The 100,112-nt window shown below is 63.1% G+C and carries 79 protein-coding genes, 1 tRNA gene and 3 pseudogenes; 33 read left to right on the forward strand and 50 right to left on the reverse strand.

The window, feature by feature from the left end; all coding sequences use genetic code 11:
- The first annotated feature begins 236 nt into the window (after positions 1-236).
- Complete coding sequence (locus Q4G32_RS01905) at positions 237-1,982, forward strand: pyruvate dehydrogenase (RefSeq protein ID WP_303348817.1); 1,746 nt, start codon at positions 237-239, stop codon at positions 1,980-1,982.
- 161 nt (positions 1,983-2,143) lie between these two features.
- On the opposite strand, the gene rraA is transcribed toward Q4G32_RS01905, so the two are convergent.
- The 3 genes and pseudogenes from rraA to Q4G32_RS01920 all read right to left on the reverse strand — a co-directional run bounded on the left by rraA (position 2,144) and on the right by Q4G32_RS01920 (position 3,887).
- Positions 2,144-2,710, reverse strand: coding sequence for a ribonuclease E activity regulator RraA (rraA, locus tag Q4G32_RS01910; RefSeq protein ID WP_441327446.1), 567 nt, complete (start codon positions 2,708-2,710; stop codon positions 2,144-2,146).
- Between the two features lie 111 nt (positions 2,711-2,821).
- Positions 2,822-3,199, reverse strand: a pseudogene (locus Q4G32_RS01915) (NUDIX hydrolase); the annotation flags it as partial.
- Positions 3,200-3,371: 172 nt separating this feature from the next.
- Entirely contained in the window at positions 3,372-3,887 is a 516-nt protein-coding gene (locus tag Q4G32_RS01920; protein ID WP_303348818.1) for an A24 family peptidase, read from the reverse strand.
- Between the two features lie 114 nt (positions 3,888-4,001).
- On the opposite strand from Q4G32_RS01920, the gene Q4G32_RS01925 reads away from it, so the two are divergent.
- Together Q4G32_RS01925 and Q4G32_RS01930 are read left to right on the forward strand one after the other, a co-directional pair.
- Positions 4,002-4,841 (forward strand): hypothetical protein, encoded by an 840-nt coding sequence (locus tag Q4G32_RS01925; protein WP_303348819.1) that lies wholly within the window; start codon positions 4,002-4,004, stop codon positions 4,839-4,841.
- Positions 4,842-4,877: 36 nt separating this feature from the next.
- Positions 4,878-6,251, forward strand: coding sequence for a glycosyltransferase 87 family protein (locus Q4G32_RS01930; RefSeq protein ID WP_303348820.1), 1,374 nt, complete (start codon positions 4,878-4,880; stop codon positions 6,249-6,251).
- Positions 6,252-6,348: 97 nt separating this feature from the next.
- On the opposite strand, the gene Q4G32_RS01935 is transcribed toward Q4G32_RS01930, so the two are convergent.
- The gene (locus tag Q4G32_RS01935; protein WP_303348821.1) at positions 6,349-7,713 is read right to left on the reverse strand and encodes a PhoH family protein; all 1,365 of its coding nucleotides are present in this window, start codon (positions 7,711-7,713) and stop codon (positions 6,349-6,351) included.
- A gap of 156 nt (positions 7,714-7,869) precedes the next feature.
- Positions 7,870-8,631 (reverse strand): isoprenyl transferase, encoded by a 762-nt coding sequence (locus Q4G32_RS01940; RefSeq protein ID WP_303348822.1) that lies wholly within the window; start codon positions 8,629-8,631, stop codon positions 7,870-7,872.
- Between the two features lie 164 nt (positions 8,632-8,795).
- Here Q4G32_RS01940 and trhA point away from each other — a divergent pair, with 164 nt between their 5' ends.
- The 3 genes from trhA (at position 8,796) to Q4G32_RS01955 (ending at position 11,642) form a co-directional block, all read left to right on the forward strand.
- Positions 8,796-9,560 carry a PAQR family membrane homeostasis protein TrhA gene (gene trhA, locus Q4G32_RS01945; RefSeq protein WP_303348824.1) on the forward strand — a complete coding sequence of 255 codons (765 nt, stop codon included), beginning with the start codon at positions 8,796-8,798 and terminating at the stop codon, positions 9,558-9,560.
- 178 nt (positions 9,561-9,738) lie between these two features.
- Positions 9,739-10,791 carry a Dyp-type peroxidase gene (locus tag Q4G32_RS01950; protein WP_303348825.1) on the forward strand — a complete coding sequence of 351 codons (1,053 nt, stop codon included), beginning with the start codon at positions 9,739-9,741 and terminating at the stop codon, positions 10,789-10,791.
- 47 nt (positions 10,792-10,838) lie between these two features.
- The gene (locus tag Q4G32_RS01955) at positions 10,839-11,642 is read left to right on the forward strand and encodes a family 1 encapsulin nanocompartment shell protein (RefSeq protein ID WP_303348827.1); all 804 of its coding nucleotides are present in this window, start codon (positions 10,839-10,841) and stop codon (positions 11,640-11,642) included.
- A 183-nt stretch (positions 11,643-11,825) separates the two neighbouring features.
- Here the strand turns inward: Q4G32_RS01955 and Q4G32_RS01960 are convergent, their stop codons facing one another.
- Complete coding sequence (locus Q4G32_RS01960; protein WP_303348828.1) at positions 11,826-12,164, reverse strand: hypothetical protein; 339 nt, start codon at positions 12,162-12,164, stop codon at positions 11,826-11,828.
- A gap of 70 nt (positions 12,165-12,234) precedes the next feature.
- Positions 12,235-13,182: a mycothiol conjugate amidase Mca gene (gene mca, locus Q4G32_RS01965; protein WP_303348829.1), complete on the reverse strand. Its 948-nt coding sequence runs from the start codon at positions 13,180-13,182 to the stop codon at positions 12,235-12,237.
- A 138-nt stretch (positions 13,183-13,320) separates the two neighbouring features.
- Here mca and Q4G32_RS01970 point away from each other — a divergent pair, with 138 nt between their 5' ends.
- Positions 13,321-13,764 carry a DUF4307 domain-containing protein gene (locus Q4G32_RS01970; RefSeq protein ID WP_303348830.1) on the forward strand — a complete coding sequence of 148 codons (444 nt, stop codon included), beginning with the start codon at positions 13,321-13,323 and terminating at the stop codon, positions 13,762-13,764.
- A gap of 215 nt (positions 13,765-13,979) precedes the next feature.
- The gene (gene greA / locus Q4G32_RS01975; RefSeq protein WP_303348831.1) at positions 13,980-14,486 is read left to right on the forward strand and encodes a transcription elongation factor GreA; all 507 of its coding nucleotides are present in this window, start codon (positions 13,980-13,982) and stop codon (positions 14,484-14,486) included.
- 84 nt (positions 14,487-14,570) lie between these two features.
- Here the strand turns inward: greA and ilvA are convergent, their stop codons facing one another.
- Together ilvA and Q4G32_RS01985 are read right to left on the reverse strand one after the other, a co-directional pair.
- Positions 14,571-15,821 carry a threonine ammonia-lyase gene (gene ilvA, locus Q4G32_RS01980; protein WP_303349005.1) on the reverse strand — a complete coding sequence of 417 codons (1,251 nt, stop codon included), beginning with the start codon at positions 15,819-15,821 and terminating at the stop codon, positions 14,571-14,573.
- Between the two features lie 50 nt (positions 15,822-15,871).
- Complete coding sequence (locus Q4G32_RS01985; RefSeq protein WP_303348833.1) at positions 15,872-17,527, reverse strand: AI-2E family transporter; 1,656 nt, start codon at positions 17,525-17,527, stop codon at positions 15,872-15,874.
- 83 nt (positions 17,528-17,610) lie between these two features.
- Here Q4G32_RS01985 and Q4G32_RS01990 point away from each other — a divergent pair, with 83 nt between their 5' ends.
- Complete coding sequence (locus Q4G32_RS01990; RefSeq protein WP_303348835.1) at positions 17,611-18,210, forward strand: hypothetical protein; 600 nt, start codon at positions 17,611-17,613, stop codon at positions 18,208-18,210.
- 147 nt (positions 18,211-18,357) lie between these two features.
- Here the strand turns inward: Q4G32_RS01990 and Q4G32_RS01995 are convergent, their stop codons facing one another.
- Positions 18,358-19,233 carry a Bax inhibitor-1/YccA family protein gene (locus tag Q4G32_RS01995; RefSeq protein WP_303348836.1) on the reverse strand — a complete coding sequence of 292 codons (876 nt, stop codon included), beginning with the start codon at positions 19,231-19,233 and terminating at the stop codon, positions 18,358-18,360.
- Between the two features lie 246 nt (positions 19,234-19,479).
- Here Q4G32_RS01995 and Q4G32_RS02000 point away from each other — a divergent pair, with 246 nt between their 5' ends.
- From Q4G32_RS02000 to Q4G32_RS02010, 3 genes and pseudogenes are all read left to right on the forward strand, one after another.
- Positions 19,480-21,888 carry a heavy metal translocating P-type ATPase gene (locus Q4G32_RS02000; RefSeq protein ID WP_303348837.1) on the forward strand — a complete coding sequence of 803 codons (2,409 nt, stop codon included), beginning with the start codon at positions 19,480-19,482 and terminating at the stop codon, positions 21,886-21,888.
- Complete coding sequence (locus Q4G32_RS02005; protein WP_303348838.1) at positions 21,885-22,223, forward strand: metal-sensitive transcriptional regulator; 339 nt, start codon at positions 21,885-21,887, stop codon at positions 22,221-22,223. The genes Q4G32_RS02000 and Q4G32_RS02005 overlap by 4 nt, the downstream gene beginning before the upstream one ends.
- Before the next feature lie 149 nt (positions 22,224-22,372).
- Positions 22,373-23,170, forward strand: a pseudogene (locus Q4G32_RS02010) (SDR family oxidoreductase).
- Between the two features lie 20 nt (positions 23,171-23,190).
- On the opposite strand, the gene Q4G32_RS02015 reads toward Q4G32_RS02010, so the two are convergent.
- Positions 23,191-25,575, reverse strand: coding sequence for an AAA family ATPase (locus Q4G32_RS02015; RefSeq protein ID WP_303348839.1), 2,385 nt, complete (start codon positions 25,573-25,575; stop codon positions 23,191-23,193).
- Between the two features lie 150 nt (positions 25,576-25,725).
- On the opposite strand from Q4G32_RS02015, the gene Q4G32_RS13905 reads away from it, so the two are divergent.
- On the forward strand, positions 25,726-26,487 hold the full coding sequence (locus Q4G32_RS13905; protein ID WP_368660351.1) for an AraC family transcriptional regulator: 762 nt from the start codon (positions 25,726-25,728) through the stop codon (positions 26,485-26,487).
- A gap of 76 nt (positions 26,488-26,563) precedes the next feature.
- Positions 26,564-27,181 carry a LysE family translocator gene (locus Q4G32_RS02020; protein ID WP_303348841.1) on the forward strand — a complete coding sequence of 206 codons (618 nt, stop codon included), beginning with the start codon at positions 26,564-26,566 and terminating at the stop codon, positions 27,179-27,181.
- 55 nt (positions 27,182-27,236) lie between these two features.
- Here the strand turns inward: Q4G32_RS02020 and Q4G32_RS02025 are convergent, their stop codons facing one another.
- From Q4G32_RS02025 to Q4G32_RS02125, 21 genes are all read right to left on the reverse strand, one after another.
- The gene (locus Q4G32_RS02025; protein WP_303348842.1) at positions 27,237-27,887 is read right to left on the reverse strand and encodes an HAD-IA family hydrolase; all 651 of its coding nucleotides are present in this window, start codon (positions 27,885-27,887) and stop codon (positions 27,237-27,239) included.
- A gap of 131 nt (positions 27,888-28,018) precedes the next feature.
- Positions 28,019-28,624 (reverse strand): NAD(P)H oxidoreductase, encoded by a 606-nt coding sequence (locus Q4G32_RS02030; protein ID WP_303348844.1) that lies wholly within the window; start codon positions 28,622-28,624, stop codon positions 28,019-28,021.
- Between the two features lie 108 nt (positions 28,625-28,732).
- Positions 28,733-28,806 (reverse strand) — tRNA-Leu (locus Q4G32_RS02035).
- 103 nt (positions 28,807-28,909) lie between these two features.
- Entirely contained in the window at positions 28,910-30,295 is a 1,386-nt protein-coding gene (locus Q4G32_RS02040) for an NAD(P)/FAD-dependent oxidoreductase (protein ID WP_303348845.1), read from the reverse strand.
- Between the two features lie 184 nt (positions 30,296-30,479).
- Positions 30,480-31,919: a S8 family peptidase gene (locus tag Q4G32_RS02045; RefSeq protein WP_368660347.1), complete on the reverse strand. Its 1,440-nt coding sequence runs from the start codon at positions 31,917-31,919 to the stop codon at positions 30,480-30,482.
- An 84-nt stretch (positions 31,920-32,003) separates the two neighbouring features.
- Positions 32,004-32,969, reverse strand: coding sequence for a Ppx/GppA phosphatase family protein (locus Q4G32_RS02050; RefSeq protein WP_303348846.1), 966 nt, complete (start codon positions 32,967-32,969; stop codon positions 32,004-32,006).
- 62 nt (positions 32,970-33,031) lie between these two features.
- The gene (locus Q4G32_RS02055) at positions 33,032-33,700 is read right to left on the reverse strand and encodes a DUF501 domain-containing protein (protein ID WP_303348848.1); all 669 of its coding nucleotides are present in this window, start codon (positions 33,698-33,700) and stop codon (positions 33,032-33,034) included.
- A gap of 66 nt (positions 33,701-33,766) precedes the next feature.
- On the reverse strand, positions 33,767-34,345 hold the full coding sequence (locus Q4G32_RS02060) for an FtsB family cell division protein (protein WP_303348850.1): 579 nt from the start codon (positions 34,343-34,345) through the stop codon (positions 33,767-33,769).
- Positions 34,346-34,579: 234 nt separating this feature from the next.
- Positions 34,580-35,860, reverse strand: a complete 1,281-nt coding sequence (eno, locus tag Q4G32_RS02065) for a phosphopyruvate hydratase (RefSeq protein ID WP_303348852.1) — start codon at positions 35,858-35,860, stop codon at positions 34,580-34,582.
- A 236-nt stretch (positions 35,861-36,096) separates the two neighbouring features.
- Positions 36,097-36,855 (reverse strand): MazG family protein, encoded by a 759-nt coding sequence (locus Q4G32_RS02070; protein WP_303348854.1) that lies wholly within the window; start codon positions 36,853-36,855, stop codon positions 36,097-36,099.
- The gene (locus Q4G32_RS02075) at positions 36,849-38,096 is read right to left on the reverse strand and encodes an adenosine deaminase (protein ID WP_303348856.1); all 1,248 of its coding nucleotides are present in this window, start codon (positions 38,094-38,096) and stop codon (positions 36,849-36,851) included. Before Q4G32_RS02075 ends, Q4G32_RS02070 begins: the two co-directional genes overlap by 7 nt.
- Before the next feature lie 118 nt (positions 38,097-38,214).
- Positions 38,215-39,768, reverse strand: coding sequence for a hypothetical protein (locus Q4G32_RS02080; RefSeq protein WP_303348858.1), 1,554 nt, complete (start codon positions 39,766-39,768; stop codon positions 38,215-38,217).
- 65 nt (positions 39,769-39,833) lie between these two features.
- Positions 39,834-41,171 (reverse strand): thymidine phosphorylase, encoded by a 1,338-nt coding sequence (locus Q4G32_RS02085; protein ID WP_303348860.1) that lies wholly within the window; start codon positions 41,169-41,171, stop codon positions 39,834-39,836.
- A 134-nt stretch (positions 41,172-41,305) separates the two neighbouring features.
- Positions 41,306-41,794 carry a cytidine deaminase gene (locus Q4G32_RS02090; RefSeq protein ID WP_303348862.1) on the reverse strand — a complete coding sequence of 163 codons (489 nt, stop codon included), beginning with the start codon at positions 41,792-41,794 and terminating at the stop codon, positions 41,306-41,308.
- A gap of 33 nt (positions 41,795-41,827) precedes the next feature.
- Positions 41,828-43,144 carry an ABC transporter permease gene (locus Q4G32_RS02095; protein WP_303348864.1) on the reverse strand — a complete coding sequence of 439 codons (1,317 nt, stop codon included), beginning with the start codon at positions 43,142-43,144 and terminating at the stop codon, positions 41,828-41,830.
- Complete coding sequence (locus Q4G32_RS02100; protein WP_303348866.1) at positions 43,141-44,382, reverse strand: ABC transporter permease; 1,242 nt, start codon at positions 44,380-44,382, stop codon at positions 43,141-43,143. The genes Q4G32_RS02095 and Q4G32_RS02100 overlap by 4 nt, the downstream gene beginning before the upstream one ends.
- A complete protein-coding gene (locus Q4G32_RS02105) occupies positions 44,379-46,001 on the reverse strand; it encodes an ABC transporter ATP-binding protein (protein WP_303348868.1) in 1,623 nt (540 codons plus the stop codon). The genes Q4G32_RS02100 and Q4G32_RS02105 overlap by 4 nt, the downstream gene beginning before the upstream one ends.
- A 221-nt stretch (positions 46,002-46,222) precedes the next feature.
- Positions 46,223-47,314, reverse strand: a complete 1,092-nt coding sequence (locus Q4G32_RS02110; protein ID WP_303348872.1) for a BMP family lipoprotein — start codon at positions 47,312-47,314, stop codon at positions 46,223-46,225.
- A 179-nt stretch (positions 47,315-47,493) separates the two neighbouring features.
- Positions 47,494-48,177, reverse strand: coding sequence for a YczE/YyaS/YitT family protein (locus Q4G32_RS02115; protein WP_303348875.1), 684 nt, complete (start codon positions 48,175-48,177; stop codon positions 47,494-47,496).
- A gap of 62 nt (positions 48,178-48,239) precedes the next feature.
- Positions 48,240-49,502 carry an amidohydrolase gene (locus Q4G32_RS02120; protein WP_303348877.1) on the reverse strand — a complete coding sequence of 421 codons (1,263 nt, stop codon included), beginning with the start codon at positions 49,500-49,502 and terminating at the stop codon, positions 48,240-48,242.
- 69 nt (positions 49,503-49,571) lie between these two features.
- Positions 49,572-50,681 carry a mannose-1-phosphate guanylyltransferase gene (locus Q4G32_RS02125; RefSeq protein WP_303348879.1) on the reverse strand — a complete coding sequence of 370 codons (1,110 nt, stop codon included), beginning with the start codon at positions 50,679-50,681 and terminating at the stop codon, positions 49,572-49,574.
- A gap of 289 nt (positions 50,682-50,970) precedes the next feature.
- Here Q4G32_RS02125 and sdhC point away from each other — a divergent pair, with 289 nt between their 5' ends.
- From sdhC to Q4G32_RS02145, 4 genes are all read left to right on the forward strand, one after another.
- Positions 50,971-51,372 carry a succinate dehydrogenase, cytochrome b556 subunit gene (gene sdhC, locus Q4G32_RS02130; RefSeq protein WP_303348882.1) on the forward strand — a complete coding sequence of 134 codons (402 nt, stop codon included), beginning with the start codon at positions 50,971-50,973 and terminating at the stop codon, positions 51,370-51,372.
- Between the two features lie 19 nt (positions 51,373-51,391).
- On the forward strand, positions 51,392-51,880 hold the full coding sequence (locus Q4G32_RS02135; protein WP_303348884.1) for a succinate dehydrogenase hydrophobic membrane anchor subunit: 489 nt from the start codon (positions 51,392-51,394) through the stop codon (positions 51,878-51,880).
- A gap of 103 nt (positions 51,881-51,983) precedes the next feature.
- The gene (gene sdhA / locus Q4G32_RS02140; protein ID WP_303348885.1) at positions 51,984-53,735 is read left to right on the forward strand and encodes a succinate dehydrogenase flavoprotein subunit; all 1,752 of its coding nucleotides are present in this window, start codon (positions 51,984-51,986) and stop codon (positions 53,733-53,735) included.
- Entirely contained in the window at positions 53,735-54,499 is a 765-nt protein-coding gene (locus Q4G32_RS02145) for a succinate dehydrogenase iron-sulfur subunit (RefSeq protein WP_303348886.1), read from the forward strand. Before sdhA ends, Q4G32_RS02145 begins: the two co-directional genes overlap by 1 nt.
- 155 nt (positions 54,500-54,654) lie before the next feature.
- Here Q4G32_RS02145 and Q4G32_RS02150 read toward each other — a convergent pair.
- Positions 54,655-54,834, reverse strand: a pseudogene (locus tag Q4G32_RS02150) (IS256 family transposase); the annotation flags it as partial.
- Positions 54,835-55,542: 708 nt separating this feature from the next.
- Between Q4G32_RS02150 and Q4G32_RS02155 the strand changes: the two are divergent.
- Entirely contained in the window at positions 55,543-55,797 is a 255-nt protein-coding gene (locus Q4G32_RS02155) for a hypothetical protein (protein ID WP_303348888.1), read from the forward strand.
- Positions 55,798-55,907: 110 nt separating this feature from the next.
- Here Q4G32_RS02155 and Q4G32_RS02160 read toward each other — a convergent pair whose 3' ends face one another.
- The 10 genes from Q4G32_RS02160 to Q4G32_RS02205 form a co-directional block, all read right to left on the reverse strand.
- Positions 55,908-57,020, reverse strand: a complete 1,113-nt coding sequence (locus tag Q4G32_RS02160; RefSeq protein WP_303348889.1) for a YhjD/YihY/BrkB family envelope integrity protein — start codon at positions 57,018-57,020, stop codon at positions 55,908-55,910.
- A complete protein-coding gene (gene trpS, locus Q4G32_RS02165) occupies positions 57,013-58,056 on the reverse strand; it encodes a tryptophan--tRNA ligase (RefSeq protein WP_303348890.1) in 1,044 nt (347 codons plus the stop codon). Before trpS ends, Q4G32_RS02160 begins: the two co-directional genes overlap by 8 nt.
- Before the next feature lie 45 nt (positions 58,057-58,101).
- Positions 58,102-58,953, reverse strand: coding sequence for an exodeoxyribonuclease III (locus Q4G32_RS02170; protein ID WP_303348892.1), 852 nt, complete (start codon positions 58,951-58,953; stop codon positions 58,102-58,104).
- Between the two features lie 50 nt (positions 58,954-59,003).
- Positions 59,004-59,555, reverse strand: coding sequence for a hypothetical protein (locus Q4G32_RS02175; RefSeq protein ID WP_303348895.1), 552 nt, complete (start codon positions 59,553-59,555; stop codon positions 59,004-59,006).
- A gap of 132 nt (positions 59,556-59,687) precedes the next feature.
- On the reverse strand, positions 59,688-60,584 hold the full coding sequence (locus Q4G32_RS02180) for a bifunctional methylenetetrahydrofolate dehydrogenase/methenyltetrahydrofolate cyclohydrolase (RefSeq protein ID WP_303348897.1): 897 nt from the start codon (positions 60,582-60,584) through the stop codon (positions 59,688-59,690).
- The gene (gene glyA / locus Q4G32_RS02185) at positions 60,584-61,870 is read right to left on the reverse strand and encodes a serine hydroxymethyltransferase (RefSeq protein WP_303348899.1); all 1,287 of its coding nucleotides are present in this window, start codon (positions 61,868-61,870) and stop codon (positions 60,584-60,586) included. The genes Q4G32_RS02180 and glyA overlap by 1 nt, the downstream gene beginning before the upstream one ends.
- A 141-nt stretch (positions 61,871-62,011) precedes the next feature.
- The gene (locus Q4G32_RS02190) at positions 62,012-63,748 is read right to left on the reverse strand and encodes an acetyl/propionyl/methylcrotonyl-CoA carboxylase subunit alpha (RefSeq protein ID WP_303348900.1); all 1,737 of its coding nucleotides are present in this window, start codon (positions 63,746-63,748) and stop codon (positions 62,012-62,014) included.
- On the reverse strand, positions 63,745-65,403 hold the full coding sequence (locus tag Q4G32_RS02195) for an urea amidolyase family protein (RefSeq protein ID WP_303348901.1): 1,659 nt from the start codon (positions 65,401-65,403) through the stop codon (positions 63,745-63,747). Before Q4G32_RS02195 ends, Q4G32_RS02190 begins: the two co-directional genes overlap by 4 nt.
- On the reverse strand, positions 65,403-66,167 hold the full coding sequence (locus tag Q4G32_RS02200) for a LamB/YcsF family protein (protein WP_303348902.1): 765 nt from the start codon (positions 66,165-66,167) through the stop codon (positions 65,403-65,405). The genes Q4G32_RS02195 and Q4G32_RS02200 overlap by 1 nt, the downstream gene beginning before the upstream one ends.
- A gap of 102 nt (positions 66,168-66,269) precedes the next feature.
- Entirely contained in the window at positions 66,270-67,442 is a 1,173-nt protein-coding gene (locus Q4G32_RS02205; RefSeq protein WP_303349007.1) for an NRAMP family divalent metal transporter, read from the reverse strand.
- A gap of 279 nt (positions 67,443-67,721) precedes the next feature.
- On the opposite strand from Q4G32_RS02205, the gene Q4G32_RS02210 reads away from it, so the two are divergent.
- Positions 67,722-68,360 carry a GntR family transcriptional regulator gene (locus tag Q4G32_RS02210; RefSeq protein WP_303348905.1) on the forward strand — a complete coding sequence of 213 codons (639 nt, stop codon included), beginning with the start codon at positions 67,722-67,724 and terminating at the stop codon, positions 68,358-68,360.
- A gap of 271 nt (positions 68,361-68,631) precedes the next feature.
- The gene (locus tag Q4G32_RS02215; protein WP_303348907.1) at positions 68,632-71,910 is read left to right on the forward strand and encodes a beta-phosphoglucomutase family hydrolase; all 3,279 of its coding nucleotides are present in this window, start codon (positions 68,632-68,634) and stop codon (positions 71,908-71,910) included.
- A gap of 92 nt (positions 71,911-72,002) precedes the next feature.
- Here Q4G32_RS02215 and Q4G32_RS02220 read toward each other — a convergent pair whose 3' ends face one another.
- Positions 72,003-72,524, reverse strand: coding sequence for a gamma carbonic anhydrase family protein (locus Q4G32_RS02220; protein ID WP_303348908.1), 522 nt, complete (start codon positions 72,522-72,524; stop codon positions 72,003-72,005).
- Positions 72,525-72,543: 19 nt separating this feature from the next.
- Positions 72,544-73,137, reverse strand: coding sequence for a TetR/AcrR family transcriptional regulator (locus Q4G32_RS02225; protein ID WP_303348910.1), 594 nt, complete (start codon positions 73,135-73,137; stop codon positions 72,544-72,546).
- A gap of 56 nt (positions 73,138-73,193) precedes the next feature.
- Here Q4G32_RS02225 and Q4G32_RS02230 point away from each other — a divergent pair, with 56 nt between their 5' ends.
- Positions 73,194-74,348 carry a Gfo/Idh/MocA family protein gene (locus Q4G32_RS02230; protein WP_303348912.1) on the forward strand — a complete coding sequence of 385 codons (1,155 nt, stop codon included), beginning with the start codon at positions 73,194-73,196 and terminating at the stop codon, positions 74,346-74,348.
- 52 nt (positions 74,349-74,400) lie between these two features.
- On the opposite strand, the gene Q4G32_RS02235 is transcribed toward Q4G32_RS02230, so the two are convergent.
- Positions 74,401-75,402: a LacI family DNA-binding transcriptional regulator gene (locus tag Q4G32_RS02235; RefSeq protein WP_303349009.1), complete on the reverse strand. Its 1,002-nt coding sequence runs from the start codon at positions 75,400-75,402 to the stop codon at positions 74,401-74,403.
- A 473-nt stretch (positions 75,403-75,875) separates the two neighbouring features.
- On the opposite strand from Q4G32_RS02235, the gene Q4G32_RS02240 reads away from it, so the two are divergent.
- A complete protein-coding gene (locus Q4G32_RS02240) occupies positions 75,876-77,555 on the forward strand; it encodes a substrate-binding domain-containing protein (RefSeq protein WP_303348914.1) in 1,680 nt (559 codons plus the stop codon).
- Positions 77,556-77,665: 110 nt separating this feature from the next.
- Here Q4G32_RS02240 and purH read toward each other — a convergent pair whose 3' ends face one another.
- Entirely contained in the window at positions 77,666-79,264 is a 1,599-nt protein-coding gene (gene purH, locus Q4G32_RS02245) for a bifunctional phosphoribosylaminoimidazolecarboxamide formyltransferase/IMP cyclohydrolase (protein ID WP_303349011.1), read from the reverse strand.
- 126 nt (positions 79,265-79,390) lie between these two features.
- A complete protein-coding gene (purN, locus tag Q4G32_RS02250) occupies positions 79,391-79,957 on the reverse strand; it encodes a phosphoribosylglycinamide formyltransferase (RefSeq protein ID WP_303348916.1) in 567 nt (188 codons plus the stop codon).
- A gap of 106 nt (positions 79,958-80,063) precedes the next feature.
- Here purN and Q4G32_RS02255 point away from each other — a divergent pair, with 106 nt between their 5' ends.
- Entirely contained in the window at positions 80,064-80,561 is a 498-nt protein-coding gene (locus tag Q4G32_RS02255; RefSeq protein WP_303348917.1) for a hypothetical protein, read from the forward strand.
- A 163-nt stretch (positions 80,562-80,724) separates the two neighbouring features.
- Here the strand turns inward: Q4G32_RS02255 and Q4G32_RS02260 are convergent, their stop codons facing one another.
- A complete protein-coding gene (locus tag Q4G32_RS02260; protein ID WP_303348918.1) occupies positions 80,725-82,779 on the reverse strand; it encodes a cell division protein PerM in 2,055 nt (684 codons plus the stop codon).
- A gap of 276 nt (positions 82,780-83,055) precedes the next feature.
- Here Q4G32_RS02260 and Q4G32_RS02265 point away from each other — a divergent pair, with 276 nt between their 5' ends.
- From Q4G32_RS02265 to Q4G32_RS02290, 6 genes are all read left to right on the forward strand, one after another.
- Positions 83,056-84,243: a glycosyltransferase family 4 protein gene (locus Q4G32_RS02265; protein WP_303348919.1), complete on the forward strand. Its 1,188-nt coding sequence runs from the start codon at positions 83,056-83,058 to the stop codon at positions 84,241-84,243.
- Positions 84,244-84,453: 210 nt separating this feature from the next.
- Positions 84,454-86,742, forward strand: a complete 2,289-nt coding sequence (gene betT, locus Q4G32_RS02270) for a choline BCCT transporter BetT (RefSeq protein ID WP_441327442.1) — start codon at positions 84,454-84,456, stop codon at positions 86,740-86,742.
- Complete coding sequence (locus tag Q4G32_RS02275; RefSeq protein ID WP_303348920.1) at positions 86,739-88,238, forward strand: aldehyde dehydrogenase family protein; 1,500 nt, start codon at positions 86,739-86,741, stop codon at positions 88,236-88,238. The genes betT and Q4G32_RS02275 overlap by 4 nt, the downstream gene beginning before the upstream one ends.
- An 80-nt stretch (positions 88,239-88,318) precedes the next feature.
- The gene (locus Q4G32_RS02280) at positions 88,319-88,597 is read left to right on the forward strand and encodes a DivIVA domain-containing protein (protein WP_303348921.1); all 279 of its coding nucleotides are present in this window, start codon (positions 88,319-88,321) and stop codon (positions 88,595-88,597) included.
- A 70-nt stretch (positions 88,598-88,667) separates the two neighbouring features.
- A complete protein-coding gene (locus Q4G32_RS02285) occupies positions 88,668-90,254 on the forward strand; it encodes a GMC family oxidoreductase (protein ID WP_303348922.1) in 1,587 nt (528 codons plus the stop codon).
- Between the two features lie 111 nt (positions 90,255-90,365).
- On the forward strand, positions 90,366-90,527 hold the full coding sequence (locus Q4G32_RS02290; protein WP_303348923.1) for a hypothetical protein: 162 nt from the start codon (positions 90,366-90,368) through the stop codon (positions 90,525-90,527).
- Between the two features lie 5 nt (positions 90,528-90,532).
- On the opposite strand, the gene Q4G32_RS02295 is transcribed toward Q4G32_RS02290, so the two are convergent.
- Positions 90,533-93,670 (reverse strand): hypothetical protein, encoded by a 3,138-nt coding sequence (locus Q4G32_RS02295; protein WP_303348924.1) that lies wholly within the window; start codon positions 93,668-93,670, stop codon positions 90,533-90,535.
- 193 nt (positions 93,671-93,863) lie between these two features.
- Here Q4G32_RS02295 and Q4G32_RS02300 point away from each other — a divergent pair, with 193 nt between their 5' ends.
- From Q4G32_RS02300 to Q4G32_RS02310, 3 genes are all read left to right on the forward strand, one after another.
- Positions 93,864-96,986, forward strand: coding sequence for a DEAD/DEAH box helicase (locus tag Q4G32_RS02300; RefSeq protein ID WP_303348925.1), 3,123 nt, complete (start codon positions 93,864-93,866; stop codon positions 96,984-96,986).
- Between the two features lie 145 nt (positions 96,987-97,131).
- Positions 97,132-98,280: a hypothetical protein gene (locus Q4G32_RS02305; RefSeq protein ID WP_303348926.1), complete on the forward strand. Its 1,149-nt coding sequence runs from the start codon at positions 97,132-97,134 to the stop codon at positions 98,278-98,280.
- Between the two features lie 262 nt (positions 98,281-98,542).
- Positions 98,543-99,700 carry a VIT1/CCC1 transporter family protein gene (locus Q4G32_RS02310; protein WP_303348927.1) on the forward strand — a complete coding sequence of 386 codons (1,158 nt, stop codon included), beginning with the start codon at positions 98,543-98,545 and terminating at the stop codon, positions 99,698-99,700.
- Positions 99,701-100,112: the final 412 nt, after the last annotated feature.

The following is a 100,112-nucleotide window of genomic DNA, read 5'->3' on the forward strand; positions in this document are numbered from 1 at the left end:
CTGAGGCCCCTCCGCTTAAACGCGGCCGCCCCCGCGGGTGAGGCGGGGGGGGTGGGGTTTGGGCGCCCACCCGCTGTGGGGCGAAAAAACCCAACCCCCAGGCGCATCATCCGACCCCTTTGTGCGGGGGTGTGTGACACCCGGCTCACTGACATGCTCCGTTAGAAGTGCCTAACATGTTTGGGTGTGTTGATCAGGCCCGGTTCCCCCGGGTCGGCACCAGCCGAGGAGGCATTGTGAAGCTCGCCGAACAGATTGTTGCCCAGCTCCAGCAAGCAGGTGTCAAGCGTATTTACGGCATTGTGGGAGACAGCCTCAACCCCGTGGTGGATGCAGTCCGGCAGACCGGCGGCAGTGCCAAGGGCGGAATTGACTGGGTCCACGTCCGGCATGAAGAGGCGGCGGCTTTCGCAGCGGCCGCCGAGGCCCAGCTCACGGGTGAGCTGGCCGTCTGCGCGGGGTCCTGCGGTCCGGGCAACCTGCACTTGATCAATGGCCTCTACGATGCCCAGCGTTCCGGTGCGCCGGTCCTGGCCATTGCCTCCCACATTCCCTCCGCGCAGATCGGCCAGTCGTTCTTCCAGGAGACACACCCGGACCGGTTGTTCAATGAATGCTCTGTCTACAGCGAGCAGATTTCCACCACGCAGCAAGCGCCCCGAGTGGTGCGCTCTGCAATTCAGCACGCCACCGCGCTCAACGGCGTCTCCGTGATCACTCTGCCCGGAGACGTGGCCGATATGGACGCCACCGCAGACACCCCCCAATGGACGCCGGTCATGGCAGCCTCCACCGTGCCGAATCCGGAGTGCATCCAGGAGATCGCTCAGGTGCTCAACGATGCCAAGAAGGTGGCCATTTTTGCCGGTCACGGCGTCCGCGGCGCACACGCTGAAGTCATCAAGCTGGCAGAGATTCTGGCCGCACCCATCGGGCACTCCCTGCGCGGCAAGGATGCCATTCAGTTCGACAACCCCTACGACGTCGGTATGACCGGCTTGCTGGGCTACGGTGCGGCTGCCGAGGGTCTTCAGGACGCCGATGTGATGATCATGCTGGGCACGGACTTCCCCTACGACCAGTTCCTCCCGGACACGACCACCATTCAGGTGGACCGCAATCCCGCGGTTCTGGGACGGCGCACGGATGTTCAGTACCCGCTCCAGGGAGATGTGTTGCCCACGCTGCAGGCGCTGCTGCCTCTGCTGAGCGCCAAGAAGGACCAGAGCTTCCTGAAGAAGACGCTCAAGCGCCACGACAAGCTCATGAACCACGCGGTGGGGGCCTACACCCGCAATGTGAAGCGGCTGCAGCCGATCCACCCTGAATACGTGGCAGATGTACTGGACCAGGTGGCAGCCAAGGATGCGATCTTCACGGCGGACACCGGCATGTGCAATGTCTGGTCAGCCCGTTACATCCAACCTTTGGGCACGCGGCGCCTCATTGGCTCTTTCTTGCACGGCTCCATGGCCAATGCCCTGCCGCACGCCCTCGGTGCCCAGGTGGCGTTCCCGGACCGTCAGGTGATTTCCATGTCCGGAGACGGTGGGCTGTCCATGTTGATGGGCGAACTGGTCACCGCCGCCATGTACCAGTTGCCCCTGAACGTGGTGGTGTTCAACAACTCCACCTTGGGCATGGTCAAACTGGAAATGCTTGTGGATGGCTTGCCCGATTTCGGTGTTGACGTGCCGGATGCCAACTACGCCAAGGTGGCCGAGGGACTGGGCTTCCATGCTCAGCGTGTGGTCAAGGCCAAGGACGTGGAGGGCGCACTGCAAGCAGCGCTGGCCCACAACGGTCCCTCCCTGGTGGAGGTCATCACCGACCCCAACGCACTGTCCATGCCGCCCAAGATCACGGGTGATCAGGTCTTTGGTTTTGCCACCGCCATGAGCAAGATCGTACTCAACCGCGGTGCCGGAGAGGCCGTGTCCATGGCGCGGTCCAATCTGCGCAACGCCAATGCGCTGCGCTGATCGGTGACTTCCGCGGGCCTGCCCGCTGAGAGCTGAGATGGCCCGCCCACCACCGCTGGTGGGCGGGCCAACGTGATTCTGGACGGGCCCGTTTTCAGACCATGGCCCGTTGTATTGCAACCCGTGATGCGTAACCGGCGGGTTGGTGTGGGCTCAGGTGGTCACCTCTCCACCAAGATGCCGTCATCGTCGCAATACACCATGGCACCGGGGCGGAACGTGGCTCCCCCAAAACTGAGCTCCACGTCCACCTCCCCTGCCCCGTCCTTCCGGCTCTTGCGCGGATTGCTCCCCAGCGCCTTGACCCCCAGATCAAGCGCACCGATTTCCGCGCGGTCACGCACGGCGCCATTGATGATCACCCCGGCCCAGCCGTTCCTCACCGCCGCCTGAGCGATGTTGCCACCCATCATGGCGCTCTCCAGCGAGCCCTGGGCATCGACAACCAGCACGGCACCATCACCCTGAGTGGCTGTCAAAGACTTCACCAGGCCGTTGTCCCCGCTGCAGCGGATGCTTCGGATGGGCCCGTGGAAATGCTCTCGCCCTCCCACGGTCTGAAATTGCAGGGACACCGATTGCAACTCGTCACCGCGCTCGTCGTAAAGATCGGCCGTGGCAATGCGGTCGCTTTTGCCGTCTCGGTGGCCGTTGGCAGAGTCGTGGCCAAGGGTGCTGGCCGAAACGCTGGTCTCGGCGGCGGCTTGATGGTTGACGTTCTGGCTCATGGGTGCCCTTTCCGATCCGGCCTGCGTGACGAACTTGGTCTGCCCGTTGAACTCCACGGCCATGGTGATGCGCAGCAGGAAATCCTCCCGGATGGACGGCAAGTCGTTGAGGGGGAACCATGCCACGGCGGTGGATTCGTCGTCGTTGACCACGGGCTCCCCACTGACCCAGGTACAGCGGAAGGTGTGGTCAAGGAAAGTGCAGCGGTCACCATTGGGAAAGGTGATCTCAGAACCCGCTTTGACCCAAGCCAACCCTTCTACAGCGCACTCGACGCCCGTCTCCTCTTGGCACTCCCGCACGGCTGTCACGGCCGGGTCCTCACCGGGATCCACAATGCCGGTGAGGGGAGTCCACTGTCCGTTGTCGGCACGACGGCACAGCAGCACGTGGTCGTCCTTGAGCACCACGGCGGTGGCCCCCGTGAGCCACAGCGGTGCATGGCCGATCTTGGCGCGCAATTCCAAGATGAAATCTGGTGTGGGCATTACGTTCCTGCCTGCCGTTGGGGTGACTCGCCACGATTGTGGTCTGCCGCCGCGATTGTGGTCGGCCACTGCAGCTGTGGTGACTCGCTGCAATCGGGGTGAGCTGCTTCCCTCGATGGTGTCATACGGGCCGTGCTGCACCGGCAGCCCGGCACCGAGAGCAACGCGGGCGTCATACCAGAACTAGGGCCAGTGCCGCCCCCACCAGCATGGACGGCCCGAAAGGCACGCGGTCGGTGGCCCGGGCACGGCGACTGAGCAGCAGGACCACAGCCACCAGTCCACCCACCACGAACCCCAGAATGACACCCCACAGCACAGCCCACCCGGAGACAAAACCCAGTACGGTCCCCAGCAGACCGGCAAGGCGTACGTCCCCGAGCCCCAGCGCACCACCGGAAATACGACGCAGTAAGTAGTACAGCAGCCACATGCCCAGAGCACCCAGAACCATTCCAAGGACTCTGCCGGGCTCGCCGGAGAGCAGTGCAGCCACCGTCAACAGCACACCGGAACCTATCCAGGCCGGGCGTACCACCACACCGGGAAGTTTGTGGTCCCGTAGGTCCACGTAAATCAACCATGCCGCTATCAAGGCCATGGCGGTCAGGGTGAGCAGCACGCAGAACGTGGCGGCCAGGCTGCCAAAGTTCCCGGCAGATGCATGCAGCATCAGATATTCACCCATGCACACCAACGTAGTCACGCAGACCCGTTGCGCCCACTGAATGCGGTGCTCCTGGGCAAAGGTCACCGAAGTGTTATCGCCAGCGGCACCTGTGGAGGTCTCTAGACTGGTGGCATGACCCCACGACCGTACGGCAGGCCAACAGCCTCCCCCAGCACGGACCCGGAAGAGTTCGCGGCACTGTGCCGATCTTCACCGTGGCGTTGGGACACCGTCCGGTTCACGTTGGAGTGGTTGCTGCCGGTCTCCCGTACCGATGGCGCCGGGCAGCCGGTCCGGGACGCCTCCATGGGGGCTCAGACGGACCGTAATCCTTTTCCCGTCCGGGCGTGGATTCGCCGGCCTCATGACGTGCGGGTGGAAACCCTGGACGGTCACCCGCTCTACACAGCCACCGACTTGGGAGCATCCCGCCAAGATTTCTACGTGGCCTCCCGGCCTGATTCTTGGCTGCTGCCCCCACCGCTGGTGGCTCCGGTGTACCGGCGTTCCGGTCTGGTGGAACGCCGCCCGGAGGCAGCCTACGGTGACCCCGTGTTCGGCGGCGGACGTTGGCAGGCTGTCCTGGACCCGGTGGAACTGGTGGGCTCTGCACCCGCGCCGGCCTATCTCACTGCGCAATCACCGGCTGCGATCACACATGTTCGGGTGGAAACTGACGACGCCGGACGCACCATCCGCCGCGCCACCGTGACACCGCGGATCGCCTACACCCCCAGGGAACCGGGCCACCCCTTGGTGCCGGCACCAACAGACGTTGCAATAGATCAGGAGACGGGCATCTGCGTGGCCACCACCGTGCTGGATGGCCCACTGCGCGGTGCCGGCCACCGCCTGCAGTTGGAAGCAGTGGATGATTACCTGCTGGATGATTTGTTCACCCCCGTGTCCTTTGACCTGACCGATGTCTCCCGGCATGTCCCGTGGGTAGTCGGCCACGGGCCGGCCACCTGACAACGACTCCACCGCTCACACCGTACAAAGGTCCTGATGACTACTCGCCGCACGTTGTCCCTGCGCTCACTCCCCTTCCGGCGCGCACACGCAGCGCCCGGAGGGGACGGTCACCATGCCGCTGCCAGGCTTTCCCGCAGTACCGTGACCATGCTGCTGATCACCTATGCCGTGGTCACGGTACTGGGCTCGTTGTATCTTCTGACGGTCCGGGACCGGCCGGGGCTGGACATGGAAGTGTATTGGCGCGCCGCTCAGGTGCTGCACGGGGTCAATCCGAACACCCAGGATCTCTACGCGCCCAGTCTGGTCACAGCTGGAGACTTGGAGCTTCCCTTCACCTACCCGCCGTTGTCGGCGTTGATTTTTTATCCCCTGGGTGGACTCACGCTGGAACAGGCCTGGACCGTCATGGCCATCACGGGCGTTGCTCTCACCGGGCTCTACGTGTTGGTGATCCTGCGCTTGGCGCCCTTTTCCCGGCCGTGGTTCGGTGCCAACCCGGTGGTCAGTGTTTTGGCGTTCCTGGGTTTGTTCGGAGTGATCTGGAACCTCTACCCGGTGTATTTCACACTGGTTTTTGGTCAGGTCAACATCTTGTTGGTCCTTCTCATTCTCTGGGATCTGGCCAGACCACAGTCCAAAGTGTGGGGGCGCGGTGTGCTCACCGGGTTCACCGCAGGTTTCAAGGTGACCCCGGCCGCCATGGGTTTGGTTCCGCTGGCCCAGGGCCGGTGGCGCACCATTGTGGGCATGGCAGCGGGCTTGGCCACCACCGTGGTGCTTTCTGCGCTCTTCCTACCCCGTGAAGTGTGGGATTACTTCACCTCCCAGTTGTGGCAGACCAGCCGTGTTGGGGAAGATGCCCGTATTTCCAATCTGTCCCTCAACGGCTCTCTTCAAATGCTCAATCTGCCGGATGGCTGGGCTGACCCGTTGCGAATCATTTTGGTTCTGGCCGTGATTGTGGGCGGTGCTCTTGGTATCCGCCGGGTTTCGCGCGCCGGGGATGTTTTCTCCGCCACCATGATTGGCGCCCTGGTGATGCTGCTGATTTCCCCGATTTCCTGGGAGCACCACTGGGTGTGGGTGGGGCCGCTGATGGTGGCCTTGATTCCCACCAACCCGCGCACGGCCTCGGCCTGGCAGTGGGGTGTGGCGGTGATTGTGGTGGGGCTGCTGCTGTGGACTTTCACCTCCGCGCCCTCGGTCTTTGCCGCTGAGCTGTTGGGGCCCGATTTCCCCAACAGGGTGGTGCTCACCGGACCGCCCGTCCTGGAGCGTGTGGCAACGCTGCCCGTGTGGGCGGGGCTTGCGGCCGGCATCTGGTTGGCTGTGCGCCCATACCCGTCCTCGCCCGCTCCAGTACCAGTCCCCACCAACGACGACGCCGCCCAGCTCGCCCGGTGAAGCCACCCACCGGGTGAGTTCTCCCCGAGCACGGGAGGAACCCTGCACTGAATGAAATCTCGCCCGGCCGCAGATGATCTTGCACCCGGGTACCAGCTCAGATTTCCGCCCGCTCCAGGACTTCCGTGACCAGTGCGGCAATCGGCGAGCGCTCCGAGCGGGTCAACGTGATGTGCCCGAACAAGGAATGACCTTTGAGGGCTTCCACCACGGCTGTGATGCCGTCATGGCGCCCAACGCGCAGGTTGTCCCGCTGGGCAACATCGTGAGTCAGCACCACTTTGGAGTTTTGACCGATCCGGGAGAGCACCGTGAGCAACACGTTCTTCTCCAAGGATTGGGCTTCATCCACAATCACCCAGGCATCGTGGAGGGATCGCCCGCGAATGTGTGTCAGGGGCAAGACTTCGATCAGGCCTTGGGAGGTCACTTCCGTCATGACGTTCTCGGAAACCACAGATCCCAGGGTGTCGTACACGGCCTGCCCCCAGGGATTCATCTTTTCGTCCTCCGTGCCGGGCAGGTAACCAAGTTCCTGTCCACCGACTGCATAGAGTGGGCGAAACACAATGATCTTGCGGTGTTCCTGGCGTTCCAGGACAGCTTCCAACCCGGCACACAACGCCAGGGCCGACTTTCCCGTTCCAGCACGCCCGCCCAGGGACGCAATGCCAACTTCCGGGTCGAGCAGCAGATCAATGGCCAAGCGCTGCTCAGCTGATCGTCCGGTCAGACCAAAGACTTCCCGGTCGCCGCGAACCACTCTGGCGGTGCCATCCGCTCGGACCCGCGCCAGGGCATTGCCACGCAGCGAATGCAGCACAAGTCCGCAGTTGGTCGGTGCCGTCTCCGCGCCCACCATGGCCACAGGTTGGTCAGCGTACAGGCGAGCAACGGCGTCGTCGTCAACGTCCAGTTCTTGGATGCCGGTGTAATCCGCGTCTGAACCGGTGACCCATTCGGCGCGGTATTCGTCCGCGTCAAGGCCCAGTGCGGAGGCCTTGACGCGCATGGGGAGGTCTTTGGAAACCACGCACACGTCATGGCCTTCATCGGCAAGGTTTTTGGCCACGGCAAGGATGCGGGAATCGTTGTCCTTGAGGCGGAAACTCAGCGGCAAAACCGTCTCCGCTATGTGATTGAGCTCCACGATCAAACGCCCGCCCTCATCCCCCAGCGGAAGGGGACGGTTCAAGTTGCCGTGATCCACCCGGAACTGATCCAACAACCGCAAGGCCTTGCGGGCAAAGTAGCCCAGCTCCGCATCGTGGCGCTTGGCTTCCAGCTCGGTGATGACCACCACGGGCAGGACCACATCATGCTCGGCAAAACGCAGGATCGCCCGGGGGTCCGAGAGCAATACAGAGGTGTCCACCACGTAGGACTTGACTCCCGCTCGGGGTGCCACCGTTGCTGTTGTCACGGCGGATTCGAGCTTCTGATCTACGTGCGTGCTGGTCATCACGGCGTCCTTTGCAGTCGGGACAACCGGCGTCGGTCACCGGCCGCCTGAGACCACGGTGGCACGCACCGGAGCGCAACATGGGGGCAGACACGTGAACTCGGCGTGAATTACACGGATGTGACTTGGCGCACCCCTGGCGGTGCAGGAGGCAGTTCAGCCTCCAAAGCGGCGCTTGCGGGAGGCGTAATCACGTAGCGCCCGCAGGAAGTCCACGTAGCGGAAGTCCGGCCAGAGGGCTTCGCAGAAGTAGTACTCGGAGTAGGCGGACTGCCACATCAGGAAGCCGGAGAGCCGCTGTTCCCCGGAGGTGCGAATCAGCAGGTCAGGGTCCGGTTGGCCCCTGGTGTAAAGGTGTTCGGAGATGTGCTCGGCGGAGAGTTCGGTGAGCAGGTCACGCATGTCCTCCCCGCGATCCATGGCCTCCGTGAAGATCTCCTTGACGGCATCCACGATCTCCTGCCGCCCTCCATAACCCACGGCAATGTTGAGATGCGGACCTTCATTGCTTGCCGTCACCGAACGCAGAGTTTCCAAGCGATCGCGCAGGGCCTCCGGCAGCAGCTCCAGCGCACCCACGGGCTGCGCCCGGCAGATCCCTTCTTCCTGTAACCGCTGGGTGAGTCCCGTGATGATTTCCAGGAGCGGACCGAGCTCCGCCGCCGGACGCTTCAGGTTCTCCGTGGAGAGCACGTACAACGTGACCACGGGAATTTTCAGGTCCCGGCACCAGCCCAAGAACTCAATGATCTTCTCCGCTCCGGCGCGGTGCCCGTCCTCCGTGGACCCACCGGACTGCTTGGCCCACCGGCGATTGCCGTCCACCAGCACACCCACATGGTGCGGCAGGCGCTCCTGATCCAGGTCAGCGGCCAGCCGCTGCTCATAGAGCCGGTAAATCGGTCTGGCTTTGGCCACGCCACCCTCCTCGTCATGCTGGTGCTGCTTGTGCCCATGGCAACTACAAATCTAGCGCCTGAGTGACTGTCTACAGGTTCACAGTCCCAGCCATCACCCAAGTTGGGGACTTAGAATTCTTCACGGTCCCTGCGGTATCACTTACTTTCACCAAGGAGGTTCCCGTGACCGAACACCCGCCGGTGACGCAGCAGTTACCCAAACAACAACGACGTCGTATACCCCCCGTGATCCCCGACGTCATGGAAACCGTGGCTCGCTCCCCGTTCTTGCACAAGCTCGGTTCCACATTGGCCCATCCGCCTGTCCCCCGCAAACCCAGCTGGCGCGGCTGGATTCACGCCGGATTCACACCGGTTGCTTTTGTGATGGTGCTGGTGGCCATGGTCCTGGCGCCCACCGTGGAACTGCGCGTGGCTTGTGCCGTCTTTGGCGTGACCGGCTTGCTGCTTTTCGGAGTGTCCGGGATCTATCACCGCAGTTACTGGTCACCACGCGTCACCGCCGTCCTGCGCAGACTGGACCACACCAACATTGCCCTGCTGATCGCAGGCACCTACACCCCGGCTGCCATTGCCCTGATGCCTGATGCCACCGTGCTGCTCTCCATCATTTGGGGATCGGCCCTTGGACTGGTGATCTTCCGCTTGGTGTGGATGAATGCGCCACGCTGGCTCTACACACCTCTCTACGTGGTGATGGGCTGCATTGCCGTGGCCTACCTTCCGCAATTCTGGCCCGTTCAGCCGGTGGCCACCATCATGCTGGCGGTGGGTGGCTTGGCATACATAGCCGGAGCGGTGACCTACGCCTTGAAGTGGCCCATCCTGGCACCGCGCACCTTTGGTTTCCATGAGGTGTTTCATGCCTGGACGGTGGTGGGATTCATCTGCCATTACATTGCGATCATGTTTGCCATGTTCGGCTGAGCCACTGCACCCTAGTGCTAACCGCCACCGCAGGCTCCAACCAAACACTGTGGACGCGCCCGCAACTTGGAACGCGGTAAATGCGCTCAGCGGTACCCAGAAACGCATTTGCCGCGTTCAAAGTTTAGGATGCAAGTGTGGTGGTCACCGGCCCATCCCCCGTCGAATGGAGAAGCACGTGGTAACTCAACAAGTGGTCGCAGCTCCGTCCCAGGCCTCCATGTTCCTGGTTCTCACGGTGCATGAGGGCTCGGAAGACGCCATCCGCGATTTTCTTCCGGGGCTCTCCGATCTGGTGAAATCGGTTTCCTTCCGCACACCCCAGGATGAACTCATGTGCGTTGCCGGAATCGGCGCTTCCCTGTGGAGCCGCTTGTTCGCGGTACCGCCGCCCACACATCTGACGGAACTTGCACCCATTGTGGGTGACCGCCATACGGCAGTCTCCACCCCCGGGGACCTGCTGTTTCACCTTCGGGCCGGGAACTTGGGCATGTGCTTTGAACTGTCCAAACTGGTGATGCAGCGCTTGGCGGATCACGTCACGGTGGAGGATGAAGTCCACGGCTTCAAGTTCTTTGACGAACGTGACCTCCTGGGCTTTGTGGATGGCACCGCCAACCCGGAGGGCCAAGCGGCGCAAGACGCCGTCGTCGTGGGCGCTGAAGACCCCGACTACGCGGGAGGCAGCTACGTGATTGTGCAGAAGTATCTACATGACATGGGCGCATGGGATCGGCTCAGCGTGGAGGAGCAGGAGCGCGTGATCGGGCGCTCCAAGCTGGAAGACGTTGAAATGCCCGATGACGTCAAACCCACCAACTCGCACGTCGCCTTGAACACCGTGACGGATGAAAACGGAGAAGAGCAAGAAATCTTCCGCCTGAACATGCCCTTTGGTGAAGTTGGCGCCCAGGAATTCGGCACCTACTTCATCGGCTACGCCGCTGATCCCGGTATCACGGAGGAAATGCTGCGTCGGATGTTCATAGGAAACCCGGCCGGAAATCATGACCGCATTCTGGACTTTTCCACGGCCGTGACGGGCAGTAAATACTTTGTCCCATCGGTGGACCTGTTGGATGACATTGACTCCCTGGCCGCAGCAGATGCCGGGGCGCCAGCGGTCTCCCAACAGCAGGTGGTGGAAGACAATTCCGTGACAACCGCAGACCAGCCTTCGCCCATCAGTGACAGCTCCGGCAGTTTGGGTATTGGCAGCCTGCGCTGAGTACCCACCACAAGATTCCGAACAACTATCCAGAACAGGTGATAGCAATGACCGCAAATAATCTGCACCGTGGACTAGCGCCCATCTCTGAGGCAGCCTGGCAGGAAATTGAGGAGGAAGCCCGGCGGACCTTCAAAGCAAACATTGCCGGACGCCGTGTTGTTGACATGCCGGAACCGGCCGGCACCGAGTTCTCGGCCCTGACCACGGGGCACGTGGAGGGCGCCACCAGCGGTGTTGATGGCGTGCGCGCTCAGCGCCGCAGCTCTCTGCCCGTGATTGAACTGCGAACTCCCTTCACCGTGAATCGGCAGGACGTGGACAATGTGCTGCGTGGAGCCACGGATTCCGACTGGCAACCGGTCAAAGACGCTGCGGCTCTCATTGCCCAGGCTGAAGACCGTGCCATCTTCCACGGGGTGGACTCCGTGGGCATCCAGGGCATTGCTCCGGCCAGTTCCAACAGCCCCATTGCGCTACCTGAGAGCGTCAGCGACTACCCCGCCGCAGTGGCCAAAGCCGTTTCCGAACTGCGGCTTGCAGGCGTTGCCGGACCCTATTCGCTGCTGCTCTCCGCCGAGCTCTACACCGCGGTGGCCGAAACCACCGACCACGGCTATCCCATCTACGATCACGTGGAACGCGTGCTGAAGGATGGTCACATCCTGTGGGCCCCCGCGTTGGAAGGCGCTGTTCTGATCTCTGAACGCGGCGGCGACTACGAACTGCACTTGGGGCAGGACCTCTCCATCGGCTACCTCTCCCACACGGCGGACACCGTGGAGCTGTACCTGCAGGAGTCCCTGACCTTCCGGGTGAACACGGCAGAGGCCAGCGTCGTCATCAGCTGACGGTGCCACAGCCCGCACAGAAACAACTGCGTATCCCGCAGCACACCTACTGTGCTGCGGGATGCGCAGTTTTGAGGATCGTTTGTTCCGAGAATGTTGCTCCGGGGACGCTGCGGCGCAGGCGCGGTTGGGCGGTCCTGCCGCATCGTGGAGAGTCAGGCACACCCCACCGCTGATGAACGGCTACCGATCCGCAGGCTCGGCCGCGTTCTCCCCACCGGTGCCCTGGCTGCCGGGACGCTGCTCGGAGAGGCCAGCGGCTTCGGCGTCGTTGGTTGACGAATCCGCCCCATCCTGGGACTCCCCTTGCGCCTGTGCCTCCTGCGCTTCCCGTTCCGCCGCGTAAGCCATCCGGTAGCGCAACCGGCGCTGACGGCGCATGAAGTCCAGGATCAGAGCAGCCAACGCCACCACCACAAAAAACGTGGCAAAAAATCCGATGACTCCCGGGCTGACCTGCTCGGGTTCCAGCCCCGGCATGAGCTGATTGGGGTCGGCGGGAGCTGTGGTCTCCAAGAACACGGTCAACATGGTGGGGTCACTCGGCTTTCACAAGAAGTCATACGGGATGCGGGCCGCGGGCAATCCAGGCTCAAATCTGCCAGTCCGGCTGCGGTGCATAGTCCGGAACGGGATTGACCTGATCCACAATGCCTTCAAACAGGCAGGTTTCTGGTGCAACAGCATCCACCCTGGAATCCGCCAAGACGTAGTCCTCCCACGGCCACGCGGCTGCCTGGAACTCGGGAGAGACCGCAAAGAACATGGAGTCAGGGGCCACTTGGGTTTCATGGCACCGCAAAGCGTCATCCCGGACTGTGAAGGATTCCGGGCAGAACACCTTGGTGGTGGTCGGATGCTTACCCAGTGCGGCGGTGTTGCCTTCAGCGTCCTGAGCCTCCAACATGCGGGCAATCCGCTCCGCAAACGGCGATTCCAGGCCACGTTCCAGCATGGCATCGTGCAAAGCCACAAAGCGCTCCGGGTTGAAGGCTTTGTCGTAGTAGATCTTCAATGGCTCCCAAGGCTCACCAAGGTCCGGGTACGCCTGCGGGTCCCCCGCGGTTTTCCAGGCGTGCATGGCCACGTTGTGGGTTTGAATGTGGTCCGGGTGAGGGTAACCACCGTTTTCGTCGTACGTCAGGATCACGTGCGGTTTGAACTCGCGCACCAGCTTGACCAGCGGCGCTGCGGCAATCTCAACCGGCTGCAGTGCAAAACATCCCCAGGGAAGCGGTGGGAGAGGATCGCCTTCCGGCAACCCGGAATCTGTGAACCCCATCCACCGGTGCTCAATGTCCAGCACCTGGGCGGCCCTGCTCATCTCCGAGCGCCGATAACCCGCCAGATCACGTTCGGCCTGCGGTACACCCTCCATTGCCGGGTTCAAGATGTCCCCACGTTCACCACCGGTGTTGGTGGCCACCATGACCTCCACACCCAGGTGCCGGTAGTGCGCCATGGTGCCCGCACCCTTGGAGGACTCATCATCCGGATGGGCATGGACTGCCAACAAGCGCAGGTCAGCGTAGGACGGCACGAACAGGCTCCTTCAAAAATCCGTGAGTGAACACGGTGGTCAACTCGTCAGCCCCGGCTGCGTTCACGGGCTCCGGGCACTGCGGACCAGTCTACGCCGCCGTGCATGAGCCCCTGAGCGGCCCCTACACTGGAAGACATGTCCACCTCCCAACCCCCGCCCGGGGACGACGACGCCGTCGTTCGCCTTCAGCAGCGCTATGCCCGGCGTGGTTCGCGCACGGTGTCCCGGCGGTCACTGATCTGGACCCTGGCCGTTGCAACCGTGGTGGCCGGTGCATTCGTGGTGTGGATTGTGGTGGCAGGAGCTCACCGACCCGCCACCAAAGACGTTGGCTTTGAGCTCATTTCCTCCGCCCGGATCACCGCTGATTTTGAGGTCAGCAAGGACCCGGAGGACGTTGTGCGGTGTGGAGTTGAAGCCCTCAATTCCAACTACGCCGTGGTGGGCTACACGGAGACCACCATTGGAGAGGTGGACCCGGATCTGGTGGTGGGCCGAACCAGTGCTCACCGCGTGGAAATCCGGACCACCAACCAGGCGAACTCGGCTCAGGTCACCGAATGCTGGATTGTGAACTGACTCCCTGAACCTGGTAGTCAGACCGGTGGCAACTAACGGCTTGAGGTCAACAGAGTGCTGGTGATCACGCCCTATCCGTTAGACTCTTGTGTCTGACCACACGGCCGTAGGTCCGGTGTTCGACTCCGCGGGGGCTGTTGCGTTCCCGGAATCGGCCCGCTGCGGCCGTGACTGATGACCATTGGAAACACCTGAAGACCAGAGAGAAGGCAATTGTGCCTGAGACCCCCGAAAACCAGGGCGCGTGGCTGACCCAGGAGGCCTACGACCGCCTGAAGAAGGAATTGGACTACATTTCCGGGCCGTACCGCCAGGAGATCGTGGACCGGATTGAGGCTGCCCGCGAAGAAGGCGACCTCAAGGAAAACGGCGGCTATCACGCGGCTCGGGAAGAGCAGGGCAAGAACGAAGGCCGGATTGCACAGCTCAGCGCTCTGCTGGACACCGCCGTGGTGGGCGAAAAGGCCAGCGACGACGGCGTGGCAGAGTCCGGCATGGTGGTGACCGCCAAGGTGGCTGGTCAGGAAATGACCTTCCTGTTGGGCTCGCGGGAGGTGGCCGAAGACCTGGTGGGAGACTCCGACATGGAGGTCTTCTCCGATCACTCCCCCATCGGTGCGGCCATCAAGGGCCACAAGGCCGGAGAGACCGTGAGCTACCAGGCACCCAACGGCAAGGAGATCTCCGTGGAGATCCTGGAGGCCAAGCCTTTCGAGGGCTGACCCCCTCCACAACTCCGCCGAAAACATGGTTTGACCCAAAAAATCGCTCGGATTTTGGGTCAAACCATGTTTTCGGCGGAGTTTTTAGTGGACGACGACCGGGCGGTAGCCTTCCGCCTCCAACGCACTGAGCACCTGGCGGGAGTGCTCATGGCCCTTGGTCTCCATGTCAATGGTGATGGAGACATCCCCCATGGCAAGTGATCCGCCGATCCTGGTGTGATCCACACCGGTCACGTTGGCGTCCTGGCGGGAGATGATCCCGGAGATCCGGGTCAGCTCACCTGGACGATCCACCAGCATCATCTTGATCGTCATGTACCGCCCGGCAGCAGCCAACCCGCGCTGAATCACTTTGAGCATCAGCATGGGGTCAATGTTGCCGCCGGAGAGCACCACCACCGTGGTCCCCAGATCCCCGTAGAGCTCCTGCAGTTTGCCGTCCAGCAGGGCGGCAACACCCACCACGCCGGCGGGTTCCACCACCAACTTGTTACGTTCCAGCATGAAGATCAGAGATTCGGCCAGGCGATCTTCGGAGACGGTCACCACGTCGTCGGCCAGTTCCTTGATGATCTGGAACGGCAGGTGCCCCGGCTGCCCCACGGCGATCCCGTCAGCAATGGTGGACACCTTTTCCAGGGACACCAGCGCATCCCCGGCCAACGACGGCGGATAGGCCGCTGCGTTTTCTGCCTGCACTCCGATCACGCGAACCGGACGGCCGCCCTGTGCCTCACGGGCTTTCAGCGCCACGGCCAACCCGGCCAACAAGCCGCCACCGCCCACACCGGTCAGGATGGTGTCCACGTTGGGAACCTGGTCCAGTACCTCCAGACCTAGGGTTCCCTGTCCGGCAATGATGTCCGGGTGATCGAATGGGTGGACAAAAACCTTGCCAGTTTCCTCCGCCACCCGCCGCGCCTCCGCGAGCGCCTGGTCCACGTTGGCCCCGTACAGCACCACTTCTGCGCCGTGGTCCTGGGTGGCTGCCACCTTGGGCAACGCGGCGCCCAACGGCATGTAGATGGTGGCCTTGATCCCCAACCGCCGTGCGGCCAAGGCCACACCCTGAGCATGGTTGCCCGCTGATGCTGCCACCACACCGCGGGCTTTCTCTTCCTCGCCGAGCTGAGCCATACGGTTGTATGCACCGCGCACCTTGAAGGAGCCACTGCGCTGCAGATTCTCAGCCTTGACCCACACCTCCGAGCCGATCATCCGCGACAACGCACGGGAGTGTGCCACCGGGGTGCGTTCGGTGACGCCTTGCAGCAGCTGGGCGGCGTGTTCGACGTCGTCCAGCTGCACCGGCAGAGCTGCCAGGGTCTCCACCAGATCGCGGGCTGCTGTGGGCTCCTGGGTGAGGAGGTTGGGGTCAGTCATCAGGCACGTCCGGGGTCGTTCGGAGTATCGGAATCTTCAATGTCAGCTTCGCGGCGGGCACCCGGGTGAGCACCGGGGTCTTGATCCATCCCCTTGTTCTGCGGGAACTCAGAACCATCGTGGTCGGGGCTGCCCACAATACGTTCCGGGCTGGGACGCCCGACGTCGCGGCCCAAACCGTGCGGCATCCGCGCGGCTTCGGAGGTTTCGGCCGCGGTGGCCGATTGAGTTTCCACGGCCGTGGTGGAGTCCTCGGAGTCTGCCATCTCCGCGGTGGCTGAGCGGGCATCCCGGCGCTTCTCCGCAGCCTGAACCTTCTCCGCTGCCGCCACCGCCAGTGCCTTTTCCCGTTCGGCAGTGGCCTTCTCCACTTCCTTGTTCTGCGCACCCGCTTCCTGGTTGCGCTTGGAGCGGGCAAAGCGGCGGAATTGTTGGAGCACCTGCTCCCGGGACAGCTCTTCCTTCTTGGCCAGCTTGCGGATCTCCCACGGGAAGTAATTGGGTTGCCAGGCAATCTCGGGATCATTGCGCCAACCCTGTGCTGCCAGGTAGCGCACCACCGAGTTGACCACAGCCAGCAGCGGCACGGAGAACAGAGCACCCAGAATGCCGGCGGTGACGGAACCGGTGGCCACGGCCAGGAACACGGCCAGCGGGTGCAGGGAGACTGCCTTGCCCATGATCAGGGGTTGCAGCACATTGGATTCGACCTGCTGCACCAGCAGCACCACGCCCAGCATGGCCAGCGCAATCCAGGGACCGTTGGCCACCAACGCCACCAGCACGGCAATGGCACCGGTCACAATGGCACCCACCAGCGGGATGAAGGAACCCAGGAACACCAAGATACCGATGGGCACTGCCAGGGGAACCCCCAGCAGGAAGGCGCCCAAACCAATGCCCACGGCATCAATGAAGGCCACAAAACCCTGAATACGTACGTACTGGACCAGGGACAACCAGCCGCGGCGTCCTGCACCATTGACCGCCGGACGGGCCGGACGCGGGAACAGTTTGACCAGGAACAACCAGATCTTCTCCCCGTCTGCCAGGAAGAACAGCAGTGTGAACAGCATGATCAGAGTGCCCGTCACAATGGTGCCCGCCGTGGAACCAAAGGAAATCGCGCCGGAAACAATCGCGGAGGAGTTCTCCTGGATGGCGGAGACTCCCTGATCCAGCCATTGGTTCAAGGTCTCCGTGGAGATGTCAAAGGGAAGATCCTCGATCATGCCCAAGAGGGTGTTGATACCGCGCATGGCGGAGTCGCTGAGCTGGCTGAAGCCCAACACGATCTGCTGCCCTGCCAGGGCCAACAGGCCTAGAACGCCAACAATCAGCCCCAGTTCGACCAACGCTGCGGCAGCGAACGACGGGAAGTGTTTGCTGCGCAGCCATGTGACAGCCGGCGACACCAAACCTGCCAGGAAGGCCGCCAGCAGAACCGGAATCCACACGGTGGTGAAGTAGGTCATGAGCCAACCGACCACCACCACAGCCGCCAGAATCAGAATCAGACGCCAGGACCAGGCGGCTGCAACACGTACGGACACGGACACACCGGAGGAATCCGATTCGGAACCCACGGGAAGTTCTGGCTCTGCAATGCGCGCGAGCTTCTGACCGGATTCAGTCTTGGAGCTGGTTGAGGACATGGGGTCCATATTCGCATTGATTTATTCAGTTGGTGGACATCGTGAAGACCGTCACTCACAAACTGAGATGCGATGATGGAATCATGTCCACCCAGTTCCTGAGAATCCTTGCCCAACGCCGTCAAGCCAGCGTACTGAGCGCGGAGGCACCCGCCCGGGTGGAGTTGGAGGACATCATTGCCGCGGCAGTGGGGCACGTTGGCCCGGAGTCACCTCTCACCTGGCGTTTGGTGGGCACCACACGCGCCCAGGCCCCCGATCTTGCGGCCGCTCTGTCCGGATTGAAGAACATTCCAGATTTCACGGAGAACACCGCCCGCCTCAAGGGCAAAAACATGCGGCGGTTGGCGGCTTTCCGTGGTTCCCTGGCTTTTGCCTCCAACGGAGGCTTGGCGCTGGCCTTGGTCTTCCAACCGCAGCAGGACTCCGAACTACCCAAACGCATTCAACGCGGCGAGGCCCTGGGCGCCCGGCATCTGCTGGAGGCCGCCTTCTACGCCACCGGATGGGCCACACAGTGGTCACCGCGGCAAAGCCCTGACCCGGAGTTCCTCGGTGAATTTTACGGCCTTGCGCCCCGCGAGGAGGTTTTGGGTTGGCTCTTTGTGGGACGCCCCGAACGCTCCCAGTCACAGACCACCGCCACGCTGCCCGGAGGCCCCCTCCCCCTGACCTTCCGGTGATCTGCCGTGATCTTCCGGTGAGCCGCGGCGGCGGCTCGGTTCTGGCCGTGGAAACCACGCAGTACAACGACGGCGGTGCTGGTCTCCCACAGGGGAGGCCAGCACCGCCGTCGTTGTGATTCTCAGACCGTCACGGTCTACAGGTCATCAGTCCTGCTGCAGCAAAGCGAGCACGCGCAGGATCTCCACGTAGAGCCAGATCAGGGTCACCGTCAGGCCAAAGGCTGCGGACCAGGCGTACTTGCGGGCCACGCGGCCAATGCCGTTCTCGATGTTCTCGAAGTCCATGACCAGGGAGTAGGCGGCCAACAGGATGGCGATACCACCGATGAACACACCCAGCGGGATGCCGAAGATCTCAATGTCTGACCGAACGTTGAATCCGGCAAACATGGACAGACCCAGGTTGGCCAGGGCAAAGACCAGGTAACCGATCATGGCAACCACCACGATCTTGGTCAGGCGCGGGCTGGTGCGCAGAATACGCAGGCGGTAGAGCACCAGAACGGCCACGAACACACCGATGGTGCCGATCACGGCCTGGAGCACAATGCCCGGGTACAGGGACTGGAAGATCCCGGAAATGCCGCCCACGAACAAACCTTGGGCTGCTGCGTACAGCATGATCAGAACCGGTGAAGGTTCACGCTTGAAAGCATTGACCAGGCCGAGCACCAGACCCACCAGCATGGCGGGGAAGGCCAGCATGGGAACCATCCAGCCGACGATGCCCAGAACGATCACGGTGCCCAGCGTGAGACTGGTGCGCATGATCACGTCATCCAGGGTCATCCGGCCGGTCTGTTCGGCGGAGGCTGTGGGGCCGTTGTACCAGCCCTGCATCTGCTCGGCCGACGGCGCCTGGCCGTACTGCTGACCACTCTGCATGGTCTGGCCGTACTGAGCCGGCTGCCCGTACTGGGGAGCTTGGCCGTACTGCGCTGACTGGCCGTACTGGGCCTGCGCAGCGGCTGAACGGTCGTTGTGCTTGGAATTGAAGTCGCGGAGCAAGGGATTGCCCATTAGGAAGTCGTCCTTTCGTGCTGCCTTCCCGGGTTGGGCCGTGGGTCACGGTGGATCGCCGGAAAGCAGGGCGGTGGGCGTACAGGAATTCCGGAACTACGGTACCAGCTGCCCGCGAGCCCGCAGTCCCGCTCCCCTGCGGGCGAACGGGGGTTATGGCATCGTGACCCACATCGTTGCGCACATATACCCCACGGGGGTATATGTAGGGATGTACCAACCGAACCATCACCTCAAGAGAGCGTCATGGCCACCTCAACGGCTTCCCAACAACCAACCACCCCACCCAACCTGGTCCACCTTGAATTTCCAGTGGGCGGCATGACCTGCGCATCATGCGCGGCTCGCGTGGAACGCAAGCTCAACAAGTTGGACGGTGTGGCCGCCAGCGTCAACTACGCCACGGAAAAAGCCACGGTCCAGGCTCCCGCATCGCTTGATCCCTCCGTTCTGGTGGCGGAGGTGGAAAAGGCCGGTTACACCGCAACACTTCCGCCAGCCTCCACTCCTGGACCAGCAGCACCCCACAAGAACGACGACGACGGCCCCGTGTCCGCCGCTGCTGGCGGCCATCCGGAAGCCATGCTGACCCGTTCTGCGAGCGCCAGCCCCACCGGCGACACCGGCATGGTCTCTGAACGTGATGCGGAACTGGACTCCCTGCGTCAACGCTTGATCGGGGCGGTCATCCTCTCCGTCCCGGTGATCGCCATGGCCATGATCCCCGCGTTGCAGTTTGACTATTGGGGATTCGCGTCCTTGGTCCTGGCTGCCCCCGTGGTGGTGTGGGCCGGTTGGCCCTTCCACCGAGCCACCCTGAAAAATCTGCGCCACGGGGCAGCAACCATGGACACGCTGATCACGGTGGGCACCACAGCCGCTCTGCTGTGGTCCGTGATCGCCTTGTTCTTTGGTCACGCCGGGCATCCGGGCATGACCCACACCTTTGAGCTCACTCTGTCCCGCACCGACGGGCTGGGCGCCATCTACCTTGAAGTCGCCGCCGGAGTGATCACGTTTGTGCTGGCCGGACGCTACTTTGAAAAGAAGTCCAAGCGCCAGGCAGGTGCCGCACTGCGGGCACTCATGGAGATGGGAGCCAAGGAGGTCTCCGTCCTACGTGACGGTGTCGAGCACAGGGTTGCCGTGGAGTCCCTTTCCGTGGGGGATGAATTCGTGGTGCGGCCGGGGGAAAAGGTGGCCACGGACGGCGTCGTGGTGAAGGGCCGCAGCGCCATTGATGCCTCCATGCTGACCGGTGAATCGGTGCCCGTGGAGGTTGCCTCCGGGGATGCGGTGACTGGAGCCACCGTCAACAAGGGTGGTCAGGTGGTGGTGCGGGCCACGCGAGTGGGTGGGGACACGCAACTGGCGCAGATGGCGCGCATGGTGGAGGAAGCTCAGTCCGGCAAGGCCAGGGTCCAGCGGTTGGCCGATCGGATTTCCGGGGTTTTTGTTCCAGCGGTGCTGATCATCGCTGTGGGCACGGTGGTCGGCTGGTTGCTGGCCGGACAGCCCGTGAGCACGGCATTCACGGCCGCGGTGGCCGTGCTGATCATCGCGTGCCCGTGCGCCCTGGGACTTGCCACACCCACCGCGCTACTGGTGGGCACGGGACGCGGTGCGCAGTTGGGCATTCTGATCAAGGGGCCGGAGGTGCTGGAATCCACCCGGCGGACAAACACTGTGGTCCTGGACAAGACGGGAACCGTCACGGCGGGGAACATGGCCTTGACCGGTGTGATTCCCGCACAGGGGGTGGATCAGAACCAGGTGCTGAGGCTGGCCGGTGCGGCGGAGAACGCTTCCGAGCACCCCATAGCTCAGGCCATCGCGCATGCCGCCGCGCAGCAGCTGGGGCACCTACCCGAGCCCGAGTCCTTCCAGAACATTGAAGGGCTGGGCGTCCAGGCGGTGGTTGACGGACACACGGTGGTGGTGGGCCGTGAACGCTTGATCGCGGATCAGTCCATGACCGTGCCCGACGCCTTACGAACCACCATGGAAGAGGCTCAGACACGCGGCGGAACGGCGGTGATGGTGGCCTGGGACGCTCAGGTACGCGGCGTCCTGGTAGTGGCCGATCAGATCAAGCCGACCAGCGCGCAGGCTGTGGCCCAGCTGAAAGAACTCGGGCTCCAACCGGTGTTGTTGACCGGTGACAACCACGCCGTGGCCCATCAGGTGGCTCAAGCCGTGGGTATTGAGGAGGTCATGGCGGAGGTTCTTCCCGAGCAGAAGGTTGCCGCGGTGCGCTCGCTGCAAGAATCCGGCAAGGTGGTGGCCATGGTGGGAGACGGCGTCAACGATGCCCCCGCCTTGGCACAAGCTGATCTTGGCCTGGCCATGGGAACCGGGACGGATGCTGCCATTCAGGCGGCAGACATCACGCTGGTGCGCGGCGATCTTCAGGCCGCAGCGGATGCCATTCGATTGTCCCGGCGGACGTTACGCACCATCAAAGGCAACCTCTTCTGGGCCTTTGCTTACAACACCGCCATGATTCCGCTGGCGGCGCTGGGACTGCTCAACCCCATGCTGGCCGGTGCCGCCATGGCGTTCTCCAGCGTTTTTGTGGTCTCCAACAGCCTACGATTGCGGTCTTTCGCCTCGGCAGCCACCCCGGCGCCGGACACAGCAGGAGTTTCCCGATGACTGAACCCACCGACGTCGTACATCCAGCAGGCCACGCTGACAGTGAGCCCCCGCACCACGGCTACATGAGTGAAAAGGCCAGGTACCTGGCTCGGCTCAAGCGGATTGAGGGGCAGGCGCGCGGAATCCACAGGATGGTGGACCAGGACACCTACTGCATTGAGATCCTGACCCAGATCTCCGCGATGACCAGTGCCCTGGAGAACGTGGCCTTGGCCCTGCTGGATGACCACCTCAAACACTGTGTGCTGGAGGCAGCGCAGAAAGGCGGGCCGGAGGCGGAGGCCAAGATTGCGGAGGCTTCCGCTGCCATCGCACGGTTGGTCAAATCCTGAAATGCCGAACCCTCACGTGACTGCCCCATCAGCTGCTGATGGGGCAGTCACGTGAGGGTTCGCCTGCCCCAGACAGACATAGCGTTGTGCCCCGCCCTGGGTGTGTTGGGCGTCATCGAGTGCTGCGGGCCATCGGGCACACTTGCCCCATGGAACTATCACCCCTGAGCCGCGATCCACTTCCACTGCGGGGACGCTCTGTACTGATCACGGGCGTGAGTCGACGGGCTGGGATTGGGTATGCCACGGCGTGCAGGGCTGCCGCGTTGGGCGCCAACGTGTTCTGCCACCACTACTCCCCGCATGACGCCCGTCAGCCGTGGGGAGACGATGACATCAATGCCGTACTGAGCGGCGTCAGCGAACACGCGGTGGATGGCGCACGTGTGGCTGACATGCACGGGGATCTGGCCGACGCCACCGTGCCGGCCAAAGTCGTGGAGGCCGCCATACAGGAGTTCGGTCAGGTGGAGGCGCTGGTGTGCAATCAGGCAGCCAGCGGGTCCGATGCTCCCCTGCGCTCCATCTCTGCGACGGATCTGGACCACCACTGGGCCGTCAATGCCCGGGCATCACTACTTCTCACCCAGGCTTTTGCCACACAAGGTGTTGCCGGATCGGTGGTTCTTTTGACCTCCGGACAGGGCCAGGGCCCCATGCCGGATGAAGTTGCCTACGCCACCTCCAAGGCGGCACTGGCTGGAATCACAGGCACGCTCGCACACGAACTCGCACCGGCCGGAATCCGGCTCAACACCGTCAACCCAGGCCCCGTGGACACTGGGTACCTGGAACCGTCCGCCTGAGAGCAGGTACGCAGCATGTTCCCGTTCGGACGCTTTGGCCAACCAGACGATCCTGCCCGCCTGATCACCTGGCTGCTCACGGATGAGGCCACGTGGATCACCGGGCAGGTCATCAATTCGGAAGGTAGATTCACCCGCTGAGACTGATTTTCACCGCGACCTCACGGCTGCGGCAACAGAGGTTCGACGACGACCGTTGGTGCCTCGTCCGTCGTCGTCGAACCTTGTGAAACCTCTCCGTTGGCCCAGGCCAGGAACTCAACTGCGGCGAACACCGGTTTGCCGAATTTGGCGGCGTTCTGCGCCTTGCGGGACTGGGAACCCGACTCAGCGGAGATCAGGACGTCGCAGCGGGTTTTGGTCACATTCGCCACCGGTGTCAGCCCGTGGGAGGCCGCCAGAGTCTCCATGCGGTACCGGTCCACCAAGCGCCCCGCTGCGTCCTGCACCTCGCCGGTGAAACACACCCGAATGCCAGGCTGAAGGACGGAATCAATGGTGTGCTGCGGGGCGTCGTCGTAGGTGGAATCCAGGACGGCCGTGCCCGTCTCTGATTCGACAGCCCTCACCACAGCCTGCGTGGCGTGATCCAGCCGCGAGCGCTGAGCAGCCCCGGCGAGCATGGCAGCCAGGGCCGTCTCCACGGAGTTCTTCCGGTCCCCCGGGGCCACCAGAAATCGCACCGTGCCCGGGGCCGGTGCGGGACTGCGCGGCATGAGGTACCCGGGTCGGCCCGCCGGGGCGGTGAAGGTCTCCGCGCTGTGCTGCGAAAGTTCAGCGCTGCGAGCCATGTCCCGGACCGCGCGGGCACGTTCCAGAGCAGTCGGGGCGTAGAGGTGTTGGCGCTGGTCAAAGTCTGCCCCGCTCAGGGGCAGATCCACTCCCAGCGGCATGGTGACCACGTACCCCATGCGTTTGAGTTCGTAGTCCAGCCAGCCCAAGTCACGGTCAATGTTGGGACCCACCGGAATCCGCCCGGCCAGGTACGGCTCAAGTGCCGCCCAGGCTTCCGTGAGCAGCGGCGCCAGCTGGACGTCCCCGGCCGTGATCCCGTAGTCGCTGCGCGCCTGACCCATGTCCCGGGTGGGGTTGACCAGGGTGGTGAGCTCAACGCCGTCGTCAGTGACCAGGGCAATCTCTACGGGGCGGGGGCGCCAACGCTGGCCCACGTCCCCCACCGTGCACATGCCGATGTAGACCTTGCCCTGACTGTGGCCGCCGTGCGCACGTTCGGCGGTCAGGAAACGGCGCACCCGTTGGTCCACCTTGAGGTCCTTGGCCAGCACATCCCGGCGCAAGACCAGCCCCTCCATGGAGGTACACCGGCTCAACGCCACGTACAGCTGACCATCGGCAAAGGTGCCACCCGTCAGGTCCACCACCACCCGCTCCAGCGTCTGGCCCTGGCTCTTGTGGATGGTGACCGCCCACGCCAGACGAAAAGGAAGCTGCGTGTAGGTGCCGATCAGATCGTGATTCAGAACCCCGTTGTGGACCGTGGGACGGGTGACTTCCCACGTGTAGGGGTGGATTTCCACGTGGGTCCGGTCCGGCAGTTCAACCACCGCCACCTGCTCCCCCGCCTGCCGGTACTGGTCCACAATCTTGGCAATCGTCCCGTTGACCCACCGGTCCCACGGGTCATTGGTGAGCAGCATGACCTGGGCGCCCACCTTAAAGGTCAGGGCGTCATCCGTGGGCTTCTCAAAACCATCCAGATCACCCGTGGACTGGGCAAAATGCGTGACAGCGGGTTCAGCGATCTGTTCCAGCATGGCCCGGTTTCGGGAGGTGGCCATCCTGTTTGTGGTGGTCAACGTGAGCCAGAACTCGTGCAGCGGCGGCACAAAATCCTTGTCCGTGCGCGTATTCAGCTCCTGGCGGGCTTCTTGCAGCAAAGTGCCCTGACGCACCGCATTCAGGATCTCCACCAGCCGGGTGTCTCCCACCTGGCGAAATACCCGAGTCAGCTCAACCGTGGGGAATTGTTCACGGTTGTATTTCTGCGCGGCAAAGAAATACGGCGAACTGTAGGTGGTCTCAAAATAAGCCCGCTCGCCCTCCGCCACCACCGGCGGCAACTGGTACAGATCACCCACCAAGACCAGCTGCACACCACCGAACGGCTCCCCCGGCTTGGGACCGAACCGCTCCAGCGCGATTGCCAGGCAGTCGAACAAATCAGCCCGGACCATGGACGCTTCATCAATGATCAGCGTCTGCAACTCCCGCAGAGTCCCCGCAAAACGGCCCGGGTAGTACCCATTCCCGCGCACCACCTCCGGGCTGAGCGACGGCGGAAAGCTGAACAGCCGGTGGATCGTGTAACCGCCAACATTGAGTGCCGCAATGCCAGTGGGTGCCACCACCACGACGTTGCGCCCCGTCCCAGCCAAGAACCTCCTGATCAACGTGGATTTACCCGTTCCGGCCTTACCGGTCAGAAACAAGTTTTCGCCGTTGTTCAGCCGAACCAGTGCGTCCTCGAACTCGCCGGTGAGGACAATGGGGTCACGGGTGGACTGCGATGCCTCATACTGCGTCAAGGCATCGCCAAAGCTCGGTTATTCGCATCTCCCATGGAACCAAACTAGGGGCTTGAGAGGACAAACGATAAACCGGCCAGAGTCTGCAAAGTTGTTCAAGACGCATTGATGTTCCATGATGATCCCGTGTCCGAGTTCACACGCAGCACAATGCTTCCTCATCTGGAAGCCCGGCAGTCGGTTCAGAGCTTGCGGTGCTACCGCCCCCATACACATGACGCCTTCTCCATTGGGATCATTGATCACGGGCGCACACAATTCAGGGATTCAGATGGCCGGACCTTGAACCTCAGCGCAGGCGATTGCGTTGCAATCCCCTCCCACACCGTCCATTCGTGCAATCCCCATGCAGGGCGTTGGGAATACCGAATGGTTCATGCGGACCAGGCATGGGTTGCCGCCCAGCTACCCGCACAAGCAGCAACGAGTCTCATGAGGGGCGTAACTGTGACCCACGAGGCCGCTGTATACAGCCAACTTTCGGGTTTTGCACAAGCAGTTCTTGACGATGCGCCAGTCACCGACTTGGAACGACAGCTTCGGAGCGCACTCCAAACACTTCATCTGACGTCTTCTCCGCTTGCCATACGTCCGCGAACGTCGGACACCGAGGACTGGCTTCAGCCTGTGATGGACAGGCTGAGCGCCCCCGGCCCTACCCCACCTCTTAACGAGCTTGCCCAGTTGGTTGAGATGAGCAGTTTCCAGTTGATCCGCGCTTTCAAATCAGCCACAGGCCTCACCCCAGTGGCCTGGCATCACAACGCACAGATTCTCAAGGCCAGAGACCTTTTGCGTCAGGGAAAGTCCTTGGCCGAGACAGCACAAATGCTCGGTTTCGCTGATCAAAGCCACTTCCACCGCATCTTTCGATCCCACGTGGCAGCAACGCCCGGCGGCTTCCGAGCCTGAGCAATATCGTTCAAGACTCACATATGCCCGACCGTGGAGCATGCAAGGACACCCTCTCCTGTCCTTGTGAGGCCCCATGGATCAATTCGTCACAGTCGCCTTCGCCCATTTCTTGGCCCTGCTGGTCCCCGGTGTTGATTTTTTCCTCATACTCAGGACTGCGCTGCTCCAAGGATGGCGGTCGGCCAGCGGTGTCTGTTTGGGAGTTGCGTGCGCGAACGCTCTGTTCATCGCCGCCGCCTTTGCCGGCTTGCACCTCTTGGCAGGCGCCACTGTTTTTATGCTGATGCGCGGACTCGGCGGAGCTTTTTTGGTCTATGTAGGGTTGGTTTTCCTCCGCGCCAAGACACCGCCTGAGATTGAGCCAGTCGCCGCAGCAGGTGGTCCGTCCTGGAGGACAAACTGGTTACTGGGTTTCGCTTCAGGGGTGTCGAATCCCAAGAATGTGCTCTTCTATGTGAGCTTGGCAGTCGCCCTGGGTCCTATTCGACCCGCAACCATGGTGGGCTACGGCCTGTGGATGTTCAGTGTTGTTCTCGGGTGGGACTTAGCTCTTGCGGCTCTCATCAGCAGGTACCGAAACCTCCGCGTGATTACCCGCTGGATACCGTGGATCACCAAAATCGCAGGAGTCTTCCTCACCATTTTTGGAGCTTCCTTGATCATAGAGTTATTCACGGAACTCGTATCCTGAATTGGATCAGCCGAGCAGGCTCCATGCCACACCAACAGCCTGGTTAGCTCAGGTGCTAACGAGTCACCAGTACCAGGCTCCCGTCCGGGGCGATCTCCAGAGTGCAGGCGGACAGATTCTCAGCAACGGCGTGCGCGTGAGGTGCAACATCCACAGGGTCGTGGGAGGTGGCCACTGCCAAGACTTGGGAACCTGCCGCCAGACCGGCTTTGAGTCCGGCTGGAGCATCTTCCACCACCAGGCACCGCTTGGCATCAAAGCCGAGCAATTCGGCGGCCAAAAGATAACCCTGGGGGTCTGGCTTGCCCACGACAACATCTTCAGCGGTCACCATGGTTGTTGGAACGGGAACCCCCGCTGCAGCAAGTCGCGCGGTCATCAGTTCACGGTCCCCTGAAGTCACAGCGGCAAACCGGTCCTGTGGCAGTTCTCCCAGAAGTGCTGCCGCCCCGGGCAGTGGAATCACCGAATCCAGGTCTTCCATCTCCAGGCCATGCAGTTCAGCCTCCGCATCTGCCACTTGGTCAGCTGGAACAAAATCAGCCAGGGTGTCTGCGGCTCGGCGGCCGTGGCAGACCGCGAGAATCGCGGCGGCGTCGTACGCGTGCCGTTCAGCCCAGGTGGTCCAGGACCGGTTCACGGCAGAGGTGGAATCCACCAGGGTTCCGTCGATGTCGAACAGGATCGCATCCACTTCAAAGCGCATGCTCCCACCGTACGCGGTCGGCTCCCGGCGGTCGGCTCCCGCAGGCACCTCCGGGGAACTTGAACGCGGCAAATGCGCGGGAGCAGCCGCAAAAACGCATTTGCCGTGCGCAAAGTTTCAGCAACAGGAACTCAGACAGCTCCAACCAGCTCGCGTGCCACCCTACGGGCTGCGTCCTTCAGCTCCTGTGCGTGCTGGTCCATGTCTGCCACATTTGTACCCGCTGTGTTGTAGAGCAAGAGAAGTTGGCTGTCAGAAACACCGCAATAGCCCGCGATCCCGGTGTTGAGGTGGTGATCCATCAAAGAGTCATAATGGCGCTTGCGATACTTCTCCTCGGTGTCACCTGCCAATGCAATCCACCGAACAGCGGGGATCCCCAGCCTTCGGCCACCGCCGTAGAAGGTTCCGTAATTCCACACTCGGTCGATGAACCCTTTCATGCGCGCAGGCAACGAGTACCACCAGACCGGAAAAATGAAAATTACCGCTGAGGCCTCACGTGTCCGTTGTGTGAAGGCCATGACCTCGTCGCTGTAGACATTGTCCAGGGTGGAGAAGTCCGGTTCGTCCGGGGGATAGAGCACCGGGTCAAAATCCTGCCGGTAGAGATCAATCTCATCCACCCGGACCCCGGCAGAGGTAAGTTCCGAGATCACATCGGCCACCACTGAAGCTGTAAGGGAATCAGCACGCGGATGTGCCCACACCACCTGTACCACTCTCTGGTTTACCACTGTTTACCTCCTGGAGTTGCAAGATTCACAACTTGAACGTGGCAAATGCGCTGCAGCGCCCGCCAAAACGCATTTTACGTGGCGAAAGTTTGTGGAGAAGGCCAAAAGTGCCCCCAGTGGGACTCGAACCCACACTGGGCGGATTTTAAGTCCGCTGCCTCTGCCAATTGGGCTATGGGGGCATGGAGCGGCCCCCTGCACACCCGCTGGATTGCACTGCTGTCACAACGACGACGCAGCGGTCACCTCCGCGGGCAGCACCAGGGGCCGGCCCTCATTCCAAGATCACAACTTGATCTTGGTGCGCACCACTTCCTGGCCGGTGGCCGACTGGAAGTTCAAGCGCGGGTCACGCACGTGACGGATGGGTGCGGTGTTGCGCCCGAAGATCATGTTCAGACCCCATTCGGTGAACACACGCGCCTTGTGCTCCAGGGTGGGAATGGCTGCACCATGGTACAGACGGTGCATGGCCCAGGCCGGGAAACCCTGGAACTCCACGCCCTTGATGTTGGCCACACCCTTGTTCAGGCCAAAGCCGGCCACGGCACCGATGTTCTCGTGGTAGTAATCCTGCAGCTCACGGCCTTCACGAGCAGCCAAGATGTTCTTGGCCAACACATGAGCCTGACGCACGGCGTGCTGCGCGTTGGGCACGCAGAAACCGCCCACGCCACCGCCGGAGAGATCCGGCACGGCTGCGGTGTCCCCGGCGGCCCATGCCTTCTCCAAGGGACCGTCATCCCCGGTGATACGCAGATCCGCACCGGCACGCACTCGGCCGCGCTCGTCCAACGGGAAGTCCGAGCTCTTGGACAACGGGTTGGCCGCTACGCCGGCGGTCCAGATCAGGGTGTCCACGTCGATTTCACCAGCCGGGGACTTGTCCTTCATGTTGATCAGCTTCAAGTGGTTGTCCACCGCAGAGGCCAGGGAGGTGTTCAGCAGCACCTCAATGCCCCGCGAGCGCAGGTGCGCCACAACCTTCTCGGCACGCTCCTTGGACACCTCCGGCATGATCCGGTCCATGGCTTCGATCATCACAAAACGCAGATCCGAAACCTTCAGGCGGGGATCGCGCTCCACGGCGGTACGTGCCATGTCTTCCAGCTCAGCAATGGTCTCTACACCGGCAAACCCACCGCCCACAACGGCAAAGGTCAGCGCACGACGGCGGACGTCGTCGTCGGTGGTCTGGGAGGCGATCCCAATGCGCTCCAGAACCCAGTTACGGACGGCAACGGCCTCTTCAATGGACTTCATGCCGATGGCGGATTCGCCCAAGCCCTCAATGGGGAAGGCGCGGGTCACGGAACCACCGGCCACCACGATTTCATCGTAGGGAATTTCCAGGACGGGGCCATCGGCGATGGTCTGTACGGTGGCCACACGATTGGCGTGATCAATTGCGGTCACACGCCCGGAGACCAGCTCGGAGTCGCTGAGGTACTGCTGGTGGGAAACCACCGCGGAGCGAGCTTCAATGCTGCCCGCGGCCACCTCCGGAAGGAACGGCAGGTACATCATGTACGGGTTGGGGTCCACCACTGTGACCACGCCACCCGAAGCCTTGATGCGCTTCTGAAGTTGCTGGGCGACGGTGAAGCCAACGTAGCCACCGCCGACGATAAGGATCCGGTTACGGTCCTTTGCCAAGAAATTGTCAACCATGCCCACGAGTCTAAACGCAGACAGCTGTGCACCGTGCGCCAGATACCCCTAGATCACGGCTTGTTTCAGCTCACACCGTAATGGTGCGAGCGGGAGAAGTCATACGGTGCAACACAGAAACCTGATGGGGGCGCACCGCATCGAGCCACCGGCTGGAATACGCGCAGCCAGGCGCACCGCGGTGTCAAGACTTGGAACCGCGTCCGCCCTTGAGCAGCCAGCGAATATGCCAGGCCGCAGCCCCCGTGAGCGCCGCAATCAGCACGCCGAAGCCCACCAAGATCACAATGGGCAGCGCACCGGTTGAGTTCAAGGGCACAACGGGGTCAGGTGCTTGTGCTTCTGCCGTGACCTCCTGGGTCAGCGGCATGGCTGAAGCCTGGGCGGTGGAGGTTGCAGTGGCATCATGGCGGCGGTGAATCTGCACCCACTCGGCCATGGAGCCCAGCGGACCATCACCTTCCATGGGGGCAACGTCTGAGGTCACGGCCGCCTTCACGTCCAGGATGCCGTATCCGTAGAGCGGGTCCCGCCCTTCCGCCCCGGCATCCTTGGCTGATGCCGTGATGCGGTGCGCAACACCTTGGGCACTGAGATTCGGATACTTCTCCATGATCAACGCCGCCGTCCCGGCCACGATCGGTGCTGCGGCGGAGGTTCCAGTCCATTCGCTGTATCCATCCCCGGGCACAGCCCCCACCAGATCCTCGGAGGGGGCTGCCACCGCAATGGAGATGCCCTGGGAGGAGGACTCCTGGCCCGCCTGCCCGTTGCGGTCCACACCGCCAACGGTCAGCACGCTGGGGATGGTGGCCGGAGCTCCCACCTGGGTGATGCCGTTTCCGCGATTGCCGGCGGCGGCAATGATCAGAACGCCTTTTTCCTCCGCGTATTCAAAGGCAGAATCCCAGGACTCGGGCCAGGTCTGCTGCGGTGAGCCCACGGACATGTTGATGATGTCTGCACCGTTGTCCACGGCCCAGCGCACGGCATCGGGGATCTGCTCATCGGTGGAACGCACATCGTCCCGTTCAGTGCCCAAATAGGTGGAAACGGGCAGGATTTCAGCCCCGGGAGCCACCCCGATCACCCCGGTGCTGCCACCCGGTTCGCCGTCGCTGGCGGCACCGTGACCACGGCCCGCGGCAACGGAGGCCACCATGGTCCCGTGGGGCGGTTCCGCCCCCAGACCCTTCTGACCGTTGGACGCGCCGACGCCGGACACATCCGTACCCTTGCCCACCGCCCCCTTCAGGTCGGGGTGGCTACCGTCCACGCCCGTGTCGATCACCGCAATCTTCACGCCCTTGCCGGTAGCCTCCGACCACGCATCGCGCACGCCGTACTCATCCAGCCAGTATTCGGCCGCACGAGCCTCCGTGGCATTCAATGACCGCATCTGATCAAAGGTGGGGACGTCAGTGGGGTCCGTGATGGGGATGGATGGCGCCGGACCGTCCGGAACTGGCTGCTGCGTTTGCTGCGGCACCACGGGATTGGCGTGCGCGGGTGTGGCCACCACGGCCCCACCATTCGTCCCGACGACGACGCCCACCAGCGCCCCCGTGACCACCATGAGCCCGGCAAGACCTACACCTGCGGTGGCACGCGCGGTTTTACACACTTCGCGCAGTTTCCCCGCGAGTGCCGACGCTACGACGGGTTCAGTGGTGTTTCGGCTCCGGGCAGTAGGCATGAGTCATCCGGTTCAGTCAGTGATCAGTGACAGTGCAATTCCGTCCAAAATATCGTGCTCGCTGGTGGTGGCCGAATGTACGCGCCCGGAGGTTGCCTGCGTGACACGTTCCACAATGCGCTGCCAGACCAGAGCCCCACCGCCAATCACATCCACGCGCCCCGGGTGCATGAACGGCAATTCCGCGCGCTGTTCCCGGGTCATCTCCGTGAGCTCGCGGCAGGCCCGCACAATCTGTTGGTCATCCAACACTGCGGCGTTGAGTTTCTCCGGGTCGTATTCCCCGAGGCCCAACGCATGAGCCGTGATGGTGGTGACGGAGCCGGCCACCCCCACCAACGTGCGGGTCTGGTCCAAAGGTACGGACTGCATCACGTGGTCAACGGCCCGGTCCACATCTTCCAGGACGGCCTGCTGCTGCATAGCGGTGGGTGGGTTGGAGCCCAGGTGACGTTCGGTCATCCGCACACAACCAATGTCCACGCTACGCGCTGCCATGATGCCGTCGGCCGAACCCAGTACGAACTCGGTGGAGCCACCACCCAGATCCACCACCAGCACCCGGTCATCGGCACCGGTGGCAGGGGCCACCAGGGAAGCCCCCGCAAAAGACAGCGCAGCTTCCTCATCACCGGAAATCACCTCCGGATCCACTCCCAGACGCTGACGGATTCCCTCCACAAAAACATGCCGGTTTCCGGCGTCGCGGGTTGCTGAAGTGGCCACGAATCGCAGGGCATCAACGCCGTGTTCTTGGAGCAGATCCGAGTAGTGCTCAGTTGCGGCAAAGGTACGATCCAGTGCCTCCTGTGCCAACCACCCGGTGGCATCCACGCCCTGCCCCAGGCGCACGATGGTGTTCAGACGCACCACGTCGGTCAGCGTGGGTGCCGTTCCATCCGCGCCGCCGCCGTTGCCGACGTCTGCAATGAGCAGGCGAATCGAGTTTGTCCCACAATCAATCGCGCCAACGCGCATGTTGCTGTCCTTCGGTTCTGGGCCCTGGGCCCGGGCGGTCACGGATGGGATGGGTATGAGGCTCACCCGGTATGGGATTGGGGCTCACGCCACGCTGGGTCACAGTGGCAGCTGAGCCCGTCCCAGGTCTGGGCAATCATCTCCAGGGTTTCATCCCCCAGCCGGTTCACTCCCGGTCCCGCAGCCAAGGCATGCCCCACCAGTACGTGCAAGCACTTCACCCGGGTTGGCATCCCCCCGGCGGAAATACCTTCGATCTCCGGAACCTCACCCGTACCGGATGCCACCCGGATACGCTCGCGCTCGGCCAGAAAATCTCGGTGAGAACTCTCATAGGAAGCTGCCAAATCGGCGTCCTGAGCCAGGCGATCCGTCATGGCATACATAGCCCCTTCAGCCTCCAACCGGGACACGGCCGCCGTGATCACGGGATGCGCCAAGTAGAAAACGGTGGGAAACGGGGTACCGTTGGACAGCCGCGGCGCCGTGGCCGCCACCAGCGGATTGCCGCACACACACCGGGCCGGAATCTCCACGACGTCGCGCACTGTCCGCCCCAATTGCCGCGACAGCACCTGAAGATCAAGCTCCGTGGGCGCCAACGTGTCCGGGCTGGAGTTCAGCCCTCGGGCAGATGCGACCTCCCCACGCTGTGCGGTGTCCTGCGCACTGGTCTGCGGTGGCGTGTCCGTCACCATGGGCTTGTCCGCTCGGTCTGGCTGCTCGGTCACGATTGGCCTCAGTTCTGTTCCTGATCAATGTTCTGCGGGTTCGGCTCAGCTTGATAGGGACTGAGTCTAATTTTGCTGATCCTGGTTGGTCTCAGCGTCCGAGCTCGGTGCCGGAATGGGAGTTTCCGTCGCTTCCGGGACAGACCCACCACCGAGCTGTGGAAAGTTCTCTGCCTGGCTGGAACTGGTGCGCTCCTGCGGCCAGCCGGCATCCAAGACGGAACCCCACAGGGCATCTGCCCATGCCGCACGGTCAGCCTCCTCTTGGACAGCCGAAGACTGCGGGGCCTGATCCCCTACTGCATCGGCACCCACCACCAGATAGGACCGTTGGCCCGGTTCCACCATCAGCAGCCGTTCCCGAGCCTGCTGACGGACGTACTCTGGGTCATCCCACAGTTTCACCTGGCGTTCCAACTCATCCCGGGAGGTTTGAGTCTGCGCAATGTTCTGCTGCAGCGCGTTGATCTCCGCACGTTGATCCAGATAAATCTTGGTGGTGGGTGCCGCCAAGAACACGATCAACAAGATGGTGACGATCACCAGGAGGAGGCGTCGTCGTGCGCTGAAACCCCGGGCGACCCGTGCCACCGACAACGAATCCGTGGAGGCCGTGCGCGCGCTGCGCTGATCGCCGGTAGGCACGTGAACTCTCCTGGGTAGCTGGGGGAAGGGGCTCGACCGGGTGCCGAGTCGGGAGCAAGTGGATGACGACCGGATGAGGTGCTGTGGGCGCCGTCGTCATGTTGCAGCGAAAGTCTAATGCTGCCAGCTGATCCCGCCGTTCAAAAACACCGTGACCGCCCGGTGCTTCCGGACGGTCACGGTGAGTGATCTCAGGCCAAGCGCTTCACGCCAGGCCGGAGGAGCCTGCGCAGATCAGGCGGTGAAGCGCGGGAAAGCGGTGGCGCCGGCGTACACGGCCGACTCCCCCAGGGCTTCCTCAATGCGCAGCAGCTGGTTGTACTTGGCCACACGCTCGGAACGGGCCGGAGCACCGGTCTTGATCTGACCGGCGTTGGTGGCCACGGCGATGTCCGAAATGGTGGTGTCCTCGGTCTCACCCGAGCGGTGGGAGACCATGCAGCGGAACGTGTTGGTCTGGGCCAGGGTGATGGCCTCCAGGGTCTCCGTGAGGGAGCCGATCTGGTTGACCTTGACCAGCAGGGCGTTGGCCACGTGCTCGCGGATGCCGCGGGCCAAGAACTCGGGGTTGGTCACGAACAGGTCATCGCCCACCAGCTGGACCTTCTGGCCCACGGAAGCGGTGAGCTTTGCCCAGCCCTCCCAGTCGTTCTCATCCAGGGGATCCTCAATGGAGACCAGCGGGTAGTCATTGACCAGCTGCTCGTAATAGGCAGCCATTTCCTCGGCGGACTTCTGGGCACCTTCAAAGGTGTAGGAGCCGTTGTCAAAGAACTCGGAGGAGGCAACGTCCAGGGCCAAGGCAATGTCCTTGCCGGGCACGTAGCCGGCCTTCTCAATGGCTTCCAGGATCAAGTCCAGTGCGGCGCGGTTGGATTCCAGGTTGGGGGCAAAGCCACCCTCATCACCCAGACCGGTGTTCAGACCGCGGTCCTTCAGCACTGACTTCAGCGCGTGGTAGACCTCGGTGCCGGAGCGCAGGGCCTCGGAGAACGTGGCCGCACCGATCGGGGCGATCATGAACTCCTGGATGTCCACGTTGGAGTCCGCGTGGGAGCCACCGTTGAGAATGTTCATCATGGGAACGGGCAGCACGTGAGCGTTGGGGCCGCCCAAGTACTTGTAAAGCGGCAACTCGGCTTCATCGGCGGAGGCGCGGGCAACGGCCAGGGAGACGCCCAGAATGGCGTTGGCGCCGAGCTTGCCCTTGTTGGCGGTGCCGTCCAGTTCCAGCATGGTGCGGTCCACCAGGCGCTGATCGGTGGACTCCAAGCCGATGATGGCTTCAGCGATTTCCTCGTTGACGGCCTCCACAGCGCCCAGGACACCCTTGCCCAGGTACACGGACTTGTCACCATCGCGGCGCTCAACGGCTTCGTGCTCACCCGTTGATGCGCCGGAGGGAACAGCTGCGCGGCCAAAGGAGCCGTCCTCCAGGCGCACCTCACATTCGACGGTCGGGTTTCCGCGGGAATCCAGGATCTGGCGTGCGTGGACATCAATGATCATTGCCATGGGACGTGCTCCTCTGCTGGTACGTCGGCTAGTTTCTCCACCCCGTACACATGCCTGTGGGTGAGCCCGTGCGGCGTCGTGAACACCGCCCTGTGCGCTCACGCGGGGGCAGACTGCTTCCAGCCTAACCACCGCTGAGCATCCCCACCGCATTGTTGCCGGGCGTTCGCCGTCAGGTGAGCCCTCCCCTCCGCCGAAAACATGGATTCCCTAGGATTTCGCCTCAGAAATTGCCACTAACCATGATTTCGGCGGAATTGGTGGGTGGTGGTGCGTAACGCACGTTCCGGGTCCAGACCGGCCGCGGTTGCCTGCCGGACCAGCTCGAACAGCTGTTCTCCGAGCTCTTCCTCGGAACCTGGAGGTACGACGTCGGCACTCACCACAGGTGCGGCAGGCTCCAGTCCGTGGCGGCGGGCCTTGGCCAGGATCTTCTCCGTGTATTGCAGGGCCGGCAACCCGGGTGGAACGCCGTCGAACGGGCCACTGCGCTCAGGCTTTTCCTGCTTCTTCAGATCCTCCCAGCGCGCATGCAGCGCAGCGTCGGAAGCCTGAGTACCCAAAGTGTCGCGGTAGTTTTGGGCGAATACCTGGGGGTGGCGGCGCACCAATTTGGCCGTGATGGCATCCAGCACGTCCTCCACTGTGAATCCACCATCCGACTCCGAGCGTTCCTGAGCCACCCGGGCGTGGAAAATCACCTGGAGCAGCACGTCTCCCAGTTCCTCCACCAACTCCGCACGGTGCGCCGCCGGGCTTCCCTGGGATTCAACCGCCTCAATGACCTCGTAGGTCTCCTCCACCAGGTACTTCAGCAGGGATTCGTGAGTTTGCCGCGCATCCCAGGCGCATCCACCCGGCGAGCGCAGCTGATCCATGACCCGCACCAGCTCCGCGAACTTGTCAGCCGCTTCCCCAGGCTTCACCGTCTGGACCGCAGTGGTGTCAGGAACCTCCGGTGCCTCCGGTTCGGCCGCCACGGGGTCGTTCACCACTGATCGCCTCCCTCACCGGCCAGCAAATCCCCCAGCCCCAGCTGCATTCCGGCATCCCGCAGGGCCGCAAACTCCTCCGTGATCCGAGCTTCCAACATGACCCGGTGATCCAGGGGTGCAAACGCAGCTTGGGCGGCGTTGCGTTGGAGAGTTTCGACGTCGTCCAACGTGAAACCGTGCAGATTCACCAGCCGGCCCAGTTCATCGGAAATCTCCGTACCGGAGATCAGCCTGTTGTCAGGACCGAGCACCACTCGAAAGCCCGCGCGGTGCAGGAAACCCACGGGGTGGACAGCTGTTCCGGGGCCCAACACCCGGACCAGGTTCTCCGGCGGGTTCCAGGCGGGGGTGGCGCGGGTCTGCCGGTTGGATTCGGGGCAGACTTCCAAAGCAATGCCGCGGTCCCGTACCCAGGTGGCCACGGGCCCCAGGTCTATGGAAACGTCCCCGTCAGCGGCATCCGTCAACGTGATGTCCTCCACAATGCGAACACCGTGCCCCAGGCGCAGTGCTCTTCCGTCCACCACCGCGCCGCGGATCGATTCCACTCCGGCGGCTTCTCCGGCGTGAACGGTCACGGGGATCAGATGGTGTGCCAAGAGATCCAATGCCTGCGTGTGGTCACCGGCCGGGAAGCCATCTTCCGGTCCCGCCAGGTCAAAACCGAGGACTCCACCGGGGCTCACCGGGTCAAAACGCGAAATCACCAGTTCGGCAATCTCCACAGACCGCGTTCCCTGCCGCATGGCACACAGCAGCTGCCCCGCAGAGATTTCGTAGCCCTCAGCGGCAGCTGCCTCAATACCGTCGTTCAGGCCGGCCTGAACGGCATCCACCGCCTGGTCCAGACTCAAACCCTTGGCTTGGTGCTGTTCCGGAGCCCACCGAACCTCCGCGTGGATGACGCCGTCCTCCACGTGGTCCTCCACGGCTTCCCTGGCCACCCTCCGCAGCGCCTCCGCGGTTTGCAGCACCGCCAGGGTGTGTTCAAAGGTCTTGAGGTAGTTCTCCAATGATCCCGAGTCCCCGGCCTGAACCATCCAATGGGCAAGCTCAGCCCCGGAATCCACGGGGAGGTTGTGCCCTTCAGCCCGGGCCAGTTCCACCACGGTGGCCGGACGTAGACTGCCATCCAGATGGTCATGCAAACTGATCTTGGGCACCGCGCGCAGAATCCCGGGGGCACCGGAGCTTTGGCCTGCGGAAGCGGTGGAATGAGGCAGGTGTGCGGATTCGGTCATGTTCTTGTGGTCCTCGCATGATGGATGGGGTGGGCAGCGCCGATGGCGTCACGCATCAACGACGACGGCGCCGCCCCGTGCCTTGAGCTCGGACCGGCGCCGTCAGTTTCAGGCTGGGTCAGTAGTTCCAGTCCTGCAGGGCATCGTTGACGTGTTGCGGGATGTTGGCGCCCGTGCGGGGGTACATCCGCAGTTCCTCCACGTAGTTCTGAGATGGCAGCCGCTGCTCATACCGCACAAAGGCTTCTTCATCCAAGTAGTCAAAGGAAACTTCCGGCGGGATTCCGGGGCGGAAGCGGAACATGATGGCCAGCGGTGCACCCTCACCTTCCACGTAGGAGTCTTCCTTCAACTCCTGGACTTTCAGCTCTTCCTCCGGCACCAGGTCAAAGGTGCCGCGCTGATCCCAGAAACCACCCTGGCGGACGTGGGTCAGAGCATCGTAATAGGAGCCGAGCGTGCGCACGCGGATCAGCACGGTGGACACATCCAGCGCGGAGCCTTCCGGCCCGAACAAGCGCTTTTGCGCACCGGCCAGACGGCCCAGAACATCAGCTTCGGTCAGCACCTTGTTGCCCTCCGCCAAACGGTCCTTGGGCGAACCTGTCTGACCGGCGGCCTCTCCGGCCTTGTACGACGGCGCCACGTCCGCCCCGTGCGCCACGGACGGGGCATCGGCGTCGCTGCCTACAGAACGCGCACCAGCGCCGGCTGCGGCGGCACCCGTGGTCTGGCCACCGGAGCGGCCCGCGTTGTCATCGCGCCATTCATCGTGGTCCACATGATCCGGCAGATCACCCTGAGCAGCCGCCTGCCGACCTGACTGCCCTGATGGATCCGGCTGAGTCGATCCTCCCGCAGCGGCACCTTCCTGCACCTCGGCGGACTGGGATGCCTGCGAGGTGTCACCGTGTGCCTGCGCGCTATTGCTGCGGTTGGGGTTCTGCGACTGCTGGGCTTCTTCCTGGCGACCCTGGGCTGCGGCCGCCGCAAGAGCGCCCCCACCCACTCCCGCTGCCCCAGCCGCCGCGGCGGAGGAACTGGAGTTCTGGGACTGTGCCGGGGCACTCTGCTGATCAGAAGCCCGGGCATCCTGCTGGTCGGAACCGGACGGTGCCTGCTGGGCCGAATCTGCAGGCGCCTGCTGGGAGCCACCCTGCGCAGTGTCCTGCGCACCCCGCTGTTCAACGGGCTGTGCAGCCTCCCTGGCAGCGGCGGAATCAGCGCCCCGCGCTCCGTCCTGTGCCGCAGCATCCGCGCCTTCACCCAACCGGTAGGTCTGCGTCTTGCGAGGTGCGGAGGGGTAGTCGTAATCCACCTGCACGGTGTCTTGACCCGCGGTGATCACCACGGTCTGCCAGGCGCCAGATTCCTGGGACATGGACTCGGTGTAGAGCCCGGCCACGTCATCGAACAGCGGATGGCTCTGATCCACGGTGCCGGAATCGGTCTCCACGGAACCGTTGACATTGCGCTCGGTCTGCTGGTTCATGGTGTTGCCACGCTGAATCAGCGTGAGCTTGCCGCCCTGGGCACCGTCTGAGACCAGTCGATTGATCAGGTTGCGCAGCGGGCCTTGGGCGGGCAGCGGCTCACCGGCGGGGTTTGTCTCCTGCTGGGCAGCCTGCTCAGATGTGTCTTGGGCATTCGACTTCTTGCTGAAAAGTCCCACGGTGTTCGTCCTCCCGTGCTCATGTGTTGCAATCTGCATGCGGTCTTCAAGTTCTTGGGTCCACCCTACAAGTGGTTGGAGTCAACACGACCGAGCAGCACGTTCGCCCTGGGCTTCCCCGCGTCCTCCGCGCGAGCCGCTGCCCCATCGGTGATCTCAAAGGCCTCCAAAATCGTGTGCATCGCGGCTTCCAGGGCTTCTGCGCTGTCCGTGTGCACGACGGCCAGTGGCTGACCGGCAACCACGGTGTCCCCCACTGTGGCCAGCAACTCCACCCCAGCTGCGGGCTGCACGGGATCTTCTTTACGTGCCCGACCCGCGCCCAGCGACCAGGAGGCCTGACCGATTCCCAAGGCATCCACGTGCTCCACCAGACCTGCCCGGTGGGCTGTGACAGTTTCCGTGTGGCGGGCCACGGGCAATGGGGCCAGCGGGTCTCCGCCCTGAGCGCGGATCATGGCACGCCAGGTGTCCATGGCCCGGCCATCGCGCAGCGCCACAGCTGGATCATCCTCCACACCGGCCGCCCGTAACATTTCCTGAGCCAGTGCCAACGTCAGATCAACGACGTCGGACGGCCCGCCTCCCGCCAGCACCTCCACGGCCTCCTGCACCTCGCAGGCATTGCCCACGGCCCGCCCCAGCGGGGTGGACATCTCCGTGAGCAAGGCGGTGGTCTGCACACCGGCATCCGTGCCCAGAGCCACCATGGTCCGCGCCAACTCCTGCGCCTGGTCCAGGGATTTCATGAACGCCCCGGACCCCACTTTCACGTCCAGGATCAGCGCATCAGCGCCTTCGGCAATCTTCTTGGACATGATGGAGGAAGCAATGAGCGGGATGGATTCCACCGTTGCCGTGACGTCACGCAGCTCATAGAGCTTTTTGTCCGCGGGGGCCAGGTCACCACCTGCGGCGCACACCACCGCGCCCACGGTTTTCAGCTGCCGGATCAGCTCTTGATGACCCACTTCAGCCTGCCATCCCGGGATGGCCTCCAGTTTGTCCAAAGTACCGCCGGTATGGCCCAAGCCGCGTCCGGAGAGCTGGGGTACGGCCACCCCGTGTGCAGCCACCAGCGGGGCCAATGGCAAGGTGATCTTGTCCCCCACGCCACCCGTCGAGTGTTTGTCCACCGTGGGCAACCGGCGTCCGTTGCGCCGCAGCCCGGAGAAATCCAAACGCTGCCCCGAATCAATCATGGCCTCCGTCCAGGCACTGATTTCAGCGCGATCCATGCCGTTGAGGAAGATGGCCATGGCCAAGGCAGCCATCTGTTCCTCTGCCACGTCCCCGCGAACATAGGCGGCCAGAACCCAGTTGATCTGTTCGGTGGTGAGTGTGCCCCGATCACGTTTGGTGGTAATGACCTGGGCGGCACTCAGCCCTGACATGGATGACATGGTTTTACTCCTTCAGCACGGTCACGGATTGCTGACACGCTCCCCGCGAGCACATTCGCCCACCGGCACAGGGCACCCACCGTGAGCACCGCTCACGGTCGGCACGTTACAGCCAAGCGATGGGTGTGGGAGCCTCAGAGGTTTTCCGGCCCAAAGGCATCCGGCAGAACCCGGTCCATGGACTTGACCCCGGACACGGTCAGCAACAGCATTCCCGGTGCCCGGTGTTCGTAGAGCAACTGGCGGCACCGTCCACACGGCATCAGAATCTCCCCGTTGCCGTCAACGCAGACAAAGTGCGTGATCTTGCCGCCACCGCTGGCGTGCAAGGAACTCACCAGCCCACATTCCGCGCACAGCGTCAGTCCGTAACTGGCATTTTCCACATTGCATCCGGCCACCACTCGCCCGTCCTCCACCAGTGCGGCGGCGCCCACCGGGAAGTGGGAGTACGGCACGTAGGCGTGGCGCATGATTGCCTTGGCTTCGGTCAACAACCGCAACCAGGGCTGACCCAGCGTGGCCGCAGATTCGCCCGATGACGCTGAAGAGCCCAACGACGCCGAATCGGGGGCACCCGGGTGCGCTGCGTCGTCGTCGTGCGCAGTAGTGGGGTTGTCCATGAGTTTCACCGTTTCTGTGGGCGTGTGTACCGACTATTCCTTGACGTAGGGCTGTCCGGAAGCCGCCGGGCCGCGGGAGGCACCCACCAAACCGGCCACGGCCAGAATGGTGATGAGGTACGGCAGCATGGCCAAGAACTGGCTGGGCATCTCTGTGCCCAAGAAGGACAGCACGGACTGCAAGTTGGAGGTGAAGCCGAACAGCAGAGCGGCCAGGAAGGCACCAATGGGGTTCCACCGGCCAAAGATCAAAGCAGCCAGGGCAATGTAACCCGCCCCGGAAGTCATGTCCCGGGTGAAGGAGGTCACCGACACCAGTGTGTAGAACGATCCACCGATTCCTGCGATCAAACCACCCAGGAGGACGTTGAGGAACCGCATGCGGTTGACATTGATACCCAGGGTGTCCGCGGCCTTGGGGTGCTCACCAATGGCCCGGGTGCGCAATCCCCAACGGGTGCGGTACACGGCAAACCACACGATCGGGATGGCCAGCCACATGAAATACCCCACGATGGACTGGTCAAACAGAATGCGACCGATCAGCGGCAGATCGCTCAGGAACGGAATGGAGTAGGACGGCAGGCGCGGCGGGGAATTGAACCGGGAAGAGTCTGATTCCAGCAAAGTGGCAAAAAGGAATCCGGTCAGGCCGGAGACCAGCACGTTGAGCACCACACCCACAATCACCTGGTTCACCCGGTAGGTGATGGAAAAAACGGCCAAGACCAAGGACACCAGCGCGGCCCCGATCATGGCTGCCAGCAGTCCCACCCAAGCGCTGCCGGACATGGACCCGGCAATGGCTGCGGAGAACGCGCCAAAGAGCAGCTGTCCCTCAATGGCAATGTTGACCACGCCGGAGCGTTCGCACATCAGGCCACCCAAGGAACCGAAAACCAGGGGTACCGCCAGTGCCACACCACCCGCCAACAGGCCGGTCAGAGACACCGATGGGGTCCGGGCCGAACCCACCACCCACACCAGGAAGCCCACCGCGAACAGGAAACCGAACAACACCACGGTCCAGGTGGGGGTCAGACGGCCCGAACGCACGCGAAGGTATGCAAAAACGGTCAGGGCAATCAGCACCACGGTGATGAACCAACCGGTCAGAAGACCGGGGAGCACAATGTGGGGGACCTGGAACAGGTCTCCATCGCCGCTGATGCGGAACGTGACCGACTGCTGCGGGCCGTTGAAGGCAAACACGATCAGGGAGACCAGCGCCAGCACGCCAAAGCCCAGGGGTGCGCGGCGTGCACTGGCCGGAAGTGCCTTGGGATCCACGGCCTCCTCGTGGGCGTCCGGGAGGTGATCGGCCTGGGGAGTCTGTGTGGTGATGCTCATGCCTGAGCCTCCTTGGCGGTACCGGTGGACGGAGCTGCGGCCTGCTTTTTGTCCGGGCGAGCTTTCTTACGCCGCGCCGCTGTGAACAGCGGCGGCAGGGCAATGAACAGCACGATCAAGGACTGCACCACCAACACGATGTCCACGTTGGTGCCAGTCATGGTCTGCATGGTCACCGCACCGGCGCGGAAGCCCCCGTAGAGCAGACCGGCCAAAAAGGTTCCCAGCGGAGTGGAGCGGCCCAGCAGCGCCACCGTGATGGCATCAAAACCGAACGACGCCGCCACACCGGCTGACAGGGAACGCTCAGTGCCGGAGATCTGAGCCACCCCAGCCAGACCGGCCAGAGCACCGGCCATCACCATGACCACCACAAAGCCCTTGGTGACATTGATACCCGCAGTTTTTGCTGCCCGGGGGTTGGACCCCACCGCGCGAATCTCAAAGCCAATGGTGGAGCGGTTGAGCATCCACCAGATGAAGACCGTGGCGGCCACTGCCACCACAAACCCCCAGTGCAGTCGGTAGGGCGCTCCTAGCAGCAGCGGGAACTGTGCGGTGTCCGCCACCGGGGGGCTGACGGGATTGGTGGAGCCTTCACGCAGGAAAGCTGGACGGGTCAGCAGGTAGGCCACCAGGTTGGCGGCAATGTAGTTGAGCATGATCGTCACAATCACCTCATGGGCGCCGGTTCTGGCCTTGAGCAGCCCCACAATGCCGCCCCAAATACCACCACCGATGGCCCCGGCGATGATGACCAGCAGCAGATGCAGTGGCATGGGCAGGGACCAAGTGAAGCCCACGTAGGCCGCCAGCGCTGCACCGATCAGAATTTGACCCTGGGCACCAATGTTGAACAGACCCGCACGGAAAGCAATGGCTACGCCCAGGCCCGCCAGAATCAGCGGGGTGGCCACGGTCAGAGTTTCTGTCAGGGGGTAGATCTGACGGGCAAAGGTGTCTGCGTTGGGGTTGAAAACAGCCCCGTAGAACATGGCCTCATAAGCTGAGGAAGCTGCTCTCCACGCCGCTGCCACGGTGTCCCCGGGACGGCTGAAGAAGTAGCTCGCGGAGCGGGCCACCCGCTCGTCCGTGGCGGCAATCAACACACCACCCAGGAACAGTGCTGCAATGATCGCCAGGACGGGCTGAAGGGCGGACCCAATCCACTTGGGTCCGCTGGTCTCCAGCTCCTCAACCGCGTTGACGGTGGGCGTGTTGGTGGTGGGGGTGGTCATGCCTGCTCTTCCCACGGGGTGGTCGGGACGGTGTGAACGTCGGTGGTGGTGTGTGCGGAGGCGCCTGATGCGCCACGGGCGTCTGTTTCCGTGCTGCGGGCCTCTGGTTCCGCTCCGCGGGCCTCGACCTCCGTGGCGCCTGCCATCATCTGGCCCAGGACTTCACGCGGGGTTTGCGGATCCACAATTCCCATGAGCCTGCCGTGGAAGAACACGGCAATCCGGTCAGCCAGCGCGTAGACCTCATCCAGTTCGGTGGAGACAATGACCACCGGCACATTGTTGTCCCGCTCGGCCACAATCCGCTGGTGAATGAACTCAATGGAGCCCACGTCCACGCCGCGGGTGGGCTGGGATGCCACAAAGAGTTTCAGCGGGCGGGAGAGTTCCCGAGCAATCACAATCTTCTGCTGATTACCGCCGGACAGGGTGGAGGCATGGGCGTCAGCGGAGCCGGTCCGAATGTCGAACTCCTGAATCCGGTGTTCGGCGTTCTGCGCAATGGACCGGCTTTTCAAGGACGGGCCGGAACGGAACCGCTGGTCCTTGTAGAGATCCAGCACCAGGTTCTCCGCCACGGAGAAGGCCCCCACCAGTCCGTCATGGGAGCGGTCCTCCGGGACAAAACCCACTCCGGCATCCAGCACCTGCCGCACGGAACGACCCACCAGTTCTTTACCCTCCAACTGGATGGACCCGGAGGCTTTGCGCAGCCCCAGGAGGGCCTCCACGAATTCCACCTGACCGTTTCCCTGGACCCCCGCAACGGCCAGGATTTCGCCCTGGGCCACGGAGAGGGAAAGTTCGTCCAGCAGAGTCACCCCGTTCTCCCCCACCACGGTGAGGTCCTTGACCACCAGGGTTTCCTCCGCCACGCGGGCGGGCTCCTTGGTCACGGACAGGGAGACTTCACGACCCACCATCATGGCGGCCAATTCGGAGGTGGAGGCCTGCGGAGACACGGAGCCCACCACTTCACCCCGGCGGATCACGGTGATCACATCCGAAACCTCACGGACTTCACGCAATTTGTGGGAGATGAACACAATGGAGGTGCCATCTGCTTTGAGTTGGCGCATGATGGCCAACAGTTCATCGGTTTCTTTGGGGGTGAGCACGGCTGTGGGTTCGTCCAGGATCAGCAGTTCTGCATCACGAACCAGCGCCTTGATGATTTCCACCCGTTGTTGGACGCCCACGGGAAGGTCCTCAACCACCGCGTCAGGGTCCACGGCAAAGCCGTACTGATCTGAAATTTCGCGGATCTTGCGGCGTGTGGTCTCCAAATCCAGGCTGGCGCCCTTGCGGGATTCGGAGCCCAGCGCCACGTTTTCAGCCACCGTGAACACGGGCACCAACATGAAGTGCTGGTGAACCATGCCGATTCCCCGGTTCAGAGCATCCGATGGCCCGTTGAAGGACACCGGCTGGTCGTCCACCAGGATTTCCCCGGAGGTGGGCTGGTACAGCCCGTAGAGCACGTTCATCAACGTGGACTTCCCGGCACCGTTTTCGCCGAGCAGACAGTGAATCTGTCCCGGTTCAACGGTGAGGGAAACATCCCGGTTGGCGGCGAAGGTGCCAAACTTCTTGGTGATGCCTCGCAGTTCGAGCTTCATGGATTTTTGTTCCTTGTGGAAATGGCCAAGGCATGTTCAGTTGGCCGAGGCTGCCCGGGCGGCAGGGGGTGCGTTCGGGATGGCAAGGGCCGTTCGGGTGGCCACGGACCTGCCACAACAGACGGATGACCACTGGATGATACGCGCCCGCCGCGGCCCCGAATCACCGGATGCCGCCCAGCGGGCGCGTACTCAGGGCTGGATCAGCCCGATTCTCCTGTTCACTCCGGAGAGTTCTCAGACTCCACGGTGATCTCACCGTCAATGATCTGCTGGCGCAGCTGGTCCACTTCATCAGCGGTTTCCTGACCCACGCGATCTTCCTGGTCGTGGTACGGGGCAATACCCACACCCTCATTCTCCAGAGTGCCCACGTAGGGGGTGTTGTCAAAGTTGCCCTCTGAAGCTGCGGTCACCACGTCCTCCACGGAGGTGGACAGTTCCTTGAGCACGGAGGTCAGCTGGTACTGCTTCTGCTCATCGGAGAGGGTTTCATAACCATCGGCGTCAACCCACACAAAAGTCACCTGATCTTGGCGGCCACCGGCATTGGTCTCAGCCACGGCATCCGTGGTTCCCGTGGCTGCCTGGCCGGCCACCGGCATCACCACGTCAGCGCCTTCATTGATGAAGTTCTGGGTGGTGGTCTTGGCCGCAGCGGTATCGCTGAAGGAGTTGATGAACGTGCCGTTCTGAGCGTCCTTGTCCCAGCCCAGCAGTTGAACGTCCGCGTTCTTCTCCTGGTTGTAGTAGTCCACGCCGTCGGCAAAACCGTCCATGAACACGGTCACCGTGGGAATGTCCATGCCGCCGTAGGTGGCCACCGTACCGCTTTCAGAAGCTGAGGCCGCCACATAGCCCGCCAGGAACGCAGCCTCTGCGGTGTTGTACGTGATGGGCTTGACATTGTCCAGCTCAATGGAGTTGTCATCCACAATCGCAAAGTGCATGTCCGGGTTGGCTTCAGCCACTTCCTGGGTGGCATCTGCCAGCAGGAAGCCCACGGAAACGGTGAGGTCACAACCGTTTTGCACCATGGAGTTCAGGTTGGGGGTGAAGTCCGTCTCGGCCTGGGACTCCGCCTGCTGAACGTTGATGCCCAAATTCTCCTCCGCAGCCTTGAGGCCCGCGTAAGAGTTCTGGTTGAAAGAGCGGTCCTGGAAACCGCCTTCGTCAGAGACAATGCAGCCGGTGAAATCAGAGGCGTCTGAGCTGCCGTCGTTGTCAGACGGAGCCTCACCGCAGGCGGAGAGCGCCAGTGCGGAGAGTCCCAGGACTGCGGTGGTGGTCATGGTGCGGGAACGGAAGGTCATGCTTTCCTCCGGTGGAGAGTGACCGGCACCGGGCACAATGCTGCCCCGTGAGGATCGGAACAGACCGCACGCCGGACGCCGGAACGTCATTGGGTGGTGGCGCTTAGTGTACTCATGAGTAAGCCCTCAATGTTGCACAGGACACAACCCAACCATCACTCAGCACGTTTCAGTGCTCCCTACAACGTTCGGTTCACCAGCTTCTCCACGAGCGCCTGGTTGACCTTCTTGTTGAAGAACTCGATCAGCGGACCGTTGAAGAATGCAGTGATCACGGTGGCCAGTCCCACGGGGCCGCTCAGGATGGCGGCGATGATGACCACCAGAATGTCCTGGACCCAGCGCACGTAGCGGTAGGCCCAACCGGTGCGCTCCACCACGATGGGCGCAATCGCATCATACGGGGCGGTCCCTGACCCGGCACAGATATAAGCGCTGACCCCAAAATCAAAGATCAACAGAGCGATCACCAGATACACTGCCTGCCCCAGCAGGCTCTCAGCGCTCGGCAGCACCGCAGAGAACAGGGCAGTGAACCACGTGATCAGATACCCCACCAAGACCATGTTGATGATGGTCCCCAGGCCGATCATGTACCGGCCGGTGAAAAACACCACCGCCAGCAGAAGCAGATTCATCACCAACTGCACGGGTCCCAAACCCAGCCCAAGTTGATCGGCAATGCCTCGGTTCATGGCTGTGAACGGGTCAACCCCCACACCGCCAACCAGCATCAAAGCAGCACCGGCACCCAGCAGGATGACGCCAAAGAGGGCGTACAGCGGACGGACCACACGCTCCCGCATTGTTTTGTCTTCAGCACCCTGCACCTGGGTCACCCGGGTCACCTCATTCGTCGTCATCACCGGCTCCCGTGGAGCCAGCTGCGTAAATCGGTGAACGCAGCACTACCTGAACGTACGGGTCAGCCTGCCAATTCCCGCACGTGGAGCATCACTGCACGCAAAGCGGCGTTTGTCATGACCTGCACTCCGCAGCCAATGGCCTCCTCATCGGCAATGTAGTCCGCCTGGTGAAGGTCGTAGGTGTGTCCACCCGGCGTCCGGGTACCCAAACGCATCATGGAACCCGGCACTTCCTGGAGGTACCAGGCAAAGTCTTCCCCACCCATGGACTGCTCCACCAGCAACACAGCATCCTCGCCCAGCTCGTCCCGGGCGGCGTTTTCCAACAGCGTGGTTTCGTCCTCACCGTTGACCACCGGCGGCACACCCCTGATGTGCTCCACCTCCACGTTGACCTTGTACGGGGAGGCCACCTGACCCACCACTTCATCAAGCAGCGCTCCGGAGCGGTGCCAGGCATCGGCATCCAGACACCGCATGGTGCCGGCCAACGTGCCCTGGGAGGGAATGGCATTGGGGGCAATGCCCGCGTTGATCTCCCCCCACACCACGGAAACTCCGGAGCGAACATCCACGCGCCTGGACATCACAGCCGGCACGTTGATGGCGATTTGGGCCATGGCAAACACCAAGTCCTGGGTCAGATGCGGACGGGAGGTGTGGCCGCCGTGGCCGGAAACATGCACCCGAACGGTGTCCGAGGCAGAAGTGATCGCCCCAATGCGCGTCCCCACATGCCCCACGTCCACCTTGGGTTCGCAGTGCAGCGCAAACATTCGGGGCACTCCCTCCAAGGCACCCTGTTCGATCACGCGCAGCGCCCCACCCGGCAGCTTTTCCTCCGCAGGTTGAAAGAGCACGCGAACGCTACCGGCCAGCGGAGAGGACCTGTTCAGGTCTGCCAACACCTTGGCCACGCCCAGCATGACCGTGGTGTGCACGTCATGCCCGCAGGAGTGCGCCACGCCGTCGTTGACGGAGGAGAAGGGCAGCCCGGTGGCTTCCTGGATCGGCAGCGCGTCAATGTCTGCGCGCAAACCCACGGCGATCGGCCCGTGGCCGATGTCCACGTAGCAACCTGTGTTTTTCAGCCGCACGGGACTCAACCCGGTGGCTTCCAGCTCTTCCACGATCCGGTCAGTGGTCCGGAACTCCTGGTAGGACAACTCCGGGTGCTGATGGATGTCCCGCCGAAACTCGATCAGCCCAGGCAGCCACTTACTCAGGAAGGGGCCCACGGAAGGTACCTGACCGGCGTCGCCAGACCAGGCCACCCGGCTCTGGCCAGGATCGGATGTTGCGGCGGAACTCAAATGCGGCATTGGTTCAGAATACGCCGCGGCCCGCACCACGTGGTGCGGGCCGCGGTTACACAGCGGAACACAGACCGGTTACAAAACGTCCGTATCGCCTGCTGCTTTGAGTGAATTCACGGTGTCCTTGACGCTTTGGGCATGTTCGCGGGTGGTCACCAACAGGGCATCCGGGGTGTCAACGACGACGATGTCCTCCACGCCGATCAACGCCACCACCCGGCCGGTGTCAGAGACCACAATGCCCGATGAGTTGTCCACCAGCACCCGGGTGTTCTCCCCCAGCACGGCCACGTCATCCGACTCACCCACGTGGTTCAGGCGGGACATGGCGGCAAAATCTCCGACGTCGTCCCAGGTGAAAGTACCCGGAACCACGGCCACGTCACCGGCGGCTGCCGCCGGTTCCGCCACGGCGTAATCAATGGCGGTCTTGGGAAGGGTCTCCCACACGCGGGACATGACCTGGTCCTGACGCACCGTGCCCCAAGCATCTGCAATGGCTTGCAGACCCTTGAAGAGTTCAGGTTCATTCGCTTCAAGGTGCTCCAACATCAAGGCTGCCGGAGCCACGAACATGCCCGCGTTCCACAGGTAGTCACCGCTGGCGACGTAAGCGCGTGCGGTGTTCTCATCCGGCTTCTCCACAAACTGCTCCACGCCGCGCACGGACGGGGCGCCGTCGATCCCCAAGTCACCATCCGCCTTGATGTAGCCAAAGCCCGTGGACGGTGAAGCGGGCTGAATACCGATGGTCACAATCTTGCCCGTGCGAGCGGCCGTGACAGCCTCCACCACCGCAGCCTGAAACACTGCAGCGGGCTCAATCACGTGATCCGCGGCAAAGGAACCCACCACACATCCGGGATCGCGGCGCTCCAACAACATGCAGGCCAGGCCAATGGCCGCAGCCGAATCGCGGGGAGAGGGCTCCAGCACCAAGTCTTTGGCGGAGAGTTCCGGAAGCTGCTGACTCACCGCACCGGCGTGACCGCGCCCGGTCACCACCATCACGGGATCCTTGGTCAGCGGGGCCAAACGCTCATACGTGGCCCGCAGCAAAGAAGAACCGGAACCGGTGAGGTCCAGCAAGAACTTGGGCGCATCCGCACGGGAAAGCGGCCACAGCCGGGAACCGACGCCGCCGGCGGGGATGAACGGATGGAAATGCTCAAGATGTTGGGTCACGCCCGCGATCCTAACCCGCAACCGCGCCGATCACCGTGATGTGTGGGCAACAGCCACATTTGGGTGGACTTGGGTGGGCGTCCGGAGGTACTTGTCGCGTCAACATGACGCACGCACGGCGCTGACACCCTGTCTCCAAGTGACACTTTGACGCCCGTCAGGCTGGTAAGGTGGCCCCCGAGTTCGCTGGAGAATCTTGAGGTGAGCCCCAGGCTCCTCCAAGGGTGCAGCACGCATACACAGTCAGGGCGAGCCAAAGCACCCGCAGTGATACAGGGAGGTATCAAACGTGGCAGCGACAACCACGGAGACCCCGTCTGGGCCAAAATCCGGCACGCTCTATCGGGGCGAATACGGGATGTGGTCCTGGGTTGCACACCGCATCAGCGGTGTGGGCATTTTCTTCTTTCTTCTGGTCCACGTTGCAGACACCGCCATGGTGCGCGTTGACCCGGAGGCTTACAACGCCGTCATGGAGACGTACAAGAACCCGATCATGGGCCTGGGTGAAGCCGGGCTGGTCGCGGGCATTGTGTACCACGCCTTCAACGGCATCCGAATCATCCTGATCGACTTCTGGTCCTCGGGAGCCAAACACCAGAAGAAGCTGTTCTGGGGTGTGGTCGTGGCCTGGGTTGTGGTGATGGTGCCCTTCCTGATTCGCCACCTCACCAACGTCTTCTTCCACTGATCGTCAAGGGATGACAAGCATGAGCACTCCGCTGAAGCCCCAAATTGCCGTTCCGCGCAGTAATGACCGTGTGGTGGATGGCATCAAGTACAACCGTTCCGGTTCGGGACGGTCCAAGTTTGAAATGTTGGCCTGGCTCTACATGCGCCTCTCCGGCGTTGTCCTGCTGGTCCTGGTGTTCGGTCACCTGATCGCCAACCTGATGGTCCCGGAGGGTGGCGTCCACGCCATCGACTTCGGATTCGTGGGTGGCAAGTGGGCCAATCCGTTCTGGCAGGTCTGGGACTTGGCCATGCTCTGGCTGGCCATGCTGCATGGCGCCAACGGCATGCGCACCATCATTGATGATTACGCCGAGCGGGACGGTGCCCGCTTCTGGTTGAAGTTGGCCTTGGCTGTGGCCACCGGCTTCATCATCCTGCTGGGCACCCTGGTCATCTTCACCTTTGAGCCCTGCCCCGCCGGTGCTGACCCTGAGCTGCTTGCTTCCTTCTGCCCGGGCGCTTGAGTTCTGCCACCGCTACCGCAACAGCACATGACGGTCATCTGTGACGGCTGATCGAATCGGCCGCCCATCTGTCAAGAATCCCAATCAGAAAGACGCGTGAAGAATGCAGGTTCACAAATACGATGTGGTCATCGTAGGAGCCGGCGGCGCAGGCATGCGTGCCGCCATCGAATCAGGTCAGCGCGCCAAGACCGCGGTGCTGACCAAGCTCTACCCCACCCGCTCCCACACGGGTGCCGCCCAGGGCGGAATGTGTGCAGCACTGGCCAATGTCGAGGAAGACAGCTGGGAGTGGCACACGTTCGACACCATCAAGGGTGGTGACTACCTGGTGGACCAGGACGCTGCGGAGGTCATGGCCAAGGAGGCCATTGAGGCTGTTCTTGACCTGGAAAAAATGGGACTCCCGTTCAACCGGACCCCGGAAGGCAAGATTGACCAGCGCCGCTTTGGCGGGCACACCCGTGATCACGGCAAGTCCCCCGTGCGCCGCGCCTGCTACGCCGCGGACCGCACCGGTCACATGATCCTGCAGACGCTGTACCAGGCCTGCATCAAGCACAACGTGGAGTTCTACAACGAGTTCTACGTGTTTGACCTCATCCTGGTGGACACCCCGGAGGGACGCCGCCCGGCGGGCGTCGTCGCTTATGAACTGGCCACGGGTGAACTGCACGTGTTCCAGGCCAAGTCCGTGGTGTTTGCCACCGGCGGCAACGGCAAGGTCTTCAAGACCACCTCCAATGCCCACACGCTGACGGGCGACGGCATGGCAATCGCCTTCCGCAACGGCCTGCCCCTGGAGGACATGGAGTTCGTCCAGTTCCACCCCACGGGCTTGGCGGGGCTGGGCATCCTGGTTTCGGAAGCTGCCCGCGGTGAGGGCGGTATTTTGCGAAACTCGGAGGGCGAGCGCTTCATGGAGCGCTACGCCCCTACCATCAAGGACTTGGCCCCGCGTGACATCGTGGCCCGTTCCATGGCCAACGAGGTCCGTGAAGGCCGCGGTTGCGGCCCCAACAAGGACTACGTGCTGTTGGACCTGACGCACCTGGAGCCGGCGCACATTGATGCCAAGCTCCCGGACATCACGGAGTTTGCCCGCACCTACCTGGGTGTGGAGCCTTACACCGAGCCCGTGCCGGTGTTCCCCACAGCGCATTACACCATGGGCGGCATCCCCACGGACATCAAGGGAGAGGTGTTCGAGAACTCCGAGACCACCATCCCCGGCCTCTACGCCGCCGGTGAGGTGGCGTGCGTGTCCGTGCACGGTTCCAACCGCCTGGGCACCAACTCCCTGCTGGACATCAACGTGTTCGGCAAGCGCGCCGGCATCTATGCCGCGGAGTACTCCCAGCAGGCCGAGTTCCTGCCGATTCCCGACGACGCCATGGCCGCCACGGAGGCACTGCTCAACAACGCTCTGTCGGCCGAAGGCTCGGAGAAGGTGGGTGCCATCCGCAAGGATCTCCAGGACACCATGGACCTGAACATGCAGGTGTTCCGCACGGAGGAATCCATCAACAAGGCACTGTCTGACATTTCCGCCTTGGAAGAGCGTTACGCCAACATTGCCATTCAGGACCACGGCAAGCGTTACAACCTGGACCTGCTGGAAGCTGTGGAACTGGGCTTCCTCCTGGAACTGGCCAAGGTCATGTCCGTGGCGGCGCTGCACCGCCAGGAATCCCGCGGCGGCCACGCCCGTGAGGACTTCCCCCAGCGCGATGACGAAAACTTCATGGTCCACTCCATGGTCTATGACGATCCCTCCTCGGACACCGCAGGAATCCGCCAGGAGACCAAGCCCGTCATCTTCACCCATTACGAGCCGATGGAGCGTAAGTACTGATGTCGACCGCTACCGCTGAGACGACTCAAGAGAACACCCAGGCTGAGGCCATTCCGTCCTTTGACGTGACCGTCAAGGTCCGCCGGTACAACCCGGAGGTCTCCGAGGACGCTCACTGGGATGAGTTCCAGTTGACCATGTACGGCACGGACCGCGTGCTGGACTGCCTGCACAAGATCAAGTGGGAGCTTGACGGCTCGCTGTCCTTCCGCCGGTCCTGCGCACACGGTGTGTGCGGTTCGGATGCCATGCGCATCAACGGCCGCAACCGCTTGGCCTGCAAGGTTCTGTTGAAGGACTTGGACCTGAGCAAGCCGCTGCTGATCGAACCGATCAAGGGCCTGCCCTGTGAGAAGGACTTGATCGTGGACATGGAGCCGTTCTTCCAGTCCTACCGAGAGATCATGCCGTTCCTGGTCAACGTGGACAATGAACCCGAGCGTGAGCGTTACCAGTCGGTTGAGGACCGCGCCCGCTTTGATGACACCACCAAGTGCATCCTGTGTGCCGCTTGCACCACATCCTGTCCGGTGTTCTGGACCGATGGCCAGTACTTTGGTCCTGCGGCAATCGTGAATGCGCACCGCTTCATCTTTGATTCCCGCGATCAAGCCGGCGACATGCGCCTGGAGATCCTCAATGACAAGGAAGGTGTGTGGCGCTGCCGCACCACCTTCAACTGCACGGAGGCCTGCCCACGCGGCATCGAAATCACCAAGGCCATTGCCGAGGTCAAGAAGGCAGCACTCTCCCGCGCCATGTGACGGGCGGCGGGCTGGGCTCTGCGCACAAGGGGGCGTTGGTGGCCCGGATCAGCATCTGATCCGGGCCACCAACGCCCCCTTCGTGTTGTGAGACGCCCCAGCGTGAACCACTTTTCGGGGGTTAGCGGACAAAATGTGTGTAAATCCCGGGCGTGTTATGGGCGCCAGCGTCCTGCCCAGTCGTGTTGGAAGCGGTTGCCGTCTTCGGGACTGAACCCGGTGTTGTAGAGCACTGGCCCGATCTGTTCCTCTCGTTGCGTGTGCTGTGGTCGTAGTGGGGTCCAGTGTTCTTCTCTGACAAGGTCCCAGGGGTCGTGGGGGTGTTCAGTGAGGCTGCGTTCGGGGTGATCTGAGCCGATGGGGCCCGGTGAGACCCGGGGTAGGTGCGGTAGCGGAAGAACTGATCCCACCGTGCCTTCCCAGCTTCCATAGACACCTAACCCTCGCAAGCCGTGCGCAGTTTGATACCCCATCAGCCCTGATGGGGTATCAAACTGCGCACGGCTTGCGGGTTAGCCACAGGGTATGCACCGGTAGCCGGTGGAACCAGCGGTGGTGGTGCCGTTTTTGACCAGGGGGCGGGCGCATGCACCACAGGTGGGTCTGTTTCGTGGAAGGGACACCTGACATGCTCTCAAAGCATGTCAATGCTGGTGTTGCCCTACTACTGGTTGGGATCCAGGGGCCTGCGCTACACACTTCTTGGCGTATAACCCCCTTTCGCATTGTGAGACGCTCCAGCGTGAACCACTTTTCGGATGCCCTGTGGCCACTTGTTCCGCCGTGGGTTTTTCATGCACTTGCAGGCGGTTCCAGACCACCAACTCCCCATGGCGGTGTTCCATCTGGGAGACCCCATGAAGGGTCATCCACGTGAGCTGCTGAAGCCCCCGTGTGGCACCGTCAACAGGGCTCCACACAGCGGACAGCCACGCTGTCCACCCCGTTCGGGGGACACTCAGGAACTTCTCAACTTGATAGGTTTTACCTAGTCAAAGGGCCCTTGACTGACCAATGATCGACCGATTCAAGGAAGTGAACCGATGAAGAAGAAGACCATTCCAGCAGCAATTGCCCTGACCGCTGCACTGGCAACTGTCAGCGCTCCTGCCGCCAACGCCACGTTCTTCCACCCGGCCCCAACCAGCACCTCACACAGCACGTCTCATGACACCAAATCGGGTGGGACGTACGGCACGTCCGTCAAAGGCGATGTTGTGAAGGACATTCACGGAGTGATCTGGACCAAGGTTTTCACCTGGACCAAGCTCGGCTGGACCTGGAAGTGGTACTGCTGAGAGCTGACCGTTCCGCTTTCTAGTCGAATGGACTCTGGTGTCCCGTAAGCAAGGTTGCTTGCGGGACACCAAAGTCCATTCGGGTTCAGTCCCTCTCAGAGAGGGCGCGTTCAGAGGGCACGCTCATGAGAGCGGATTCTGTCCAACAACTGCGCGTCAATGGGGGTGACGGCTCGGTCCTCCCCCGCCGGAGGTGCATGGCCTCCGTGAAGGTCCGCCTGCACCAGGGCCCCGAAAGCCGTGGCAATCAGAATGATCTGGCTGAAAAAGTAGAACCAGAACAGCACACCCACAATGATGCCCACGGAGAGCAGATAGGGATTGGAAGCCATCGCCTGGATCAAGGCCCCGCCCACTTGGCGTAGTGCCACATTGCCCATAACCCCGATGATCAGAATGCAGGCCATGGGCCATTTCCCGGGCTTGAGCTGAGCCAGACCTCTGATCATGAGATACAGCATCAGCGCATCTGCCAGAACCCCCACGGTGGTGGCAGCCCCGTACACAAAGCCACCGCCCAGAAAATCCACGAATCCGCTGAGCCATCCAATGTCCGCCGTGGCGCCCTCCAGCAGTCGCAGAGCACCGGCAGCTTCCGCGTTGAGGACCAGGGACACCGCCAGGACTGCCACCAGCAGGATCAGCCCCAGAACATCCCGGGGAATGGCTGCAATGGGTGCTCCCCTGGCCGGTGGAACTTCAAACATTCGCCGGCAAGACAGCCGGATTCCAGCGGCCCATCGCCAGGCCACAAAACACAGCACCGCCACCGCAATGATGGTGGTCAGCGTGAACGGCTGGGGGTTGGCCAACACCGATTCCGGGATCACTCCCCCAGCGCCAGTGTTGATCAGCCCGGGAACGGTCTCGTCCACGGCATTGACCACCAGCTGGCGTAGCTCGGAGTCGTTTCCCAAGATCCGCCCCGCCAGGGATGCGCCGATCACCAGCACGGCGGTGGAGGCGAACAACATGTTGTAGCTGAGCCCGGCGGCCATCAGCGGACCGCCGTGGAAGAAGTAGTGCATGATCAACCGGCCGGGCAGCAGGGTCCACACGTAGGCCAACGCCACGTTGAGCGCTTGCCCCACCAGTGCGGGTAATCCCGCGCCGCGGGCACGTTTGTCCCGCAGAATGGACACTTGGCGCCGGAACTCGCGTTGCAGGCCGGCTTTGTCCACGGCTGAGGGCATCACCCGCGGCGCTTTGATCACCTCAGCCATGGCTGGGCGGCAGGAAGCCAACCTTCCGGTGCACATCCGCCACTGTCCGGGCCGCGATCTCCCGCCCCTGAGCAGCACCCCGGGCCAGAATGCGGTCCAGCTCCGCGGGATCGTCCAGGAGCTCCTGGGCACGCCGCTGGATGGGGCTCAGGGTTTCATTGACCACCTCAGCCAAATCCACTTTGAGGTGGCCGTACATCTTGCCCTGGTACTGCTCCACAATCTCTGCAATGGGCCGATCCGTCAGTGCCGAGTAGATGGTGAGCAGATTGGCAATGCCCGGCTTGCTCTGACGGTCAAAACGAATCTCCGTGCCGTCATCCGTGACCGCAGATTTGATCTTCTTGGCATTTTTCTTGGCAGAGTCCAGCACCCGGATCAACCCGTTGTCCGAGTCAGCGGACTTGGACATTTTGACGGTGGGCCGCTGCAGATCGTAGATCTTGGCCGATTCCTTCATGATCTTGGGTTCCGGGACCGTGAAGGTCTCCCCAAAACGGGAGTTGAACCGCTGCGCCAGGTTGCGGGTCAACTCCAGGTGTTGACGCTGATCCTCTCCCACGGGAACCACATCGCTCTGGTACACCAGAATGTCCGCGGCCATCAGGACCGGGTAGGTGAAGAGTCCCACCGTGGCGGAATCCACGCCCTGTTTGGCGGATTTGTCCTTGAACTGCGTCATCCGCGCCGCCTCACCGTACCCCGTGAGGCAGTTGAGCACCCAGGCCAGCTCCGCGTGCTCAGGTACGTGGGATTGCACCAGCATCACGGATTTTTCCGGATCAATGCCTGCTGCAATGTACTGTGCCGCAGTCACGCGTGTGCGGTTGACCAGCATCGCTGGATCTTGCGGCACGGTGATCGCGTGGAGGTCGGCAATGAAGAAAATGCACTGATTGTCATCCTGCATCTTGACCCAGTTGCGCACCGCCCCCACATAGTTGCCCAGGTGCAATGAATCTGCGGAGGGCTGCACACCGGACAGCGCCCGCGGCTTGCTGTGGCTGTCGGTTGTGGCTGAGGTGGGGACGGTCACGGTGAGACTTCTTCCTGCTGGGTTAGGTGGGGAGTGAATGGACTGTCAGAAACGGTAGTCCACAACCAGCGGGGCGTGGTCGGAGAACCGGGTGTCGTACGTGGCTGCGCGGTCAACGACGGCGGTGACGGCCTTGGCGGCCAACGCGGGCGTGGCCATGTGGTAGTCAATGCGCCATCCGGCGTCGTTGTCGAAGGCCTGTCCGCGGTAGGACCACCAGGTGTAGGGCCCGGGAACATCCCCGGCCAGCGAGCGGGCCACGTCCACATACCCGAGTTCGCCAAAGTAACGGTCAAAGTAGGCGCGCTCCTCCGGCAGGAAGCCCGAGTTCTTGACGTTGCCCTTCCAGTTCTTGATGTCCAGCTCCGTATGCCCCACGTTCAGATCCCCCACCACCAGCGCGTGATCGGCGGCCTGGGCCAGTTCGGGCAGTCGCTGGGTCATGGCCTCCAAGAAGGCATATTTGTCCACCTGGCGCGGGGTGTCCACCTCACCAGAGTGAACGTAAGTGGAGACCAGGCTCAGCGTGGAACCGTCCGGCAAGGTGATGCTGTCCTCGATCCACCGGCCGGAGTCATTGGTGCCATCTGCCAAGCCGATGCGGCGTCCCGTGGGGAGCAGGGACCCCTGGTGAGCATCGCGGCGCACCGCGGTCAGCACTCCGGCGCGGCCCTTGGCTTCCGCCTCCTGGTGGTGAATCTCCCAGGTGTCCTCCCCCAGAAGATCGCGGGCAATCTTGTCCGGGGCACGCACTTCTTGGAGGCACAGGATGTCAATGTCGCGCTGCTGCAACCAGTCAGCCATGCCGCGCTTGTAAGCGGCGCGAATGCCGTTGACGTTGACGGTGGCAATACGCACCACGTGATCGCGGGAAACTTCCGCGGGCTGCTCATTCATGAGATGGGGTTCCTTTCGGCAAACCGGAGGCTGTGGCCGCTGCGATCAGTTCAGTTGCGGTCTTCGTCAATGACTTCGCCGGTCAAGGGGGTTTCTGCATCCTTGACCATACCCATACCGTTGGATGCGGTCACGGCAATGGTGTCCAGGGCGCGATCCACCTGTTCGCGGTCCCCGCCCGTGGAGCCGTCCTGAGCGGGAAGATTTGCTGCAATCACACGGGCCTGCACCATGATGATCTGAAAGGAATGTTCTAGCTTCTGATCCAGAATGGAGCGGTCAGCCGCCGGGGTGGTGGAGGCTGAGGCCATGGGAGCACGCCCAAATCGCCGGTTGGCTTCCTCCTGGGCATGTTCAATCTGACGCGCCCCGAACTTGGCAGCTTTACGCACCATCCACAGCACAAAACACGCGATGAGCAACCAGCCCAGAGCAATAGCGGCCAGGATCCAACCGAGTACGGAGTTTTCATTGGCGGCTTGCAGCAGGGCCACCACAAAGATCACCACCAGCGCGCTCATACCGATCAGGGTGATCCAGATCGAAGCCCGGCCGGAGCCAGGACGGGACGGGGCGGATGAGGTGGAATCAATCTGCTGCATGCCGCCATTCTCCCGCACGGCTCCCACCCGGTGAAACTTCTGCGCGCATGGGATCGCCCTGGGCGCAACACGTCCAGGGCGATCGCATGCGGTCTGCGGTCTTGGAGACCTGCTGCCGCTTCTACCTTCCGCTCAGGTTGCGGGTTCCAGCCCCGCAGCTCGCTCGGCCGCTTCCACCACGTTGACCAGGAGCATGGCACGGGTCATGGGACCCACCCCACCCGGATTGGGGGACATCCACGCCGCACGTTCGGCAGCGGCGGGTTCAATGTCCCCTGTCAGCTTGGGTTTGTCCGTTTCCGGATTCGCAATGCGGGAGACACCAACATCCAACAGGATGGCGCCCTCCCGGACCTGATCGGCCTTGACCATGTGCGGCTGACCGGCGGCGGCCACCACCACATCGGCGGCGGCCAGCAGGGCGTCCAGGTTGCGTGTTCCTGTGTGGGCCAACGTCACGGTGGCGTTGATGGACTTGCGGGTCAGTAACAGTCCAATGGGCCGGCCAACGGTCACCCCGCGGCCAATCACCAACACGTTCTTGCCCTTGAGGTCAATGTCATGGCGCAGCAGCAACTCCACAATCCCGTGTGGGGTACACGGCAGCGGGGAATCCATGGGCTGATTCACGTTGAGCACCAGTTTGCCCAGGTTGGTGGGATGCAAACCGTCGGCATCTTTGGCTGGGTCGATCTTGCCCAGAATCCGATTGGTGTCAATGTGCTCCGGCAGCGGCAACTGCACGATGTACCCGGTACAAGCGGGGTCTGCATTCAGCGCCTCGATCTCCGCTTCCAATTCCTCCTGGGAGATCTCAGCCGGTAGATCGCGGCGGATGGAAGTGATCCCAACCTGCGCACAATCCTTGTGCTTACCGCCCACATAGGAGCGGGACGCGGGATCATCCCCCACCAGTACCGTACCCAGCCCCGGGGTGTGGCCGCGCGCGCTCAGGACAGCTACGCGTTCCGTCAGTTCGTTCTTGATGGCAGCCGCTGTGGCAGTCCCATCCAGCACACTCGCGCTCATCACCACTCCTCCAGCCCGCTGTAGAGCGGGAAGTCAGCGGCCAGCTTGTCCACGCGAGCACGCAGGGATTCGACGTCGGGTTGCGGCTTGAGCGCGGCAGCGATGATCTCTGCCACTTCCTGGAACTCGGTAGCACCGAATCCGCGGGTTGCCAACGCCGGTGTACCGATGCGCAGACCGGAGGTGACCATGGGCGGGCGGGGGTCGAATGGCACGGCATTGCGGTTGACCGTGATACCGACCTGGTGCAGCAGGTCTTCGCCCTGCTTGCCGTCCAGCTCAGAGTTGCGTAGGTCCACCAGCACCAGGTGCACATCCGTGCCTCCGGTCAGCACGGACACGCCTGCATCAGCCACGTCCTGGGCCGCCAATCGCTCCGCGATGATCTTGGCACCTTCAATGGTGCGCTCCTGGCGCTGCTTGAATTCGTCCGTGCCCGCGATCTTGAAAGCCACGGCCTTACCCGCAATGGCGTGCATGAGCGGTCCGCCCTGGTGTCCGGGGAACACATTGGAGTCAATTTTCTTCTTGAACTCCTCCGTGGTCAGGATCACCCCGGAACGTGGCCCGGCCAGGGTCTTGTGGACCGTGGAGGACACGACGTCCGAATGGGGTACCGGATTGGGATGCAGTCCGGCTGCCACCAGACCGGCAAAATGCGCCATGTCCACCCAGAGCTTGGCGCCTACCTCATCCGCAATGGATCGGAAAGCCTCAAAATCCAGCTGCCGGGAGTAGGCAGACCACCCGGCCACAATCACCTTGGGGTTGTTGGCCAATGCCACCTGGCGGACCTGGTCCATGTCCAACCGATGGGTGTTCGGGTCCACCTCATAGGCGGCAATGTTGTAGAGCTTGCCGGAGATGTTCAGCTTCATCCCGTGGGTCAGGTGACCGCCGTGGGCCAGAGAGAGCCCCATGAGGGTGTCCCCCGGCTCCATCAGTGCGGTCATCACCGCGCTGTTGGCCTGCGCACCGGAGTGCGGTTGAACATTGGCGTGATCCGCACCGAACAGGGCAGTGGCGCGATCCCGAGCCAGGTTCTCCACCACATCCACGTGTTCACAACCGCCGTAGTACCGGCGCCCCGGGTAACCCTCCGCGTACTTGTTGGTCAGCACCGAGCCCTGAGCCTCCAGCACCGCACGGGGAGCAAAGTTCTCCGAGGCAATCATTTCCAGGGTGTCGCGCTGTCTTCCGACTTCGGCGGTGATTGCCGCGGCAACCTCCGGATCCACTTCTGACAGCGGGCGGTTGGTGACGTCCTCAAAGGGCGTGGGGCTCATGCGATTCCTCCTGGGCTCACGGGCATTCAACTCCGTGAGCATTGGCTGGTGGGTGAATTGGGAGCGCGTTGGTGGACGGCCGTTGACCATTCTAGGCCGAGCCTCCGCCACCAGGTTCTCACGGCCTCACGCGTGTGCTTGCTACGGTTTCCCCGATTCACCAGCCGTGATTTCCGCCAGTACCGCCTCTGCCGCCAGCACCGCACCGACTTCCACCCGATGGTGCAGCACACCATCCCGGTGTGCCGTCACCTGGGTCTCCATCTTCATGGCGTCCAGAACGGCAACGGCTTGGCCCTGGGTGACCGCGGCGTCGTCGTTCACCAACCAGCGCACCAAAGTGCCCGGCGACGGCGCCCGCAGCTCACCCGATTTCTTGTGCTCTTCACCGTCTGTGGGCTTGTCCCCGCCAGTACCGGCTTGGGCCAGAAGGGCTGCGGGCAGCCCCAGCACAACGCGGCGGCCGTCAATCTCCACGGGGAAGCGTTGCAGGTCCGGACCCGCCACTGGTTCCGGCCGTGGTTGAGCCTCCACTCGCTGCAGAAGCGTGGCTTCAATCCACTGGGTGTGCACGGCAAAGCCATCCGTACGAAACTCGGGGGATTCCAGCACCAAGCGGGCGAATGGAACCACGGTGGCGGGACCGCTGACCTCCAGTTCGTGGAGCGCCCGGTGAGCCCGACGCAGCGCCGCCTCCCGGTCCGGTGCGTGGACGATCAATTTGGCCATCAGGGAGTCAAAGGCCGGTTGCACCGTGTCCCCGGTTTGCACGCCGGCATCCCACCGCACCCCGGGGCCGCCCGGTACGCGCAGCAGGTCAATCACCCCCGGGCTCGGCAAAAATCCCCGCCCGGGGTCCTCGGCATTGATCCGGATCTCCACCGCGTGCCCCACCGGCGGTGGAGTGGAGGTGAAGGAAGGCCCTTCTCCGCAGGCAATACGCAATTGCTCCCGCACCAGATCAGTGCCTGTCACCATCTCAGTCACAGGGTGTTCCACCTGCAACCGGGTGTTGACCTCCAGGAAGGACAACGTGCCATCCGCGGCCAGCAGGTATTCAACGGTTCCGGCTCCGCGGTAATTGACTTCCGCGCAGATCTTGCGGGCGGAGTCGTGCAGTTCACGGCGCTGTTCGGCGCTGAGTCCAGGCGCTGGGGCTTCTTCCACGAGCTTCTGGTTACGCCGCTGCACAGAACAGTCGCGGTCGCCAACCACCACCACGCCACCGGCGCCGTCGCCCAACACCTGCACCTCCACGTGGCGCGGGGCCTCCAGGAATCGTTCAATGAAGCACTCCCCGCGCCCAAAGGCCGCAATGGCCTCTCTGCGTGCAGCTTGAAAAGCCTCCGCCACCTCCTCCAGATCGCGGACGATTTTCATGCCGCGACCCCCACCGCCATGGGCGGCCTTGATGATGACCGGCAGCCCGTGTTCCTCCACAAAAGCAACGGCTTGGCGGGGGTCCTCCAGCGGTTGGTCGGTACCCGCAGCCAACGGCGCCCCCACCTGCTGTGCCAGGCGCCGGGCGGTCATTTTGTCCCCCAGCGCCGTGATGCTCTCCGGTGTGGGACCGATCCAGACCAGTCCAGCCTCCTGGACAGCCCGAGCAAATTCCGCACTTTCGGAAAGAAATCCGTAGCCCGGGTGAATGGCATCTGCACCGGAGAGCTGCGCTGCATTCAGCAAAGACTCGATGGACAGGTAGGTCTGCGCTCCGGTGGTGCCATCCAGTCCGTAGGCTTCATCGGCCAGGCGCACGTGCATGGCATCTGCGTCTTGATCCGCATAAACGGCCACGGACACATAACCGGCCTCAGCACACGCACGGATGACTCGAACCGCAATTTCCCCGCGGTTGGCGATCAGGATTTTCTTCACAACTGCTCTCCTTCAATCCGTTCAGCGCGCTCATCCCGGTAAAACCGAATCCGGGTTCCCGGGGGAAGTTGTCCGGCAAGGTCCAGGTGGTCGTCTGTCACGGCCCCGATGATCGGGTAACCGCCCGTCAACGGATGATCCGGTAGAAACAACACGGGTTGACCGTCCGGTGGGACCTGGATGGCGCCGGTCACTGCCCCTTCACTGGGCAGTTCACCGTCCAGAGCTCGCTCCAAGGGGGTCTCCCCCGCAAGGCGCAAGCCCACACGGTCCGACCGCTGAGTGACCTCCCAGTCCTGTTCCAGCAGCGTTTGCACGGCGGCAGCGGTGAACCAGTCATCTCTGGGGCCCAACGTGATGGCCAGTTCCACGCTCTCCCCCGGTTGCGGAAGGTGGCGCTGTCCACCGCTGAGTTCGACGACGTTCGGGGCATCCCCGGGGTCCCCCACCGGAATGCGGTCCCCGGTGTGCAGTGCTGCGGGCCCCAGCCCGGCCAAGGTGTCAGAGGCACTGCTGTTCAGTGCGCGTGGTGCCGCAATCCCACCCCGGACCGCCACCAGATAGCGCAGTCCAGCTGACGGGTACTGCATGGTGATGTGGTCCCCGTCCTCCACCGCAAACGCGGCACCGGTTGATACGGCGTGTTCCACGCCGTCGGCCGCGTGCAGCGCCACCTCACCTTCAGCTCCCATCACGGCCATGATGGTGGGCGGGCCCGCATAGGCCAAGCTCACGGCTCCCACGCATTCCAGAACTGGCTCACCGGGTGCGTTGCCCACGGCACGGTTGGCTGCCCGGAGGGCGATCCGGTCGGCGGTGCCGGAGGCACAGACTCCCAGAGCTGCATGTCCCGGGCGGCCCAGGTCTTGGACCAAGGTCTGCACTCCCGACTGGGTCACACGTAACTCACCGGCGGCGCCGTACGGACCGTCCTGGATGTTCGAGGGCGACGGCGCGGCAGCATCACCTTCGGGGGCGGGCACGCCTGAGGCCGTGCGGTCGGCGTCGTGGGTGGTGGTGTGGGTGGTGGCGCTCAGGTTCGCCACTGGCCGCGGTGCCCGCTGGAAAGTGACCTCAGTGCCCGGGGCCAGGAGCGCCGGCGGCTCCCGGTCCAGGTCCCACAGGCGTTCGTCCGTGCGGCCGATCAGCTGCCAGCCACCGGGGCTTTCGCGGGGGTAAATCCCCGTGAACGGACCGGCAAGCCCCACCGACCCTGCGGGGACTTTGGTGCGTGGGGAACTGCGCCGCGGCACGTCAAAGAGCGGATCAGAGCTCACCGCGTAGCCAAAACCCGGGGCAAATCCGGAAAAAGCCACCTGCCACGGCACCGCCAGGTGGCGGGCGATGACCGTCTCCGCAGCGACACCCAATATCTCAGCCACCTCCGTGAGATCCTGGCCGTCGTAGTGCACGGCAATGCTCACCTGCCGCGAGTGGGCGCTCAGGGCTTCCTGCACCGGGGCCGCCCTGAGATCGGCGGCCAGTTCCCCCGCGGAAATCTGCGCGGGATCAAAACGCACCAGAACTGTTCGCGCCCCGGGGATCAACTCACGCACACCGGCCACGTCTGTCCAAGACAGATTGAGACGCATGGCTTCTGCCAGGTCCGCAGCCTCCACCAGAAGTGCGGTGTCAGAAGCTCTGAGAATCCGCATCAGGAACCTGCGAACGGAGCCATCTGAACACCTGATGCCTCCAGGATGCTGCGGGTCTGCGCCGCCATGGCGACGGACCCAGGGCTGTCGCCATGAACGCAGATGGACTGGGCATTGATCCGGACATCTGTGCCGTCCACCGAACGGATCACTCCGTCCTGCGCCAACCGCAACATGCGCTGGGCAACCTCAGCGGCATCATGCAGCACAGCGCCACTGCGGGTCCGTGACACCAGTTGACCATCGGATTGGTAGGCACGGTCGGCAAAGGCTTCAGCGGCCACCGTCAGGCCCGCTTGTTCGGCAACCTCCAGAACAACGCCACCCGCCAGGCCCAAGAGCACCAGGGACGGGTCTATTGCTTTGATGGCGGCCACCACGTCACGAGCCTGGCGTTGGTCACGCGCAATGGTGTTGTAGAGAGCGCCGTGCGGTTTGACGTAAGAGACATGACCTCCCAGCGCCGTGGTGATCCCCATCAGTGCGCCCAGTTGATACTCCACGTGGGCCTGCAACGTGGCCGAATCGACCTCCACGGCCGTACGGCCAAAGTTTGCGTAATCCCGATACCCCGGGTGTGCTCCCACGCTGACACCGCGGTCCAGCGCCGCCGCCACCGTGTCCCGAATCCCCTCCGGGCTACCTGCGTGAAAACCACAGGACACATTGGCACTGGTCACAATCTCCAGCATTGCCTGGTCGTCACCAACCACGCGGTCTGGAGTGTTCTCTCCCAAGTCCGAGTTCAAATCCATGGTGGGCATGATGTCCTCCTGATGCCGTGCGTAGAAGAAACCTGCGGTGGAAATACTGCTGAGCGCGCCTGCCGATCTTGAATCAGGGTTTGACGCACCCGAATGGAACCGTCAGCCCGTGACGCCCAGGAAGGCAAAGATCGGCCCGATTGAAACGCTACCCATGTACCAGGTCAGTGCTGTGACCAACGTGCCAGGTATCAGTAACCAGCGCGGATACTTGCTTACCCCCAGAAGATCAGGGCGGAACCACCCGATGTACATGAACACCGTGAGCCCCACGGGCAGGATCAATCCGTTGAAACCGCCCACGAACACCAGCAGGGCAGCGGGCGCGGTGCCAATCAAGAGGTAAATCACCAGGGACACCGCAATGAAAGCCACGGTGACCAGCTGTAATGGCCACCCGGTGGCCACCCTGCGACTGAAGGTGGAAAGGAAAGTGGCAGAAGTGTAGGCGGCCCCAATCACAGAGCTCAACGCTGCCGCCCAGAAAATCGCCCCGAAGATCCGCATGCCGGCATCGCCCAAGACCGCGCCGAAGGCTTGGCCTGCGGGATTGGCGGCCTGCCCCGATACGTCCAGCACAACCCCGGAAGCCACCACACCCAGGATGGCCAAGAAGAGGACGTACCGCATGACAGCGGTCACCAAAATACCGTTGGTGGCCGAGCGCATCACACCCGCGGAGTGCTGCGGTCCCGTGAGGCCCGAGTCCAGGTAGCGGTGCGCGCCCGCGTAGGTGATGTAGCCACCAACCGTTCCACCGACGATGGTGGTGATGGTGGCAAAGTTCAGCTGGTCCGGTGCCACGGTCTGCCGCAGCGCCTCACCCACCGGTGGCTGTGAGATGACGGCCACCACAACCGTCATCACAATCATGCCGATACCCAGCAGGATCAGAACCACGTCCATGACCCGCCCGGCCTTCTTGATCAGGAACAGAAGGATGGCCAGGGCTCCGGTGAGCAGTCCCCCGATCTTGGGGTCAATCCCCAGCAAGGCATTGAGGCCGAGCCCTCCGCCTGCAATGTTGCCGATGTTGAAGGCCAAACCACCCATGACCACCAAGATCGCAATGAAGTGTCCGGAGAACGGAATGGCCCGGTTGGCAAGGTCACCTGCCCGCTGCCCGGAGGAGGTGATCATGCGCCAGATGTTCAGCTGAACAGCTATGTCGATGATCACGGAGGCCAAAATGGCAAAGGCAAAAGCTGCCCCCATGGTGGCGGTGAAGGTGGCCGTCTGTGTGATGAACCCCGGCCCGATCGCCGAGGTTGCCATCAAGAAGATGGCACCGATCACAGCACCCCGGGAAACACTCTTACTGAGATTCGGGGAACGGTCATGACCACCCCGACCCGGGCCATTGCCGGTGGAACCTGGAACCTTGGCGGTGGAGTCTGCCATGTGACTTCCCTTCGGACACGATCAACGTCTTCTGTGACGTTGATCATAGAACAAACTACCCACTATTGTTCAACAATCTTTTCGCCGAGGTTGCGCTTCCGTTTAGAACCCAGGCACCTCTGAGACCACCGCCGATCCCCGTAGAATCCAAGGGTGACTTACCGGGACTCGTTGGCAGAAACCCTGCGCCAGAAGATCATCGACGGTGAGTTCATGCCCGGCGCCCGGCTGTCCGAATCGGCGCTGACCAGTCAGCTCGATGTTTCCCGCAACACCCTCCGGGAGGCCTACCGGGTCCTCGCCGAGCAGGGCCTACTGGTCCATGTGCCGCACCGGGGGGTCTCAGTTGCGGCACCAACTGTGGCTGATGTGGTGGACATCTACAGGTGTCGGCGAAACATTGAGGGCACCTCACTGCGCCAGGCTCAGCCCCATCATCCGGGCGTCAGCCAGATGATGCGGGCATTGGAGCAAGCTGAAAATCACGCCGCGCAGCACAATTGGCTGGGAACGGGCAGCGCCAACATGGCTTTCCACGAGGCGATCGTTTCCCTGGCGGACAGCCCCCGACTACTGCGCATGTACCGCAACGTTGCCGCAGAGCTGCGTTTGGTTTTTCTGGCCATAGATGACCCCCACACAGTGCATGAGCCTTTTGTTCAAGGCAATCGCGGCATCCTGTCGGTGTTCAACGAACAGGGCCCCGTAGCCGCGGCTGAGGAACTTGAGCGGTACTTGCTCTCCTCCGAGCGCAACGTGCTGGGCGCATACAGCCGAGCGGGCAAATCTTAAAGACTGTCTCCGTTACGGTTTGCCGGATTCGCGCTCAGGTCACAGGGCACACGCAGCAGGCCCAGACCATAATTGAGACACCTCTCACCTACATAACGTATGCGCGCGCGTGCTTTAATCTTGGGTAACACCTGAATCCGGGGGAGGGTGTACTCAACCGTAAGCTTCCCCGGTCTTCCGACGCACAGCCGCGCCCGATCCCTCAGGTCCTTGGCGGCGGTGTGCCGCATTCAGACGGACAGGGTAGGGGCTCGTTAGTACAGGAGCACCTGTGAACGCACTACCCACCGCACCTTTCACGGCTTCCATTCCGCAGATTCGCGGGGATGAGGCCCCTGAGAAACCCTCGGATGGACTGCGCACTCCTTACTCCGCCGTCATTTTTGACATGGATGGAGTCATCACAGACACCGCCGCGGTCCATGCCTCAGCGTGGAAGCTGCTCTTTGATGCTGTCCTGGGCGACGACCGCCTGGAACCTCTGACCGACGGCGGTGAGATCGACCGCCGACAGTTCGAGATCACCACCGATTACCGTGATTTTGTGGACGGGCGCCGTCGTGAGGACGGCATCCGCACGTTGTTGGCCTCCCGTGGTGCAGCTTTGCCGGAAGGTAACGACGACGACCAAGCCGGTGCCTGGACAGTTCAGGGCCAAGCCGCGTTGAAGAACACCTTTTTTGGGGAAGCTCTGGAAGAGCACGGGGTCCGAGTTTTTGACGGCACCGTGAAGTTGATTGAACGGCTGCGCGAAGCCAAAGTTCCCGTGGGGCTGGTCACGGCCTCCCGCAACTCCACCAATGTGCTGGAACGTGCCGGATTGAGCAATCTGTTCGATCACATTGTGGATGGTGCCACCGCAGCCAGTCTGGGCCTGCCCGGCAAGCCCGCTCCGGACACCTTCCTGCTCTGCGCGCAAGAACTAGGTGTGGACCCGGCCAACGCTGTGGTGGTTGAGGACGCCGTGGCCGGTGTTGAAGCAGGTGTGGCCGGTGGGTTCGCGCTGGTGGTGGGCATTGCTCGCCACGGTGACCGCCAGGCGCTCTACAACGGTGGCGCCCACATGGTGCTCAACGATGCCGGTGAGCTGGACCTCGGTGCTGCCCGCGAAGATTCCTGGAAGCTGATCTTTGACGGTTTTGACCCCGCGGCACAGCCGCGCCGCGAGTCCTTGCTGACGCTGTCCAACGGCTACATGGGCGTACGCGGCTCTCACTCTGAGCGTTCTGCGGATGGCATCCACTACCCGGGCAACTACCTGTCCGGTGTCTTCAATCGTGTGGTCAGCCACATCAACGGCCGCGACATCGAGCACGAATCCATGGTCAACGCCCCCAACTGGACGCACTTGGACCTGCGGGCCTCCGGCGGCACCTGGTTGTCCGAAGGTGGCTTGGAGTACTCGGAAGAACGCACGGAACTGGATCTGCGTACCGGTGTTTTGACCCGCTCCATGACTCTGACCGACCTAAACGGTGATCTCACCGAAGACGGCGAGCGTCCCAAGCTCTCCGTGGTGCAGCGCCGACTTGTCTCACTGCGGCTACGTCACCTGGGCGCTCAGGAAACCACCATCACGGCGTTGAACTTCACGGGCCGCATCCATGTCCGCACCGGCATCGACCCCGCCGTGACCAACAGCGGCGTGCAGGAGTACAAGGAACTGAACTCCTACCACCTGAACTCCATTGAATCCACCACGCTGCCGGATGAGGAGGAGACGCTGCTGAGCTTGGTCACCACCAACCAGTCGCAGATCCAGATTGCCACCGCTCAGCGCACTGAGGTGCGCGGTGGTGCTGCTATTCGGGCGCGGCGTGAAATTCGCCCGGGCGGCACGGAGTTCCGGCGTCACCAGGTGGGTGCGCGCAGGGGTGAACCGGTAGTCATTGACACCACCACCGCAGTGGTCACCAGCCGCGATGCCGCCATTGGCTCCCCGCGTGACGGCGCACTGTCCCAGCTGGACCGCAGCCCGCGCGGCTTCCGGGGACTGTTGCCGGGGCACGAACTGGCGTGGCAGCGGCTGTGGGACCGCTACGACGTTGATCTGGAGCCGGATCAGGCTCCAGAGGAACTGCTGACCCAGTTGGCACTGCGCACACATGTGTTCCACACGGCCCAGACCTTGGCCCCACATCTGTCCACCCGTGACGCCGGTGTTCCGGCGCGCGGTCTGCACGGTGAAGGCTACCGGGGGCACATTTTCTGGGATGACGTCTACATCCTGCCGCTGGTCTCCTTGCATGAACCGCATGTGACCCGCTCGCTGCTGTCTTACCGGTGGCGCCGACTTCCCATGGCCTATTACCGCGCCCATGAATTCGGCCTGAAGGGTGCGGCCTTCCCGTGGCAGTCAGGTTCGGACGGACGGGAGGAGACTCCCCCGGAGCTTTACAACCACCACTCCCAGCGGTGGCTGCCGGACAACTCCTGGCGTCAGTTCCACGTTGGCTTGGCCATTGCCTTCAACGCGTGGCACTACTACGAAACCACGGGTGACATCGACTGGCTCTCCGGCCAGGGTGCTGAGCTGATCATCGGCATCACCCGCCTGTTCGCCTCTCTCACCGAGTTTGACGAGTCAGATGGCCGCTACCACATCAGCGGTGTGATGGGTCCGGACGAATATCACGATGGCCCCCGCGGCCAGCACGGCGGTGGGCTCAAGGACAATGCGTACACCAACGTGTTGGCTGCCTGGCTGTTCCGCCACTCGGCGCACATCTTCCACGACATGGTGGATCACCAGCGTGAAGAGCTCATGGCCCGCTTTGGTGTGACTGAGGATGAGCCCGCGCGTTGGCTGGAGATGTCCAGGAAACTCTCCATCGCCTTCAACTCCGATGGCACCATTTCCCAGTACGACGGCTATGACGACCTTGATGAGCTGGACTGGGACTACTACAAGAAGAAGTACCGCAACATTGGCCGCCTGGATCTCCTGTTGGAGAACGAAGGCGACATGACCAATAACTACAAGCTCTCCAAGCAGGCTGACACCATCATGTTGGTCTACCTGTTGGGCCCGGAAGGTCTGATCGAAGAGCTGGGCTGCATGGGCTACGACATCGACTTGGATGTTGTGGAGCGCACCGTGGACTTCTACATTGCGCGGTCCTCCCACGGGTCTTCCCTGTCCAAGGTGGTCAACGCAGCAGTCCTGGCCTGGTTGGCGCCGGACCGCTCCTGGGCCTCTTTCCAGGACGCCCTGGTGGTGGACATGGACGACACCCAGGGCGGCACCACCGGTGAGGGCATCCACATGGGTGCCATGGCCGGCTCCGTGGACGTGGTCACCCGCGCCTATGCGGGCATGCGAGTACGTGGCGATTGGCTGGAGTTCAGCCCGCACCTGCCACGTCAGCTGGACCAGGTGAAGTTCACGGTCCTCTACCGCGGGCAAGTGATCCGCGTGAGCATTGACCACGACGTCCTGGAGCTGGAAGGCAGTTCCAAGCGCGCCGATCCCGTGACCATTCATGTCCACGGCGCCGAGTACGTGCTCAAGGGCGGTCAGAAGATCGCCGTCTCCATCCGCACCCGCTGACGGCTCATCCCCTTTTCGACGACGCCCCCCTCCACCTCGCGTGACCTGCTGCAGCGGGTGGAGGGGGCGTCGTCGTTGTTCACGACGCGGTTTCAGGAGTGCAAGGCGCGATGACCTGCGGAGAGCCGCAGGTAGGTCTGGGCGTTGACGGTGATCTGCTGCTGCTCCTGTGCGGTCAACTCCCGCCTTACTTTGGCGGGGACACCGGCCACCAGAGAGCCCGGTGGGATCACCGTGCCTTCCAGGACCACGGCCCCCGCCGCCACCAGCGATCCGGCACCGATCACCGCGCCGTTGAGCACGGTGGCAGACATGCCGATCAGCACGTTGTCCTCCACGGTGCAGCCGTGCAGCACGGCGGCGTGCCCCACGGAGACCCCCGAACCGATGGTGCAGGGGTATTCGGGATCTGAGTGCACGGTGCAGTTGTCCTGCAGGTTGGAGCCGTCCCCCATGCGGATGGGCGAACGGTCTGCGCGGACCACGGTGCCATAAAACACACCGGAGCCTGAACCAATGTGCACATCACCAATCACCGTGGTGTTCGGGGCCACAAAGGCTTCCGGATCAATGACCGGCTCCTGACCTTCCCAGGGTGCAATCACAGCTTCCACGGGTCTCCTTCTCCTTGGCTCAGCCCACAGCGGCAATGGTGCGGGCGTACTCAACATAAGCCTCGTGGGAGAAACCGGGAAGCAGCTGGGACTGCACCACCCATCCGTGCAGAACCGAGAGCACAGCTTGGGAGAACAGGCTCACCCAGTCGGCGGCTTCCGCCGAGCTGAGCCCCAGCTCGCGGATGGCCCACGTGGAGAATTGTTCACTGATCAGACCGCGCACGGCCTCCATGTGAACGCCCAGCACGCCGAACACACTGGTGTCCACGGCAGCTTCTCCCCAGATGACCAGCAGTAGGCGTGCCATTCGCGGTTGTTCGGCCAGGGCCTCCAGGACTCCCACCAACCACTGTTCCGGGTTGAACGGTTCCGCCACGTGGTGCTGGGCCAGCTCAAACACCCGATCCAGAGTTGTATTGGCGCAAGCCAAGACCAGTTCGGCCTTACCGCCGGGAAAGTGGTTGTAGATGGCGCCGGCCGAGAGCCCGGTGGCGGCGATGACATGGTGCATGGAGGCTCCACGGTAGCCCTCCGCCAAGAAGCAGTCCGTGGCCGCGTCCACCACGGCGCGGCGACGATTGTTGCGGTACTCCTGGCTGACCTTGGGCATACCAGAATCCTACGCAGTCGGTGGCTTGTGCCGCTGGGCCGTGTCACAGTGAATGAATGCACACCGCACATCAGCCCGACGGCGCACCGCATCAACCTTCCGATGCCGGACCGCAGAATCACCTGGCTGACTTTGCACTTGCCGGGCTCCACGCCCCGCATCTGGATGACCCGCTGTCCCCCACTGATCCGAACCTCCCACCTCTGGGATGGGGTGTGGTGGGGCCCGGTGCCATCGCCACGCGAGTGGTCCCTGACATTGCACTGCTGCCAGATGCCCGACTGGTGGCGGTCTCCTCCCGCTCCGCGCGGCGGGCCCGGCAGTTTGCCGCCGATCACGGCTTCCAGCGGTCCTACTGGGATGGGGCCCCAGGTACAGAAAACCTGACCGGCGTACGGGCCCTGGCACAAGATCCGGAGGTGGAGGTGGTCTACGTTGCCTCCCCACACGGTTACCACCACCAGCACGTGGCCGAGCTCTTGCTGGCCGGCAAGCACGTACTCTGCGAAAAAGCGCTGGCGGTCAGTGCTGCAGAAGTCCGCGATCTTGTGGACCTGGCACAGCAGCACGGCTGCCTGCTCATGGAGGCGGTGTGGACCGCCATGACCCCGGGGTTCCGGCGCGTCATGCACATTGTGAACTCGGGCCGGCTGGGGACGGTACTCAGCGTCACGGGCGCCATTGGGTTCAACGCCACACCCGATCCCCAGCACCGGCTCTTCTCTCCCGCCGACGGCGGTGGGGTCACCTTGGACATGGTGGTCTACCCACTGCTGTACTCGGATGCCATCCAGGCAGAAGTCCTACAGCGCTGCGTGGTCGGCCACATTGGACCCACGGGTGTGGATGATGACCTTGCCCTGCAGCTGGAGCGGACCGGAGGCTGTGCCCACATCTCTGCCACCCTGCGCCGGGTCCCCGCCACCGGTGTCACCCTGTCCGCAACGCAGGGCTGGTTACGCGTTGAGGGACGGTTGAACAATCCGGCGTCGTTGGAGTGGATGACCGATCAACGCCACAGCAACGGTTTGGGGCCCGTGATCGAAACCATCACCACGGTGGGTGCCGGCTACGTGCCCCAAATCCGGGAGGCCACCCGCTGCATCCGCGCAGGTCTGCTGGAATCCCCCTTTGTCCCCTGGGAGGACTCCCTGACCCGCGCGCAGCTGTTCGATGCAATCCGAGCTGACCTGGGGCTGACGACGCACTGAGCCGGTGCGGCTGCGTTGTGTAACTGCGCTGCGTGGCTGGGTTCTGTGGCTGTCAGCTCACGGCGGTGGCTGCGTCAAACCGTCCGCGGATGTCGCTGGACTGACGCACCACCAGTTTGGTGGGTAGCACCAAAGGCCGGTTGGAGGTGGGCAGAGCACCTTTGATCATGGCCACCAAGTTCTTGGCTGCCGTGGTCCCCACAGCGTGCATGGGTGCAGCAATCGTGGACATGCTGGGATTCAGGAAGGACAGGGACATGATGTTGTCGTAACCGATCACGGCAACGTCATCCGGAACCTGCAATCCCATTTCATGCACCGTACGAACAAAACCCATGGCCACAAGGTCGTTGTAACAGATCACCCCGGGGGTCCGATTTGCCGCCCAGGCCAGAGCCGCTGCGCGGCCCCCCGCCACGGTGGGGGTGGCCGGACCGATCCGGTGAATCCGCAAATGGTGCTCCACACCGGCTTCCCGAACAGCGCGCCACCTCATGCCGTCGGCCCACGAGGCCTCCGGCCCGGCCACGTAGGTGACATCCTTGCAACCTTGAGCTGCCAGATGCTCCACGGCGCGGCGTGTGCCCGTGGGGTTGTCCGTCACCACAGACACCACACCGGAGACAGCTCTGTTCATGATGATGGTGGGCTTTTGCTTGGCTGTCATGCGCACAGCCGAATCAGACATTCTGGAGGATGTCAGCAACACCCCATCCACCAGCGGCAAGACCCGTTCCAGTGCTTCACGTTCGCGGCGATCTGATTCCTGCGAGTTCGCCAAAAGCAAGGTGTACCCGGCCTCAGCCGCAGCTTCCTCGGCACCGCGGATCAGATCAAAGAACGCCGGGTTGGAAATATCCGTAACCACCAGGGCGATCATCTGGGTGCCGTTGCGCCCATCCGCATTCCGTGAAATCGTGCGGGCACGATAACCGAGTTCATCGGCCGCTTCCCGGATCCGTTCCGCCGTCTCATAGGAGACTCGGCCTGGCCGGGCAAAGGCACGTGAAACAGTCGAGGGTGCCACCCCCGCCAACTTTGCGACGTCGTAAATGGTAGGTGCGCTCCCGCGCGACCGCCGACATGGCTGTGTTGGGCTCGACTGTGGGCCAAGCTGATCCGCCTCATTCGCACTGTGATCGTGGTTCACTCCTCTAGTTTCTCGCACAGAGTCAACATGACCAAGCTGCTAACACGCCGCGACCGTTTGGTGACACATTCGGGTGAACAATCGAGTGCAGAACTAGGGCCGCACCGCCTTCCGTGTGTTGCGTTTCACCCAAGTCCCCACATCTGTTGACACAACAATCACTCACACCGCGATTCTCTTGCGAATTCATCTGTTTGGCCGATGTTGGCTACAAGAATGGGGACGCAGCGGATGCAGCGGGAGGCCAATCCGGGTGCAAGACTGTCCGGGATAGTCCGTGATCACGCCTACCTCCGGGTCCGGAGCTCGTCTGCCTCGGGCGCCTAGCCGACGGTCCAGAGTGAGAACGGTCCTACCTATGACTGAAGGAACCCGCCTTGCCCCCTGCCCCCACCCGCCGTGCCTGGCGAGAAGCAGAGAAGAAAAAGACCGGTCTACGGTGGGCGGCTCTGGGTGCCGCCGCATTCATTGTGGTGGGCGGTGGCGGCCTGCTGCTGGTGACCCAGAACGACTCGGAGACCGGCGCCGTTCCCTCCAGCTGCGACTCCACCCAGCGGGTAGCTCTGGTCACCGAGCAGGCCATGGCGGATGCCCTGGCCAACAAGCCGGTTGACGGCGACTCCTGCATTCAGCTGGACATCACCTCCGAATCCAGCACTCAAACTGCCATCCGTGCCGAGTCCGGGGAATTGAGCCAACCTCTGTGGATCCCCGACTCCACCACGCGAGTCCCTGCCGACCTACTGGATGACGCCGTCACCGTCCACACGGGCTCCTTGGCCTCCTCCCCCGGCGTGCTGGTGGCCCAGAACACCGTGGATGCCGGTGAAACCTGGACCGGTGTGCTCACCGATGACAACACCCGCATGGGCAACCCGGACCGCGACGGCGGCGCTCGCCTGGCCTTGCTGAGCGTGTCCTCGGAGGTCAGTGACGGACAGGTCAGCCAAACGGAAGCCGCGCAAGCCTTGACTCCGCGAGCCCAGACCCAGGGAGTGAACAGCCCCATCCTCTCGGCCCCGGAAATGTTGGAAGCCGTCAGCAACGACGGCGGGCGGGCCATCGTCTCCGAACGTGACTACCTGGACTTCATCGCTGAGAACGCTGATTCGGGGTTGACCGCGGGGCTTCCTGCCGATGGAACCTCTTTCCTGGACTTCCCGCTCCTGTCTTCCGGAAATTCTTTGGAGAACAACGACGCCGTACGGACCGCCGCCGATGAAATCAGCCAGTGGCTCAGCTCGGAGGAAGGCAAACAGGCCCTGACTGATGCCAACCTGCGCACCCCGGATGGTCAGATCAACAATAACTCCGCGGTGAGCGACCCTGCCCGTCTGCCAGCCCCCAATGAGGACGTGACCACCACAGTGGTGGAGAGCTACCGCAACCAGGCCGCTCCGTTGAATGCTCTGGTGGCGTTGGATGCCTCCGGCTCCATGGGCACGGAGGAAGCCAACGGTCAAACGCGGTGGGAGACCACCGTGCAAACTCTGATGTTGGGCAGCCAGCTCTTCCCGGCCCGCGATTCCATGGGGATTTGGCTGTTCTCCGATGATCTGGGCGGTGACACCCCGTACATCGAACTGGTGCCCACCCGCGGCATGGAAGAGGGCGTGGACGGCAAAACCCAGCGTGAGATTCTGCAGCAGGCTCTGGCCACCGCTGAATACAAGCCGCGGGGCCAAACCAACCTGTACGAAACCACTCTGGCCGCGTTCCGCAACCAGCAGGAGAACTACCAGGACGGTCAGCTGAACATGGTGCTGCTGGTCTCCGACGGCGCCCAGGAGGTCTACACGGGTGATTCCATGAGCCTGGAAGAGCTCACCACAGACCTCCAGGAAGAACAGGACCCCAACCGCCCCGTGGTGATCGTGGCTCTGGGCATCTCCCCTGATGCCGATGCGGAAGCCATGACTGCCATTGCTGAGTCCACCGGCGGCAGCTACCACCCGGCCACCACACCGGAGGAACTGCAAGCCGCCTTTGTGGAAGCGCTCTCCGCCATGGACTCCAACAGCGACCCCGCCCAGGGAGCAGCACCCGAGCAGGGCTGAGCACCGGCGCCGGGCAAAACCATGAGGCGGGGGCAGTTCACTGAAGTGTTCAGTGAACTGCCCCCGCCTCATGGTTTGAGACCAAGTCTCAGGGGAAGAAGTGCCGCAGCTCAGTGGAAGAAGTGCCGCGCCCCGGTGAAGTACATGGTCACGTCGGCTTCCTGAGCTGCGGCAATGACCTCGTCGTCGCGGATGGAGCCGCCTGGCTGTACCACGGCCTTGACCCCCGCCTCCAGCAGTACCTGGAGACCGTCGGCAAAGGGGAAGAACGCATCCGAGGCTGCCACGGAGCCTTCGGCTCGGATGGCGCCGGTTTCGGAGAGCGTGTTGGCACGTTCAATGGCCAGACGGCACGAATCCACACGGTTGACCTGGCCCATGCCAATGCCCACCGTGGCGCCGTCCTTGGCCAACAGGATGGCATTGGACTTCACGGGGCGCAGCGCAGTCCAGGCAAAGGCCAGATCCGCCAGCGTGGCTTCATCCGCCGCAGTTCCAGCCACCAGCTGCCAGTTGGCGGGGTCATCACCGTCTGCTTGCACACGGTCGCTGATTTGCATGAGTGCACCGCCGGAAATCTGACGGTATTCCAGGGGGTCGCGGCCAAAGCCCTCCGGCAGTTGCAACACGCGCAGGTTTTTCTTGGCGGCCAAGATCTCCAACGCCTCCGGCTGGAAGGACGGAGCCACCACCACCTCGGTGAAAATGGGTTTGATGCTCTCGGCCGTTGCCGCTGTGACGGTGCTGTTGACGGCGATCACCCCACCGTAAGCGGAGAGAGGATCGCAGGCGTGAGCTTTGGCATGGGCATTGGCCACAGGATCCACTGCGTCCGGGTCTGCAACCGCCAGACCACACGGGTTGTTGTGCTTGACCACGGCCACGGCGGGTTGGGCAAAGTCGTAGACAGCGCGCAAGGCGGCGTCTGCATCCACGTAGTTGTTGTAGGACATGGCCTTGCCCTGAAGCTGCTCCGCTTGGGCAATGCCCGGGGCAGCGGCCTGATCCACGTACAGAGCGGCGTCCTGATGCGGATTTTCGCCGTAGCGCAGCGTCTCAGCACGCTCAAAGGCCAACCCGGCGTAGGGCGGAAAACTCACCGGGGCGGGTTCAGCGCCGGCTTCCTCCGGGAATTGCTGCTGACACCAGGTGGCAACGGCAGTGTCATACGCGGCTGTGTGGGCAAAGGCGGCAGCAGCCAAACGACGCCGCGCGGCCAGATCAAACCCGCCGTTGGCGGTGGCTTCCAAGATCTGGTCATAACGGCTGGGGTCCACCACCACGGCCACGGAGGGGTGGTTCTTGGCGGCGGCACGCACCATGGAGGGTCCGCCAATGTCGATTTGTTCCACCACCGCGTCCTGATCGGCACCGGATTTGACTGTGTCCACGAACGGGTAGAGGTTGACCACCACCAGATCAAAGGGTTCCACGCCCAGCTCGCCGAGCTGCTGAAGGTGGTCCTCCTTGCGCCGATCAGCCAGGATACCGGCGTGAACCCGCGGGTGAAGGGTCTTGACGCGGCCCTCCAAACATTCAGGGAACTCGGTCAGGGCCGCCACTTCCGTGACGGGCACCCCGGCTTGGGCAATGCGCTTGGCCGTGGAACCGGTGGAGACAATCGCCACCCCGGCTCGGTTCAAACCCGTGGCCAGTTCCTCCAATCCGGTCTTGTCATACACGGAGATCAGAGCGCGCTTGATGGGCATGCGGTCCTGGGTGTTGGTCACGAGGTTTAGCTCCCGAGGTTGACGATTCGGTGCGGTCCGGCCCTTGGTCCAATTCCAACGGGTGATCCAAGGTTCTGGGCCCGGGCCCAGCAGCCGGTGACTGGGTCAGTTTACGGCGGTCACCAACTCGGCGACCGTTTCCACAAAAAGTTCTCGTTCTGCCACTTTGATGCGTTCGTGCAGGGTCTCTTGGTCGTCGTCGCTCAGCACGGGCACCGCCACCTGCGCCAGGATCTCTCCGGAGTCCACCTCCGGAACCACGCGATGCACGGTGGCTCCCGTGATCTTGACGCCGTGCGCCAGAGCGTCCCGTACCCCGTGGGCGCCCGGGAAGGACGGCAGCAGCGCCGGGTGAGTGTTGATCAGGTGGGGGGCAAAAGCTGCCACAAATTCAGCGTCCACAATGCGCATGAATCCGGCCAGCAGCACCAGATCCGGTTTGTGATGCGCCACGGCTTGTTGTAGTCCACGGTTCCAGGAGGCACGATCCGGATAGGCCACCGGTTCCACCACAAAGGTCTGCGCTCCGGCAGCGCGTGCGCGTTCCAAGCCCTGGCATGGTTTGTCTGCCCCTACCGCCACCACCTGGGCTGGGATTCGGCCATCAGCCACCGCGTCCACAACAGCTTGCAACGTGGTTCCGGAGCCTGAGACAAGAGCAACAAGACGCATGGCACGAGTCTAATGGGGTGCCCCTGGCCTCCAACGCCCCCACCCCGGGTCAACAGTTCAGGCCGGTTGGGCAGACAGTTGTCTTGTTCCGCATAGAGTTGTTTCCATGAGTACCGCACCTTCCCGGCCACCGTCACCGCCGCAGTCTGAACGGCCAGGCCCCGATGGCTCCTCAGATTCCGCTCAGCAGGATCCCGCGGCAGGCGGCCCTTCCCGATCATCCCGCCGTTTGGCCCGCAACCCCCTGGGTCTGGCCCTGCTAGCGTTGGGCGCTGCTGGTGTCTCCATGTTCATGACCTCCGGGCCGCTGTGGATGACCGTTGCCGGTGTGGTCTCCGGTGTGGCCGCTCTGGTGTTCTCCGTGATGGCCATCCTCGGTCTTCGCCGAGCCAACCGCCGCACCCTGATCCTCATTTCCACGTTGGTGGCCATGGTGGTGGCTGGCTTTTCCCTGATCACAGGTGGTGTCCGTTTGGCTTTTTGGGACACGGTGTCCGGCTACGAACAATGTGTGGCCCAATCCGTGACCATTTCCGGCCAAGCCGCCTGCCAGGAAAAGATGGAGGACGATCTGCGCGGTCTCCTGCTTCCGGGCCTGGGCTGACTCCCCCTCCTCCCCTCCTCCCCTCATCCATCGACTCCCCATCCAGCTGCACAAAAGAGTGCCAGGACGTGGGAAGTCGGCGGTTTTGGGGGAGGTCAGCAAGCAGATGGGAGCTCGGCAACCTGGTGGGAGCTCGGCGATCCTGATGCCTGAGCCACCGCACTCAGCGGTCGCGGGCAGCTTTCCGGCGCTGTCTGCGCTTCTCCGCTGCTGCATATCGTTTCTGCGCTTTCTGATCGGCCTGCTGAATCCGGTCACGCTGCTTTTGAGCAATCGCGCTACGACGTTGCGCCTCTCGGTCACGCTCCAAAGCCCCGCGTGACGGTTTGGCTACCGTCGATCCCCGACCAGCAGCATCCGTGGTGCCGGTGGTCGTGACAGTCCCGGCGGGCACAGAGGTCCCGGTGAGTGCTGTGGCCGTGCCATGCGCCCCGGAAGACCTACCTGCGGACGTAGCCTTGGCCCCGGAGGGTTCAAGGCTTCCGCCCTGGGGGTTTTCACGTTGGGAGTCACCAGCTTGGGAGCCGCCGGGTTGCGAGCCACCAGCTTGGGAGTCTCCAGCTTGGGAGCCGCCGGGTTGAGACCCCGCCGAGCGAAACAGCCCGCGCGACTTCTTCCCCTGGCTCTCCGTCCGCTGACCATCCATCCCTTGACGGCCCGTACGCTGGCCGTCCGCCCCTTGACCATCCACCCCATGGTCTTCCACCACGTAATGGTCCACCGATGCGGGGGTGGCTTGGGACGATGAGGGGATGGGGTGCTGCGGCGACGTCGTTGTGGGAACCGGCGAGCGCACGGCGCGGCTCTGTTCCGCCCACGGTCCTACGGCCGCACCGAGTGCGGCTCCCAGTGCAACTTCGGCGCCGATGACCAGGGCGCCCTCCCACACCAAGGGGCCCACCAGGTCCATCCGGCCCACGCCGAGTGACCCGGAAGCCAGCCCCAGCAGGGCTGCCACCAACAGCGCTGTCACCGCGCCGATCAGCACACCGGTGGCCACAATCCCCAGGGGAACGGAGAGCACCCGCCAGGGAATGCGAATGGCGATCCACTCGGCCAGATGATTTTCGCCTTCGCGGACAAACCACCATCCGGCCAGCACCCCGCACAACACCACCAGCGCAGGAATCGCGGCCAAGGCAACCGGCGCATCCTGCGGCGGCAGGGCGCCAAAGATTGGCAGCAGCGGCAGCGTCTCCACAGAGCTCCCGGCCGGGGATACCAAAGCCCCCTGCCCCAGATAGAACCCGGCGCCGGAGGCCCAGGACAGGGTCCAGATCACAAAATTGGGCAGCAGGGCCAGGTGCAGGACAAAAAACACGGTGTCCCCGGCCGCGTCCGAACCGAGTTGCTGCTGGATGGTGACAATCTGCTGCCAGCCAAGACTCACGGCGATGGCCAGCACCACCGCACCCACGGCGATTCCGGCCAAGGCGGCCACCACAGCTGCGCGCAGCACGGCCCAGAGGTAGGAACCGGCCCAGCGCATTTCCTGCCCCGCCCGGCGGGCTCGCTCCACGGTGGCAGCACCCACCAGAGCAGCCGGGGTGCCACCGCCGATCAACGCGCCGATGGCGGTGGCCACCACAACAATGACGCCGCCCATGGCCAGCGCGTGCAGCGGATTGGCTTGGGCCACCCCACCGCGCGTGACCAGCGCGATGATTCCTGCCACCACGGCGTGCACCACACCGGTGGTCAGCACCACGGGCGCCAGGCCCGCACCGTACGGCGCCCTGCGCGCCAAACCGCTACCGGCGGCAAAGGCTAGTCCAGCTGTCAGCAGGCTCAGCCCCAGCGGGGCAAGGCTCACCACCCCGGTTTGCGCAGCCACCCCCGCAAGGGGAGCCACGGACACCTCCAGCGGAATCCCCAGGGACAACAGCCACAGCTGTGCACCCAGCCCCAATCCGGAGCCCCAGGAAAGATCGGCCGAACCGCCTGCAATCACGGCGAGCAGCACGGACACCTGCACCACAGCCAGGGTGACGACGGCGATGCTCACCCCCGGAATCAGCCCCCGGGTCCAGGGCACACCGGCAACGCGCGCTCGCTGCTCGGTTTCGTGGTGTTCTTGGCCTGTTGAGCGCCGCTGGTCTCCAGGGGACCGTGGCCCGCCGGAATCGTGCTCCACCTCTGGACCTGCGGGGTTGGCACGGCGCGCTGAAGTGTTCGGCCGTGATGGCCTGTTCGGGGAAGTGGGCACGGTGTTCGACATCAGCTCTATGGTCGCACGGTTCACCCACTTCCACGCGTGTACCGAGGATCTGCCAGGTGTGACACCGAACGGTCCAATGCTGCGCTCAGGGCAGGATTCCCAGCGGGGCATCGGTGCGCTGTTTCCGCGTTGTGCCTCGTGTGTTGTGTCCCGTGTGCACTGTGATGTGTGCCGTGCACACTGCCCCGTGTGCTGTGTCCAGGCGTTCATCATGCCTTCACCACGCCGTCACCCTGGCGTGTGCCTCAGTCCAGGTGGGGCGCACACGGTGGAAGGGTGAGAATCGCCGTGATCGCAGAACAGTTCCTCCCCCACATGAACGGTGTGACACATTCGGTAATCCGAGTGCTGGAGCACATGAAGAACCGCGGCCATGAAGTCATGGTGGTGGCACCATCCGCGGACCCCCTGCAACTCACGCACGTGGTGGAGGCTTTTGACGGCGCCGCCGCCGGAGTCCCCCAGCTCCAGGGAATACCTGTGCACCGCCTCCCAGCCTTTCCGTTGGCCGGCTATCCGGAAGTCCGCGTGGCCGGGGGCACGGTGCAACGTCTGCGCAAGATTCTGACCAGGTTCGGCCCGGACATGGTGCACGTGGCCTCCCCCTTCGTCCTGGGGTGGCGTGCCATCCAAGCAGCCCACCAGATGGCGCTGCCCTGCGTGGCGGTTTATCAAACGGACATCCCGGGCTACGCCGCCCGCTACGGCGCAGCCTTTCTGGAAGATGCCCTGTGGGCCCACGTCAAGACCATGCACAACACCGCCACTTTGACCTTGGCGCCGTCCACCACCTCCATTGACCACCTGCAGCAAAGAGGTGTCCAGCGCATCAGCATGTGGCGCCGCGGGGTGGATGCGGTGCGCTTTGACCCGGCCCACCGGGATGAGCAGTGGCGCAGCCAGGTTGGTGGCGGTCGCAAGCTAGTGGGTTATCTGGGGCGGTTGGCTCCGGAAAAGCAGGTGGAAGACCTGGCTGTGCTGGATTCCCTGCCAGATTCTCGGCTGGTGATTGTGGGCTCCGGGCCGGAACGCGCCCAGTTGGAGCAACGCCTGCCGAACGCTCATTTTGCGGGTTTCCAAACGGGCTCTGAATTAGCTCGCCTCATGGCCTCTTTCGATATTTTTGTGCACCCCGGGGAATTTGAAACTTTCGGTCAAACCATCCAGGAGGCCATGGCATCAGGCGTTCCGGTGGTGGCCACGGGTCGCGGTGGGCCGGTGGACTTGGTGGATCAGTCCCGCAACGGGTGGCTCTATCAACCCGGCAATCTGGATCAGCTCAAAACCCAGGTTCAGGACCTCTTGGGAGACTCCGGCAAGCGGCAGGCATTTGCGGTGGCGGCTCGGGAAACAGTGAAGGATCGGACCTGGTCAGCGCTGGGAGATCAACTGTTGGAGCATTATCACCGGGCTTGGATTGCGGCTGGCCGCAGCTCCTCCGGGGCCACCCATGCAGCCCTCTGAGAGCACCTGGTAACGGCGCCCAGGGACCACTACCCCCGTCCCCTGAATTGAGCCACCAGTTGACCTCAGTCTCCAACTCGGTAGGCTGTTGGTGCTCTCCAGGGATTTCAACAGGCGGGTTTCATGCTCTTTGAATGAGCATTTGACCGCGATTTCTGCTGGGAGTTTTTCATTGTCCGCAGCGGGCCCAACGCGGCCTGTCCGGCGGTCATGAGGCAGTTCCCAAGAAGTCCGCTTCAAGGAGGCACCGTGTCCGCGTCCACAGCTCCCGCCGCAAAGGGGTCAGACGCTCCGCCGTCGTCCTCCGGTGTGCTGCAACCACCCGCGCTGAACCCCAAACCCCAGGTCAACTGGTGGGTCCTGGTGGTCACAGGCGTGATCGTGATTGCGGTGTCCATATGGGCCATGATTGATCCCGTCCAGGCAGAAACCGCCATCGGCTCCGTGGTGGGCTGGGTAGCCACCAATCTGGGATGGTTCTACGTCCTGACCTCCACCGTGGTGATCGTGTTCGTGCTGATCGTGGCCTTTGGCCGCGCGGGCAAAACAAAAATGGGACCGGATCATTCCTCCCCGCAGTTCAGCTTGTTCACCTGGACTGCCATGCTCTTTGCCGCGGGAATCGGCATTGACCTGATGTTCTTCTCCGTGGCCGAGCCCGTGAGCCAGTACTACGCACCGCCGTCGGGCGAAGGTCAAACCCTGGAAGCCACCCGCCAAGCCGTGGTGTGGACCCTGTTCCACTACGGGATCACCGGCTGGGCCATGTACGCCCTGATGGGCATGGCCTTTGGGTACTTTGCCTTCCGGCACGGCCTGCCTCTGAGCATCCGCTCCGCGCTCTACCCCCTGATTGGGCGTCGCGTGTACGGACGAGCCGGGGACGCCGTGGACATCGCGGCGCTGCTGGGCACCATTTTTGGTGTGGCCACGTCCCTGGGTATTGGCGTGGCCCAATTGAATTACGGGCTCTACCTGATGTTTGGCATCCCAGAATCCACGGCCGCCCAGGCCGGGCTCATTGCAGTGGCGGTCATCATGGCCACCATCTCCTGCGTGTCCGGAGTGGACAAAGGCATCCGTCGTCTGTCCGAACTCAACGTGATCCTGGCCATCGTGCTGCTGCTCTACATCCTGATCACCGGTCAGACAGCCTTCATTCTTGATGCGCTGGTCAACAACCTGGGTGATTTTGTGGCGGGCTTTGGCGGGATGACCCTGAACACTTTTGCCTACGACGATGCCGGCGAGTGGATGGCCGGCTGGACCCTGTTCTTCTGGGCCTGGTGGATTGCCTGGGCACCTTTTGTGGGACTGTTCCTGGCGCGAATTTCGCGCGGACGTACCCTGCGTGAGTTCGTGGTGGCCACCATGACCGTGCCGTTTGCCTTCATCCTGATCATGATTTCCGTGTTCGGAAACAGCGCACTGGCCATTGTCACTGGCGGCAATGACGCCTTCGGTGAAGTCGCCATGAACCAGCCGGAGCGCGCTTTCTACTCCCTGTTGGAGCAATTCCCGGCGGCACCTGCGGTGATTGCAGTGGCCACGGTGACCGGCATGCTGTTCTACGTGACGTCCGCAGACTCCGGCGCCTTGGTCATGTCCAACTTCACCTCCACCATTGCCGATCCCAAACAGGACGGAGCCCCCTGGCTGCGTATTTTCTGGTCTGTGGCCACCGGTGTGCTGACCCTGGCCATGTTGATCGTGGGTGGTATCACCACGCTGCAAAATGCCACATTGATCATTGGGCTGCCATTTGCGGTGGTCATGTACCTGATCATGGTCAGTCTCTGGAAAGCACTCCAAGTGGAGATCTCTCAGACCCGCAGCTCGGACAGCTCCCGCGCCTCGATGGCGGCGGGACGGTCGGGGCGCAGCACGGAGGGCCACTGGCGTCGTCGTTTGCGCCGCGCCACCTCCTACCCCAGCGCAGCCCAGGCCACTCAGTATTTGGACCGTGTGGCCGAGCCCGCTCTGCGGGAGATTCAGAAGGAGATCCGGGCCGAAGGTGCCCAGGCCACCCTGGAACGCACAGCGGTGGAGGGCACGGGCACTGAATCGCTGAGCCTGCGGGTGGACATGGCCCCCGAACGCGATTTCATGTACCAGCTCTACCCGGTTGCTGCCCCGATTCCGTCCTTTGGGCGCCCGGATTCGAGGCCCACCCAGGACGCTTACGTGCGTCTGGAGGTCTTCTCCCACACGGGTTCACATGAATACGACATCCTGGATTACACCCGCGATCAGATCATTGACGATGTCCTGGACCACTACGAACGCCACCTGGAGTTCCTGCGGCTCAGCTCCTCCCAGGGTGGCAACACCCAGCTTTCCCTGGACCCGCATGCGGTGCCCACCTGGGAGGCAGACGATTTTGACACCGACCTCAACACCGCCGCATTGCCCGTGGTGGAGGCAGGCTCCCCCACCGGGCGCCACCGGGACAGCACAGCAGACGAATCAACATCAGCATCGGAAGGAAACCACTCATGAGTGAAACCCTGTACATCAATGGCCAGTGGGTGGCTGCCACCAACGGCGGCACCCGGGACATTCACTGCCCGGCCAACGGCGAATTCGTGGCCACCGTGGCAGAGGCCGACGCCGATGACACCGCCCTGGCCATTGCCGCAGCCCACGCTGCCTACGACGACGGACAGTGGGCTGCTGTTCCCGCGCCGGAACGCGGGGACTTCCTGCTGCGCGTGGCCGCAGCCATCCGCGAGCGCAAAGACGAGTTCGCCCGCGCCGAGTCCCTGGACACCGGAAAGCGCCTGGTGGAGTCGGAGATCGACATGGACGACATTGCCGCGTGTTTTGACTACTTTGGCAAAATCGCCGCCGAGCACGCGGGACGCATGGTGGATGCCGGAGACGCCAATGTGATCTCCAAGGTGGTCACGGAGCCGGTGGGGGTGTGCGGACTGATCACCCCGTGGAACTATCCGCTGCTGCAAGCCGCCTGGAAGGTGGCCCCGTGTCTGGCTGCCGGTAACACCTTTGTGCTCAAACCCGCTGAGTTGACCCCGCACACGGCCATCCTGCTCATGGACGTCTTGGAGAAGGCGGGGCTGCCCGCTGGCGTGGCCAATCTGGTGCTGGGCGCCGGAGCCCAGGCCGGTGCCTTGCTGTCCACCAGTGAAGACGTGGACATGGTCTCCTTCACCGGCGGTCTGGTCACCGGCTCCCTCATTGCGCAGGAGGCCGCCAAGACTGTCAAGAAGGTGGCCCTGGAACTGGGCGGCAAAAACCCCAACGTGATTTTTGCCGACGCCGACTTTGACGCCGCCGTGGACAATGCCCTCAATGCCGCATTTGTGCACTCCGGTCAGGTGTGTTCGGCCGGCGCCCGCCTGGTGGTGGAGCAGTCCATCGCGGAGAAATTTGTGGATGAACTGGTACGCCGTGCGGAACTGATCAAGCTGGGCGGTCCTTTTGATGACCAGGCTGAAACCGGCGCCTTGATCTCCGCCGATCACCGGGACAAGGTGGCCGCTTACGTGGACCATGCCCGCGAGCAGGGCGCCAGGGTTCGCTGCGGAGGGGCCTTTGCCACGGGCACGTCCGCAGATGGTTCCCTGGAGTTGGAGTCCGGGTACTACTACCTGCCCACCGTGATTGATCAGTGCAGCCGGGAGATGGACTGCGTGCACGATGAAGCCTTTGGCCCCACCGTGACCGTGGAAACCTTCGCATCAGAGGATGAGGCAGTGCAGATTGCCAATGACACCGTTTACGGGCTGGCTGGTGCCGTGTGGTCCCAGGACGCCGGGCGCGCTCAGCGTATTGCCGGGCGTCTGCGCCACGGGACCATTTGGATCAACGACTTCCACCCCTACCTGCCCCAGGCGGAATGGGGCGGCATGAAGCGCTCCGGCGTGGGGCGCGAACTCGGTCAGCACGGGCTGGCCGAGTACCAGGAGGTCAAGCACATCTACCAGAACACCAGCCCCGCCGTCACCGGGTGGTTCACCGACCACAGCGCCTGAGCCCGGTCCGGTCCGAACCGTCTGAGGACCAGCCCAACAACCTAGGGACCGGAACTCACGCACAGAGAGGAATCGCCACCGTGGACCCGTCAACTAATCACCCACCCGAAGACCTCGCCGAGTGGATCCTGGGGTGCCGCTTCCGGACTACCAGGATGGGCCGCAGCTACCGGGTGGAGCAGGTGGATGATTTCTTGGACCACGTGGCCCAGTACTCATCTGACCGGCTCACCGCACGACGGCTCATGGGTGAAGTGGCCGGCAAGAAATTCGACACCGTGCGTTTCGGGACCGGGTACAGCATCGAGGACGTCGACACGTTCATGCAGCTGCTCCAGGACGCACTGCGCCGCGTCTGACCCGAGCCCACCGCACCGCAGCGCCCAACCCAGCTGAGTACGCAGCCGAGTACGAGAAGGAAAGAAAATCATGACTCCCAATACCCCTGGATCAACCGCAGATCAGACCCCCACCGAATTTGACTACATTGTGGTGGGCGCAGGGTCCGCCGGTTCCGTGGTGGCCGCTCGACTCTCCGAAAACCCAGATGTCACCGTGGCCCTGCTGGAGGCCGGTCCTCATGACAAGAACATCCCGGAAGTCACCACCTTGAACCGGTGGATGGAATTGCTGGAATCCGGCTACGACTGGGATTACCAGATCGAGCCGCAGGAAAACGGCAATTCCAACATGCGCATGGCCCGCGCCAAGGTGCTGGGTGGCTGTTCCTCCCACAACTCCTGCATCGCCTTCTGGGCCCCTGCCGAGGACATTGACGAATGGGAAGAGAAATTCGGCGCCACCGGATGGAATGCCGAAACCGCCTTCCGGCTCTACCAAAAACTGGAGAACAACCAGGACGACGGCGCCCACCACGGCCACGACGGACCCGTCCGGCTGCGCAATGTACCCCCGCGTGATCCGTGCGGTGTGGCTGTCTTGGATGCCGCTGAGCAGGCAGGACTCCCGCGTGCCGACTTCAACACTGGCAAGACCGTGCTCAACGGGGGCAACTTCTTCCAGATCAATGCGCGTGAGGACGGGACGCGGGCGTCGTCGTCGGTGTCTTACATTCACCCGATCGAGGACGAGCGCAAGAATCTCTACGTGCTGCCGGGTACGCAGGTGAAGGAACTGACGTTCGACGGCGACACCTGCACCGGTGTGTCCGTGGTGGACAACGCGTTCGGTACGGCGCGGCCGCTGATCGCGCGCAAGGAAGTGGTGGTCTCGGCAGGGGCCATTGACACACCCAAGTTGCTGATGCTCTCCGGGATCGGCCCGGCTGAGCACCTGCGTGACGTGGGTGTGGAGGTGCGCGTGGACGCCCCCGGTGTGGGTGAGAACGTGCAGGATCACCCGGAAGGTGTGATCCAGTGGGAAGCCAAGAAACCCATGGTCACCGAATCCACCCAGTGGTGGGAGATCGGGCTGTTTGCCCAGGTGGACCCGGAGACGGACCGCCCGGATCTGATGATGCACTACGGTTCCGTGAACTTTGACATGCACACCTTCCGGCAGGGTTACCCCACCTCTGACAACGCGTTCTGCCTGACCCCCAACGTCACCCATGCCCGCTCCCGGGGCACGGTGCGGTTGCGCTCGCGCGATTTCCGGGACAAGCCCATGTATGACCCCCGGTATTTCACCGATCCGGAGGGCTACGACATGCGGATCATGACCGCCGGTTTCCGCAAGGCCCGCGAGATCGTGGCGCAGGGCCCCATGGCCGAGTGGGCAGGTCAGGAGCTGTTCCCCGGCCCTGATGTGCAGACGGACGAGGAGTTCGCCGACTACATCCGGCGGACCCACAACACCGTGTATCACCCGGCCGGTTCCGTGCGCATGGGTGCCGACGACGATCCCATGGCTCCCCTGGACCCGCAGCTCCGGGTGAAGGGTGTGCGCGGGTTGCGCGTGGCAGATGCCTCCGTGATGCCGGAACTGGTGACCGTGAACCCCAACATCACGGTGTTCATGATCGGCGAGCGAGCAGCAGAGCTGATCATGAACTGATCGCCGAAATCATGGTTTGACCCAATTTTCAGCCCGAATTTTGGGTCAAACCATGTTTTCGGCGGAGGTGGGGGTTAAGGTTCCCACAAGGACCTTTACCTGGGAGATGTGATGGACGTGCTAGCACCTAATCCGTTTGAGACCGTCATGCTGCTCTTGATGTTGCTCAGCTTCATTGTTGTTGTGGTGGCTTCCCTGATGGCGCTGATCTACCTGCCCAAGATCTCGCGGCAGCTCAAGCGGTTGGAAGAGCAGCGCCCACGCCAGTACTGACCCGCTCAGCCCATGAGCTTGGCGGTCAGGATTCGCGCAAAGTCTTCTGAGACGTCCCCGTAGTTCAGGGAGAAGTCCTCATCCACCCGCGTGGGCAGCACCCCGGAGCACAACACGGTGGCCCGGGCGTAAAGCCCTGGAAGTTCGGCACCGATCGGCACGGACAGCAACTGCAGCTCCTCATCCCAGGAGACCAGCGGCGTTCCGGCTTGCCGGGCTGCCAGATGCTTGCCCAGCCCGGAGCTCACGCGCCGTCCGTGCCCCGATTCCACATCCGCTTCCGTACGGAACACGTAGCGGGTGCGGTGGTGGTGATTGATCCGGTACAGCCCGGGCTGCTCCCGGTCCGTGGTGGCACGCCAGGTGGCATCCGATGGCACAAGCAACTCAGCCACCCCGTTGTACTGCATCTCCGTGCGGGCCAATCCGTCCTGCACGGTGGACAACGGCGCCAGCGTGTCCAACATGACCGGTCCGGCTTCATAGATCACGTCGCACAGCCCATCCGGCAACTGCTCGGCCAGGTCCTCCAGCTCAACGTCCTGCACCAGGGAGGAGGCATGGTCCTCCGGAGACAATGTCACCAGAGCACCACCCAGAGCCTCCGCGGCCGAACCGACCAGGGCTTCCTTGTCCGGAGTCCACCCACCTGTCAGCAGAATGGAGCCGTCCACCAACTGCGTCAGTGCCGGAGAGCAGACCTGCCAGCGGCGCACGGTCCAGTTCTCGTCCCGGATGACTTCCAGGAACCCGAGTGCCTGCAGGTGACCCACAAACCATTCCTCGAACCGTTCGGTGTCCACCAGCTGACGAGCCACGATGGACAAAGTGGAGCGCTTGCCGCCCCCCAGGAAGGTCAGAGCGTCCCGGAACGGCGCCCAGGACGTGGGGTTCTCCCCATCTTCCGGGCCGATGAACTGCAGAGACTCCACCGTGCCCACCTCGGAGACAGCGGAGAGCTTGGTCAGCCGCCCCGGGTAACGCTTTTCCAACCCGCAGTCGCGGCAGCGCCCAAACACCCAGGGCGCCTTGGCTTTGGGGTCCATGGGCGGCAGCACAATGCGGTGCTTGCCACTGGCCAGGCAGGACGGTCCCTGGTGCTCGGGCAGCACGTTCTCCCGCGCCACCAACAACTGACCTTCGGCTGAATGCCATCCGGGGACGGTGGGCACCTCCACTGCTGCCAATTCCGTTTCGGGAACCTCCACGGCATCCAGATTGTTAAAGGCCCCCTGCACGTACTCATCCGGCAACTCGGCCACCGTGGCAGCGGTCACGGGCCACAGGGCGTCGTCGTCGGTGTGCACCATCTCCCCCTCATACCCCAGCGAGCGCTGGGTCATGTAGAAGGAGGTGTCCCGCACGGAAAAACTGACGCGCTGCTTGACGGTCCGGCCGGCTTTGAGCACCAGAACGTAGTCATTGGGCTTGAGCCCACCGGTGCTCGGGTTGGCCATGGGGGTACCCGCCGCGGAGATTTGGAACGGTGGCACCAGACCTTCCGCCAGCTTGTGCCGCTGCAAGCGAAAGGTCTCCGGGTGGCGCCACTCCACTTCCAGCGTGAGCGGGTCAGCGGAGTCGGACACCACGGTGATCTGCGGGGGACGTTGGGCGGAAAACCGCACGACGTCGCCCGGGATGCGCAGCCCGCCCGAAAGCCGCACGGTGGGCACCAGCCGCGGAACCATTCCGGAGAAATTGTCATTGACCGTGAGTTCGGGATTGCCCGCGCGTAGAACCTGGACATCGTCAAACATGGCCCAGCCCTGCGGCAGACCGGCGGTTCCAGCTGGGACAAGGGTGTAATCCGGGGAAGCGGAATCATCCAGGATCGCCCGCATCTGATCAATCATGGTCTGGTCATCACGCACCAGAACACGGCACGGCCACGCCGCCGGAATGTGGTCCACGGAGATGAACGTGTCCGAAAACGCATCCTTGGCAAAAACGACGACGGGCCGCGCCGTCCGTTCAAAGGTGTGTGCTCCGGCGGAGAGCTTGAGCTCCCCCTCCAGCAAAGAGGCCGGCTCAATGCGCGCCGTCAGGGCGGAAATCCCCAGGTAGGCATCCCCGATGTAGGACAGGAACAGGGTGCGCGGCCCGGCGGTGGTTTCCAGCTCGACCTCGCGCTCGGTCATGAAGCGCTTGGGCACCACAAAACCGAACTCAAAAACCTTGTTGCCGATGTAGTCCAGGGCGTCCACCAGCGCCAGGGAAGCCGAGTGCTTGCCGGGCTTGCTGGACACGGAGCGTGTGACCGGGGTGGGCCCACCGGCTTCCGCACGGGACTGCTCCCACCGGCCCAGCTCCGCCCGGGCAACTTCCAGGCCCGGGTAGCGGGTCACGGAGGTGGACCAGATCTGCCGCATGGGTTTGGAGACATCGGTGCCCGCCACATCAAGCCAGAAGTCCACGTAAACCCCCAGCTCCTCCGGGGAGAGCCCTTGGGCCGTGGTGAGTTCCATGTCCGCGAACATCTGGTGCAGTTGCCGCCGCTCTGCCTCCCCCAGGAGGGTCTGCGCCAGGGCCAGCCCCACCGGACGCTGGTTGAGGGCATCCCCCAGGGGCAGTCCCACTTCGCCGTCGCGCAGTTCCAGCCAGTACCGCAGGGCGTCCCAGAATGCTTCGGTGTCCTTCTTGAAGGAGGCTTCCAGGGCTTTGGTGTCCGATCCGGCTTGCAGCAGCACAGCCAGCGGGAGGTAGAACGCGGAGGCGGATTTGTTGCCGGTCTGAGAGGCCAACCGGGAGGTGTGCCGTCCGGCCAAGGCAAACAATGCCAGGAGCGCCACGATGGGCGGTGGCGCCAGTTCGGAGAGGGTGTCCAGTTGCCGCCGGGAATCGCGGTACCACAGCGTGGTCATCCGAGTGAAGGCATCAAAAACCGGGGTGCGCGAGCCGTCCAACACCAGCAGCGGAGTGACCGAATCGGCAATGGCCCGCAACGTGGCCGGCCCGTCCAACCCGTGCTCGGCACCGATCAGCGCCAGAGTTTTCTCGTCCAGGTCCAGGGGAACCAGCTCACCCGCCCGGTGGCCTCCAAAGAACGCGGCACACACGGCGTCGTTCCACTTGAGGTACTGGGCCTCGGCATCGTTACGCGCGATCCGATGTTGGCCAAGCGCCAGCGAGTTGGTCCCGGTCACTGCACCCTCCGTCTGCGGCTTGGGCCGCGGTTGAACTCCTGGAAGTCATCTTCCCCGATTCAGCGCTCAATTATAGGTCCGCCCGGGAAGTTCCGCGGGCCGCCGCCCGCGCAGTTGAGGTCACCGCGGGTGCTTTCGGCGTTGTCCCCGGCCCACGGCAAGGGTGTCCCCGGCGGCTCCTAGAATGGTGAGAATGACCTCATCTGCCGCCGAGTCCCACACGGCCCGCCCGCTGCCCTCCTGGCAGCGGGCTCTGGCCACCATGCTGGACGACGACGCCGCAGCCCAGAACGTTGAAGACGCCGACTTCCCCGCCCCCGCCATTGGATTGGAGTTCGATCTACAGCTGCCCACGTTCCGCAGGGTTCATCGCGGGCGGCAGAGCCAAGCGGGTGCACCCTACACAGTGGGCATGCGCCCCGTGCGCCAGGGCAAGCGCGGTGGATGGGTGCGTGGCGGGCTCGACTGGGAAAAAGTGGTGGAGGCCGGTGTCTCCGGGCTGCTCTCCCCCGAACAAGCTGACTGGTTTGACGAAATCCGGACCCTGGCCAATGTGCGCTCCCGCCAAGCCCTCCACGACCGTCATTGGGTCTACCTGGAACATTACGAATCACCCGTGCTGTGGTCCCTACTGGCCCGAGCCCCAGAACTGGACGTGCAGTTCATCACCAAGGATCACGGCCAACCCGTGCGGATCAGCCGGCCGGGGCGCTTTCAGATTGATCTGGTCCATGATTCCAACGGGGATTTGGTGCTGCACCCGGAGGTGGTGTTTCACCCATCCCAGGATGGGGACAGCGAATCTGCACTTGCTGCTCAAGATTCTCCACCCCGCACGGTGTCCTTGGAGACCACCGGCATTGTGGGGGTACCCGGCCACGGAGTGTTCTTCCCGGAGGCCACTGATCCAGCGGAGGTGGAGCGCGCCGAGGACCCCAACCGCTTTCCCCTGACCTTGGTTCCGCTGCGCACGCGCCTGACCCGCGATCAACGCCAGTTCCTGGAATCCGCGCATGAAGTCACGGTGCCGCAGTCAGAGATTCAAGAGTTCTTGGACCGCTGGTTTCCCCGCCTGCATCAGCGCGTTGGGCTCACCAACGACGACGGCTCGGTGGAGCTCCCGGAGGTGGCCCCACCGGAGATGGTGCTGACCGTGCAGCACGATGATCTGACCATTCGGTTGGACTGGGAGTGGGAGTACAGCCACGGTGGGCAACGCATCCGTTTGCCTTTCCGCCCCGCCGACCCCCTGGGCACGGAGCCCGTGAAACGCGAATCCACGTGGGAGACGGCCATGACCAAGGCCGTTGCGCGGCGTGTGCCAGATCTGGAGTTCCGCCGTTCGGCATATGTGGGATATGACGCCGTGGTGTTGCTGCGAGATTGGCTGCCCGAATTGGAAAAAGTCCATGATCTGCGGATTCGGATCACCGGAACCGAACCTGCCTACAAACCTTCGGATGAACCACCGCAGATCACCGTCTCCACGCTGCCCAGCGAACACCGTGATTGGTTCGATTTGGGCGTGACCGTGCGGGTGGGGGATTTTTACGTCCCGTTCGCAGATGTGTTCCGCGCCCTGTCCAGAGGCCAAGACGTGATGATGCTGCCCAACGGCTCCTGGTTTGCCCTGGATGCACCGCGGTTCGAGCACCTGCGTGAACTGTTGCGTGAGGCTCGTTCCCTCCAGGAGGCCCCCGGCGACCAGCTGCGGATCTCCAAACATCACATCGGTCTGTGGCAGGACTTGGAAGAGCTTTCCGATGAAAGCCACGCCGTGGTGCAGTGGCGTCAGGCCGTGCAGCGTCTGGTCCACCGCGAACCCAGTGATCCTGCACCCGTTCCCGCCGCCTTGACGGCGCAGCTGCGCCCCTACCAGGTGGAGGGGTACCGGTGGTTGACGGCCCTGCATGAGCTGGGTTTGGGCGGCATTTTGGCCGACGACATGGGCTTGGGCAAGACCGTCCAGGTGATCGCCATGTTCACCCGGGTTCTGGAACAGGCCCAGTCGGCCACCCAGAACACGACTCAAGAATCCTCGGTCCGGTCTGACCTGGACTCTACGACTGCGCCAGCGGTTCACCCGTTCCTGGTGGTGGCCCCCACCTCAGTGGTGCCCAACTGGGTCTCGGAGATCAACAAGTTTGCCCCGCACCTGCGAGTGGCCGCGGCCACCGGTACGGCGGCGGGTTCCGGTGAGGTGCCGTCGCAGTTGGCGGCGAGCAACGACGTCGTCGTGACCTCCTACACGCTCCTGCGTTTGGATGAGGCGCTGTGGAGCCAACCCGAGTGGGAGGCGGTGGTCCTGGATGAGGCGCAGTTTGTGAAGAACCCGCGCACGCAGGCGCACCGGGTGGCTCGCGGGCTGAGAACAAACAGCACCATTGCGGTCACAGGCACCCCGTTGGAAAACGGGCTCACCGATTTGTGGGCGCTGCTGAGTTTGAGCGCTCCCGGGCTGTTCCCGTCGCGGCGAAAATTTGTGGAGGATTACCAGCGGCCCATTGAGGTGTCCGCGGACAGGGCAGCCCTGACGCGGATGCGGCGGCGTATTGCTCACTTCATGCTGCGTCGCACCAAGGACGCGGTAGATCTGCAGCTTCCCCCCAAACTGGAGCAGACCCTACGGATTCAACTCAGCCAGGAGCACCGCAAGCTCTACGATCTCCACCTGCAACGCGAGCGGGCCAAAGTGCTCAAACTGTTGCCTGAACTCAATCGCAACCGCTTCACCATTTTCAGTTCCCTGACCAAGTTGCGGCTGATGGCCCTGGACCCGTCCCTGGTTGATCCTGAACTGGACATCAGTTCTTCCAAGCTGGAGGCGTTGTTCGAGCACCTGCCGGAAATCGTGGCAGAAGGGCACCGCCCGCTGGTCTTTTCCCAGTTCACCGGCTTCTTGAAGCTGGCAGCGGCAAGGCTGGATCGCCTGGGCATCCCGTACGCGTATTTGGATGGCTCCACCCGGGATCGCGGTGCCGTGATCCAGAGGTTCCGTGACGGTCAGGCCAAGGTGTTCCTGATTTCCTTGAAGGCCGGCGGAACGGGGCTGAATCTGACGGAGGCCGACTATTGCTTCCTGCTGGATCCCTGGTGGAATCCCATGGCGGAGAATCAAGCAGTGGACCGGGCGCACCGGATTGGCCAGGATCGCAAGGTCATGGTGTACCGCCTGGTGGCCAGCGGAACCATCGAGGAAAAAGTGATGGAGCTCAAGGAACGCAAGGCACGCCTGTTCGACTCCGTGATGGACGACGACGGCACGTTCTCCTCCGCCCTGACCCAACAAGACGTCATGGAATTGTTCCGTCAGTGAAAACCTTGACTCACCAGTAACTTGCGCGGGATGATGTCACGTCAACAATAGGCTGCCGCGTCACATTGCGGCCAGTTACCACCTCACGTGTGATCAGCGCGTTTGTGCAATACCGTGAGTAGTCAATCCCAGGAGGTACGCGGACGTGAACACGCCATCACCCGGCCTCCCGCTGTTCGTGGATCGGCATGGTCCCATCATTGCCGACATGGTCGATCGCGGGTTGCGCCCCGATCAGATTCGTCGCCGTTTCCATCTGCTGCACCCGCAGGAATCTCCGAGTCTGCTCAATGAGATGTTGAACCGGCTGGCCCCGCCCTATTCCATCCAGGAAGCCACCGCCATGGCCACGCACTACACGGATGCTCAGATCCGCGTGGGCGTTGAAGTGGTGGTCTTCCAGGATGCAGGTTTGCCCCATGACTTTGACGCGGCTTGTCTGTTGGATGAGGCCACGTTCCAGGCCATTGAACAGCTGACCAGCACCTATGACCCCTCCGGGGCATCCACCCGCAACCTGCTGGGTGCCATTGCCGCCGTGCGCCAAGCCGTTGCAGGTGGACAGAAGTTCCGCCTCCAACCCAGCACGTACGAGCAGGTGCGCAGCAGATTGGGGAGCGATGTCGGCTTGACCGATGCTCCCGCGTGGCCCGTCCCGTGGACGGAGGTGGCTTACCGCATGGGCAATGGGCTGTGGAACTGCGCCATTCGCTCCATGGGTCTGGAAAGCACCTCCGGCACGCGCACCACCCTGCCGTGCGGGCAGGTGACACCAGAGGCTCGGGATGCCGCGGCGGAGGTCCGCGAAATCCACGATCCGGGGATTGGCCTGATTGCCCCCCAGATCCCGGCGGACCAGATTCCGGAGGCCGTGTGGGACAACCTGCGTGACCTCTTGGCGGATGATCTGGCCACCCTTCCGTGGAAGAGCCAGCTGGTGCTCAAATACCTGGCTGACGGCACGGGCAACACACCGTCCGCGTGGGCCGGTGCGGGACCGGACGGCGTCACCTGCGCCATGTCCACCACGGTCACTGTTCCGGTTTCGCACTGGCCGTTGGATGTGGCCTACTTTGACGAAGGCCATTGGGATGAACCCACCTCCTGGGACAGCCCGTGGACAGCTGGACCGCTGGAGCCCGTCACCGCCGCCGAGCGCATGGTGGATGGCTTGCGTTTTGGTCGCCTGTGCCCTGATCCCTACAGCTTCCGGTGGGGTACCACCGTGGCCGCCACCGCCCAGGCCCCAGTGGAGCAGAGCTCCGGGGAGGTCATTCCGCTGCGCAGCAGTTGAATGACCTCCCGCTAGGCCCGTAACAGACCTCACGTTCACGCACAAGCTCCTGTGGCGTAAACTGAATCGGTCGAAGGGGAGTAGTTCCACGCGTCATCCATTCGTGGGTCACGCAGCGGTCAGTCGACATACCGGTCTCTTGGAGGAGTCCCGGCTGGCCACCCGCGATTGGGCGAACGAGACCTTTGCACCGGGCCACAGGCCCGTTCCCCGCTCTACGGATCACCGTACCCGATGGGCCGGTGAGGACAAGGACTCCTCCATGGCTGATACGCCACGCCCCAACACATCCCCTGCCGCTGAGAACTCCACGTCAGCTCCCGGGCAGGAGCCCACGCCAGCTCAAATTCGCCGCTGGCGCCGCTACCTGGCGGAGGAACGTGCGGAGGCGGAAATCTACCGCCGCCTGGGTGAATCGAGCACCGGCAGGCACCGGGAAATCTTGTTGCAGGTTTCGGAAGCGGAGGGCCGCCACGCCCAACACTGGGAGACCAAGCTGGGCGAGCACGCCCACAAACCCGCCCGCCCATCAGCTGGTTCCCGTGTGCTGATGTTCTTGGCGGAGCATTTTGGTTCCGTATTTGTTCTGGCTCTGCTGCAGCGTGCCGAATCACGCTCGCCGTACCAGGACGACCAGGATGCCTCCCCCGCCATGGCTGCGGATGAGGCAATCCACGAAGAAATTGTGCGAGCCCTGGCCAACGATGGCCGGCAACGCCTGTCCGGCAATTTCCGCGCCGCAGTGTTCGGCGCCAATGACGGCCTGGTCTCCAACTTGGCCCTGGTCATGGGCGCAGGGGCCACCGGGATGTCCTCCACCATGGTGCTGTTCACGGGTATTGCGGGGCTTTTGGCCGGTGCGCTGTCCATGGGTGCCGGCGAGTTCGTCTCCGTACGCTCCCAACGGGAACTCCTGGAGGCCTCCTCCCCCACCCAGGTCACCCTCACGGCAGCACCCGATCTTGACCTGGACGCCAATGAGCTGGAGTTGATTTACAAGGCTCGCGGTATGAGCGCGGAAGCGGCTGCCCACCGGGTGCAAGAACGTTTGGGGTACCTGGACTGCGATTGCGACCCCTCCCTGTCCTTCAAGGACTCCGCCCCCGAGGATCAGGAGACCGCACCCGGCGAGCACGTGGCCCTGGGAACTGACTTGGGCGCGGCCGGTTCCAGTTTCTGCTTCTTTGCCTCCGGCGCCGTGATCCCCATTCTCCCCTACCTGTTTGGCTTGGGAGGCGGTTGGGCCCTGGTGGTCGGTATGGCACTGGTGGGTGTGGCGCTGCTGGTCACGGGCGGTTTGGTTGGTCTGCTCTCCGGCGCTTCTCCGCTGGCGCGCGGTCTGCGACAGTTGGCCATCGGCTACGGGGCTGCGATAGCCACTTACCTCCTGGGGCTGCTCTTCAACGTGGCCGTGCTCTGAGTCCACCAAGGCACGGGATCGCGTGACAGGGTTCACACCACTGAAAAGTGCCTTGTCACCTTACGTCATGGCCGCTGGACGGTGCCCGCCAAGGATAAAGACTCGATAACATGTACCCCGTGGCTCTAGGCCACACGGCATCAGGGGGGCGCCGCAGAATCCGCTGACCGCTTGGCACTGGGGGGTGCCACCAGTCATGCGCCTGGGGCGTATCCAACCGACCAGCCCACGGTTGCCCTTTGATGAGACGCTTGGCGTCTGCCGGTGCTCGCGGGTTTTTTCCATCTACGGAAGCGCATCTCTCCCCGCGCTGGGTGCTTTTGAGCATCCGTTCCCGCGAGCCCCGGTCCTCCCACCACAAGCCGTGCGCAGTTTGATACCTCATCAGCGCTGATGAGGTATCAAACTGCGC

It is taken from the genome of Kocuria sp., from assembly GCF_030538595.1.
Lineage (GTDB): Bacteria > Actinomycetota > Actinomycetes > Actinomycetales > Micrococcaceae > Kocuria.

Excerpts from the sequence above, each read along its gene's own strand:
- sdhA (WP_303348885.1), top strand. The coding sequence starts at position 51,984 with ATGCAGGTTCACAAATACGATGTGGTCATCGTAGGAGCCGGCGGCGCA.
- Q4G32_RS02180 (WP_303348897.1), bottom strand. The coding sequence starts at position 60,584 with ATGAGCGCGAGTGTGCTGGATGGGACTGCCACAGCGGCTGCCATCAAG.
- Q4G32_RS02200 (WP_303348902.1), bottom strand. The coding sequence starts at position 66,167 with ATGCCCACCATGGATTTGAACTCGGACTTGGGAGAGAACACTCCAGAC.
- Q4G32_RS02115 (WP_303348875.1), bottom strand. The coding sequence starts at position 48,177 with ATGACGACGAATGAGGTGACCCGGGTGACCCAGGTGCAGGGTGCTGAA.
- Q4G32_RS02135 (WP_303348884.1), top strand. The coding sequence starts at position 51,392 with ATGAGCACTCCGCTGAAGCCCCAAATTGCCGTTCCGCGCAGTAATGAC.
- Q4G32_RS02195 (WP_303348901.1), bottom strand. The coding sequence starts at position 65,403 with ATGCGGATTCTCAGAGCTTCTGACACCGCACTTCTGGTGGAGGCTGCG.
- Q4G32_RS02290 (WP_303348923.1), top strand. The coding sequence starts at position 90,366 with ATGGACGTGCTAGCACCTAATCCGTTTGAGACCGTCATGCTGCTCTTG.
- Q4G32_RS02105 (WP_303348868.1), bottom strand. The coding sequence starts at position 46,001 with ATGAAGCTCGAACTGCGAGGCATCACCAAGAAGTTTGGCACCTTCGCC.
- eno (WP_303348852.1), bottom strand. The coding sequence starts at position 35,860 with ATGGCAATGATCATTGATGTCCACGCACGCCAGATCCTGGATTCCCGC.
- betT (WP_441327442.1), top strand. The coding sequence starts at position 84,454 with ATGAGGCAGTTCCCAAGAAGTCCGCTTCAAGGAGGCACCGTGTCCGCG.
- Q4G32_RS02205 (WP_303349007.1), bottom strand. The coding sequence starts at position 67,442 with ATGGCAACCTCGGCGATCGGGCCGGGGTTCATCACACAGACGGCCACC.
- Q4G32_RS02260 (WP_303348918.1), bottom strand. The coding sequence starts at position 82,779 with ATGTCGAACACCGTGCCCACTTCCCCGAACAGGCCATCACGGCCGAAC.
- Q4G32_RS02120 (WP_303348877.1), bottom strand. The coding sequence starts at position 49,502 with ATGCCGCATTTGAGTTCCGCCGCAACATCCGATCCTGGCCAGAGCCGG.
- purN (WP_303348916.1), bottom strand. The coding sequence starts at position 79,957 with ATGCGTCTTGTTGCTCTTGTCTCAGGCTCCGGAACCACGTTGCAAGCT.
- Q4G32_RS01930 (WP_303348820.1), top strand. The coding sequence starts at position 4,878 with ATGACTACTCGCCGCACGTTGTCCCTGCGCTCACTCCCCTTCCGGCGC.
- Q4G32_RS02175 (WP_303348895.1), bottom strand. The coding sequence starts at position 59,555 with ATGCAGCAGATTGATTCCACCTCATCCGCCCCGTCCCGTCCTGGCTCC.
- Q4G32_RS01985 (WP_303348833.1), bottom strand. The coding sequence starts at position 17,527 with ATGTCCTCAACCAGCTCCAAGACTGAATCCGGTCAGAAGCTCGCGCGC.
- Q4G32_RS02095 (WP_303348864.1), bottom strand. The coding sequence starts at position 43,144 with ATGAGCATCACCACACAGACTCCCCAGGCCGATCACCTCCCGGACGCC.
- Q4G32_RS02050 (WP_303348846.1), bottom strand. The coding sequence starts at position 32,969 with ATGCGCGTTGGCGCGATTGATTGTGGGACAAACTCGATTCGCCTGCTC.
- Q4G32_RS02100 (WP_303348866.1), bottom strand. The coding sequence starts at position 44,382 with ATGACCACCCCCACCACCAACACGCCCACCGTCAACGCGGTTGAGGAG.
- Q4G32_RS02160 (WP_303348889.1), bottom strand. The coding sequence starts at position 57,020 with ATGGCTGAGGTGATCAAAGCGCCGCGGGTGATGCCCTCAGCCGTGGAC.
- Q4G32_RS02090 (WP_303348862.1), bottom strand. The coding sequence starts at position 41,794 with ATGGACAACCCCACTACTGCGCACGACGACGACGCAGCGCACCCGGGT.
- Q4G32_RS02085 (WP_303348860.1), bottom strand. The coding sequence starts at position 41,171 with ATGTCATCCATGTCAGGGCTGAGTGCCGCCCAGGTCATTACCACCAAA.
- rraA (WP_441327446.1), bottom strand. The coding sequence starts at position 2,710 with ATGAGCCAGAACGTCAACCATCAAGCCGCCGCCGAGACCAGCGTTTCG.
- Q4G32_RS02285 (WP_303348922.1), top strand. The coding sequence starts at position 88,668 with ATGACTCCCAATACCCCTGGATCAACCGCAGATCAGACCCCCACCGAA.
- Q4G32_RS01955 (WP_303348827.1), top strand. The coding sequence starts at position 10,839 with ATGACCGCAAATAATCTGCACCGTGGACTAGCGCCCATCTCTGAGGCA.
- Q4G32_RS01990 (WP_303348835.1), top strand. The coding sequence starts at position 17,611 with ATGTCCACCCAGTTCCTGAGAATCCTTGCCCAACGCCGTCAAGCCAGC.
- Q4G32_RS02145 (WP_303348886.1), top strand. The coding sequence starts at position 53,735 with ATGTCGACCGCTACCGCTGAGACGACTCAAGAGAACACCCAGGCTGAG.
- Q4G32_RS02225 (WP_303348910.1), bottom strand. The coding sequence starts at position 73,137 with ATGCCCAAGGTCAGCCAGGAGTACCGCAACAATCGTCGCCGCGCCGTG.
- Q4G32_RS02170 (WP_303348892.1), bottom strand. The coding sequence starts at position 58,953 with ATGAATGAGCAGCCCGCGGAAGTTTCCCGCGATCACGTGGTGCGTATT.
- Q4G32_RS02275 (WP_303348920.1), top strand. The coding sequence starts at position 86,739 with ATGAGTGAAACCCTGTACATCAATGGCCAGTGGGTGGCTGCCACCAAC.
- Q4G32_RS01920 (WP_303348818.1), bottom strand. The coding sequence starts at position 3,887 with ATGGGTGAATATCTGATGCTGCATGCATCTGCCGGGAACTTTGGCAGC.
- Q4G32_RS02110 (WP_303348872.1), bottom strand. The coding sequence starts at position 47,314 with ATGACCTTCCGTTCCCGCACCATGACCACCACCGCAGTCCTGGGACTC.
- purH (WP_303349011.1), bottom strand. The coding sequence starts at position 79,264 with ATGCCCATCAAGCGCGCTCTGATCTCCGTGTATGACAAGACCGGATTG.
- Q4G32_RS02020 (WP_303348841.1), top strand. The coding sequence starts at position 26,564 with ATGGATCAATTCGTCACAGTCGCCTTCGCCCATTTCTTGGCCCTGCTG.
- Q4G32_RS02230 (WP_303348912.1), top strand. The coding sequence starts at position 73,194 with ATGCACACCGCACATCAGCCCGACGGCGCACCGCATCAACCTTCCGAT.
- Q4G32_RS02005 (WP_303348838.1), top strand. The coding sequence starts at position 21,885 with ATGACTGAACCCACCGACGTCGTACATCCAGCAGGCCACGCTGACAGT.
- Q4G32_RS01970 (WP_303348830.1), top strand. The coding sequence starts at position 13,321 with ATGTCCACCTCCCAACCCCCGCCCGGGGACGACGACGCCGTCGTTCGC.
- Q4G32_RS02255 (WP_303348917.1), top strand. The coding sequence starts at position 80,064 with ATGAGTACCGCACCTTCCCGGCCACCGTCACCGCCGCAGTCTGAACGG.
- Q4G32_RS02075 (WP_303348856.1), bottom strand. The coding sequence starts at position 38,096 with ATGACCGAATCCGCACACCTGCCTCATTCCACCGCTTCCGCAGGCCAA.
- Q4G32_RS02040 (WP_303348845.1), bottom strand. The coding sequence starts at position 30,295 with ATGGTTGACAATTTCTTGGCAAAGGACCGTAACCGGATCCTTATCGTC.
- glyA (WP_303348899.1), bottom strand. The coding sequence starts at position 61,870 with ATGAGCCCCACGCCCTTTGAGGACGTCACCAACCGCCCGCTGTCAGAA.
- Q4G32_RS02300 (WP_303348925.1), top strand. The coding sequence starts at position 93,864 with ATGACCTCATCTGCCGCCGAGTCCCACACGGCCCGCCCGCTGCCCTCC.
- Q4G32_RS02025 (WP_303348842.1), bottom strand. The coding sequence starts at position 27,887 with ATGCGCTTTGAAGTGGATGCGATCCTGTTCGACATCGACGGAACCCTG.
- Q4G32_RS13905 (WP_368660351.1), top strand. The coding sequence starts at position 25,726 with ATGCTTCCTCATCTGGAAGCCCGGCAGTCGGTTCAGAGCTTGCGGTGC.
- Q4G32_RS01935 (WP_303348821.1), bottom strand. The coding sequence starts at position 7,713 with ATGACCAGCACGCACGTAGATCAGAAGCTCGAATCCGCCGTGACAACA.
- Q4G32_RS02155 (WP_303348888.1), top strand. The coding sequence starts at position 55,543 with ATGAAGAAGAAGACCATTCCAGCAGCAATTGCCCTGACCGCTGCACTG.
- Q4G32_RS02310 (WP_303348927.1), top strand. The coding sequence starts at position 98,543 with ATGGCTGATACGCCACGCCCCAACACATCCCCTGCCGCTGAGAACTCC.
- Q4G32_RS01995 (WP_303348836.1), bottom strand. The coding sequence starts at position 19,233 with ATGGGCAATCCCTTGCTCCGCGACTTCAATTCCAAGCACAACGACCGT.
- Q4G32_RS02000 (WP_303348837.1), top strand. The coding sequence starts at position 19,480 with ATGGCCACCTCAACGGCTTCCCAACAACCAACCACCCCACCCAACCTG.
- Q4G32_RS01925 (WP_303348819.1), top strand. The coding sequence starts at position 4,002 with ATGACCCCACGACCGTACGGCAGGCCAACAGCCTCCCCCAGCACGGAC.